The sequence below is a fragment of the Chitinophaga solisilvae genome (assembly GCF_009928525.1).
Taxonomy (GTDB): Bacteria; Bacteroidota; Bacteroidia; order Chitinophagales; family Chitinophagaceae; genus Chitinophaga; species Chitinophaga solisilvae.
This window is the reverse complement of the sequence record NZ_JAABOK010000003.1, coordinates 1-115,343: the sequence shown is the minus strand read 5'-3', so window position 1 is coordinate 115,343 and position 115,343 is coordinate 1. Positions and strand designations below refer to the sequence as shown.

The window sequence follows — 115,343 nt, the reverse complement described above, 5'->3', positions numbered from 1 at the left end:
TTCACTTCGATGATTACTTTTATCCTTATCGTGTTCCCGGCAAGGATTTCCCGGATAATAACTCGTACCGGCTATACGGAAATGGCATGGCCAGGGACGACTGGCGCCGGGCCAATGTAGACGCCATCATCCAGATGCTGAGTACTGCCATCAAAGCTGAAAAGCCCTGGGTGAAATTTGGTATCAGTCCGTTTGGCGTATGGCGGCACCGGGAGAAAGATCCGGAAGGCTCCTACACCCGCGGAGGCATGTCTAACTACGATGATCTTTATGCCGACATTCTCAAATGGCTGAAGAAAGGCTGGATAGACTATGTAGCCCCGCAACTGTACTGGGAGCGCGGTCACCGCCTGGCCGATTACGAAGTGCTGCTCAACTGGTGGGGCCAGCATGGCTACGGTCGCCAGGTATATATAGGACACGGTGTGTATAAACTGAACAGCAACGCTGCCTGGAAAAATCCGCGTGAGCTGGTAGTGCAGCTGGAAGAAGCCCGTACGCTGAATACCATACAGGGCGATATTTTTTACAGCGCCAAATCATTTGCCGGTAACCCGCTGGGTATAGAAGATTCTCTGCGTAACCATTTCTACAAATATCCAGCACTGCGCCCCGTAATGTCCTGGCTGCCTAACACGGCCCCTGAACCGCCGTATTTTATAGATGCCTTCGAAAGACCCGGCGGACTTGAAATTCATTGGACTGACGATGATACCACCGGCCGCACCAAAGGATACGTACTTTACCGCTTCGAACAGAACGAAGCGATTAACGTTTCCGACCCTACGAAAATTATCAGCATACAACCACAATCACCAGACCCGGAATTTAAAGATGCCGGTTATATCAAAGGCAGAAATTATACATATGTCATTACCGCACTGGACCGCCTGCAGAACGAAAGCCACCAGGCCGAACCACTGCGCGTTCACGTAAGAGGCGGCAAAACCTATTTTACGTTTGAACCCTAACTTATATCGGGGATTTTATTATTTGGTTATTTGAGATTTGTAGCCAATTAATATGCCCCCTGAAAAATTTATGGATTTTGGAATTTTGAAATTTCGGAATTGTAAATACAGCGGATGAATACGCGAAGATCTTTGCTGCATTTTTACAATTCCGAAATTTCAAAATTCCAAAATCCGTAAATTTTTCAGGGGGCATATTAATTGGCTACAAATCTCAAATAACCAAATAATAAAATCCCAAACACCCTTGATATTTTAAGAATTTCAATAATTTCTCCACTATTTTTATTTTTTTCTAAATTTTTGGCTTCTAACAAAAGTTTGTATAAAAAATACGGCATTCCTTTAGTATCTTTAAACCGTTCCCGAATTATATCGTACACCATAACCACCTGGCGAAAGCCGGAGGGGAGAGGTATGTCAAAGCAAAAAATCTAAACCAAATGGATGAAGTGAAGCAAACGCAAGGTTTATACCGTCCGGAATTTGAACATGATGCCTGCGGAACAGGTTTTACCGCTCATATTAAAGGCCGTAAATCCCACCATATTATTCGTGATGCTTTAACCATGCTGGAAAATATGGAACACCGCGGCGCCTGTGGCTGTGAACAGAATACAGGTGATGGCGCAGGAATCCTGTTTCAGATGCCACATGAATTTCTGTATGACGAGTGCCTGAAAATCGGTATTCGCCTGCCAGAGTTCGGAAAGTATGGTGTAGGCATGGTATTTTTTCCAAAAGAACCCCGCTGGCGCGAAGAATGCCGCGAAATACTGCAGCGCAGCGCTGAAAAACTGGGCCTGGAAATACTGGGCTACCGTAAAGTGCCGGTGCGCCCTGATGGCATCGGTGAATCCGCCTTGTCTGTAGAACCGGAAATAGAACAGGTTTTCATTGCCTGTCCTTATTCTATCAGTGATCCGGAAGCATTTGAACGCAAACTGTTTGTGCTCCGCAACTATGTTTCCAAAACAGTCCGCAATACCATTCCTAAGGAGAAAGCACTGTTCTACATTGCTTCCCTGTCATATAAAACCATTGTGTATAAAGGTCAGCTGACCACCTATCAGGTACGTCATTATTATACAGACCTGAGTGACGAAAAGATGGTATCAGCCTTTGCGCTGATCCACTCCCGGTTTGCCACCAACACTTTCCCCAGCTGGAGACTGGCGCACCCTTACCGCTATATTGCGCATAATGGTGAAATCAATACCCTCAAAGGCAACCTGAACTGGCTCCGCGCCGGTGAAAGGGATTTCATATCCAGGTACTTCACACCGGAGGAAATGGATATGATTTTACCGATAGTGGAAGAAGGACAATCCGACTCCGCCAGCCTCGATAATGTTATCGAGTTGCTGACACTGACCGGCCGCTCCCTGCCGCATGTTATGATGATGCTCATCCCCGAAGCATGGGATGGCAACGAGGCCATGGGCACAGAGAAGAAGGCTTTCTATGAATACCATGCATCGCTCATGGAACCCTGGGACGGGCCGGCCTCCATTTCTTTCACGGATGGTAAAATCATCGGCGCTACGCTGGACCGTAACGGTCTGCGTCCCAGCCGTTTTGTTGTAACAAAGGACGACCGGGTTATCATGGCTTCTGAAGCAGGGGTATTACCGGTAGATCCTAAGAATGTAAAAGAGAAAGGACGCCTGCAGCCGGGTAAAATGTTCATCGTAGACATGGACCAGGGCCGCATCATCGGCGATGAGGAGCTGAAGCAGCAGATCTGTTCCCAGCAGCCTTACGGCGAATGGCTCAATAAATATAAAATCCGTCTGGAAGAGCTACCAGAGCCAAGAGTCACGTTTACTCACCTGGAGCACGACCAGATATTCAAATACCAGCGCGCTTTCGGCTATAGCACGGAAGACCTGCACCACATCATTGCGCCGATGGCCATTGACGGCAAGGAGCCGGTAGGTTCCATGGGTACAGATACGCCGCTGGCTGCGCTGAGCAATCAACCGCAACATCTCTGCAACTACTTCAAGCAGCTGTTTGCGCAGGTAACCAACCCACCGATAGACCCTATCAGAGAGCGGCTGGTAATGTCTCTGGCTACCTTCGTAGGCGGCAACGGCAACCTGCTGGATGAAGATCCGCTGCACTGCCATAGTCTGGCGCTGCGTCATCCGATCCTGAACAACTACGAACTGGAAAAGATCCGCAGTATTGACACCGGCCTGTTTCAGGCGAAAACACTGCATACCTATTTCAAGGCTGACGGTAAACCCGGTTCCCTCGAAAAAGGGCTGGCGCGCCTTTGCCGCTATGCGGTAGACGCTGTGGAAGATGGCTTTGAGGTGATTATCCTGTCGGATCGCGCCATCGACTCCGAACACGCGGCCATTCCGTCTGTCCTCGCGGCTTCCGCCGTACACCATCATCTGATCCGCAAAGGTATCCGAGGATCTGTAGGGCTGATCGTTGAAGCCGGCGACGTCTGGGAAGTGCATCATTTCGCCTGCCTGCTGGGATTCGGCGCTACTGCCATCAATCCTTACCTGGCGCTCAGCACCATCCGCGACATGAAGCTGTCCGACAAGCTGGACACCGCACATGATGTGGATAAACTGAAGAAAAACTATATCAAGGCTGTCTGCGAAGGCTTGCTGAAAGTATTCTCCAAAATGGGTATCTCCACGCTGCAATCCTACCAGGGAGCGCAGGTGTTTGAAATCCTGGGGATCAATCAGCAGGTGGTAGATAAATATTTTGCCGGCGCTGTTTCCCGTATTCAGGGGCTGGGCCTGGATGAAATTGCCCGCGAAACGCTGGCTAAACACTGGATGGGCTATGGCCGCAAGGAAACTCCGGTACAGCGGCTGACGGAAGGCGGTGTGTACCAGTGGAAGCGTAAGGGAGAATTCCATCTCTTCAATCCTACCACCATACACCTGCTGCAGTATTCCACCCGCATGGGAGATTACAGTACCTTCAAAAAATATTCTAAAGCAGTAAATGAGCAGAGCGAGAAAGCCTGCACCCTGCGAAGCCTCTTTTCGTTTAAGCGTAACCGTGCTTCTATTTCCATTGATGAGGTAGAACCTGCCAGCAACATTTTCAAACGCTTCGCCACCGGGGCTATGAGCTTTGGCTCTATCTCCCACGAGGCGCACTCCACCCTGGCCGTTGCCATGAACCGCATCGGCGCCAAAAGCAATACCGGCGAAGGGGGAGAAGATGAAATCCGTTATCAGCTGATGGAAAACGGCGATTCTATGCGCTCTGCCATCAAACAGGTAGCCAGCGCACGTTTTGGCGTAACCAGCTATTATCTTACCAATGCAGATGAACTGCAGATTAAAATGGCCCAGGGTGCAAAACCCGGAGAAGGCGGTCAGCTGCCGGGCCATAAAGTAGACGAATGGATTGCCAAGGTAAGACACGCCACACCAGGCGTAGGGCTGATTTCACCGCCGCCGCATCACGATATTTATTCTATTGAAGATCTGGCGCAGCTGATCTACGACCTGAAAAATGCTAACCGTGCAGCGCGCATCAGCGTTAAGCTGGTATCAAAAGCAGGCGTGGGCACCATTGCTGCCGGCGTAGCCAAGGCACATGCCGATGTTGTACTGGTATCTGGTCACGACGGCGGTACGGGCGCTTCTCCTGAAAGCTCCATCAAACACGCCGGGCTGCCGTGGGAGCTGGGTCTGGCGGAATCGCACCAGACGCTTGTGAAAAATAAACTGCGCGGCCGGGTAGTGCTGCAAACAGACGGCCAGCTGAAAACCGGCCGCGACATTGCCATCGCAACGCTCCTCGGCGCGGAAGAATGGGGTGTAGCCACCGCTGCCCTGGTAGTGGAAGGCTGTATCATGATGCGCAAATGCCACGTGAACACCTGTCCTGTAGGCGTTGCCACTCAGGATCCTGATCTGCGCAAACGCTTCAACAGCGATCCGCAACATGTGGTAAACCTCTTCACCTACCTGGTAGAAGAACTCCGCGAAATTATGGCTGACCTGGGCTTCCGTACCATCAACGAAATGGTGGGCCAGGTAGATTGCCTGCAGATGCGCGAAGGCATCACCCACTGGAAAACGCAGAAACTGGACCTGTCTCCGATCTTATACAAAGAACCCGCGGCACCTGAAACCGGCCTCTATAAACAGGAGGAACAGGATCATGGTATCAGCGAAGTGCTGGATTGGCAGCTGCTGAAAGCTGCACAACCCGCACTGGAAAAGAAAACACGCGTTTATCAGCAGTTCCCGGTAAAGAATACCGACCGTACGGTGGGCACCATTCTTTCCAACGAAATATCCAAACGCTACCAGAGCGCAGGACTGCCGGAAGATACGCTGCACTTTAAATTCATCGGCTCCGCCGGGCAGAGCTTCGGCGCTTTCACCACCAAAGGGCTCACGCTCGAACTGGAAGGAGAAGCCAACGACTACTTCGGCAAAGGCCTCTCCGGTTCCAAACTGATACTCTATCCTCACGGAGAGTCCGGTTTCAAGGCAGAAGAAAATATCATTGCCGGCAACGTGTGCTTCTACGGCGCCACCTCCGGGGAAGCCTATATCCGCGGTAAGGCCGGCGAACGCTTCTGCGTCCGCAACTCCGGCGCTACCATTGTGGCGGAAGGCGTTGGCGATCATGGTTGTGAATATATGACCGGCGGTAAAGCAGTCATACTCGGTGAAACCGGCCGTAACTTCGGCGCTGGTATGAGCGGCGGTATTGCCTATGTATATGATGTGAAAGGCACTTTCGCCAACCACTGCAACAGGGATATGATTGACCTCGATCCCCTGGATCAGGACGATGTAACTGCACTGCAGGATCTCATCACTAAACACCACGCCTATACGAACAGCACCGTGGCTAAATTCATACTGAAAGACTGGGAAAACCAGTTACGCCACTTCGTAAAAGTATTCCCGAAAGAATACAAGGCAGTAGTGAAAGCTGGAAAAGTCCAGGTGAAAATTTAGTATTTGAGATTTGATTATTTGAGATTTATGGCCATCGCCATCTCCGCTCAAATAACCAAATTCCAAATGACAACATCTCAAATGAATAACGTTTATGGGTAAACCTACAGGATTCCTGGAATTTACGAGAGAGCTGCCCCGGAAATCGGATCCGGCAGAAAGGGTAGGCCACTACAATGAATTTGTGGAACGCTTTCCGGATACTACGCTCAACAAGCAGGCTGCCCGCTGCATGAACTGCGGTGTGCCCTTCTGTCACAGCGGATGCCCGCTGGGTAATGTAATCCCGGAATTTAATGACGCCGTATATCATCAGGACTGGAAGGAAGCATATGAAATACTCACTTCCACCAATAACTTTCCTGAATTCACCGGCCGTATCTGCCCCGCACCATGCGAAAGCGCCTGTGTACTGGGTATTAACCAGCCGCCGGTGGCTATCGAGGAAATAGAAAAACATATCATTGAAGTTGCTTTCGATAAAGGTCTGGTACAGGCCAAAGTACCGCGTGTGCGCACCGGCAGAAAAGTTGCCGTTATCGGCTCCGGCCCCGCCGGACTCGCCGCTGCCGCCCAGCTGAACTATGCCGGCCACCAGGTAACCGTGTTCGAACGCGATGAAAAACCCGGCGGACTGCTGCGCTACGGTATTCCGGATTTCAAACTGGAAAAATGGACCATCGACCGCAGGGTGAAACTCATGGAAGAAGAAGGCGTGGTTTTTCAATGTAATGCCAACGTAGGCGTTAACGTTAGTACCAACGACCTGCTCCGCGAATACAATGCTATTGTGCTCGCCGGCGGATCCACCATCCCGCGCGACCTCAGCATCCCCGGCAGGGAGCTGAAAGGGGTGCACTACGCAATGGACTTTCTCAAACAACAGAACAAACGTGTGGATAACCGTCCGGTTGACGGCAACGATATTTTTGCTACCGGGAAAAATGTGATCGTGATAGGTGGCGGCGATACCGGCTCCGATTGCGTGGGTACCAGCAACCGCCATGGCGCGGTAAGCATCACCCAGCTGGAACTGCTCCCGAAACCTCCCGGAGAACGTACACCGTTTATGCCCTGGCCTACCTATCCCATGGTACTGAAAACCTCCTCTTCACACGAAGAAGGCGCAGACAGACAATGGGCTATCGCTACCAAAGCATTCATCGGCGATGATAACGGCAACCTGAAAGCATTACGTCTGGTAGACCTGCAATGGTCGCTCAGCCCTGATGGCAGGCCCGCACAATTTACCGAAGTACCGGGGTCTGAAAGAGACCTGCCCTGCGAACTGGCACTGCTGGCAATGGGCTTTGTACATCCGCAGCATACCGGTATGCTGGATCAGCTTGAAGTAGAAAGAGACGACAGAGGCAATGTAAAAGCCACAGAAAAAGATTACCTGACATCCATCCCTAAAGTGTTCACTGCCGGCGATATGCGCCGCGGTCAGTCACTGGTGGTATGGGCAATAAGCGAGGGTCGCGAGTGTGCGAGAAAAGTGGACGAATTCCTGATGGGAACTTCCCAGCTGGAAAGCAAGGACCATTCCTTACAGGCCATGGCACTGTAATTATAGCTCTGACATACGCTGCCCTAACGGCAGCAAACAATCAGCTTAACGCTTTTCTCATAAGCAGGTTTAGATTTTGTTGTAACCTTCAGCCGGGCCGGGTTTTTACCCGGCCTTTTATTTTTTCTTCGGAGATATAATCTGCATATCAGCAGAATAAAATTCCCTGTTCAGCTATTTCCCCGCCGCCGTTTTCCAGAGCCGGATACATTTGTTAACATGAAAAATTGGCTGTATTGCTGGTGCCTGCTCTGGCCCGTCTTATCTGCTGCCGCACAGGAGCGGAGCACTGATGTCATCATTTATACGGCATCTCCCAAAAAAGGACTGTACAGAACCTTTACTGAATTTCAGCAGAACAATCCGGCAGAACAGGGCGATTTTCTGATCAGAAATAAAAGTACTGCCGCCCAGATATACCTGCTGGCCAACCGGAATGAACTGGTGCTCCGCGATGCTGCGGGACAGGAACATAAAGTGAAAAAATTCTGGGGATACTGCGACGGCCGTAATATCTACATCCATGATAACGGACTGAATCTCATCAGCCAGCTGGGGTATTACTGCGTATACGAACTGCAGGGTGTGCAGCCGTCCCGCGGTATCTATAATCCGGCCGACATGACCGTAAACGCTATCAACACGCCGGTGCGGCTGAAAAAAGTTATCAACATTGTTACCGGTGAAATCCTGGAACTATCCTGGTATAATCTTAAAAAATATATTCTGCCGCAAGACAGCGCCCTGTTTGGAGAATTCCGCGCTGATAAATCCAAAAGAGAACAACTGGAATCCTATATCTACAGGTTTAATCAGCGGAACAAACCCTTTATGAGCCAATAATATCTTCCCTCAATCCGGGTAATATTATACCCACCGGTACCGTAATTTCAATTCTTTTAGTGTGCCCGTTCCCGTAATTAATGTATCCTTGCAGTAATTATTTGTCCCCCAATACCTGCGGGTATAGATTTTGTAATATCCGGCGGACCTGATGTACGAAGCGCATGATACTGCCCAAAAAGTAAACCAATAGCATGCTTATGCGTTTTATTTCAGTAAATTACTATAGCAATTAATCATAGTGACAGAACCAGCAGAAACCGAAGAAAAACACGGCCGCCCCTGGTGGCGATGGCTTTTATGGATTATTATTGCGGTGCTTCTTTTGCCCGTAATGGCAGTTTTATTATTTCAACTCGAAGGTGTACAGAATTACCTCCGGCAACAGGGAGAAATATATCTGCAGAAAAAATTAAAAACCAAAGTGCAGATAGGCTACCTCCGCGCCAGGGGATGGCAATACCTGGAACTCCGGAATGTATATGTGGCCGACACCTCCCGTCAGGCGCTGCTTTACACTTCCTCGCTTAAAGTACATTACAACCTGCTCTCGTTAATCAATAACGAACTGCGTATAAATAAACTCGTCTGGGACTCCCTGCTGGTAAACATCTACAGGCATCCCGGCGATACTGTCTACAACTACCAGTTTGCGGCAGATGCTTTCAGCAGCAAAGATGCCACCCCGGATACCCTGGCGCCGAAAACGGGCACCACCCTGCAATTCAGAATTAAGGACGTATCGCTGCTGCATACCAAAGTCCGTTTCATAGACAACCCTGGTGGTATGAACGCTGTACTCACCTGGGACACCCTTCATGTGGATCCGGATGATCTCCTCGTGAATGATGGCATCTATGCTTTCCGTGGTATTACGCTCAGCGGACTGAAAGGATTTTTTAAACAACATTACATTCCTGCTGAAAAAGGCGCACCGCCGCCACCACCGCCGGATACCGGCGCTACCGCATTCCACCTGCTCCTGAAAAAGCTGCATATCAAAAACAGCTCCTTCCTGTATGGCAGCGATGGTATCGGTATCACTACCTCCTGGAAGATCGGTGATCTGACTGTCAGCAATACCAGTATGGACCAGGATTCTACCCGTATCCAGGTAGGAGATATTACCATCCGTAACACTGCCGGCCTGGTTGCCATGGTACCAGGAAAAGATACTACGCCCGCCCCACCGGATACTACCCCCAACACCTGGCAGGTATTTGCCACACAGGTGAACCTGGAACGGCTGGCTCTCCGCTATGACAACGGATCGCCGGCACCCAAAGCTGCCGGCCCCGACCCGGATTACAACCACCTGCTGCTCACAAATTTCAACAGCAGAATTTCCAATATCAGGTATAAGCCAGACAGCATTGCAGCAGGGGTGAAATCACTCAACGCCCGCGACTGGTCCGGCTTCGCTATCCGTAAGGCCAATATGAACGTGGTATTTACACCGCATAGTCTGGTACTGCAGAACTTCCTGCTGCAAACCAATAAAAGCATCTTCAGAAAAAGCATAGCCGTTACCGTGCCCTCATGGTCCGGCATCTCCGACCACCTGGATCAGCTGGGCCTGGATGCCAACCTGGATTCTGTTCACGTTGCCCTGGCTGAATGGCTGCCCTTTGTACCCAACGCCCGCAAAAACAAATCCTTCGATCCGCTCTGGAAGAAGCAGCTAACGCTGGCGGCTATATTAAAAGGTAACCTGGGCATGCTGAACATCAAACAGTTATATGTCAATGACCACGAAGGGAATCTGATAAAAACGGAAAACGGACAGGTTGCACACGTAACAGACATGGACAAGCTGAATGCCGACCTTCCCAACCTCTACCTCGAATCAGGCAACAACGCCCTGCGTTCCTGGCTGCCACCACATACCTTGCCGGATACCCCGCGTCTGCCGCAACACATGGTGATTACCGGTATGTTCAAAGGTGGTATGAAAAATATGCTGACACAGCTGCAGCTAAAAAGCGACTACGCCAATGCCACCGTTAACGCAAAACTTACTGACATCACAGACAGCATTCGGGCTGTTTATGATGTGAACATACCCTACTTCCGGGTACACCCCGGCGTAATGCTGTACGATACTACCATCGGCTGGGTAAGCGGCCGCCTCACCGCCACCGGTCAGGGTTATACGCTGAAACACATGAATGCCAAAGCAGCTGCCCATCTCAGCGAAGCTACCTATAACGGCTATACGTACAGGGGCATCTCCGCAGATGCCGGCATCAGCAAAGGCAATTTCCTCGCCCGCGGCGAAAGCACCGACAGCAGCATTAATACCACTTTCGATATTGCCGGCAGGCTGATAGATACTACTATTCAGGATCTGAAGGTAAATATGGAAATAGCCAGGGCTGATCTCTACACTACGCACTGGTATACTGAGCCGCTTACGCTGAAAGGCAATCTCACGGCAGACTTCAGCAGCCTGGAGCCTACACGTCTGGACGGCAGCGCCTTCCTCTCCAACTGGGAAATTGATACCAAAGGACAGGTGTTCCCGCTGGACAGTATCTCACTGACAGCCCAATACACCGACCAGCAATACCTGGCGCTTAAAAGCCCGTTCGGAGTCATCCATGCAAACGGACATATTGATTATACCAAAGTAGGCAATGCTTTCAGCCACATACTGATGAAACCATTGCTCCCGGCAGATTCCGGCCGTATTGTAACCATTCCGCAAGGGCAGTACCTCCAGTGGATGGCTTCCCTGCAATGGCCGCAAAGCCTGCAGCCATTACTACCGGCCCTTCGCATGGAAGTGCCGCTCACCATGACCGGCCGCCTCAACAGCGACAGCAGTTTGCTGATAGTAGACGCGAGTCTGCCTAAAGTCAACTACGACTCCCTGCAGGTAGACAGTCTTACCCTGTCTGCACACATCCTCGATACATCCCTGCAAACAGATATATCGCTCACCAGGATGCATCATCCTACGTTCCCGCTGTTTCATACTTTCCTTACGGCACACGCCAACACCGGCGCGGTGAATTTCGATCTGCTGCTGGATGATGTCAGGAATAAGCCTAAATATAAACTGGGCGGCCTTTTCACCTTCCTGCCGGATAATATGATGCAGCTCTCCCTGAAACCAGACCTGATGCTGAACCGGGAAATGTGGACAGTAGGAGAAAATAATATCCTGCGGCTGAAAAATGGCAACCCGGATACCGCAAATATCAAACTGTCCCAGGGCAAACAATCCATACAAGTCAGCACCCAGGCCGATTCCAGCACCACGCCGGCGTTGGCTGTTACAATCACGGATTTCAATATTTCCACTATCACAGGCCTGCTGGCTACGGACACACTGCTGGCCAACGGCGTATTAAATGCCAACGCGGTAGTGCGCAACTGGGCCAAAACACCGATGGTACATGCCCTGCTGAAAGTAGACAGCCTCTCTGTAAAAAACACCCGCATGGGCACACTCAACGCCGCTGTGGATAATGAACAGCCGGGGCAATACAAACTCAGCGCCGGCCTGGTAGGTAATGATAATGACGTAAGCATTGAAGGAACCTATGATAGCACTATTAGTGCGCAGGTAAATATCAGCAAGCTGAATATGGCTACCCTGGAGCCTTTCACCATGGGTCAGGTAGCCAGAATGTACGGCAACGCCAACGGCCGTATGGATATTTCCGGTACGCTCAGCGATCCTAAGGTACTGGGCAGCCTTAACTTCAAAAATGCCGGCGGCATGATTACTTTCATCGGTAGCACCATGCACCTGCCGGATGAAACCATCCAGATAGATGAAAACGGTATACTGTTCAGGAACTTTACCATCGCCGACAGTCTGAATAATGACCTGATGGTTAACGGCCGTATCAATACCACCGATTTCAAAAAATACTCCTTCAACCTGGATATTACCGCCGATAATTTCATGGCGCTGGGAAAACAGCAAAACCAGGATCAGTGGATCTATGGACCTGCTTTCATCGACAGTAAAGTGAAACTCCGCGGTACCATGGACCTGCCAAGAATAGACGCATCTGTTAAACTGCGGGATAAGTCCAGCGTAACCGTTATGCTCCCGCAGGAAGAACCAGGACTGGCAGACAGGGAAGGCGTAGTGGAATTCATTGACAAATCCAGACCGGTAGATACCACACTCAAAGCAAAGCTGGACAGCCTCCGCTACAGTAACCCACGACTGAAAGGTATGTTCTTCTCCGGTAACATGGAAATAACGCCGGAATCAATACTGAAGATTATCATCGATAAACAAAACGGTGATTATGTACAGGCCAAAGGAACCGCCAATATCAACGCTACACTGGATCCCAGCAGCAAACTCAGTTTAACCGGCCGCTACGAAATTTCGGAAGGTAAATATGAGATGTCATTGAACCAGCTCATCAAACGGTCTTTCGATATTCAGAAAGGCAGTTTCATCTCTTTCAACGGCGACGCCATGAGCGCGGATCTTGATATAACCGCCAAATACACCGTCAACGCGCCGGTGGCAGATCTCATACAGGATCAGATAGCCAGTAAATCTACACAGGAAAGAAATACCTACAAACAACGCATTCCTTTTGATGTATACCTCATGATCAAGGGCAGCCTGCTGAAGCCGGAAATTACCTTCCGGCTGGATATGCCGGAGAAGGAACGCAACGCCTTCAGCGGAGCGCCTTATAACCGCATCAAGCAGATTAACCAGGTGCCTTCCGAACTGAATAAACAGGTAATGGGACTGCTGGTGCTGAATACCTTTATCCCCGATGATCCGATGAGCACATTGGATAATACCGGCGGTGGGGTAGGACAGGCAGCGCGCAACAGCGTAAGTAAAATATTATCCCAACAGCTGAACAACCTCGCCGGTAACCTCATCAAAGGGGTGGATCTTAATTTTGACCTGCAGAGCAAGGAAGACTATTCTTCCGGAACTGCCCAGGAAAGAACAGACCTGAACATCGGCGCCTCTAAAAATCTGTTCAATGATCGTTTAACCGTTTCCGTTGGTTCCAATATTGTGTTATCCGGTAATCAGCAAAATGCCAGCTCACTGATCGGTGACATCTCCATAGAATATAAACTGAGCCGCGATGGACGCTACCGCATCCGCGTTTACCAGCATAACGAGAATCAGACCGTTATCCAGGGCCAGTTTGTAGAAACCGGCGTAGCATTTATGCTGGTGATGGATTATGATGATTTCAGGGAAATCCTGCAGCGATCCAAAAGCGATAAACCAGCTAAAAAGAAACGCTCCCAAAACAAGACCGACAACGAGCATGCAGACGAGAAATAGCCATATAATCTGTTGTATCATTTTATGCCTGGGCTTCCTGGGCATCAGCTCCTGCAGCACCACCCGGTCGGTGCCTGAAGGAGACCGCCTCTATACCGGCAGCTCCGTAAAGTGGACCGGTAAAAAACCGAAGGATTACAGCACACTCACGGAAGGACTGAAGAAAAGAATCCGTCCTACCCCCAACCGGAAATTTCTGGGCATGCCCATTAAGTTATGGTTGTACAACCTGGGCAATGAACCCAAAGGCAAAGGACTGAACTACCTGTTACGCAGAAAGTGGGGAGAAGCACCCGTATTACTGAGCCAGGCCAAACCGGATTATACCGGCACCGTACTGAAAGAATACCTGGTAGATAATGGCTATTTCCAGGCTGGCGTTACTTCTTCCGTAAAAAATTCCGGGAAGAAAAAAGCGGCTATCGCCTATGATGCTACACCTAATCATCGTTATACTATCAAAAGCGTTACCTATCTGACAGACAGCAGCGCTATCGGCAAAACAGTAACAGGCACCTACGGGGAAAGCTCGCTCATTGTTGGCAAACCGTATTCGCTGGATTCTGTAAAGGCCGAACGGGAACGTATACACGCGCAGCTGAAAGAACAGGGATATTACTACTTCACACCGGACTATCTGCTCGTACAGGTAGACAGCACCAACCAGGGTACCGTTGATCTGTTTGTGAAGATAAAAGATAACACCCCGATGCTGGCATTGCGCCCGTACAGAATGCATGACATCTCCCTGTTCCCGGACTATTCCCTGGAGAATGATTCTCTCTCTACCATGGGCACCCCGGTGCATTACAAGGGTATGTATATTGTAGATTCTGCCAGGCGTTTCAAGCCTATCGTTTTTGAGCGTTCCGTGTTCCTGAAGCCGGATAGTCTTTATCGCCTCAGCTCTCATAATATTACACTGCAGCGACTGATTAATTTAGGCGTATTCAAGTTTGTAAAGGGTTCATTCCGGCCTATTCGTGACACATCCAGACATAACATCGTTGGCGGGTCGGCCAATGCTCCTGCTTACCGGGATACATCCGTAGTTCGCCTCGGCAGGGCGCAGGACAGTACCTATCGCCGCGATACCATGCTGGCGCGTACTTACAGCGCCATGGTAAATAACAAAATATCGCTGGACAGCGGCTGGCTCGATGCTAAATTCTATCTTACCCCCTATAAACGCCGTTCGCTGCAGGCGGAATTACGCGGCACGTCCAAGTCCAACGGTTTCATAGGATCGGAAGTCCGGCTTACCGCTAAAAACCGTAACTGGCTGCATTCTGCCACCTTGCTGGAAATAGGCCTTAAAGGCGGTATGGAATGGCAAACCGGTAATAAAAGTGCCGGCGGTACCAATTCCTATTCCCTGGGCGCGGAAGTAGCTGTTACTGTTCCCCGTTTCCTGACGCCTATTAAAGGTATCAACATCCGCTCTTCATATGTACCGCGTACCAGGATGAGCGCATCTTACGAGTTGTACAGCCGGCAGGCCATGTATAACCTGAATGCCTACACGCTGCAGCTGCAGTACCTGTGGCAGAAGAACGCATATGTAAACCATGCCCTGGCGCCTATTGCTGTAACGTATGTACTGCCAACCAAAACAACGGATGCCTACGACAGTATTCTGAAAAATGATCCCAGCCAGCGCGCGGCCATAGAAAAGCAATTCATCCTGGGAAGCAACTATACTATTACATTCAACAATCAGGCAGCCAACCGCATTCATAGCTTTTACCTGAGCGGCAATGTGGATGTTTCCGGAAACCTTGCCGGATTGCTGATTAAGAAAGGCGACTCTACAAAAAACATCCTCAATAATCCATTTGCGCAATACGAGCGTTTAAGCCTGGAAGGCCGCCACTACTGGACTTTAGGGAAAGGGAAGCAATGGATCAACCGCCTGTACCTGGGTTATGGTTTACCGTATGGCAATTCTTCCACGCTGCCTTTTGTGAAGCAGTTTTTCACGGGCGGTAGCAGCAGTATCAGGGCTTTCAGGGCCAGAACACTGGGCCCCGGTTCGTATCATAACCCGAAGTCCGATACCACCGCGTTACTGGCCAACGAAGCCGGCGATATTAAACTGGAATTCAACTCTGAAGTACGTATACACCTGGCCAGCGTATTCAATTTTGCTGCCTTTGTGGATGCCGGTAATATCTGGCTGCAGAAAGAGATTAAGGAGAAACCCGGCAGCCAGTTTAAATTCAATACCTTCTACCAGGAAATAGCTGTGGGCGCAGGTATCGGCTTACGTATAGATGCCTCTATTGTGGTAGTCCGCTTTGATGTGGCTACTCCCTTGCGTATTCCCTACCTCGCTCCGGGCGAAAGATGGGTCATCAATAAAATTAACTTCGGAGATCCCGACTGGCGCAAGAAAAACCTTATTCTGAATATTGCTATCGGCTACCCCTTCTAATATTTTATTTATTTAATTATTTGAGATTTGGTCATTTGAAATGCAGCGAAGATATAAGCGATATGCTAAGATCTTCGCTGCATTTCAAATGACCAAATCTCAAATAATTAAATAATAAAATAGAAATTATCCGAGTATGTGTTTGTAGTTGGATTTCACTGCGTCAAATACTTCATCGTAGCGGCCTCCGAGAATGAGTTTACCCATCCATAGAGCAAATCCTTTCACCTGGCTGAATTCTACTTTTGGCGGCATGGCCAGGGAGCTGGGGTTTGTGAAAATGTTGACCAGTACCGGGCCTTGGGCATCCCGCACCTTTGTCATGATTGCTTCGGTTTCATCCGGGTTGCGGATGGTGTAGGCAGTAAATCCCATAGCTACCGCCACCGCCGCGAAATCAGGATTGAGCATATCTGTCTGCCAGTCGGGGAGCCCTGCCACTTCCATCTCCAGCTTTACCATACCCAGTGCGCGGTTATTAAAAACAATTACCTTGACGGGCAGTTTATACTGTACAATCGTCATCAGATCGCCCAGCAGCATTGTCAGGCCGCCATCGCCGCAAAGGGCATAAACTTCCCGGCCGGGCTGCGCCAGCGCAGCGCCAATCGCCTGCGGCATGGCATTAGCCATGGAGCCGTGATTGAAAGACCCCAGCAGTACACGTTTTCCGGTGGCATGGAGGTAGCGGGCTGTCCATACATTGGTCATTCCGGTATCTACAGAAAAGATCGCATCCGTTGCTGCCAGCTTATCTATGACATCCGCCACATACTCCGGGCTGATTGCGTCTTCCTTACCTTTATCTTCTACGTATACCTGTAATCGTTGCTGCACTTCTTTATAAAATTCCAGCATGGCTTTCAGAAAACTATTATCCTCTTTCTGTTGCACCAGTGGTAGCAAGGCTTTTATACTTGGCTGAATATCGCCACAGAGGCCCATTTCCAGGTTGGCTCTGCGTCCGAGTCTTTCCGGTTGAATATCTATCTGAACAATCTTCGTTTTTTCCGGCATAAAGGGAGTGTAGGGAAAATCGGTGCCCAGCAACAGTAACAGGTCTGCTTCATGCATACTTTTGTAGGCAGATGCCAACCCCAGCAGGCCGGTCATACCTACTTCATTGGGATTGTGATGCTGTATGCCCATTTTGGCGCGGAAGGAGTACGCTACCGGCGCCTGCAGCCTGGCAGCCAGCGTCACCACTTCATCGTGCGCTTCACTGGCCCCGATACCACAGTAGATGACTACTTTACCGGCATCATTCAACAGGACGGCCAGCTGCTGCAACTCTTCCTCAGATGGCCGGATGACCGGCTGCGGGTGATACAACCTGAGGGAGGTGGTAGTATCAGCTGCATCTGCGGCGGCTACATCTCCCGGCAGCCCAAGCACAGCCACCCCTTTTTTATGCACCGCATGTTGCAAAGCGGCCTGCAACATCCTGGGCGCCTGCGCAGGGGTGGCTGCTACCTGATTATAGCAGCTGCAGTCGTCAAACAGTTTGATGGTATTGGTTTCCTGGAAATAGCCGCTGCCAAATTCCTCTGTAGCACAGGTGGATGCAATAGCTATTACGGGAGCGCCTGAACGATGAGCGTCATACAATCCGTTTATCAGGTGCACATGTCCCGGGCCGCTGCTGCCGGCACAACAGGCCAGTCCGTTCAGCTGTGCTTCCGCACCTGCTGCATAGGCGGCAACTTCTTCGTGGCGCACATGGATCCATTGAATACGGCCATCACGGCGCACGGCATCATTCACATGATTCAGACTGTCGCCGGTAACGGCATAAATCCTTTTAATGCCTGCCTGCACCAGCATTTCTACTGTTTGTTCTGCAACAGTTTTTCCCATATTTTTTATTTTTATGCAGATGAATGAATAATAAAAACACCTCCCGCTATACATTGTTCAGGAAGATGTTTGCATGAAAAACCATCAGTAAATATTTTTACATTTATGTCTAAACTGCGGCCACTATGATGTTCTCCCCGTCCTTCCGGCGCCTGGCGCTCCCGATAGCATTCCTGACAGGCTTTTCTGCCTGCAGTCCTAAGGTGACGCAAACAGGTAAGGCGTCTTACTATGCAGATACTTTCAACGGAAGAAAAACTGCTAACGGGGAGATTTTCCGTCAGCGTAAACTGACTGCGGCACATCGTTCCCTGCCCTTTGGTACCAAAGTAAGGGTAACCAATATATCTAATGGCAAAAGCGTAAAAGTGCGTATCAACGACCGCGGCCCGTTTGCCGGCGGCCGCATCATCGACCTCTCCCGCAAAGCCGCATCCCGGCTGGGAATGATTAACACCGGCGTAGCCAATGTGGAAATCAGGTATAAAAAACCAAAATAAGATGTAGGGATTTTGTAATTTCTTGATTTTGTAATTTAAAAATGCAGCGAAAAGCACCATCTTCTTCGCTGCATTTTTAAATTACAAAATCAAGAAATTACAAAATCTCTAAATTCTCAGCCGAGTCCATAGAAGCCGCCCTTCTCATTCACCGTGTGTTCGCCTTCGGCAATTTCTTCTATCATCTTTTTACAGAAAGCCGGCAGGTCGCTGGGAGTACGGCTGGTAACGAGTCCGTTATCTGTTACCACCTGTTCGTCGGACCATTCCGCACCGGCATTTTCCAGGTCTGTTTTCAGGGAAGGATAAGAGGTCATTTTTCTGCCCTTCAGTTCCCCTGTTTCAATCAATGTCCAGGGACCATGGCAGATGGCTGCCACGGGTTTACCAGCTTCAATAAAATGGCTGACGAATGCTACCGCTTCAGGAATAATTCGCAGCTGATCCGGATTGAGCACACCGCCCGGCAATACCAGCGCATCGTAGTTTTGCGCCTCCGCAGCCGTCAGGGTTTTATCTACCGGATAATCTTTTCCCCAGTCTTTCTCAGACCATGCTCTTACCTTATCCTTCTCAGGCGATATGATGTAGGCCTGTGCTCCGGCATTTTTCAATGCCTCCAGTGGTTGTGTCAGTTCTATTTCTTCAAATCCGTTGGCCACCAGGATAGCCACCTTTTTGTTTTGCAATTGAGTTCCCATAAAATGATTGTTTTGTTTGGTTAAAAATTTTTTATGCTGCTGCTGTGTTCGCAAACACAGCAGCAGCGGGTGTTTTCCTAAAGTATTCTCACAAAAACAATTCCTTTGCCGGAACAGGTCACTGGCAGTAGCTGTTACTGCCGGGTATGTATAATTATTACCTCACTGCGTTGATATATTCATCGGCTGTATGCTATCTCATTCCATTGTAATTTTTTGAAGATGAAATTGCATTTGGCCTCCGATGCTGCTTTATTTGCTGCTATTAATTCCTGAACAATGAAAAACAATACTTTATTTACGGCCCTGCTGGCTATGTGCCTGGCAGCGGGCAGCACGTATGCACAGGCTCCGCAGGTATCGCTTCCCGGTTTCACGGCCTATGCTGACCCGGAAGAAAAGGAGGTGGATATCAATTACCGCAATGGGGTAGTGGACTGGACCAATAACAGCAACACCGTCAATTTTTATTTTCATGTGGCTACGCCGGGTAAGCTGAAAGTAGGGCTGGAAGCCCGGTCTGACGCCGGAAGTAAAATTTCAGTTGCCCTAAACGGTACAGAAAAAGTAATAGCGGTTCCCAACAGCAACGACTACACGCAGCTTACTGTATTGCAAACCCAGATCAAAAAGCCGGGCTTTTATGTGGTTACCTTAAAGGGTATTGAAAAAGCCGGACGCGTTTATGCTGATGTAAAAGGAGTAACGCTGGAAGGTGTTGCCGCAAAGGACATTCAATTCAACCCCAAACCCTGGCGCCGCGCTGCCTCCGTACATCTGGGCTATCCCGTTCCGGAAGGTAAAAATGCAGAATGGTTTTACGGGGAAATAAAAGTGCCGGCAGGAGAAGATAAACTGGGTACCTATTTTATGTCCTGCGGCTTCCATCGCGGATATTTTGGTATGCAGGTAAACTCTCCGACGGAAAGAAGAATCATTTTCTCCGTCTGGGATGCAGGCAGCGAACCTGATAAACGCAGCCTTGTAAAGTATGAAGACCAGGTGGTGCTGCTGGCCAAAGGCGATAGTGTTGATGCCAGCGGGTTCGGCGGCGAGGGTACCGGAGGCCACAGCCATTGGGTGTATAACTGGAAAGCCGGCGAAACCTATCAGTTCCTGATGCACAGCGTTCCCGAAGGCACTACTACCACGTATACTGCTTATTTCTACGTCCCTGAACACCACGAGTGGAAGCTGATCGCCAGCTTCCGGGCGCCGAAAGACGGTAAATATATGGGGCACCTGTACTCATTCCTGGAAAATTTTTCCTTTGAAAACGGCCACCTGGGCAGAAAGGGCTATTTCGGTAATCACTGGATTAAAACCAATACCGGCGAATGGATAGAGCTGACAAAGGCGAAATTCACCAATGATGCCACCGCGAAGGCGAAAGACCGCATTGATTTTGGCGGCGGTGCTGAAAATGGCTGGTTCTACCTGTGGAACAGCGGATTCAAGCCTGCCAATGCTGCCTACGGCGATATGTTTGAACGCCCTGCTACCGGCAGGCATCCGGAGATTAATCTTCCTAAATTCTGATACCAGCTGCAGGCTGTTTATGCTTTCCCCGGGACAAATGTTTCCGGGGATTTTTTTGTTTTATATGTCTATATACCCCATAGGACATAAGTAGCGTATATATTTTCAGACACTTTGCGGCTCTTTGTGCTACCGGCCTGCTTTTCAGCTGATACGGCCCGCCACTGTTCTTTTTCAGCTATTATACCTCGTTATCCACAAAAAGAGATAATCTGGGAGCTATCCAAATCCCTATATACCCCATAGGACTTAAGTAGCGTATTTATTCTCCGCTTCCCGATGCCGATTTTGAATTAAATTCGGTCTGGAAATCTTTGGCTCAGCACTCCTGATTATGCGCAAAACTGTTAATAAAATACTGCCGATACCCAATGTACTGGATGCTTTGAACCCTTTCAAAGTAAAGAAACAACGGATCATGAACTTCAACCCGGTTACGGGAGTAGCTTCCCGGGAACCGGCGCAAGCCAGCAAAATCACTGTTTTCGACTATAACAGTAACGCCTGTACGGAAAAAGTGCTGCAGTCTCTCAGCGATGTATTTCCTTACCTGGAATCTTCTCACAAAAGCTGGATCAACATTGACGGTCTGCGCAAGGAAGATGTACACGCTGTCTGTGAACATTTTGCTATTCACCCCCTCATTGAAGAAGATATTCTGAGTCTTGGACAACGCGCCAAAATGGATGAGATAGGAGAAAGGCTGTTCTGCCTGCTGCCCATGCTTTATTTCAACAGTGATGCTTCCACTATAGACCAGGAGCAGGTCAGCATTGTTGTTGGTGCAAACTTCGTTATCTCTTTCCAGGAAGACCCTACCAGAGATGTATTTGATCCGATCAGGGACAAACTTATGTTACCAGGCTCCCGTATCCGCAACGGCAGTATGGATTTCCTGTGTTACTCCCTGCTGGATGTAATTGTTGACAGCTATTTCGTAGTGCTGGATAAACTGGGAGAAAGAATTGAATTAATGGAAGATGCCGTACAGCATTATCCCAATACAAGAACTCTGGCGCGTATTAACTTCCTGCGCAGACAGGTCTTCCTGTATAAACGTGCTATCTCTCCTGTGCGGGAACTGATGAACGGGTTCCTGAAAAGCGAGAGCGATCTGCTGGAAGATAAAGTCACCAAGTATTATAAAGATGTGTATGACCACATCATTCAGTGTAACGACCTGGCGGACAACTACCGGGATATGATCCTTAACGTGCAGGAAATGTACCACACACAGCTGAATCTCAAGATGAATGAGATCATGAAGGTACTGGCAGTGGTAACTACGCTCATGGCGCCACTGACACTAATTGCCGGTATCTACGGCATGAACTTTCATAATATGCCGGAACTGACTGCTAAAAACGGGTATTTCTATACGCTGGGCGGAATGGGTATCCTGCTTATAATCATGATACTCATCTTCCGGAAGCGGGGATGGTTTTAGCTTTTCTTCTTATATACCGGTACTGTAGAGCATGGCTCGCCGTACATAATACTTTTCACCACCGGGCGCAGCAGGCGGGTTATTTCTGTATAAGCCACTTCACCCACACGTTTATCCCCACATCCCTTGATAACTATTCTTTTATCAACGAGCGAATTCACATCTATCTGAGATAGATTCTTCAGATATAGTGTTCTATATATAAAATCGGTGTCTCCGAAAGCAACATAGGCTGCCACCGGTTCCAGGTAGGTTGTAATCAGCATGTAAGCCCATAACGGCACAATCGCATCTGCCGTACACACCAATCCCACATTCTTTCCACGGTACTGCTCCCAGTCATGCGACTGCATGGCTGTACGGAAATCCTTTTCTTTCAGGATCATACCCATAAAGAGATGTTCCTTCAGGTCAAATTCTACTATTTCTCCCTGGGGATAAAAATTCTCTAAATCGATGGTTTCCAAACCACTTTGCGCTACTTTATTTATGATTTCGTCCATTGTATCCTGGTTTATTCCTGCAAATTTACGAATAATGATGTCAGGAATAATGCGGGGACTATAAACGCAAAGAGGGACGCCTGTAAGCGTCCCTCTTTGCCTTATGTCAGTAAAAATGTATTTGTTTAGAAGAATTTACCGCGGCTATCTTTCACGCTGCTCTTCTTTTTCAGCACTTCAAACAGTTGCTGGTCCAGCATGGATTTGATACCCTGTTCGTAAGTAGCCTGTTGTGCTGCAATGTCCTGAGCAGGCTGAGCAGAAGGCTCGTAGCTGTCAGTTTTGATAACATAAACACCACCGGTTCCTTCGATCGGAGCAGAAACTTTTGCTGTACCCCATGCTTTATTGAAAGCAGCACCAGCTACACGTGGCTCAAAGCCCAGGGAAGCGATGAAAGGAGTACCGAAGCTAACACCTTCTGCTTTCAACACAGGCTGGTTGGTAGCTTTTGCTGCGGCATCCAGGCTGGCCGGCGTTTGCAGTTTGGCCATGATCTGTTCTGCTTTCTTATGCTTTTTAACTTCAGCTTCTACCTGCGGACGAACATCATCCAGCGGAGCAGTACCCTCAGCGCGAACGCTGGTTAAAACAGCTACTACATATTTATCATCGAAAGTAAACACATTGCTCACATCGCCTTTTTTCGCATCGTAAGCCCAACGAACCAGGTCGCGGGACTGGCCTATACCAGGAATAACGAAGTCCATAGGACGTACATTGTCAGCAATTTTCTTGTTCAGTTTACCCTGCTGGATATTTTTTTCAAAGGCAGCAGCAGTACGGCTCTTGCTGGCGAAATCGCTGGCAGCGCCGTAAGCGTTGTTATTGGTTTCCTTGCTCGCTTCCACTGATTTACCGAGGTAAGCCACTTTTACAGCAGGGCCAATGTTTTTCTGCTCCATGATTTCCATTACATGGTAACCAAATTGTGTTTTAACAGTTTTGATCTGTCCTTTTGAACCTTCAAAGGCAAAATCTTTAAATTCAGGAACAAAGGAAGAAGAAGGAGTGATTTCATATTCACCACCGGTAGCTTTACTGCCGGCATCATCTGTATACTTTTCAACCAGGGCTTTAAAGTCAGCGCCATTTCTCACCGCTACTTCAATGCTGTCAGCACGTTTTTTAGCGGCAGAATCAGGCAAACCGCCCTGCGCACCGGAAGCAACGAGGATGTGACGCACCTTAACGCTGTCCGGCATTGTTTTACGATCAACCATTTTCGCAAACACGATGAGGTTGTTATCATAATATGGCCCGAATACTCCACCCACAGGCATATTCACAATAGAATCCTTCTGTGGCATCTGTGCAGCATTCTTGGAGAAATAACCATCATAGAATTTGATGTCGGAGTTACGGTTAATAAAGCCGGCAACATCATGGGTGGTATCCAGCTCGGATTTAAGAGCCAGGATTTGCTGGATGGCAGCAGCGGAGTCCTGCGCAGAAGGAACAGCATCAAAAGAGATATATTCCACCTTGCGGGATTCTTCTACTTTAAACAGTTGCTTATGATCGGCAATGAAGCGGTTCAATTCAGCATCTGTTACCTTAATAGTGGAGTCGGCAATAGAAGCGTAGGGAACGCTTACATAAGAGATGGTAGCAGTTTTGCTGTTATCTTCCTGCTGTTGTTTTGCCAGCCATTTAGGATAATATATACCTTGTTTAATCAGGGTAGTATATTTTACCTGCTCCTGGGTTTTACCAATGTAGCTTTCCAGCTGTTCCAGCGCCTGACGGATCTGGGGGTTGGAGCTGGCCTGTGCAATAGTCTGCTGCAGGGCTGCACGGTCAAACTGACCATCGCGGGTAAACTGCTGTACTACGATCGGATTCGGGTTTTTACCTCTGATCTGATCAACAATTTCTGCTTCTGTTACAGCAATACCCAGTTTTTTATACTGTCCCTGTAAGATTTGTTCACTCAGAAACTGGTTCCAAACCTGCTCGCGGATATACTGACGTGTTTGTTCGTCAATATTGCCATTCGGCATTTGCTGACGGGCGCCTGCTTCGGCATCCTGAATACGGCGCTGGTAATCTGTGATATCCAGCTCTTCTCCATTTACTTTACCCACACTGGTTGAGCGCCGGGCAAGAGAACTTTTGCCAAAAAAGGCATCCTGTAACAGGAAACTAACAATAGCCAGGCAAATCACTACTACGATCACAACGGCGTATTTGTCCCTGATTTTCTGAATTACTGACATATATTATATAGTCTACATTTTTAAGGATAGCAAAAATAGAATAAAATAACTGTAACTGCAAAAGAGTATTTTTTACCCTGAAACCTAGTACAGTAAAGGGTTTCAGCTGTTACTAACACTTTCGTGGTTCACCTGTCATTCACAGGTTTTCCACAGAAGACAATATTTCACGCATCCCCTTTTTTCAATGCTTTAGGGTTTTCAAACGCCCGTTATTGCTGCTGTTCTCCCGAAAATATAAAATAATTATTATTTGTAGTTTATACACAAATGTGAAAAAGCTGTTTTTCTCTATTCACATGAAATTGTGAATAAAAAGCTGCTATTTTCGGTGCACCCTCATTTTGACCTTGACAGACCTCCGCGCGCTTTTTTTCCACAATTGATGTGTAAAAACCCCTGTAAAAGTGAAAATAAGGTGGGAAAACATGCCTTAGGGAGGAGGTAAAACTAATTTTGTTATTGTCGTTAAAGTTCACCTTAAAATTTCTAATCCACAAAACCGGGTTGTTAACATGTTCTTTTAACAATTTCCTAATATAGGAAGGGTGAAAAAGATTTTCACTCACTACGATATCCACGTATGTGGATGAAATAGTAAAAAGCCAGTATTGGCGCGGAAAGAGCATGTTAATTAGATGTGGAAAGCGTATAAAAAAGGAATAACAACTACATTTGTATCAGCGCTGGAAAATTAATTTCCACATATTCACAGCCCTAATAGTAGTGGGCTTTTCTTTTTAAATATTTAAATAAGTATATAGCTATGACTACGGAAATCGCTGTCGCGAAAAAAAATTTGCAACACAACGGATTTTTGGATATATCGGTTGATCCGGCTTTGGATTTATTTGCAGCGATAGAAAATCTGAAAAAAGAGAAAAACGCCATTGTTCTCGCACACTATTACCAGGAGCCGGATATCCAGGATGTGGCGGACTATATCGGAGACAGTCTGGGGCTTAGCCAGCAGGCGGCAAAAACGGATGCGGATATTATCGTTTTCGCCGGCGTGCATTTTATGGCGGAAACCGCAAAAATTCTGAGCCCGCAGAAAAAAGTGCTGCTGCCGGATCTGAAAGCAGGGTGTTCGCTGGCTGACAGTGCACCGCCGGAACTGTTCAAAAAGTTCCGGGATAAGTATCCTGACCACATCGTTATTTCCTACATTAACTGTTCTGCGGGTATCAAGGCGCTCAGCGATATCATCTGTACCTCCTCAAACGCAGAGAAAATCATCGAAAGCGTTCCCAAGGATCAGCCGATCATTTTTGCCCCCGACCGGAATTTAGGGGCTTATTTGATCAAAAAAACGGGTAGAGACATGGTTTTGTGGAACGGAGCATGCATGGTACACGAAATTTTCTCTCTGGAGAAGATCACCAGGCTAAAAATGCGTCATCCGAAGGCGAAGGTGATTGCACATCCGGAATGTGAACCGGCGGTGCTCGCTATTGCGGATTTTATTGGTTCCACCACTGCCTTGTTAAAGTTCAGCACCAAAGATGACGCACAGGAATTTATTGTAGTAACCGAAACTGGTATCCTGCACCAGATGCAGAAAGACAATCCCGCAAAAACTTTTATTCCCGCACCGCCCAATAATGCATGTGCGTGTAACGACTGTCCGCACATGAAACTGAATACGCTGGAAAAGCTTTATCTGTGTATGGAATACGAACAGCCGGAAATTACGATGGAAGAAAGTCTGCGGATAGCCGCTAAAAAGCCGATTGAGCGCATGCTTGAAATTAGTGCGCATGCTGGGCTTTAATATAACTTACTGATTTACAATTTTATTTGAATAATAATTTTATATAATTAAAATTATTCACCACCTTAAAGGCCCTGAGGATGCCATATCCTCAGGGCCTCCCTGTTTATACTCGAATTGTTTAATTCTCAGCGCGTTATGAGTGGTCTGAGAATCGATTTTTTGCTTACAGACCTTCCTTCTTACCGGATAAACTACGCTCACATTTTTCCCAGTGTTTTTATGTTGTTAATAACCGACTAAAAATGATTTTTGAGTGCGCTGAGAATTGAAAATTTTTTTTGCTCCTGTGGTTACGGCGTAAAATTTTTTTTTATCGGATTCTCACAGCACTATGAAAGGCTTGTAATTACTGTATTTGCAAAGGTTACCGTGAGCATCGTGAAATTTTAAATTATGAGGATATAAGCAGCTTTTTTTTGAAGCCGCTGAGATTTCAATATTTTTTTTGAATATGCCATAACCCCAGGAGTTCAATTTCCGTTCGATTCTCACGGCATTCATTTTTTACAGACTTTTTCACATATCGACGTTATATCCCATTTATCAGCAGGTATTTTCTTTGCGGGTTGCTGTCAGTGAAGTCATTTTGCCGGGCACAGGCGGGTTATAAGGGCTCACCTTAGTGATTTTTTTGAGTGCTCTGAGAATTGAATATGTACAATTTTCGTGGGGTTACCCCAAGGTTTTATTTTTCATTTAATTCTCAGCAGGCTCATAGTGAGCTGAGATTTGCACGTGTATCGGGGTATCCCCGGACTTTCAATATTGATTCAATTGTCAGGGCCTTCCCAGTGTGCTGAGAATCGCATATTTCTCCGAAAACTTTATAAATGATGGATAGCAGAAATGGGATACATTCTCAGGCGGCTGGTAGTGCGCTGAGAATAGCGTAAAATTTTCACTTTCACTGTGAATCCGCTAAAGGAGTATGAGGCAGGATTCTCAGCGCATTACTAGTGCGCTGAGAATGGCTTATTTTTTCTGATTTATAAAGTCGGGCTGATATTCTGATTTGGCGAAATTCTCAGCGGCATAGCAAGCCGCTGAGAATTGCATATAAATTCCTCAAACGGATATGTGTCTTTTTTTTTATTCTATGTGATTCTCATTGGATACTTATTACGCTGAGAATTGCATATTTCTTGTGAGGCCGGAGAGAAACTGGGTGATTTATGTGGAGAAGGCTTGTTTGTAATCTGGAAATGTGGATAAGGAAGACTGATTTGGCTAAAAAATTTTTTTAAATAGAAAATCAGTAAATCTTCGGCCCTTTTGTGGATAAAGCATTCTTTTTTCTGAAAAAATCAAGCCTCAGGCCAAAAATCAGCAAGAAAAATCTGAAAATGTGTATAAATGCTTGAAAAAATCAATTTTTTTTTGAAAAATCGAGTGTTGAGATGAAAGAATGTGGAAAAAACGAATCGTAAGTTTGAAAAGTGCAGAGAAATTTTTTTTGAAACAGTATTTTTCAACAAAAAATTGATTTCTCAGTAAAAAATCAAGAAATAAGGTTGAAAATTGTGGAAATCATCCCCTCAAAAAGTAAAAAAAAATTTTTTTCTGCGCTTTTTCAACAAAATTTTTTTTTGAACGGAGAATTGGTGGAAAATCCAGGAATGAGTGAAAAATCAAAAATTTTTTTTTGATTTTCTTGTTTTTTAAATGTGAGTGTGGAAAGGAAAGGGAGGGAAGGTTAACAAAGAGGAGATAAAAGTAGAGGAAACTATATTTCCTCTACCCAAATATGATCTGCTTCAGTTTTTCTCAAGGACAGGTTATAGCCTGCAACCATGATTGAAATCGGATCTCCGAGAGGAGCAATTTTTTCAATTTTCACTGTTTCGCCAGGTACACATCCCATTTCCATCAGTTTAATGTGAAGATCGTCTTTTTCGAATTCTATAATTATCGCACTTTTACCTGTGGCCAGGGAGGATAATTTCATCATGCCTTTTTTCATTATCTGCGAATTAATCTGTTTAAACTTTGTTTCCGCACACTTGGAATAGCTCCAACGAATAAGACAAAGGTAGGTGTGCAGGGGGAATATGCAAAAAGAAACCTGTATCCATTCCGAAATTTCACTTTACTTTTACAAGCACTTAATAATTTCATCATAAAATGGCGATTCAGTTTACGGCACACGAAGTAAAAGTGAGCTTAAAGGAAAGAAGGAAGTTAAAAACTTTTTTAACGAACCTGTTTGAACGGGAAGGGCAGGGGCTTGAAAGTCTGCATTACATTTTTTGTTCGGATGCGTATTTGCTGGAAATAAATAAACAGTTCCTGCAGCACGATACCTATACGGACATTGTAACTTTTGAAATGGGAGAAGATCCGGCCATTACGGAAGGGGAAATATATATCAGCATTGACAGAGTGTTGGAAAATGCTGAAAAATTCCAGGTATCAGTAAATCAGGAATTGCACCGGGTCATTTTTCATGGGGCGTTGCATTTATGCGGATATAAGGATAAAAGTAAAACAGAGAATGAGTTAATGCGGAAGAAGGAAGACGAGTGTTTAAAAAGATATTTTGTGTAATGTTCCACGTGGAACAAAAGGAAAATGTTTTTAAAATAAAAAGAGGATGTTCCACGTGGAACATCCTCTTTTTATTTTATGGGGAAAGGGGTACTCTTTAGCTTGTTTTTGTGTATATAATTTCAAGATTACCTCTGGATAAATGCAGCTGGAGTTTTTCCTATTGTATTGGTACTTTTTCCAGGGAATGGAGTTTAATACTGAAACGGATTATTAAACATTACATCATACATAAAGAGTTTCCTATTTATTGAAAATACCGGGCATCCTGTTTGACTCCCAAAAATTGCACACTCAAGAAATAGGCTTTTGTCCAAATTAACCATTTCCGGCGAGGTATGTTCCACGTGGAACATGCCTCTTTTTTATGCCAGGATATAATAAAAAATGTTCCACGTGGAACATTCGAGTTTATCTCCACAATGTGCCTTCTTCTCCGTAATTTTGCACTTTCTTTTTATTATTATGTTTCCAACGTACGATATAATTGTTGTAGGTGCAGGACATGCTGGCTGTGAAGCGGCAGCTGCTGCAGCCAATATGGGCTCCAAAGTTTTATTGGTGACCATGAATATGCAAACCATCGCTCAGATGAGTTGTAACCCTGCCATGGGGGGCATTGCCAAAGGGCAGATCGTGAGAGAAATAGATGCATTGGGTGGGTACTCCGGTATTGTAACGGACCAGTCCATGATCCAATTCAGGATGCTGAACCGTTCTAAAGGGCCAGCCATGTGGAGCCCCCGTACCCAGAATGACAGGATGCTGTTTGCCGCTAAATGGAGAGAAGCCCTGGAGAAAACACCCAATGTGGACTTTTACCAGGACATGGTAAAAGGGCTGCTCGTGAAAGATGGGCGTTGTTATGGTGTTATTACCGGGCTTGGTCATGAGATTAAGGCTAAGGCAGTAGTACTTACCAACGGAACTTTCCTGAATGGAGTGATCCACATAGGGGATAAGCAATTTGGCGGTGGCCGCGTTGCGGAGAAGGCAGCCACCGGTATCACTGAACAGCTGGTTTCCCTGGGTTTTGAAAGTGATCGTCTGAAAACGGGAACTCCTCCCCGAATCGACGGCCGTAGCCTGGATTATTCCAGGATGGAAGAACAAAAGGGAGACGATGAAATAGTAGGGTTTTCCTACCTGGATGTAGAGAGAATAAAACCAGCGCAGCAACGAAGCTGCTGGATTACCTACACCAGCGAAGCAGTACATGAAATGTTACGTACGGGTTTTGACAGATCCCCCATGTTCCAGGGACGCATCCAGGGAACTGGTCCTCGTTACTGCCCAAGCATTGAAGATAAAATTAACCGCTTCGCAGAAAGAGAGCGGCATCAGTTATTTGTAGAACCGGAAGGTTGGGATACGGTAGAGATCTATGTAAATGGCTTCTCTACTTCATTGCCTGAAGATGTGCAGATGAAAGCATTACGCCTCGTGCCTGGTTTTGAAAACTGCCGGATGTTCAGACCTGGATACGCAATTGAGTATGATTTCTTTCCACCTACCCAGCTGCAGTTTTCGCTCGAAACCAAACATGTGCAGAACCTCTTTTTTGCCGGACAGATTAATGGTACCACAGGATATGAAGAAGCTGCCTGCCAGGGACTCATGGCGGGTATGAACGCTCACCTGAAGGCAAAAGAGCAGGATCCGTTTATCCTGAAAAGAAGTGAAGCCTATATAGGCGTGTTAATTGACGATCTTATCAACAAGGGGACTGAAGAACCCTACCGTATGTTCACTTCCAGGGCAGAGTTCCGGACCCTGCTTCGCCAGGATAACGCAGATCTGCGTCTGACAGAGAAGAGTTACCAGGTAGGACTTGCATCTGAAGAAAGAATGCAGCGGGTACAACAAAAAAAGGAACAGGTTGCTCAGATTAAATCCATTCTAAAGGAATTATCTATAGAACCGGAAGAAATTGGTGGTTTACTGACAGAGAAATCTTCTGCTCCGCTTTCACAAAAACAGAAGGCGCACCAGATTTTGTTACGCCCTAACCTGGATATTTTCTCTATGAAAGCCAACGTGCCCAAAATAGAACAGGCACTGGCCGCCTTCAGTAAAGAAGCGTTAGAGCAGGCGGAAATCCAGATCAAGTACGATGTGTATATTGAAAAGGAAAATGAACTGGTAAAGAAAATGAGCCAGTTGGAAGATCTCATCATCCCGGATAACTTTGATTATTCGAAACTGGTTTCGCTGTCGAGTGAGGCGAAACAGAAATTTAATAAAATTCGTCCGCATACACTTGGACAAGCCAGCAGAATCAGCGGAGTGAATCCCAGCGATGTACAGATTCTGATGGTGTACATGGGGCGATAAAAATAAAAAGTCATTCTGAAAAGGCGGTCTGAATTTCTCAGACCGCCTTTTTATTTTTGATGGACTGAAAGTTTAAAACAGGTAGAAAAGCATCAAAATTTGATAAAATTCCGAAAAATCGACCTCTGGAAATGGGGTAAATTTCAAAGATCGGGGCCTGAGCAATACCAACTATTCAAAAAGCCACTAGCTGGCTGTATGGGGCTAAAAAGGGCGTTTTTGAACGACGGTATAGTTTTTCAGTAAAGGCAACCCTTTCTTAACCAGCTTCGTATCTATATTACCTTAATTACCTATTTATGTAAATGAAAAAATTTTTTCCAGTGAAAGTGTGTGTTAGAATGTTTTTAGATACAGACAGGTAAGAAATTATTTGTGGAAGACCTGAACCAAATTAATGAATTGATTAACGGCTGTTGCAAAAAGGAACGCAACAGTCAGGAATTGTTATACCGTAAATTTTTCGGGTATGCTTTAAGTATATGCATGCGATATGCTCCGGGTAGGAATGAAGCCATTGAAATTATGAACGACGGCTTTCTGAAAATTTTCCAGCACATAGCGTCTTTCGACAAGAGCCGGTCTTTCAAAACATGGCTGGGAAAAATTATGGTGAACACTGCTATTGATTATCTGAGAAGTAAAAAGAAACTGGCCTTTACCGATGATGTTGATCAGGTGTATGACCTGGGTACAGATGATAAAATTGTAGACAAACTTTCCTACGATGAAATTTTAAAACTTGTTCAAACTTTATCTCCGGCCTATCGTACCGTTTTTAATCTCTATGTAATGGAAGGTTTTCAGCACCATGAAATAGCCGCGATGTTGGGAATTTCTGCAGGAACATCGAAATCCAATCTGTTTAAAGCAAAAAAAATACTGCAGGAGAAAATTATGCATGCTGCGGCTACCCGTGGAACAACCGATGTAGCCGTAAATTATTCAGTTAATAATAATGAGTGAAGAATTTGAAGATAGTATCCGTAAGAAGCTGAGTGAAGCTGATTATCCCTTTGACCAGGATGCCTGGAAGAAGATGGAATCGCTGCTGGATAAAGACGAGGAGCGCAAGCCGGTCATTATCTGGTGGAGATGGGCTGCAGCAGCTATCCTGGTATTAACTGCCGGCCTGACCTGGTGGCTTTTACAGCAAAATACGACTCCGTCTTCTTACTCATCTTCCAGTCAGCCAATAATCAAACAGGATACTCCGGTACAACAACGGCAGGGGGCAGGAACCTCCCAGGTTGTCGCATTGCAGGGCACCGTGCATGAAAATCTGCAGGATGTTCCACGTGGAACATCAGCCGATTCTTTACCCGCGCACAAGGAAGAAGTATTGGTAACAGGTAAAAAACACAAATTTACGTTACCTGTCCCGGCAGAGGTGAAGAAGAAAGAGACAAAAGCGCAGGAACCAGGTGGTATTACTACCGGAACAGCCTTCATTGGAATAGAAAGCCTGGAAAAGGTGCGTATGATGGAAGATAACTATAACGACTATACGAAAATAGAAACGGCAGCAGATATAAACAACGTTAACGGCTATACGAAAATAAATGAACAGCCACCAGCCATCTATCAGGCTGCATTCAGCGAAAAGGATACTGCTGCAGCAAAAGCGGCGGAACCTAAAAGAAAAAACTGGTACATAGGTCTTACATTGGGACCGGACCTCAGCGTGGCGCCTTCCTTTAAATACGGTAACATCGGTTTTAACGCAGGCATACTGCTGCATTATTATTTCAACAAAAAACTCTTTGTCACCAGCGGAATCATCTACAGTAAAAAAATATATACCGCCCCTCCGAAAGATTACGACCGCTGGAACGGTAATACCTATCCCTCCGGAACGCTGATAAGAATAAATGCAGATTGTGATGTGATAGATATACCACTCAACATCAACTATACTTTCCTGCAGGCAGGTAAAAACAGATTCAGTGCCACCGCCGGCCTGTCCAATTACCTGATGCTCCGCGAAAAATACCGGTTTACCTACAAATACGGCCCGCAGGCAGAGAAAAATTACGAAAATGAAAACCAGCACTACCTTAGTATTCTCAATGCCGGCCTCCTGTATCAACGCCCCGTGTCTCACCGTATACTGCTGGGAGTGCAACCTTATGCAAAAATTCCACTCCATGGGGTAGGTTATGGACACATCAGATTATTCTCTGCCGGAGTATCTGTACAAGTTACCCTCACCGGCAGAAAACCTTAAAGCAGCCACGCCGTAAGAACAATCCCCGGCGCCCCATTGTTATCTATTGCCATGCATACGTATGGCATGGCATTTTCTATTTTCATTCCTATAAAAATGAATGCTATGGCTGATAAAAAAAATAAACCCGGCAAAAAGCAGGAAGAAGAAAAAGAATTTCCGGGATACCCCGAATATCCTGCCGGCGATGATATCATGAGTAAAGGAAACAGGAATAACGAAGTGGATATTGACATGGATGAGGTAACCGGCTCCTTCCGCCATAATAGCGAATTGCCGCCTGCTAAAAAGAAAAGCCCGCGTAAAAGTGATGAACAGGAAGAAACCTGGCGCCAGGATAAAACCGGCGATGACCTTGATGTACCCGGCGCTGAGCTCGACGATGAGGAAGAAGCAATAGGAGAGGAAGATGAAGAAAACAACCTGTACAGTATTGGTGGTGACAGGCACGAAGATCTGGAAGAAGACAATGGTGAATTCCTGGACGAAGACGAAGAAAAATACTGATCTATAATAAAGGCGTCAGCAGGCGGCAGACAGAATCCATGAACCGCTTGGCCACATTCCGCTTATTCCACCTGGTTTCCTGCACCGGCAGCGAATACAGCAGATCTTCATCAAATGCGCGGTTCAGCCGCGCAGCTACTTCTTTGTCATATACCAATGCACCGATTTCGCAATTGAGAAAAAAGCTGCGGTTATCAAAATTTACAGAGCTGACCCAGGCCAGGTTATCATCTATTACCATTGTTTTGGCATGAATAAACCCACGCGTGTAGAAAAATACTTTCACACCAGCAGCCAGCAACGGTTTCATGTAAGATAATGCGGCATGCTGCACTATAAAGGAATCTCCCTTCAGGGGAAGCAGCAGCTGTACATCCTTGCCTGCCTGAGCAGCTATCTGCAGCGCTGTCAGTAATTCTTCCGTCGGAATAAAATACGGATTGGTAATCCTGATCCGGTGTCTGGCAACGTTAATAGCCATCAGTATACATTGCATAGCCATGGGCCAGTCTGAATCCGGCCCGCTGGCAACAATGTCTGTATAACACGCCCCTGTGAACGGTACATTCCGGAGAAAATAAGGCGCTTCAAAAGGAAAAACCTCCTTGCTGCAATACCGGTAACTCATGAGAAACTGTAACTGTAAAAGATTGACGGCATCGCCCATAATTTTCAGGTGCGTATCCCGCCAGTATAACCGATGTTTCCCGTTATTGATGTAGCGGTCATCCAGGTTAATGCCGCCTACAAAACCCACCTTTCCGTCAATGACAATAATCTTCCTGTGATTGCGGTAGTTAGCATTCAGGTAAAAATCCACTCTTACCGGCGAAAAGGTATAAACGCGGGCGCCGTTCTCCTTCAGCATCCGGGGAATTTTACGGATCCTGTCACTTCCCATGGCATCATATACGAAACGCACCTGCACGCCCTGATTGAGTTTCTCCTTAAGAATTTCAGCCACTTCATTTCCCACATCATCTGCGCTTAACATGTAGTATTCAATATGGATATGGTGTTGTGCCGCGCGTAATGCTGCCATAACTTCGGGAAATTTTTCTTCTCCGTTAATCAGCAGTTTTACTTCATTGTTTTTGGTGAGAATAGACTGACGGGTATTCAGCAGCATAGCGGATAGTTCCTGTTTACTCCCTGCGTGCTGCCGCAACTCAAGCTGCAACTGCTCCATCTCATGGCGTTGTGACTGCCAGTACTTGGCGAACAGTATTTCATCCTTGCTGCCTTTAAGCGTAAAACGCCGCTTTTTCCGAAGATCCCGGCCAAGGTAATAGTAGACGATCAACCCCACAATGGGAACAAAAACAAGCAGCAATATGTAAGCTATCGCTTTTACCGGATTACGGTTTTCCAGCAGGATGGTACCTACCACACCCAGAAAAGTAAGGATAATCAGTATCAGGCTGCCGGCCTTGATATAAATGTGGAGGTCTGTTCCCGTAAGATAATTGATGAGCGTATGCACCCCGGTGTAAAGTTTAAAATTTCCTGTAAAATACTTAACGCCTGTCTGTTAAAAAAGTTATGCCGGGTTTTCTGAATAGCTGGGGGAGGTGTATCAGCAGGCCGATAGTGGCATTCAGCACAGCGGCAGTGGTCATGAGATTATTTTCTCCCGAAAATCCGCCTAAAAACAGCCAACATAAAAAATACACGTGGAACCATACTGGTACTATCCAGGCTGCCAGCGGCCATGGTGCAGCTGCCACGGGCTGCCGCCTGCGGAAACCTGCGCAGACAAACCCCATCAGCATCAGTAGTATAAAAATCAGCCGGTGCAAACTGGTGATGCCCCATAAGGATTTTAACAGGGCGGCGAGAGGGAAGAGGGAAATGTACAGCGCTATCTGGGAAAGTAAAACCGATAGCAGCGGAAATACAGCTTTCCAGGCTGCTTTGCCGGAGATCCTTTCCAGCAGCCTGCCAAACAGTGAGTAGAAGAATACTACCAATAACCAGCCATAGAAATTGCCATACGGCACGCCAAACCACTGACCACTCAAAGCGCTTCCCGGAAGGCCGCGGCTGACCCAGTCCCAATGCCACATATGTAACCGGTAAGCCACAACATCCATACTGAGATCAATATTGAGCGCCAGCAGGCTATCCAGTGCAGCGGCCGCCCATAGTGGTAAGCCTAACCGGTCGGAAAATAACCTTGACGAATATATGATTACAGCCCATCCGCAGCCAATACAGAACGGTATGTTGCGTGGCGCCGTTCCCAGCATGATGGTGAACCGGCCATAAAAATAACCACTGCTGGTGTATACATTGATGTATTCCAGCAATAGCCCGAAACACAGGCCGCCCAGCAGCCAGGATATATGCCCGATCCCTTTTCTGTATGCATGCCATACGCATATGGCCGTTATGATGTACATACAGGCTTCTGTTAACGGGAAACACCAGGCAGGAGCGGGGCCATAGGGCATATTGGAAAAAGGAAGCATATCAGCTGTTTTCTGTTACTGAAGATAACAAAACTCAGAGGATATTATTTTTATTGCTGTTCGCAATTGGTTGTCTGCAGGATACTAGAAAGGAAATAAAAAAACAGGAGAGAATAGACTAACTAAAACGAATATACGAAAATTGATTACCTATTCACTGCCGGAATTATTTATCCGGCAGTGAATAGGTAAATTTTATTCAGCCGTTATCTCCAGTATATTGCTTGTTAAAGGTTTTACCCGGCCGGGGGTGAGACTGATACCTGCCGTCATCAGGTAATCACCGGTGTATACCTGGTTACTGAATGATGATGACGTACCGGGAAACAGGCTGATTTCTTTTATACGGTAATTTCTTTGAGGGTCAAGTCCCTGTAGTTTAACAACATTGAATACATCGGTTCTGCGGGTATTCATAAGATAGTGGAACACCACTGCCTGCCTTTTATCAGGACTGGTATACTGAAACACCGCACGGGGAGCTTCATAGGGAGAAACAAGCCTGCAAAGATCTCCATACCATATAATATCACGTATACGGTTATACGTAGTTACGGCATCGCGGCTAAACTGTAATTCCTGTGGTGTAAAATCATCTACTTTGATATCATATCCCAGCTTGCCCATCATGGCAACATCTGTGCGAAACTTCAGTGATTGCTTTCCCATATTGGTGACATGAGCCGCCATGGTATTGGACGGAAAGAAATGGGAATAACCGTATTGGATGTAAATTCTGTCAACCGGATCTGTATTATCACTGGGCCAGAATTCTGTAAAGTATTTCAGTGCCCCGTAATCAGTGCGGCCGCCACCACCCGAGCAAAGCATAATGGGCAGGTGCGGGTACCTGGTTCTTACGCGTTCCATTACCTTGTATAAGCTACGGGTATAAGCGATAAAGAGATGCGACTGCTTCTCTTTCAGGTAAGGAGAATAGGTGTTGGTGAGCATGCGGTTGCAATCCCATTTGATATATGCAATACCTGGGTTTTCGGATAGTGTTTTGTCAACGATACCGTACACAAAATCCTGCACGGCGGGATTGATCAGATCCAGCACCAGCTGGTTTCTGTAGTAGTGTTCATCCCGGTTGGGAAGTTTCATGATCCAGTCGGGATGCCTGGCGTACAGTTCACTTTTAGGATTCACCATTTCAGGTTCCAGCCATATGCCGAATTTAACGCCCTGTTTCCCGGCTTCTTTCACCAGGTGGCCTAAGCCGTGCGGGAGTTTTTCCCGGTTGGGTTCCCAATCGCCAAGCCCGGCGTTGTCGCTGTTCCTGGGAAACTTATTGGCAAACCAGCCATCATCGAGGAGGAATAAGTCAACTCCTAACCTGGCGGCCCCGCCGAACAGGCTGGTGAGTTTCTGTTCATCAAAGTGCATATCGGTGGCTTCCCAGTTATTCAGTAAGGTAAGGCGTGGCGTGCGGCCATCAAGAACACCATAATTAACAGCCCAGTGCTGAAGGTTGCGGCTGGTCTGCCCTTTTCCTTTGGATGAATATGTAAAGATGAAAGCGGGTGTGGTAAATACTTCTCCTGGTTTCAGCGTATAGTCGGCAGCATAAGGATTCATACCGGCGCTTACATGAAGTGCGCGCTTTTCATCTACCTGAAAATCAAATTTAAAGTTACCGGTCCAGGCGAGGGTACCGGCAATGGTTTCGCCGGTGTTTTCCTGGGCTGCATTATTGAGCGACAGGAGGAACATGGGTGACTGGTACATATTGGCGCGTACGCCCAGTTTGCTTTCCAGTGTTTTAATACCGGGTGTGAGCGATTCTTCCACCATGGCAGCTTCTTTGGCCCAATCGCCGTGAAACTGCGTCAGCCAGTACTTTCCGGCGTTGAAATGCAGCATGGAGGAGGCATATGCGGTAAGCAGCACCGGCGATTTTTCGGTGTGTGTTATTTCTGTCCAGGACCTGATAACATCTTCTTCATAAAAACTCTCAAAATGGAGGGTAACGCTTACCGGATACACGGGATCTTTGAGGGATATAACGGTGTGGGTGGTATTATTTTCGCGGGAAGCATTATGGGACTGATATTTCAGTTCCAGTGACGGATTGCCGTCATGATGCACTATGCGGATTGCCGGTTCCAGCAGACTTTCCATACCGGCGGTGAGGTATGCTTCCTGTGATGATTTCGCCAGGCTGTCTGCAGTAACGGTTTGCCCGAAATATCGTTGTATTAATCTGCCCTGAGCATTGACGCTGTATAAAAGGCTGGTATTACGGGTGGTGATCCGTATCAGCTGAGTTTGTGCAAATGCCCAGTGAGACAGCAACAGCAGGCATATACCCAGTATTTTTTTCATAATGCGCTTTTGAATAAGCGTACAAAATACAAATATCAGGATGCTATGCTGGTACTAATTTAACGGGAGTGCTTTTTTTTGAGGTAAAAATGCATCTGAGCAAAAACTAAACGGAAAATTCTTCTGTTAAGAAGTAATTAACATTCTTGTGAGAAAAATTTTATTCTTTTGAAACATGTTTTTTAACCCGAGAAAATTGTTTGTGATTGTTGGTTATCCACGTTCAGGAAAGAAGAGGGTATTGCAGGAATTGTTTGCCAGAAAGCACTTTTTTCCGCTGAAGGAACCCATCACCTCATCAGTATTAAACGGCGATTTTGTTGTTATTAACATGACTAACCGGCGGAAGCGCACATCAGTGATGTGTTCCTTTATCAGTCGTGTTATGCAGTATCATGCAGCATCTTCCGCATCAGGCATTATTATGCTCAGTCTGGTGCTGGATAATGGTTTGCATGATGCGGGAGAGATGATCAGGTACCTGAATGCTTCAGGTTACACTATGCATTATCTGGTGCTGCGCAGCAGCTGGTCTGACAAGCAGTTGATCAGCGACGGGGATCTGCAGGCGTTAAAATCCCTGGTGAGCAGGGGGACGGTACATGTATTTGAGAAACTGGTAACGCAGTCGGGTGTCCGTTTTGAACAGCGTCAGGAAGAGCTGGCGGAAGTGATTAACGAAGTGCTGGGAGGCTGCTCATAGTGGCAATTTTCAGCTGTGCGAATTCCAGGGCAATGAGGTCATCGGTACTGCCCAGTACTTCATCTACCAGGCCGAAGGATCTGGCTTCCACCGCATTCAGGAAATGATCGTTTTCAAAGGCGGCAGCGATGTCGGAAACGGGTCTGCCGGCATTTTTGGCCAAGAGGTGAAATATCTGGCTTTCCAGGCGTTCCTGTTCGCGGTAGGCAATACGTACATCTTCCGTGTATCCTTTGGCGCCACCACCTGCAGGATGCATATGTATGGTAGCATGCGGAAGGGCAAAGCGCTGGCCGCTGGCGCCGGAAGACAGAATGATGGTACTCATGCTGCCGGTGAAGCCCACTGCCATCGTAGATACAGGAGAGCGCAGCATTTTCATGGTGTCATATATCGCCATGCCGGCGTAGATAACGCCTCCGGGGCTGTTGATATACATACTGATGGGCTGGTGACTCTGACTGTCCAGATACAGCAGCTGCGCCACAATAAGATTGGCTACCTGGTCATCAATTGCAGTGCCCAGGAATATGATGCGCTCTTTGAGCAAAAGGCTGTAGATGTCGAAGGCATTGCGTCCGTCGCCATCCACTACTGTGGGAATAAGAAAAGCCATGGTCAGGTAAATATGGTGGTGATGGAATGATGAAAGGATTCTTCCTGCATCAGCTGATTAAAAAGCTGATCGAGTTTTTCTTTTTTCTTTTTCCTGGAAAACCAGCGCACAAGTTGCAGCACTTTTTCCTGTGCATTTACTTTTTCCGCCAGCTCAGGAGCAGCAAGTGTTCTGGCCTGAAACAGCAGATGTTCAGTTACAGGAAGCGTATTGTCCAGGTATTGTTCTATTGCCTGTATTTCACACAAGGTTGTCCTCATAACGGGTCTGTTTTATTTGTTCCCTTACTTTTTCCAGGCACTTGTACTTCTGTACAGCGGCTGTATGCGGAGTTTTGTAATGAAATGACGCTGCAATATCCTGCATCGTTTTTTTATCATAGTAGAATGCCTGTAACAGCTGTAAACATTTGCTGCCGGCTGTTTTCAGATATTCCAATACCGGCCTGCGCACAGGTGGCGGAGTATAGTAATCATCCGGTACGGCAAATGCCGGGTTTAGGGTATCCAGGTCTGTTTCCCGCTGATCAGCTTTCAGCTTCCTGATACAGAGTATTTTTGCAATACCCATGATATATGCCTGTGCAGTTACAGCTATCTTCAACGTATTATTCTGTTTTTTTTCCAGGTAGATGATAACTGCATCATGAAACAGGTCTTTGGCAGTCTGCAGGTCCCCGCCCATCTGCCGGACCATCCTGGCTACTTTGGGCAATGTATCCCGGTACAAGGCATCAAAAGAAGGATCATCTGTTATAAACATATACCGCGTTTTAATAGTAGTGTCGGAAAAGAGAGGAATATCACCCTAAAAGGTAAAAATTATTTTCAGCATGGCAGTACATTATTAGCGGCACTGACTGCCAGCGTATAACAGCACTGCTGATTAGCTACAGGAAGATTTTTTTGATATGAAAAACCGATGGTTGCTATTATTATTTTCCTTAAATTAGAAGATGTAATATGGCCATATTATAACCCGTCGAGACCCGTAACCAGAATCTTAACCCATCTTAAAAATGAGCAAATTATGAAAAGAAAGCCCTTATTCTTTCTTCTGTCGCTAATGGTGGCCGCCGTAACAAGTTGTAAAAAATCAGAAAACACGGCTACCCCGCAGCAAGAGCAGTCAAAGTCTGCCGTTAGAGTATGTATTGACAAATCTGACCCGGGAAAACGCGTTTCCACAGAAGGTGTTGCTGTTAATGCATCACTGTGGGCCAACGGAAAAGTTATCCGTGTTAAATTTCTGAATGGCTCTACATTTCTCCGGAACAAGGTAAAAACATATGCCAAAGTCTGGGAGAATTACGCCAACATCACCTTTAGTTTTGTAAATGACAACCAGGCTGCAGATCTCAAAGTAAAATTCAGTAATGACCAGACTTCCTGGTCATATATTGGAACAGACGCACTGGGTGTTTCCGGTGAAACCGTGCATTTTGGCTGGTTTGACGCCAATACGGATGATACGGAATTCAGCAGAACCGTAACGCATGAATTCGGACACGCCATCGGGCTGGCGCATGAACAATCCAGTCCGGCAGCGAATATACAATGGAATAAACCCGTTGTATATGCCTACTATGCGCAATTCGGCTGGAGCCAGCAGGATGTGGATTACAATGTGTTCTATAAGTACAGTGCATCAACTACTACTTACAGCTCATATGATCCGGCTTCCATCATGCAGTATCCGATTGATCCCAGCTTTACCACCAACGGATTTTCAGTTGGATGGAATACCGTGTTATCTGCTACAGACAAGACTTTCATAGGATCAATCTATCCTTGACAGTTTAATGTTTCATAAAGTTATTCCCATACGGCAGCTGGTCACAGTTGCTGTATGGGAATTATTGTCTGCCGGGAAATATCATTTACCGGGCAGGATTGTACGGCGCATACTCATGTGCATATCATATTGCTCCTGAACAGGTACAGCTTTCCGGGAACAGCTGTTAATATCTTTACCTTCCCTGGACCATAGAAACGGATAGAAACTGAAAACTTCATCGCCTGATAAGGCAGCCACATCTTCCCTCCAATGCATCCATCTTTCTTCCTGATAAAATTCTTCCAGATCTCCATTGAAACAAAACAGCAGAAACTCCGTGTAGGTAATATCCAGCGGCTCATATTCCAGATTGCCGGGCGCAAAATAATAGACCTTTCCGGCATCAGCACCAAGTCCGCCGCCATTCAGCAGATAGTAGCCTCCGATAGCATCATCTGCGATTAACAGGAACGATGGGACATCACCCCATTTTTGAATGGATTTTCCATAGTTCCAGTCAGGCAAGGTGCGGGGTAACCTGTTACTCCCGGAGCCAAGGATTCTTATCCATCCGTCATCGATCAGAATACCGCCGGACATATAAACAACAGCTCCCATCGGGGAGCGCGTTGTCACCTGGGTTTTATACAGGGCATCTCTTGCTCTCATGAAATCAACCGGCAAAACTGCTACCTTATTGGTGGCCTCTCTGATCCATTCCTGTACATAGATCCATCCGGGATCTGTATTATTGATGAGTTCTTCTACGGACCGCATTTTATGCTGAGCTGTTGTTTTTAAAGTAAACAGGTTTATTACAATTAGTACCAGAATGGTTTTCATAGCAAAGATATCAATAAGTTATAATGGTAATTGTTGCTGCATACTTCCGGGTGAAATTTCACTTAGTGCAGAAATAAAAAAGGAAGACACGATATCAGTGTCTTCCTTTTAGTTAGCATTCCTGATTATTTTAATTCTTCCAGGTAATCATGATATGCTTTGCCTGCTTCTGCAGTAAGTTTTTTCTTATCTCTGATAACAGTGGCATCACTGATGGAGTGCAGTAACTCCGGTTCAAAATTCAGCGTTGACGTATCTGCTGAAAAAGGACCTACTAACTCATATTCCCATTCGGGGTTGTCATCAACCTGAAAGCGATACAGATAGAGCCATTCAGCCGGTTGCTTTCCGTCCTGTACTTTTACCTGGGTCACGTGTTCAAGTGCAGTTACATTGTAATCATCACTGAGGTAATTACCGATGTATCCCCGTGCTACTACTTCCTGTGAAAGCAGGTGCCGGATATGTGGCAGCTGATGATCGCTTTTTACCGCATCGATAAACGGATAGGCGTTTACGTAGTCATTCAGAATGCCGTTGATAATTTTATCATCCACCATAATATCATGATTGATCAAGCCGCGTACGCCAAGCCCGCGTAGTTCTGTAATGGTATCTTTCAGCAGTTCCCGGAATAATGATGTGGCGCCGGCCGGTGTTCCCGGTAATGCAAGTATATGTCCGGTAACATATACTTTTCGCTGCCATCTCCATTGTTCATCCTCCGGTATTTTTTTCCGCTGGGTTTTCAGCAGGTCTTCAAACTGCTTTGTGATAGCGGGTATCAGCAGAGCCGTTTCATATTGATCTGCCTGCGGAGCCATCCATAAGGAATCATTCCAGGTAGCAGTAACAAGTGCCTGCAGGAAGCTCCCGGATTGTTTTGCCACATTAATCATAGCAGGTAAGTACTGTTTATATAGTTTGTTGACTTTAAATGAATGAGAGATAATGCTTTGTGTACTGGTATTACTTTCCGGCAGAACGGGCGCCAGTCTTATAAATGTGCGGATAGCAGAATCTGATGCCAGTCCGCGTGTGAGCAGCTGTAATATTTTTTTCCGCTGTTCTGTATCTTTTGTATCAGTAAAGATGATTTCTGCTGCATGAACAACATCATCACCGGGGAGGTTTTCCAGGGATGACAGTAGTTTGATGCCGGCTTCGTGCTGCTTGTCTGCCGGGAACGGACGTGACAGCACCTGAATAATGGCATTCCTGTCTGTGCTGTCGGGGCTGAAATGAGTCAGATACCTGCAGGCGCTATTGAATACGGTGGTATCGGTGCTTTGCAGGTCAGTTAAAAGCAGGTTTAGTTTCTTCTGCTGTAAGCGGCGCGTATCATTTTTTTGTTTGTTACCGGCGTGAAAGGAGCTGAAGAATTGTTGGACAAAACCTTTGCTGACCAGTTCCTCCGGCTGAATAACAGAGAGGCGGTAAACAGTATGTCCGGCTACGATGGCCTTCCTGTACCAGCGTAAACCGTTGCTGTTTCCTTTCAGTACTGTTTCATAGGCCGGCTGGCTTTCCCAGACGGATTTACGGTTATCGGCAACAATGAAATTGGTGTCTGCCGGAAACAGATATGATTGCAGAATGCTGTCAGGGTCATTGTGGAAATACGGGCTGTATTTATCTACTTCTACTATGTACATGGAATGAGAAGCGCTGTCCATGGAGGTGTAGTAATCTACCTGTACCGGCGATGTTGTATTTTGTTCTCCGAGAGGTCCTCCGGTAAATAGTGCCGGGCCTGCTATGGAAAAGCTGCTGTCTGCCGCCATGAAAGGCACTACCGGCGCTTTGGCTGCCAGCGGCAGTATCTGGAATTCCTCGCGGAAGCGTTTCCAGTAGCTGCTATCGGTGCTTGTACCGTTATAAATACAAAGCAGGCAGTAGGCAATGTTACCGCGGGGAATAAAACTGAGGCGGGAAATGAAGCCGGTAGGATGCTTGAAAACCAGGTTATATACCGGCAGGCCATGTTGTTCCGTGACGGTGGAATCTATCTGTACAATGCTGCTATCCTGTTCAAGGAGGTTATTGCGGAGATCTTCCAGTATTTTTTTATCATTTGTATTATAGTAGCCGCTTTGCATTTTTTCTACCCGTATTACGTAGGAAATGCTATTGGCGTTATCAAGGGCTGTAAATATTTCTTCGGGGCGTGCTTGTTTATTGCTGCCTGTATTAACATGATTATAGGTAGATGGCAGGAGCGCAGAGAACCCCAGCTGCGGGTTAGGCAGGGTAGTATAAACAGTAGCCGGTCTTACAATATCATAAAAGCGTACCGATCTGAAGAAGTTAATCCTGGCGGTGCTGTCTTTTTCTTCAGAGGCATGCATAAACATAAAAGCCCGGTTGTTGAGGATGAATATGCGGACATAGAATGGTATTTGTCCGTTCATCATCACTGCTTCCGTACCTGGCAGGTTGCGGTAGGAGACAGGATAGGATTTTTTCAGTACTCCGTTGCTCTGGCGGGCCATATTGGTGAGCATCATATTCACGAGGCCTGTTTTATCTGATCCCAGCAAAGCTATATCCATTGCCAGAGCGAAGCCGGTTTCCTTGCTGGCGTTGCCGATATACATTTTACGGTTAATGTTTGGCAGCTGGTAGGCTATTGGTGTACCGGGCAGCATGACGCTGTATCCTTCAGCTATTTTGTTCAGCGGATAACCTTTCACGCTGTCCAGCCGCTGGCGTTCGCGTCTGGCCACACCGGTAAAGTCAGCTTTCACAGCGGTAACTGTAAATCCTTTTGAGCGGAGCAGGGAGAGTATACCTTTTTCTCCGGGTAAGTGTGCAACGCCTACAGCTGCGAAAACGGATCCCTTGCTGATCAGGGTGGTGAGGTTGTCCGTCATTTCAAGGTTGCGTTGCAGGAGGCCGGGGCCTTCCGTACTTTCGCCCCAGGAGTTGACCACGTCACCTATTTTCTGCAGATTGGCAGTGTGATAGATGTTAACGAGCGAATCGAGGAGTGTTACCCGTGTATTGAACCGCTCAGATTTTTCCTTTGCATGGCTGTTTCCGGCTTCCGTGTAGCCGATGTTCCAGAGGAATACATCTTTCTGTACATCAGACACATCAGCGCTCATAAAGTGCAGCTGATTCTGCATCCTTTCCAGGCTATGTACCGGCTTTTCCAGAATGGTGGCTTTCTGATGCAGCCATCCATCGAGAAATGTATGTTCTGTTTTCTGGTCGGGGTTAGCATTTTTAAGCGCCTGTTCTTCATCGAGCAGTAGCTTTTCAATGAACCACAGTCGTTTTACATAGAGTTTTTCGATGGGGGCGCCTGTTTTTTCAATGATAAGGCTGTCCACATAACGGTATTCATCCTTGTTCAGGAGGCGGCGCATATGGTTTACTGTATCCAGCATGGGGCCATGTGGTGAGAACATATAGGACATGATAGAATCCATATCTACTTCCATGGCAAAGGAAGAAGTATTCCGCAGTGCGATGAGGACAGAATCACTGAATTCAAATACTCTGCGGTCGGTCATGTGCATGGTGCCGAACAGGTAGGAAGGAGTGGTGCTGCCGGGAGCATCAATGCGCCATAGCAGCTGGTAGCTGGGTTTCCCTGTATGCTGGGCTTGCAGTGTGGCGGCAGGCAGCAGCAGTAACAATAATAAACCTATCAGACAGGGAAAGTTTGTATGGGTCCCGGGGCGGGGATTTATATAGGAATAGAGCATATAACAAAAATAGTAAAGTACAGTAATAAGGCAGGAGGTATCAGCAATGATGCTATCTAGTCACCAGAAAGTTAATATGCCTGCAGCTGATGATATAACAGGAGAAAGGAAGAAATGGGGAGAAGAAAGCAGATGTGGGAAAAAGAAAAAGGGAACAATACTTTTTACAGTAATGTTCCCTTTTGTGTGGTAGGAGCCGGGATCGAACCGGCGACACAAGGATTTTCAGTCCTTTGCTCTACCAACTGAGCTATCCCACCATCTTCTTTTGTGTGTGTCCCTCTCGTGAAGGGATTGCAAAAGTAAGACAAAATTTATATTTACAAAATTTTTGTTGAAATTTTTTTTCAGATAACTTTTTCAGACAGGATGCCGCTCCATAGTTGACGTCTCCAAACCAGTGACTGGCGGGCATATTGAGCTGCTTCCTCCCATTTATTGCTGTCGTTACCGCAGAGTTCCTGTACCATTTGCATGGCCAGCTGACTATGATGATCGCCGTCTACTTCTATGTGTCTTTCCAGGTAATAGATAAAGGTGGTCAGCTTTCCGGGGAATTTCTGATCCAGGTCTTTCACCAGTGCATAGAACATATCGGGGATAAGATCTTCGCGGCCGAATGTAAATACGGCGGCCATAACATGTGCCTTGCCGGTGGCAATAACGTCGAAGGTAAAGCCGAGAAAGCCTTTTACAGCCTCAGGAAGCGTTGTTTGTTCCAGGATGGCATGTACGGGTGTACCGGCGGCGGCAGCCGAAATAACGGCCTGTATGGCGCTGGTGTTGGCCCCTGCCTGCTGCATCGCCTGCTCGTATAGTTCGAAATGGCTGCATCGGTTGCCATTCATATCCACATCGCTTTCTTCTCCGGTTACAATTTCATTGATGAGATAGCGGGTAGCAGCGCTGCCGGTAGGTACCCAGGGTACATTTACGCAGGTCAGCTGTTGCTGCAGCCCTTTCAGCAGCGACATAAAATCCCATACCGCATATACATGGTACTGCATAAATACCCGGATATCGTCGAGGGTTTCAAGGGAAGCATAGAGCGGATGTGATACTACCTGTTGTCTTGTATCTGCAATGGTTTCCTGTATTCTTTGAATGCTCATAATAGCACGGTTTCGTTGTTCTTCAGAATAATATCCTAGTTGCCATACACCACCAGGAACTTAATACGCATCAGTTTCAGCTGCTCCAGGGAGTAATCGTTTTCGATGAGCTCTTCCCGGGCAAGCGCCAGGCTGGAGGTTTCGCAGCCCTTGAAATATTCCATGATTTCGTCCTGGGCATAATCGTCCAGTTCTTCATCCAGGCAATAGTCCAGGTTCAGTTTGGTGCCGCTGGCAACGATGGTTTCCATTTCATCCAGCAGTTCGGAGATGCTGAGTTCCTTGCTTTTGGCAATGGTTTCGAGCGGAATCTTTTTATCGATATTCTGGATAATGAAAACTTTCATACCGCTTTTATTCACCACGCTCTTCATCACGAAGTCGTCCGGTTTGGTGATGTTATTTTCTTCCACGTATTTGGAGATAACATCCACAAACTGTTTACCATAGCGGATTGCCTTGCCTTTGCTCACCCCCTGGATTTTTTCCAGTTCCTGTACGGTGGTAGGATATTGTGTAGCCATATCTTCCAGGGATGTTTCCAGGAAGATAACGAAAGGAGGCAGGTTTTTTTCCTTGGCTACTTTCTTACGCAGTTCCTTCAGCATTTCAAACAGCGCGGGATCTGCGGAAGCCAGGGCTTCTGCGGTAGCTTCCTCATCTTCATCGTGGCCTTCTTCATCAAACTGGTGATTCAGCGCCACCATGATGGAGTAAGGTTTCTTGAGGAATTTCCTGCCTTTGTCTGTCACCTTGAGCAGGCCGTATTCTTCAATATCCTTTTCTATCAGTCCTTCCAGCATCATCTGGCGCATGAGGGAATTCCAGAAGTGTTCATCGAAGTCCTTTCCTTCACCGAATACGTCGAGCTGATCGTGACGATAGGTAGATATCTGCGGACTGGTTTTACCGGTGATAACGTTTACGACATAGTCTGAACCGAAGCGTTCTTCCAGCGCACGGATGGCTTTCAGCACAATCACCACGCGGTTTTTCACTTCTATTTTTTCTTTCGGGTTGCGGCAGTTGTCGCACTGGCCGCAGCTTTCCGTTTCATATTTTTCTCCGAAATAGTGCAGGATCACTTTTCTGCGGCACACGGCGCTTTCCGCATAGGCAACGGTTTCGTTAATGAGCTGGGCGCCCATCTCGCGTTCGCTCAATGGTTTGTCGCGCATGAGGTGTTCCAGCTTCTGTACATCCTTGTGGGAGTAGAAGCATACGCAGTGTCCTTCCAGGCCATCGCGTCCGGCGCGTCCTGTTTCCTGGTAATAGTTTTCCAGGCTTTTAGGGATATTGTAGTGTATGACGAAGCGTACATCGGGTTTGTCAATACCCATTCCGAAGGCGATCGTGGCAACAATTACCTCGGTATCTTCGTGGAGGAACATATCCTGGCGCTGAGCCCTGGTAGTGGGGTCCAGGCCGGCATGGTAAGCTACCGCCTTGATGTTGTTGGCGCTGAGCATATCAGCCAGTTCCTCTGTGGTTTTACGGTTGAGGGTATAGATAATGCCGCTTTTCCCCTTATGCTGGTGAATAAACTTTACAATATCCTTGATGGTCTGATCCTTCTTGCGTTTGGGCCTGATTTCGTAGTACAGGTTTGGACGGTTAAAGGAAGAGATATATATGTTGGGATTATTTAATCCCAGGTTTTTTACGATGTCGCTTTGTACCTTGGGGGTAGCAGTCGCTGTCAGGGCAATGATGGGCAGTTTGTCGCTGATCTGCTCAATCATCTCCTTCAGGCGGCGGTATTCGGGCCGGAAGTCGTGTCCCCATTCAGAAATACAGTGTGCTTCATCCACCGCGATGAAGGATATTTCCAGTTCGCGGAAGAAGTCCAGGTTTTCCTGTTTGGTTAATGTTTCCGGTGCTACGTAAAGCAGTTTGGTTTTCCCTGTTTGCAGATCTGTTTTTACTTTTTTGATCTGCGCTTTGGAAAGGGTAGAGTTGAGGAAGTGTGCTACGTTATCCTTGCTGCTGTATCCGCGAACCAGGTCTACCTGGTTTTTCATCAAAGCAATGAGCGGAGAAACAATTAAGGCACAACCGGGGCTCATCAGTGCGGGTAACTGGTAACAAAGGGATTTACCACCGCCGGTTGGCATGATAACAAAAGTATCTTTTCCGGATAGGATGCTTTTAATAATGATCTCCTGATTTCCCTTAAAGGAATCGAACCCGAAGTGTTCGCGTAATGCATCCATCAAACTTACCTTTACAACAGCCATTGCATTCAAATTTAAAAAACAGTAAACTCTAAACTCTAAAGAATCACAAATGATGAAATAGTTCTATATGTTTTTTAGGGGACACGAAGTTACTTAAAAAAGCGCGGAGTGGCAATATTAATTACATGACCGCACCGGCGCTGACTAAAAAATGATAAATTTGTAAATCGTCATGAAAAATAATGTAACCATTAACATAGGAGCAGTAGCCAGGCGCACGATAGCAATGGAAGCAACGGCTATTAATGATTTGCAGCAGTTTATAGATGCAGATTTTGAAAAGGTGGTGGAACTTATTGCCACCTGCAATGGCCGGCTGGTTGTTACCGGAATTGGTAAAAGCGCTATCATCGCCCAGAAGATAGTGGCGACATTAAATTCCACGGGCACCCCCGCTCTTTTTATGCATGCTGCAGATGCGATCCATGGGGATCTTGGCATGATACGCCAGAACGATATTGTCATGTGTATTTCCAAGAGTGGTACTTCTGCAGAAGTAAAAGTACTGGTTCCACTGGTAAAGAATTTTGGTAACGTATTGATTGCCATGGTCGGAAATACGTCATCTTTCCTGGCACAGGAAGCGGATTACGTACTGAATACCACGGTAAGTCAGGAAGCCTGTCCCAATAACCTGGCGCCTACTACCAGTACCACTGCCCAATTGGCAATGGGCGACGCTTTGGCGGTCTGCCTGATCGAATGGCACGGTTTTACGGCAGCAGATTTTGCCAAGTTTCACCCCGGCGGCGCCCTCGGTAAGAAACTGTATCTTAAGGTAGCTGATCTGAGCAGGCTGCATCAGGCACCGCAGGTACTGACTACCAGCTCTCTCCGCGAAGTTATTGTGGAAATTTCTTCCAAAATGCTGGGCGTTACGGCTGTATTGGATGAAAACGGGCAGTTGCAGGGAATCATAACAGATGGTGACCTGCGCAGAATGCTGGAAAAGAGCGTTTCCACCGCTTCTGTAACAGCTAAAGATATCATGTCGGTCAACCCGAAAACCATCCAGCAGGATGAACTGGCCATCAACGCACTGGAAATGATGCGCCGGAACGATATTACCCAGCTGCTGGCGATGGACGGTACCCGGTATACTGGTATTATTCATTTACATGATTTAATCAGAGAAGGAATTATATAGCAATGACACAGCTGAACAGCCACTTTTATGTGGCAATAATGGCCGGGGGAATAGGCAGCCGCTTTTGGCCCCAGAGCCGGACAGACAATCCCAAGCAGTTCCTGGATATTCTGAATACCGGGAAAACCCTCCTCCAATGGACGTATGAACGTTTTGCCAACTTCATCCCCAGGGAAAACATATTCGTGGTTACCCATCAGCAATATGCTTCCAAAGTGGCAGAACAATTGCCGGAGCTGCAAACTGCCAATATTGTATGCGAGCCATCCCGGAAAAATACGGCGCCATGCGTGGCTTATATCTCTCATAAAATTCATAAACAGGACCCGCTGGCCAACATTATCTGTGCGCCGGCAGATCACCTGATCGTAGACGGTCCGGCTTTCACCTCCGCCTGCCTCAATGCCCTCCTGTTTGTACAGAAGCATAGCGCCCTGCTTACCCTGGGTATCAAACCGACCCGGCCTGATACCGGTTACGGCTATATTCAGTTTGAACCGCAACAGGTGGCAGACAATGTATACCAGGTGAAAACATTCACGGAAAAACCGAACCTGGAACTCGCGAAAACATTCCTGCAAAGTGGGGACTTCCTGTGGAATGCAGGCATCTTTGTGTGGAATGTTAAAACCATCCTCGCCGCCTTCAAGGAATACCTGCCGGAAATTGATGAGCTGTTTGAACAAAGTACCTACGCACTCAATACCCCGGAGGAAAAAGAAGTGATCGAAACCGTATATCCGCAGTGTACCAACATCTCCATCGATTACGGTATCATGGAAAAAGCAGATAACGTTTACGTGATCCCTTCCAATTTCGGCTGGAGCGACCTCGGCACCTGGGCATCCGCCTACGAAAACCTGGAAAAGGATTACCTCGGCAATGCCGTACAGGGCAAAAACGTAGTGGTAATAGACGCTACCAAATGTATGGTGAAAGTACCTAACGATAAGCTGGTACTGCTGCAGGGGCTGGATGAGTTCATCGTCATCGATACGCACGATGTATTACTCATCTGCAAAAAAGATAACGAACAACAGATCAAGGAATACGTTGCGGAAATAAAGCGCAACAAAGGAGAAAAATTCCTCTAGTCAGGAATTTACAGGATGAATTATGGGTTGCCGGTGGAGTAATTGAATTATTTCGCTTGTATCTTCGCCATCGACTCATAATTCATCATGCCTCATTCACAAATTTGTATGTCGAAGTTACCCAATACAGGAACCACTATCTTCTCCGTCATGTCTGCGCTGGCCGCAGAACATAAAGCCATCAACCTCTCCCAGGGATTTCCGGATTACGATTGCAGCGATGAGCTGAAAGCACTGGTCAATGAAGCCATGCAGCTGGGCCATAACCAGTATGCACCCATGCCCGGATTATTACCGCTCAGGGAAGCTATTGCCGGCAAGATCAAAGATCTTTACCAGCAGCATATCAATCCGGACACAGAAATTACCATTACTCCCGGTGGCACCTACGCTATATTTACCGCCATTGCTGCGTTTATCCATCCGGGTGATGAAGTTATCATCTTTGAACCGGCTTACGACAGCTATATCCCCAATGTGCTGGTGAACGGTGGAAAGCCGGTACTGATACCGCTTTCATTTCCTGATTACCATATCAGCTGGGACGAAGTACGGAGTAAAATCACGCCGCGTACCCGCATGATTATTGTAAATACGCCGCATAACCCTACCGGCAGTACGCTGCGGGAGGAAGATATGGCCGAACTGGAAAAACTGGTGACGGAACACAACCTGCTGGTATTATCTGATGAAGTATATGAACACCTGGTATTCGATGGCGCCAGGCATGAAAGCGCACTGCGCTATCCCGGCATCTACCGCAACAGTTTCGTGGTCTTTTCCTTTGGAAAGGTATTTCATAATACCGGCTGGAAGATGGGCTACTGCATTGCACCGGAGCACCTGACAAAAGAATACCGGAAAGTACACCAATACCTGTGCTTTTCTGTTAATACCCCCATGCAGTACGGCCTGGCGAAATTTCTGGAAACACCGGCGCACTACCTGGAGCTGCCGGCCTTCTATCAGCAGAAAAGGGACTATTTCCTGGAGCTGATGAAAAACTCCCGCTTTACACCGTTGGCCAGCCAGGGTAGCTATTTCCAGCTGATGCGCTATGACCGTATTTCAAACGAAGGCGATAAAGACTTCGCCATCCGGCTGACGAAAGACTCCGGCGTAGCAGCCATCCCCGTTTCCGCCTTCTACCAGAACGGAAAAGACGATCACGTAATCCGCTTCTGCTTCGCCAAAAAAGAAACCACCCTTGAAGCGGCGGCCCTCAAACTCACAAAAATTTAGTTATTTTTTTATTTGAGATTTGGTTATTTGATTGACGGATTTTGGAATTTTTTGATTTTGAAATTTGTAAATACTACGAAGACATAAGCGGATAACTACGCTTAGATCTTTGCTGCATTATAAATTTCAAAATCAAAAAATTTCAAAATCCGTCAATCAAATAACCAAATCTCAAATAAAAAAATGAACAAATAATAATGGGGCTGTTAGTAGTTGATTAATCACTCACCCCTATGAAAATGACTAATACGTTTTTGCTACTAAAGCCCCATTATTTATCACAAGCAAACATACATCCCCATAAAGGGAACTGTTTATTATACAGCCACAGCTATATCTTTATCGGCGCCGAGGATCATGGTGTGTTCCATGAAGGTTACCAGTCCTGTTTCCACGTCGTAGACGCCGCCGATGATACCTACTTCAGCATTGAGGATCATGTCACGGAGTATCTTACTCTGTTCCATGATAGCCTGTACGGATTTTTCAACGTGCAGGTTGGTGACAGCTTCCACGAATTCGCTGTTGCCGGAAGTTCTGTTTTCCTTCACAGATTTTTCAGCGAATACAGAAGGTGTGATTTTATTGAGTAAGCCGGTGAGGTTACCCATTTCCACCGCATCGCAGGCACCTTTGATAGCGCCGCATTTGGTATGGCCCAGCACAACAATAAATTTGGAGCCGGCCACTTTGCAGGCATATTCCAGGCTGCCCAGCACGTTATCGGAGATAACGGCGCCGGCTAAACGGATACTGAAAATATCGCCCAGACCCTGATCAAAGATCAGCTCCGCAGAAGTGCGGGAATCCATGCAGCTAACGATAGCGGCAAAAGGCCATTGCCCGTCAGATGTGTCATTCATCATCTGTAACAGGTTGCGGTTAATACGCAGGTTATCTACAAAGCGGGTGTTACCGGCTTTTAATAATTCCAGAGCTTGCGGTGGCGTAATTTTGCTTTGTTGTTCTTTATTGAGCGTTTTCATTTTTTTCTTTTTTTGAAGATGAATCAGAAGGAGCACGGTTTCCGTGTTGTTGTTGCTATGCTCCAGAGGCATTACTTAAATACCTTTCATCAGTTTAATTGTAATTGTTTCAATAGCTCCTTATGATTACCGGCAGCGATCGTGTGTACGTGACCGCTACTTTGCCGGTTATGTTCTTCTACTGTGTTGGCGGGTGTGTTTTCGATATTATACACCTCCTTGAAGCCTGTCAGAATAACCTTGATGTTTTTCTGCGGCGCCTTGATTTCCTTGAATTCGCGGATGGTCTGCAAAACATCGAAATCGATATAGGCGGTTTTGTGGGCATCGATCACTACAGTAGTATCATTGGGTAAATGATCCAGGGTGAGCAGGATGCTGGCTTTGTTCAGGAAAGATACTTCCTGCGCCAGTTCCAGCCGGATGCTGTCGCCGGTCTGATATTTTTCCTTACGGAAATAGTAGGAACTTTTCATATTACCGCGGAGGATAGCCAGTACACTCACTGCCATACCGATACCAATACCGATCAGCAGGTCCGTGAATACGATAGCTACTACGGTGGCAACAAAAGGAATCCACTGATATTTTCCGTTACGGAACATCTCTTTGAAGATGGCAATTTTACACAGTTTGTATCCGGTTACGAGCAGTACCGCTGCCAGCGTTGCCAGCGGTATTTTGTTGAGCAAAACGGGGATCAGGGCCGCACATATCAGCAGGAGGGAACCATGTATCATGGTAGACAGCTTGGTTTTACCACCGGCGTTGATGTTGGCGCTGGAACGAACGATCACGGAAGTGATAGGCAACCCGCCGATCATACCGCTGACCATATTCCCGATACCCTGCGCTTTCAGTTCCCTGTTAGGCGGCGTATAGCGTTTCATCGGATCCAGCTTGTCGGTTGCTTCCACGTTCAGCAGTGTTTCCACAGAGGCGATGATAGCAATGGTGGCAGCGGAGATCCACACTTCCTTGTTCCCGATTTCACTGAAACGGGGGAGGGTGAACTGACCGATAAAGTCGCTGAAACTTGATGGCACCGGTAAGTTTACCAGGTGATTCGATCCCAGGGCCAGCACCTCGTTACCAGAGAAGGCATAATTCAGCAGAATGCCCGCTATTACAGCAACCAGAGGCGCCGGCACCAGATTTACCTTTGGGATCTTGCTCCAGTACAGAATAATAAAAATGGATATAACGGTGATGACAGTTGCTCCGATACTGATGTGATTTAAGGTAGACAGCAGCGCGGTAAACGTATTTTCCCCGTCGGCCTGGATAAAGGCCACGCTGCCTTCTGCTTCGGCGTCATAGCCAAAAGCATGCGGCAGTTGTTTCAGGATGATGATGATACCGATGGCTGACAGCATTCCCGTAATCACATTGGAAGGGAAATAATTGGCTACAGTACCTGCTTTGATGAGCCCCAGCACAAATTGCAATGCGCCGGCAATAACTACAGAAAGCAGAAATATGTCAAATGCCCCCAGCTTGGTGATAGCTGTAAGGACAATAGCAGTAAGACCTGCAGCAGGCCCGCTGACGCTCAGCTGTGAGCCGCTGAGAAATCCTATCACAAGACCACCGATGATACCGGAAATCATACCGGCAAACAGCGGTGCGCCGGAGGCCAGGGCAATCCCCAGGCACAACGGCACGGCAATAAGGAAAACCACCAGACCTGAAGAGAAGTCCCCCTTTATGTTGGAGAATAATGATGCTTGCTTGTTCATAAAAAACACTTTTTCCGTTTAGGGATCAGTATGCCGGATAGCAGCAATGCTGCAACCACGGAACTATACAGATACAGATAGAATAGATCAGATTACCGGGCCAGTACAGGGAAACAGACCTGTATCACGTTAACGGATACACGTTGTCCTGCAGATGACGGCAGTAATAATTTGAATAAAAAAATAGAAAAAACAGTTTTGCTGTGTGTACAGCAATGTAGAGGTGATTATGCGTTCAGTGTATTGGGAGGGGGCGCATGTATTTCCTGTGCAGGATTGCTTGGAATATCTTCATGGAGGTGATAATGTAATACACCTACCAGTAATAACGGATCCAGCTCAAGCGCATCAAACTGTTTACAGAACTTCAGGTCCTTCGCAATTTTTACATGGTCGCCACAGGCATCCACAGGATGCTCTTCCACGATCTGGTTATTAAACAGCAGCTTTCCCACTTCCTTGATGGGAAGTAGCTGAGAGACCATAAGGCTCAAAAGAAAGATGCCGATAATTTTCTTCATGTATATAAACTGCTCTGATACAAAAGTAATTGAGTAGAGCCATAATTTCTAAAATCCGGTAATTAAAAAAATGTTAAAGCAAATTAACACGGACTGCTCTTCTTTATATGGTATAAAAATAACACTTTCCGCTCATCCGGATCTATTTACCGTTTGTCATTTATGAAACATTTTATTTTTGTTGTATTTATAAGCCTAAATGGCTGTAAATGTTGTATTTAGCAAGTTTTGCCCAGTAATATTCAAAGCAAGTTATTTTGTTTTCTATGGTATTGTGTATTGCATAGTAGTAAATAATCCCTATTTTTGTATTGTCAAGTTGAAATAACAAGTGTACACAACTGATAACAACTGATCAAAAACCAACCATTAGGATTTTAAAATTAAAAGCTCACTTGCCATGAACATAGATAACACACAATCGCAGATGAGGAAGGGCGTGCTTGAGTTTTGCATACTGTCCGTCATCAAGCAAGGAGAAGCTTATCCGTCAGACATCATTGAAAAGATGAAAGAGGCGAAGCTGGACATCCTGGAGGGCACCCTTTATCCCTTGCTAACCCGACTGAAAAATGCTGAACTGCTGACGTACAGATGGGTGGAAAGCAGCTCAGGGCCCCCCCGCAAATATTTTTCCATGACCGATAAAGGAGAAGTCTTTTACCGTGAACTGGAAAGCACCTGGAACGAACTGGCCAACGCCGTTCACCAATTAACACAAAACACTACACCTCTCTGACTTATGCAGGTGTATACCTGAACCTAAAACCTAAAAGAAGTAGTAAAATGAAAAAGATTATCAACATAAACCTGTCGAGTCGGCTTATCCCCATTGAGGATAGTGCATATGAGATCTTACGCCAGTATCTGGACAGTCTTAAAGCCTATTTTGCAAAAGAGGAGGGCGGCGATGAAATTGTGACGGATATTGAAAGCCGTATCGCTGAAATTTTCCAGGATAAACTCAAAAAAGGTGCTCATTGTATCACTGATGAAGATGTGATTACCGTGAAAGCCTCCATGGGTACGCCTGAACAGTTTGACGAAGCTTCCGCTGAAAATAAACAGTCCAAACAGGAAGACGCTTTTGCAGACTATTACAGCCGCCCGCGTAAGCGCCTCTACCGCGATCCGGAAAATAAAGTACTGAGCGGTGTGTGTAGTGGTCTGGGCGCCTACTTTAACATCGATCCGGTGATCTTCCGTATCGTCTTTGCCCTGCTCGCCATCGGCGGCTTCGGTACCGGCGTACTGGTATATTTCATCCTCTGGATAGCTACTCCGTCTGCCGATACGGCAGCGGAGAAGCTGGAAATGAGAGGAGAAAGGGTAGATCTGAATAATATCAAAACTACCATCCAGGAAGAGTTAAATCATGTAAAAGGTCAGGTGAAAAATGTAGGAAATGATATCCGAAATTTTTCTCAGGGCCGCGGAAAGCAGGTAGGTAATGACCTGGAACGCTTTTTTGTAAACCTCGCTGAAGGTTTGGGAAAAGTACTGGTGTTTGTTACCAAGGGGTTCTTCTATTTCTTTGCGGTGGTGATGCTGATCTGCCTGATCTCTGTAGGTATAGCCATCTCCGTTTCTTCTGCGGCCCTCTTCCCCCTGAAAAATCTTTTCCTGTCAACACCTGTGCAGAGCGTACTCTTCTGGCCGGCACTGGGCCTTATCATCGGTATACCGGTTGTTGCCCTGCTGATCTTTATCGTCCGCAAACTGACCGGTGTTAAACAAGGCAATAAATATGCAGCCTACACGCTCATGTTCCTGTGGCTCCTGGGTATCGTATTCTCCTGTGTAGTAGCTACCTCTGTCATCAAGGATTTCAGAAGACGCAGCAATGTTGAAACAGCTGCCATTACTATCCAGCAACCTTCACAAGGTAAGTTGCTGATAAAAAGAGGAGAAAGCATCCTCACAGATAATGATGATTTCAACTGGTTTGACGAACACATGATGGTAGCTGATGATACCATCCTGCTCAACTTCATCAACGTGAAAGTGGAAAAAAGCAAGACAGACAGCTTCAGTGTGGAAGTAGCCCGCTTTTCCCAGGGCCGCACCCTGCAACAGGCTAACCAGTATGCCAATGACATACAGTTCCAGTTGAAACAGGTAGACTCCATACTGTATCTGCCGGAAGGCTTCACCCTGCCAGCACACTCCAAATACCGCGGTCAGCGCATGACCCTGATTATCAAGGTGCCTGTAGGAAAAAACATAGATATTGATCCGGAAGTATACCGCAATTACTCTTTCAGCAGAAACTTCATGACCAACGACACCTGGGACTTTAACGATGATGAACATCCCCGCGGCCTGAAAATGAAAATGACCACCTCCGGCGCAGTAGATGAAACACCTGTCATCAAAAGACCAGAGTTGCCTGAAACCACTGCTGACTCCGTAGAAAACGGTTACCGCTATAAGGGCAACGACAACTAATATTTAATTATTTTATTATTTGAGATTATATCACATAAAAATGCCCTCTGGTAAGTCCGGAGGGCATTTCTATGTGATACAAATCTCAAATCTCAAATAAGTAAATAACCAAATCTCAAATGGTCAAATGTTTTCCCGATACGATCATGCTGCACTCTTATTAATGCGTAACTTTGCTTTTCGGCAAATAATATTAAAAAAGAGGATAAGATAAGGAATGCAGGCACCAATTAACATCGCACTGGTAGGAAATCCGAATAGTGGAAAAAGCTCCCTTTTTAACGCACTGACCGGCTTAAATCAGAAAGTGAGTAATTTCCCGGGAGTAACGGTAGATAAGAAAACAGGCACGGCACAGATTGTACCCGGCCTCACTGCCAATATCATAGATCTGCCCGGTACCTATAGCCTGTACCCGAAAAGTGCAGATGAATACGTGACTTACGACGTGCTCATCAACCCGGATAATGCCGATATTCCGGATCTGATCATCATCGTTGCCGACGCCTCCAACCTGAAAAGAAATCTCTTATTCTGCTCCCAGATTATAGACCTGAAAATTCCGGTCATCATCGGTCTTACCATGATGGACATTGCCCGTAAGAAAGGCGTGGAAATTGACCTCGATGGCCTGGAAAGAGAACTGGGTGTTCCGGTGGTTTCTATCAACCCCCGTAAGAATAAAGGGGTTGCGGAACTCAAAAAAATTATTGACCTCGCCGCGCGTGGCAATTACAGCGCCGCTCCCCGCGATTTCATCAATAACGGCGCACTCGCCAAACCGGTAACCGACGAGATAAAGAAAGCAGTACCGGGAAAAAGTGATTATGCTGCCTTACACATCGCTGTCAATGCAGATGAACTGCACTTCCTGAACATCCCGCAGAAAGCTGCTATCAAACAGACGCTGCAAACACATCAGTTCAATAAAACAAAAGTACAGGCAGAAGAAATTATGCAGCGGTATAACCGCATCAAGCATATCATGAAATCTACCGTTGTGGAAACGGACCCCCTGCAGAAACAGTTGCGCTCTGAAAAAATAGACGACCTGCTGTTACATCGCTTCTGGGGATATGTTATCCTCCTGGTGGTCATGTTCCTCCTGTTCCAGAGTATCTTCTGGCTGGCATCCTACCCGATGGACTGGATTGAGGGCGGCTTCGGGCAATTAAGCGGGTGGCTTACCTCAGTACTGCCGGATAATAAAATTACCGATGTATTTGTAAACGGTATCCTGGCAGGTATCAGCGGATTTGCCGTATTTATTCCGCAGATCATGATCCTCTTCGGGCTGATTACCATCCTGGAAGATACCGGTTATATGGCCCGTATCAGCTTCCTGACCGATCGCCTCATGCGGCAGGTGGGCCTTAACGGAAAATCCGTCATGCCCCTCATCAGCGGCGTTGCCTGCGCAGTGCCTGCTATCATGGCTACCCGTACCATCGAAAATAAAAAGGAACGTTTAATCACGATACTGGTGACGCCACTCATGAGCTGCTCTGCCAGGCTGCCCATCTATACCATGATGATAGCGCTGGTAATTCCGGACAGGCGAATTTTCGGTATCCTCGGGCTGCAGGGGCTTATCATGATGGGACTGTATCTCCTGGGCTTCTTTATGGCCATCTTTATTGCAGCCATTATGAAGCTGTTTGTAAAGATCAGGGAGAAAAGCTACTTCATCATGGAACTGCCGGTATACCGCGCCCCACGCTGGAAAAACGTTGGTACCACCATGGTGGAAAAGGCAAAAATCTTTGTGACCGATGCCGGTAAAGTAATTGTAGTGATCTCCGTCATTCTCTGGTTCCTGGCCTCTTACGGCCCTTCCAGCCGGATGCAGCCACTGCACGATAAATACGAGAAAATGATCGCCGCTGTTCCTGCTGATTCCCCCGCAGCGGACTCCCTGGATAAGGCCTTCAGATCTGAAAAATTATCTCACTCCTATGCAGGCATCCTGGGGCATGCTATAGAACCAGCTATCCGCCCGCTGGGCTTTGACTGGAAGATAGGCATCGCACTGATTACCTCTTTCGCTGCACGTGAAGTGTTTGTGGGTACCATGGCAACATTGTACAGTGTAGGAGAAAACCCTGATGATAATAACGCTACGCTCCGCGAAAAGATGGCTGCTGCCAAATGGCCTGATGGCAGACCCGTGTACACACTGGCTGCGGGCCTTTCCCTGATGATCTTTTATGCATTTGCCATGCAGTGTATGAGCACACTGGCCATCGTAAAAAGAGAAACAAAATCATGGAAAATGCCGCTGATTCAGCTGGTATATATGACAGCACTGGCGTATATCTGCAGCCTGATCATCTTTAATATTTTCAAATAAATACTTGTTGTACATTAGAGCAATGCTCATTCAAATTGCATTGCTATGAAATTGCTCTGTTACAGTTTATCCTTGTTCTTTGCTGTGTCTGCAACAGCACAGTCAAAAGTTGATTCCGCTACCCTGATGAAGGATGTCCGTACATTGTCTGAAGACAAGTACGAAGGCCGCAAAACCGGTACCCGCGGCAGCCGCATGGCTCAGTTTTATATCCTCGAAAGATTTAAGAATATTGGCCTGACTCCCTATAACGGCACCTACGAATACCCTTTCTACTTTCAGTTCGGAGGGCAGCGGGTGATGGGGACTAACCTCTACGGCTATATTCCGGGTAAAAGCAATAAGGTAATAGTTATCTCGGCCCACTACGATCACCTGGGCATAGAAAAATCCAATAATGTAAGGGATACCGTTTACAACGGTGCTGATGACAACGCCTCCGGTATTGGTGGTTTGCTGGCGATGGCGGCTTACTTTAAGCAGCACCCGCCGGAACACACGCTGATATTTGCTGCTTTTGATGCGGAAGAAGCAGGATTACAGGGAGCCAAAGCATTTCTGCAGTTGCCCCCTGTAACGGTATCGGATATACGACTGAATATCAACATGGATATGATTTCGCATAACAACAGAAATGAACTCTATGTATGCGGTACCTATCATTACCCCGCGCTGAAAACATATACGGATGCTGTGGCCGCCACCAGCCCGGTAAAACTGATAGCCGGTCATGACCGCCCTGGCAGCGGCGCCGACGACTGGACTAACCAGAGCGACCAGGGCGTTTTCCACGGAAAGAGAATTCCTTTTCTCTATTTCGGCGTGGAAGATCATCCGGATTACCACAGGCTAACGGATGAGTATTCACGTATCAACCACTCATTTTACTACCGCAGCGTACAGACTATCCTGAAGGTGGCGGAAGCGCTTGATGCGGCTAACATTTAGCGGTTCTCATGCCGCTGTATCATACCCTGGAAGGAACGTCCTTTCATTTTTATACCTAACCTGTCAGGGGCCAGTTCCGTCATGCGACCCAGCTGATTGGAAGGAATGCCCATATCCAGCAGCGCGTTACGCAGCAGAGGATCGCTGAGCGTACCCCAGTCTGTTGTATAGTCGTCTTCCAGGTTGATGTCCGGCGCAATGCCATCAAAATAGGCCCCTTCATTGGCGGAGTTATACGTCTGAAAGCAGGCGGCATACATATCATAGCGGCCAAACGGGATATTGATAAAGCCAACTGGTTTTCCGAAGGTTTTTCTGCCTATCAGGCGTGGCTTCATACCGGGTTTCAGCACATTGTACAGCAGTTCGCTGGCAGAAACGGTGCTTTTGGTTACCAGGAAGCGGAGTTGTGTCAGATCCAGGGCGCCCTGTTTATTAAAGCGGGTGGTTCTGTAGTTGGTAGCTTCGCTGCGGAAGACTTCCGCCCAGGTGTAGCGGGAGCCGGGGGCTCTCATGGAGGTGAGGTACCGGCTGAATTTATTATTATATACGTTATCGTTAAAAACCTGTGTATACATGACGGAGTTGGTGAGTGCCGCCGGCACCAGCAGGTCCGCCATGTATTCGGCTGTTTCCAGCAGGCCGCCGGTATTATACCGCAGGTCTACCACCAGTTTTTGTACTCCTGCCTGTGTAAAGGCATTGAAAATGGAATCCATTTTAGCTTTGGTATCCTGCAGGGCCACGAAGGTGTTGAAAACGAAGTATCCTACTTTAACGCCGTTGAAAGTATAGATCCGGCTGTACAGGATGGGATCTACCGGGTAGAGGGACGGTTTGATGCTGATGGTGGGCGTGTTGCCGTCCGGTCTTCGGAACGTAAAGGTGGCGCCGTTGCCGCCGAAGAAAGCCTGGTCCAGTAATTTATTGGTGGCGTCGTCATTGTGCAGCGAGGTGACGTTTCCGATGGCGGTTAGCTGCCATCCGCGTTTGATACCGGCTTTATCTGCCGGGGAACCAGGGTATACGTAAATCACGTGAAGCGCATCCTGTGTCTGGAAGCCTATTTCAAAGCCCATATCGCCGGCAATGCCTCCCTGTAAAGTACCGGAGGTGCTGCCATTATCCAGGAAGCTGTATTTGTCCAGCGGCAGCCCGGAGGTATTATTTTTTTTGTATTGAATCAGTGCATTAAACATGGTTTCCACGGAATTATAGCTTTCCGGGCGGAAAGTGGCCGAATCCGGAATTGCATCGGACCACAGGTAAATATCCTTAAAAACGAAGTAGATACTGTCTCTGATATCGCCTGATGGCTGCGGGTTCTGCGTCACGTCTTTCTTTTTGCACGAAGGCAGCAGGAATAACAGGGCCATACCAGCCAGCAGCCATATTTTCAGGTGTTTTGGTTGCATATAATCAATTTGATGGTGTAACTGTAATGTATAAACGAAAGCCTGCGGCTATCTGTTTTTTTCAAAGTTACCAAAGAACTCGAAACCAAGTTCCTCTGGCAGAACGCCTTTATTTTTCATGCCCACATTTACTTTATCGCGCCAGCGGGCCTGTGCGGCTGCATCAGTACCGTTGCGGGTTTCCTGGTCAAAGGCGTATTGCATGCGGTTCATTTCCTGGAACGACTGCAGGTACTGATATTGTATAACGCTGTCGTAATCATCGCGGTTGAGAGCGGTTTGCCGCAATTTCTGCTTGAATCTTTCCACCACCAGGCGGGTAATGTCGAAATGCAGTTGCTCATGCGCCAGGGCGTAGTAATTATTGAGGTATTCCGGGCGTACCCAGGAGGCGCTTCTGATAAAGAATACCTGCATGGTAAGCGTAATTTTCAACGTATCATGTACCTGCCGGCTGCTCCCCTCATAGGCAAAACTGGTGTAGGAAACGGCTGCGCTGGGGCCATTCCGGGAGGGACTGCCGGTAAAATCATCCCAGCGGAGTTTGCGGCCGGCGTCGTAGAAAAGGGTATCCGTATCGCTGGAATCTGCAGTGGTCCTCTCTTCGAAATTCAGTTGTATCACCATCAGGTTCCTGGTATCCGGGGGGCGGACAGGAAATTTCATCTGCCCGGAGGGCAAAAGAAACAAGCTGCATATGGTAGCAAATAAGAGTGGCATACAGGGGAAAATCGCCGGGAATAAAATTAGGGAAATGACCGGCCTTCCGTAACGGGATAACAAAATTTGTGGATTCTATAACATTTCACCGTTACCAGCCAGCAGGAATAGCCGTTTCCCGCGGTTTTAACAATCATTTTTAGCTATAAACGGGCTTTTTTCCGTAATTTACTTTCGACCAAAACAATCGCATATGTACGGCGGCGGATATATTTTTGATGAACCTAACGGAAAGCAGTTACGGGAAGAAAAACAGCATGACGACCCGGAAAAACTGGCTGCATTTGAAGCGCGTATAACCCGGGGAGAAAAGATTGAGCCCGGCGACTGGATGCCGGCGGAATACCGCAGGCAGCTGATCCGTCTGATAGAACAGCACGCGCATTCTGAAATTATAGGCGCCCTGCCGGAAGGCACCTGGATTACCCGTGCGCCAGGCTTCAAACGTAAGCTGGCACTCATTGCCAAGGTGCAGGATGAAATCGGTCATGGCCAGCTGCTGTATAATGCAGCCGAAACCCTCGGCAAATCCAGGGAAGCCATGATTAACGACCTGCTCAGCGGTAAATCCAAGTACTCCAACGTTTTCAACTATCCGGCCGAAACGTGGGCGGATGTTACAGTTATAGGCTTCCTGATAGATGCGGCGGCCATCGTGAACCAGGTAGCCAACGCCAAAGGATCTTACGGTCCTTATTGCCGGGCGCTGGAACGTATCTGCTACGAAGAGAGCTTCCACCTGAAACAGGGGCACGACGCATTTATTGAACTGGCTACCGGCACACCTGTGCAGAAACAGATGCTGCAGGAAGCGCTGAACCGCTGGTGGCAGCCTATTATGCATTTCTTCGGACCTCCCGACAAAACATCGCAGCACAGCGAAAAGCTGATGCAATGGAAAGTGAAAATGGCCAGCAACGATGAAATGCGCAATCAGTTTCTTGAATCATATGTACCGAAAATATGGGAGCTGGGATTAACCCTGCCGGATCCCAACCTGCGTAAGGACCCGGAAACCGGCCGCTGGCAATATTCAGATCCCGACTGGGATGAGTTCTTCAGAGTTATCAACGGCGGCGGCCCCTGTAACGAGGAGCGGTTGCAGGTGCGGAAATGGGCGGAAGAACATGGCCGCTGGGTACGCAAGGCGCTGATGAACCCGCAGGAACGCCGCGCACTGCCGGTAGCATAATCGTATATCCCTGCACGTTAGCAAGCCGGAGCCGCATGGCTGCCGGCATTCATTCTGTCATTATATCAATCAGTAAATTCATGTCCAACGATTCTTTAGATCCGCGCGTAAACAGGCTGAAACTAGGCGACGCCGGAGCTGTGATCAAAGTAGAAGAAGGCGAAAACTGGAATGTATACGAAGTATTTCATCAGGAGAAAAGAGGAGCGCACCATGAACATGTAGGTTGTGTGCATGCACCGGATCCTCAGCTGGCACTGGTGTTTGCAAAGGAACAATTTGCCCGGCGCAAGAAATGTGTGAACCTCTGGGTGGTGAGAAGCGCAGATATTCTCGCTTTTGATGCGGAAGATGAAGATATGTTTGAAAACAACCTGGAGAAGAATTACCGCGATGCCAGCGGCTTTAAGGTGATGGAAAAGATCAACAAATTTAAACAGTCCAAATGATGAACAACGCTGCATTAACAGATCTCATAATAAAAATGGCCGATGATGAACTGATTCAGGGACATCGTAATTCCGAGTGGACAGGCCTGGGCCCTGTCATGGAAGAAGATATTGCGTTTTCTTCCATGGCACAGGATAAGATCGGGCATGCCTGGGCATTGTACCGCATCCTCCATGAAAACCTGGGCGGTCAGGATCCGGATCACTTTGCATTTATACGGAAGGAGAAAGCGTTCAAATGTTCTCATCTTGTTGAAATGCCTAACGGTTCTTATGATTTCAGCCTGATGCGTCATTTTTTATTCGATCATGCTGAAACCGTGCGTTATGAAAGTCTGCGGGAAAGCAGCTTTGAACCCTTTCAGCAACTCAGCAGAAAATTCAAGGGGGAACTGAAATATCATACGCTGCATGCCAACGCTTTCATCATGCAGCTGAGCCAGGCGAATGAAGAAAGCTATGCCCGTATGCAATCTGCGCTCAACGATACCATTGCGCTGGCGGCAGGCATCTTTGAACCATCTGCAGAATATGAAGAGGAACTGATGGTGGCAGGCGTTTATCCCGGGGAAGCAGCGCTGTATCATCGCTGGCTGGACCGCATCTATCCCGTGCTGGTGAAGGCATCGCTGAACCTGCCGGAAATGAGTACGGTTACGCCGGTGTATGGTGGCAGAAAAGGATTTCATACAGCTTACCTGGAGCCGTTGCTGAAGGAAATGGGAGAAGTGTTTAACCTGGATACGGAAGCTAACTGGTAATATCATGTCGCAAACAATTTTGATAGAAGAAGTGTTTCAGTCACTGGAACATGTGATGGATCCGGAGATACCTGTGCTGAGCGTGGTGGACCTGGGTATGATTACCGGTGTGGATGTAGAAGGAGAGGGCGTCCGCATCAGGATGATCCCTACTTTTGCCGCTTGTCCGGCGGTATCCTACATCCAGCAGAATATCCGGAAAACGGTGGAACAGGAACTGGGTATAGCCGTTACCGTAGAAATAGACAAAGAGGCGCACTGGCACAGCAACCGCATGACAGAAGCCGCCAAAGAAAAACTGAAGAACTTTGGTATTGCGCCGCCGCAGGTAATTGAAGGAGAAATGCGTGCGGAGATTATGCTGGAAACCCCTTGTCCGCATTGTGGCAGCGAACAGACGTATCTGCGTTCTCCTTTTGGTTCAACACTTTGCCGTGCCATTCATTATTGCAGGTCATGTGGGCAGGTGTTTGAGCAGTTCAAACCGCTGGAATAGGCGTAGTTTATATGTTCCCGTAGTAGCTATTGAAGGAAATACCTATTTTTACACGCATTATTTGTGTATGCCATTGGCAACTTATACGATGAAACATGAGAATAGGCTTGTATTTCGGATCTTTTAATCCTATACACACGGGGCATTTGATCATTGCCAATTACGTTGCTTACAATACTGATCTGGATAAAGTATGGCTGGTGGTGTCTCCGCAAAACCCGCTGAAACCCTCGTCGGCACTGCTGAATGAGCATGACCGCTTTCACCTGGTGGAGCTGGCCATCAAGGATGAACCGCGCCTGCGCGCCAGCAATATAGAATTTTCCTTACCACGGCCGTCCTATACAGTAGATACCCTGGCTTACCTGGGAGAAAAATTTCCCACGCAGGAATTTGCCATCATCATGGGCAGTGATAGTTTCCAGAATCTTCCCCGGTGGAAGAATTATGAGCACATCGTCAAAAACTATCCCATCTATGTATATCGTCGTCCGGGACATGAGATAAAGGAAACATACGGCGCATCGCCGGAAATTCTGGATGCACCCATGCTGGATATATCAGCAACGGATATACGTAAATGGATTAAGGAAGGAAAATCCGTCCGGTATATGGTGTCTGACAACGTTATCAGCTACATCCAGGAGAATAACTACTACCGCTGATCACCGGATGCCGGTTTCCGGTGCAGTTCTCTTCTTTTCACCAGGTATTCGTTGGAGTAGATGCCCAGCAGCAGGATAAACATGGAAATCAGCAATGGCCCGAATATAAGGCCGATGAAGCCGAACAGGCTCACCCCGATGATTACCCCGAAGATGGTAATCAACGGATGTACATCTGCAATTCTTTTGGCCAGCAGCATACGCGCAATATTATCAGAAGTGCCGACAACGCCGAAACCATAGGCCAGTACGGCGATGCCCTGCCAGGTATTGCCTACTGCCAGCAGGTAAACACCCAGTGGCACATACACCGCAGCCGCGCCGACAATCGGCAGCATGGCAGTAAAACAGGTTACCACAAACCAGAAAATCGCTTCCGGCACACCGAAAATCAGATAACCGATCAGGGATACAATACCCTGAATAATAGCAATGAGCGGTATCCCCACCGCATTGGCAATCACCAGTGTGTTGAACTCTTTACCCAGTTTTTCCACATTGGTTTCCTTGAGCGGAATATATTCATACAGCGTTTCTTCCATCTTGCGGCCGTTCACCAGCATGAAATACAAAATGAAATACATGATAGCAATGGCTGTCAGCGTATTGAAAGTGGCTCCCAGGAAGCCGGGCAGAAAGGCCGTAATACTTTCCTGCAGTTTCTGCAGCCGCTGCGCTGAGAGCAGATCAATACCTATTTCCTGGTGCAGGCGCTCATTGAGCGCTTTGGCGCCGTTAATCAGCTCTGAAGAATGAGTAGCAGCATAGGAGATTTTAGCCGTGAGCATATTGATGAGCATTCCTATCGGCAGCAGGATAATGAGGAAGGATGCTATCATCAGTAAAACGGCAGCCAGGCTTTTATTCATCTTCCTGCCCTCCACCATACGGAACATCCATTTACGGCTCATCACATACAGGGTTACTGCACCCAGGAAGCCGGGAAAGAAGGTGTACAGCTCCAGGAAAAGGAGGATAGCCAGGAATACAATCAGCAACAGAAATCCTATTTGCTTGAGGCGGTCGTTGTCTAAGTAGCTCATGGTATAAAATATCGTGTATTTTTTACTAATGACAAAAAGCGGACCGGCAGACAGAAGCCTGAACAAAAAGCCGTGCCGCTTGTTCATAATGCGGACTTAACAGTGGAAAGTTTCCCCGATTGCCATTTATGGAATAATGTTTGTTAACTTTTATATACCCAAAAACTGAAAACTTTATTCTCTCATCGTTAAAAACATAAATTATGAGTAACAGTTCAAAAGCCGTGGTTTCATTTATCGTAGGTGCTGCAGTAGGGGTAGCGGTCGGATATTTTCTGAACTCCGACAAGAAAGATGAACTCGTGGAAAAGCTGAAGGATCAGAAGAACAGGTTAAAGGAGAAATGGAATAAGAGAAAAGACCAACTTCAGGATGAGCTGGAGAATGAGTTCGCATAAATGCTCCGTTGACAAAATTAATCTGCATGGAAGATAATTTCAGCAACTACTTTAACCGAACGGGCAAAGTAGCCAGGGAGTACCTGGAAACCAGACTGGACCTGATTAAGCTCCAGGCAGCAGGAAAGTTATCGACAGCGTTGGGATTGTTTTTTTCCATCACGATGGCTTTCCTGCTGTTTTTTTTCGTGATTGTATTTCTGGGGATGGTAGTAGGTTTCTGGATCGGTGAAATGACCGGGAGCTTTGCTATCGGGTTCTCGTGTGCAGCAGGGCTGTTTGTGCTGTTATTTGCTGTAATACTTGTTTTCCGCAGGCAGCTCATTCAGCGTCCGTTGACCCGGCTGCTGCTGGCAGAACTGGTAGAGGAAATCACCGATAGAGATGATCAGTCCAATCACATTCATAATCAGCCCCCTCCGGTACAGTCGCAGGAGTCTGCAGGATATAGTTTTGTACCGAATGAAGAAGCTACCGAAAACACCATGAAAGCATAAAATGAAAAATGTTTACACATGCGTAAGGTAAAGATCACCAGCCAGGAAACCCTGGATCTGGAAATCGCCCGTTTAAAGATGCGTTCCAGGCAGCTGGAAAACGAACTGGGTAACCGGGTGGATTACTTTAAGGATAACTATAAGAAAATGGCCCTGAATGCTGTTATCCCCGGCAGTGCAAGACACAGTGGCGCTTTGGGGATTGCCGCCAATATCGCCAAAATGGCCTGGGGCAGCGGTAAGTTCAAAAACTTTGCTACCGGCGCCCTGATGACCGCACTGGAATTTATTGGCGTACAACTGGGCATCAATATTTTTAATAAAGTCACGAATAGGAGGAAGAAGAAGAAGGAGCCGGTAGCGGAATAAATTACGAATTACGAATTGCGAATTACGAATGAGGAGCGAAGAACAAAGCGGAGAAAGAAATTACTTCTCCGCTTTGTTCTTCGCTCCTCATTCGTAATTCGCAATTCGTAATTCGTAATTATTATCCCCAGACCTTCGTTCCTTCACTGCAATTCGCACATATATCAATGTTTTTCCGGGTTTCCAGTATCTGACTACGGAAACGGATATACTCCTTATTATGCCAGAGGGCTTTGAAGGATTCTTTCTTCAGGTTGCCGAGGCGGTGCTGGGCGTCTTTATCGAAGCAGCAGGGCACCACGAGCCCGTCCCAGGTAACAACGGGGGAGTGCCACAGGCGCCAGCAGTGGTTGCCCAGTTTATTTTTGATGGCATAGGTGCCATCTTCGTTTTTGTGATAGCGGGAATATTTGTCGATGGTAGGAATCAGGCGGTTGCCTTCTTCGTAATCATATACCTGTGCTGTTTTAAAGCGGACCTGGTCTACACCGATTTCCTTTGCCAGTTTTTTGATGTCTTCTATCTGATGCTCATTGGGTTTAACAACGAGGAACTGGAAGAAAACAAATGGTTTGGAGGAATTGAGTTCCTTTTTCCATTTCACGATATTTTTAGCGCCTTGTATCACCTTTTCCAGGTTGCCGCCTACACGGTACTGCGTATATACGTCCTGGGTAGTGCCGTCTATGGAAATGATAAGCCTGTCAAGGCCGCTTTCCACCGTTTTTTTGGCGTTGGCGTCGGTAAGATAGTGTGCGTTGGTAGAGGTAGCCGTGTAGATACCTTTGGAAGACGCATATTTCACCATTTCCAGGAAACTGGGATTGAGATAAGGTTCTCCCTGGAAGTAGAAAATCAGGTACAGCAGCTCCTTTGAAATTTCGTCGATGGTTTTTCTGAAGAAGTCCTGTTCCAGCATACCGGTAGGGCGGGTAAAGGCCCTGAGACCACTGGGACATTCCGGGCAACGCAGGTTGCAGGAAGTAGTAGGCTCGAAAGACATGGAAATAGGATATCCCCACTGAACCGGCTTATTGGTCCATTTGCTGACGAAGTAGCTGGCGAGCACCTTGGTGGCATTCCAGGCCCGCCGTGGTGTGAACCTGGAGGCAAGGTTCAGGGTATCATTCAGGTTAAAATCGGGCATATAAAATTCACTTGACCTGTGTAAAAGTAGCTCCTTTAAACAAATTATAACCTATACTTGCTATAAAAAAGGACTGCCGGCATTATTTCCCGTTTACCTGCAACTAACTGAAACAAAGTGAAAAGCATCTGGATAAAATTATTGTTTGTGATTGTCATAGCCATCGGGGCTGCAATATGGTGGTACAAAAGGGAGGAAAAGATTTCATTTGTACGCTATGATGAATTTGGTATTGATATGCCGGTGAATTATAAAATCCATGGAATTGACGTATCCAAATTTCAGAAGGAGATCAACTGGCATGCTGTAAAACAGATGCAGGTAGATAAAATTCGTATATCCTTTGCCTTTATCAAGGCTACCGAAGGCATTACGCGCCAGGATGCAGCATTCAGGCAAAACTGGGAGCGGGCAGGCAAGGCAGGGCTGGTACGGGGAGCCTATCATTTTTTCTACAGTACCCGTGATCCGATCAAACAGGCCATCAATTTTCAGAATGTGGTAGCGCTGCAGTCCGGCGACCTGCCACCGGTGCTGGACATAGAAACCAGCAATAACCAGCCGGCTGCGGTGATCCGCAGCACGGCTAAGATATGGCTGGAAGAGATGGAAAAAGCATATAAAGTGAAGCCGATTATATACACCAATATTCATTTTTATGAAACCTATCTCGGCAATGAATTTGATGATTACCCGTTGTGGATAGCACATTATTATCAGAAAGAACGCCCGGCATCGAACCGTGCCTGGCTGTTCTGGCAACACAGTGATATTGGCCGGGTGAATGGTATCAGAACAACCGTGGATTTTAACGTTTTTAAGGGAGACAGCTCCGATCTAATGAAACTGTGCATACCTTAGTATTATTGAATTTATTTTATGGCAGAAGAACCGGAAGAAAAACCAGTGGAAGATCCGAATAAACTTGACCGGGAACTATTCTGGTTCCTGATTAAAATAATGCGGACCATATTTATCGGTCTTTTCTGGATGATGATAAATGTATTCCTGGGGTTGTACCTGGGGTTTGCAGTGCCGGAAGAATCCACTCCCGGCCGCATGATTTTCTTTTATACGTGGTTTGGCGTAACCCTCGTGGCATACATCTACATGATATGGCGCTTCTGGCGCAAAAAGATGGATGCGCCCTGATTAGTGTGAGGCGCTTCTGCTGCCCAGTACCATCGTCCAGTTTCTTTCAGAACGGCCAACCGCGAACTCGGTGAAATTACCTTTCATCATGTTGCGGCAATGCAGCGGGCTGCTCAGCCATCCCAGTACTACCGCCTGTTCTTCCATATTTCCCGAAGCGATATTTTCCCCGTAAACATTCCAGCGGTAACCGGCCGCGTCTATGCGTGAAGCAGGCGTGGAGCCGTTGGGTGCGTTATGATCAAAGTATTTATTGATCGTCATGTCTTTACTATGGAGATAGGCTGCTTTTTCCAGCAGGCCACTCCAGGTGAGCGGGCCTACGGCAGGCATCTGTTCGCCGCCACAGTTGCAGCCACGGCTGCGGATACCGTTTACCAGCTCCAGCAGCGCTTTACGGTCTACTATATTTTCAGGCACGGTAAGCGTGTCTGTAGCTTCAGGCCCTTTCTCCACAGGGAATACAGGGGCTTCTTTAGAACAGCCAGTAAGGATAACAACAGCAATAATGAATACTGCACACATAATTTTCCCGGACATAACCAGTTAAAAGTTATAGATGAATAGATTACCGGGTTTTAAACAGGAAGTGGTAAAAAATTTCAGTAGGTTTTTGGGCGGTACGGATTAAAATTACTTTGGTTGATCAGAGGTTATGGGTTAAAACAATTTTGCGGACACAAAGATAGTATGTTGATATGAGAAAAAGATTACAGGCTTTGTAAATCTAATGTTAATGAACACTGCCATATTTTCGCAGTAAAGGATGTAGGGATCTTTTCACATTGTGCATGAAGTACTTGTGGAGGGGGCACCACGTATACAGTCCGCTATCAGCCATATTTCCGGCATTGGCCCCTTGGAATAATGTTTGCCCCGTTATTCAGTGTAACGGTATTTCTTCATCCTGCTAAATGATTATTGTGATGAAAAAGAAACAGGACAAGCATACGGAAGCGTATGGGGAACATAGCAAGAAGCCGGTAGAGATACTGGACACCGATAAAGGATCAACAACCCGCAATCCGCTGCACGGCAGTCTGTCCGATAAACCGGAAAAAGAGAACAAAACCGTGCGGGATAGCGAAAAGGATAAAAGACATTAACAGACCATATCCTGGGAAAACCTTACATTTTTTAATAAAGAAGCCGATAAAAGCTATCGGAATTTCTTCTTTAATGTTGTGGTGTATAGCGGCCATCCTATTCTTAGGATGGTTTTTTTTATCAGCTGCTATGGTCTGCAATGATATTCCATTCCCCGTCTATTTTGCGGAGTAAGATGCTGAAATGTCCCTGCAGGTTGCCAATAGTGCGTTTCAGGTGCCATTTACCGATTACCAGGTACACATCTGCTGCCAGCGGCTTGAACTCCAGCAGGTTGAAGGTCAGCTGACCCATGGCTGCCTTGCCGGGATAGGTTTTCTTATAACGGTCCAGTGTAGGCTGCCAGCCATAGGTAACACCGTCTTTTCCGACGAACATCAGAGAGTCCGAATGCCAGTAGGGTTGCATAAATGCCTGCAGGTCGCCTTTATTCCAGGCGGCAGACTGTCCGGCCAGGACAGACTTTATTTGCTGCACATCAGGGTTCTGAGCGCGCAGCTGCCGGGAAGGCAATGCTGCAAAGGATCCTATCAAAATCAGGTACAATACAAAACGCATGTTAAATTTTTAGCAAAAGATAAACAGAATTTGCGATGTAACGCAATACTGTTTATAGTAACTTTGCAGCACTATTTTAGCGTTACCATTCAATTATATTTTAAAATCAACAGTTTATGCCCGGATATGAACTATTTGGCGCCGAGGAAAGGAAAGAAGTAAACGACGTACTGGAAACAGGAATCATGATGCGTTACGGATTTGACGGTCCGCGTAAAGGCATCTGGAAAGCAAAAGAGCTGGAACAGGCTATTTGCGATAAACTGAATGTACAATACACGCAACTTGCTTCCAGCGGTACCGCTGCCCTGACAACCGCCATGGCTGCCCTGGGACTGGGCGCCGGCGATGAAATCATCATGCCTACCTTTACTTTCGTAGCCAGCTTTGAATCCGTATTTTCAGTTGGCGCTACTCCGGTACTGGTAGATGTGGATGATACCCTCACCCTTGATCCGAAAGCGGTGGAAGCAGCGATCACCCCCAACACCAAAGCGGTAATGCCGGTGCATATGTGTGGTGCTATGGCTGATCTGGACGCGCTGCAGGCCATCTGCAAAAAGCATAACCTGCTCCTGCTCGAAGATGCCTGCCAGTCTTTCGGCGCTACCTACAAAGGCAAAGCCCTCGGATCTATCGGCGATGCCGGCACCTTCTCTTTCGACTTTGTGAAAACGATTACCTGCGCGGAAGGCGGAGCCATCATTACCAATAACAAAGACGTATATACTAAATGCGACGGCTATACGGACCACGGCCATGACCACCTGGGCGTGGATCGCGGGGCGGACCTGCACCCGTTCATCGGATACAACTACCGTATCTCCGAGCTGCACGCAGCAGTGGGCCTCGCGCAGATCCGCAAACTGGATACCTTCCTGTCTATCCAGCGCCGTATCAAAAAAATATTCAAAGATGCGCTGGCTACCGTGCCAGGCGTAACTTTCCGTCGCCTGCCCGATGAAGCCGGCGATAGCGCTACCTTCCTGTCCTTCTTCCTGCCGGAAGCAGACCAGGCGCGCAAAGCCACTGCCAATATGAAAGCTGCCGGTTTACCTGCCTTCTACTACTATGATAACAACTGGCATTATATCCGCCAGTGGGATCATTTCAAACAGGGAACCGTATTAACGCCATTTCCTCCGGGCCTGAAGCAGGCAATGGAAATCTATAAAACAAAAGAATTCCCTGCGTCAGACAGTATCATCAGCAGAAATATCTCTACGCCTATCAACCTGTCCTGGAGCGATGCCGAAGTACAGGAAAGAGCAGAGAAACTGGTGAACGCCGTGAAAAGTGCGCTGTAATAAAACTGCAATCATGAAGAAAATAGGACTGATACCTGCCCGTTACGGCGCCACCCGTTTCCCCGGAAAGATGATGGCCGACCTGGGCGGAAAAACGGTGATTCTGCGCACCTACGAATCCACGGTGAATACAGGCGTATTCGACGAGGTAATGGTGGTGACAGACAGCGATATTATTTACAACGAGATTATAAGCCACGGTGGTAAAGCTATCATGAGCAAAAAGGAACACGAAAGCGGTTCCGATCGTATAGCCGAAGCCGTTGCAGATATGGATGTGGATATTGTGGTGAACGTACAGGGCGATGAACCCTTTACACAGCGAGAACCACTGGAAAAACTGCTGCAGGTGTTTGAAGGTGAAGCCGGCAAAAACGTACAGGTAGCCTCTCTCATGCAGGAACTGCACGATGAGGCATCCATCGCGGACCCTAATTACGTGAAGGTGGCAGTAGACAAGAATTTCAATGCCTTATTCTTCTCCCGCTCCGTGATTCCCTACCCGCGCAACAAGGAGATAAAACCGGTTTACTACGAGCATATCGGCATTTACGCCTTCCGCAGGCAAACCCTGATGGACTTCACCCAGTGGCCGATGACGCCACTGGAAAGTGCGGAGAAGATAGAATGCCTGCGTTATCTCGAAAACGGCGTACCCATGAAAATGGTGCTCACCTCCTACATGGGAGTGGAAATAGATACGCCGGAAGATCTGGTGAAAGCAGCGAAGTATTTATAACATCTAACCAAGACGGATATATGAAATTCAGGAATTTTAAAATGGTGGACTACGTAGTTTACGGCAGCGGATGTTTTGATCAGCTGGGCGAAATACTGGCCCCCAGGCGTAAAGGCGATGCTCCCATGATATTTTTCGTGGACGAGTATTTCCAGGATAAGACAGCGTTTTTGTCCCGCATTCCTTTACAGGGGAAAGACAAAATTGTGGTGATAGACGTAACCTACGAGCCTAAAACAACCACCGTAGATAAAATCCGTGATGAGCTGAAAGCTGAATTCGGCGAGGTGTCTGGTATCATTGGTATCGGCGGCGGCTCCGTGATGGATATGGCCAAAGCCGTAGCGCTGATGATGACCAATCCCGGTTCATCCGCAGACTACCAGGGTTGGGATCTCGTGAAGGTACCGGGTGTTTATAAAGTAGGTATTCCTACCATTTCCGGCACCGGCGCGGAAGTAAGCCGCACCTGCGTATTGACAGGGCCTACCCGCAAACTGGGTATGAACTCTGACTTTACCCCGTTTGACCAGATCGTGCTCGATCCGTCCCTGACAAAAACAGTAGAGCCTAACCAGCGCTTTTACACTGCCATGGATTGCTTCATTCACTGCGTGGAATCGCTGACAGGTACTTACCTGAACGCCTTCAGCCAATCCTATGGCGAAAAAGCCCAGGAGCTGTGCGAAGAAATTTTCCTGCAGAAAGAAGTATGGGACGACGATGCAGACGAAAAACTGATGATGGCTTCCTATGCCGGCGGTATGAGTATTGCCTACTCTCAGGTAGGTGTAGCCCACGCGGTAAGCTACGGACTGGCATACCTGCTGGGTACCAAGCACGGTATCGGTAACTGTATTGTGTTCGATAAGCTGGAAGAATTTTACCCTGACGGCGTGAAGAAATTCAAGGAGATGGTGAAAAAACACAACATCGATATTCCGCAGGGCATTACCAAAGGGCTGACTGATGAACAGTTTGACACAATGATTAACGTGTCGCTGGGAATGGCGCCGCTCTGGGAAAATGCACTGGGCAAAGACTGGCAGCAGATTATGACCCGTGAGCGCCTGCGTAAGCTCTACGAAAAACTTTAATCATTTTGTTATTTTATTATTTGAGATTTGAAGATAAAAAAGATGCCTTCTGGTTATTCCGGAAGGCATCTTTTTTATCTTCAAATCTCAAATCTCAAATCTCAAATCTCAAATAATAAAATAATAAAATAACCAAATGATACGCAGGTTCAGTGCGTAGTAAAAATTTAGATTGCATCAAGGGGGATAAGTATATGCTGATATTATTGATTGTTACGGGGATAGGAGCGATAGCGCTGGGGAGCTGGGGCTATGTGATGCTGCAGCGGAACAGGCAGCTGCAGCAGGAGGCCGGCCGGCAGCAGGAACGGAGTGCGCAGCTGGAAGCGCGCCAGGAATACCTGGCCAATATGCTGGATGACAAACAGTTACTGTTGAAAGAGAAACAGCAGCAACTGGAACGGATAAACGAAGAATTTGCCTCGCTGATGGCGGAGCAGGGCCGGCTGATGGAACAGAATAAATACCTGCAGCAGCAGCTGCACGGAGAGAAAGACCGGCTGCAGCAGGTGAATGAAGATTTTAAAGTACAGTTTGAAAATACTGCCCAGCAATTGCTGCAACGTATATCCGGTACGTTTATGCAGCAGAACCAGGTGAAAATGGATGATATCCTTAAACCGCTGGCGGAAAAGATAGACAGCTTCCGCAGCAGCGTACAGCAATCGCTGGTGGCGGAAACCACCCAGCGCGCAGAACTGAAAAACGAACTGCAACGGCTATTGCAGCTGAATCAGACTCTTTCCCGTGAAGCCAACAACCTCACCAATGCCCTGAAGGCAGACACCAAAAAGCAAGGCAACTGGGGAGAAATGATTCTGGAGAAAGTGCTGCAGGCTTCCGGTCTGGAGAAAGGCATCCACTACATCACCCAGGATGCACAGCGGGATGAAACAGGTCAGCTCAGAATGCCGGATATGGTACTGCAACTCCCCGAAAACAGGCAGCTGGTCATTGATTCCAAAGTTTCCCTGAAAGCCTATGAACAATACTGCAGCGCTACCGACGAAACCGAGAAGCAACAAATGCTGAAGCTGCATGTACAATCCGTAAAAAACCATGTAAGTGAACTGAGCCGCAAGGCCTATCACACCCTGTACAACAACACCACAGATTTTGTGATGCTGTTCATCCCGATTGAACCGGCATACGCCCTGGCTATTATGCAGCAGGAAGAAGACCTGTACGATTTTGCCTTCCGCCGGAAAATCATCCTGGTGAGCGTGCCCTCTCTGCTGGCTACCCTGCGTATCATTGATGCCATGTGGCGGCTGGATAACCAGAATAAAAATGCGGAAGAAATTGTACGGCAGGGCAGCGCCCTCTATGATAAATTTGTAGGCTTCGCGGAAGACATGGGCCTGGTAGGAGAGCACCTCAAACGCAGCCAGAACGTATATGAAAGCGCGATGAACAAACTGGTGACCGGCCACGGCAACCTCGTAGGACGTGCTGAAAGAATGCGGCGGCTGGGCCTTGATAATAAAAAAACGATGCCCCGCCAGATGACGGTAGATCTCACTGCTTCCCAGGAAGATGATAATCAGGAAGACGTTACGGATACCCCGGAAAAACTACCGGAGCAAATTACAGGAGAAGACAATGACCTGAAAGCAAACTAATCCCGGCATTCCTGTAAAACCGGCGCCGGCTTCTTATAAAAGAATACCAGATATAAAAAGGCCAGCATCGTTATACCCGCGAAGAGGTAAAAAGTAACGGGGAAATTATCAGACCTGTTATGATATACAAAGGCGGAGAAGTAAGCTCCCAGCCCTATTCCCGCTTCCAGCCCTATATACATGCTGGCCAGCGCCCGGCCACGATGCTCCGGCCGGCCAAGATCTATGGTCCATGCTGTAATAGCAGGTGCATTCAGTCCAACCGAAAGACCATACACTACAGCCGCAGCCATCAATAAAAACGGTGTGCTGGCCAACCCCATCATCAGCATAGATAAAGCCATCACCACGGCAGACACCTTCAGCACCGGCACCCTGCCATAACGGTCGGAAACCTTTCCAGCCAGCAAACGTATACCAATAGAGCTGATAGTAAAATAAGTGAAGAATACCCCCTTATTAGCCACCCCCAGAAAAGCACCGAAGTCAGGAATAATCGTCAGCATCGCTCCGTAACTGAAATAAGTCAGGAAGGTGATAATCACCGGCGACCATACCAGCGGCTCAAATATCTCATTACTCTGGATCTTCAGTAACGACATCCGGAACTTTTGCTTGTTGGGCAGGGTTTCTTTCATCCCTATCAGTATCACCACAGACAATAACGCAAATACAGCAGAAAGCTGAAACATCACATTGATATTCCACCGTACCGCCATATAGCCGCCAATGGCCGGTCCCAGGGCCATACCGATAGTGCTGGCCAGCCCAACCATCCCCATGGCTTCACCACGACGATTAAATGGCACCAGGTCTGACACATAGGCAGATGTGCCCGTTGGTTTAAAACCTGTGGAAAAACCGTGGAAGAAACGCAGCAACAGAAATGCGCCTACAGTACTCACTAACGGATATAATAAACTACAAACCACACATACCAGCGAACCGAATACCATCACGGGAACACGCCCGATGGTATCTGTCAGCTTTCCGCTGAAAGGGCGTGACAAACCTGCCATTAAGGTGAACAAACCAATAATGTATCCTTTGTAATCAGCACCTCCCATCTGGCTCAGATAAGCCGGCAGCTCCGGTATCATCATGTTGAAGCTGGCAGAGAATAAAGCATTGCTCAGGCACAGTAATATAAACTGAAGTGTGTAGATCTTTCCGGTCGACTGGTCCATAATGCAAAAATAGCAACAATGGTACAATTTTGGCGATTATGTTGACCGATACATCGGCGGCCGAACAAAATGCAATTATGACCTGTTTATATTAACCGGATATTAATTCCTGATAAACATCATAACAGGCCACTTAAAGATGTTGTAAATTTATTTAAACTAAAAAATTGAAGCATATGAAAATCGATATTGGAATTTCAGCAGAACATTCAAAACAGATAGCATTAGAACTGAATAAAGTATTGGCAGACGAACTGCTGGTATACGCCAAAACACGCAACAGCCACTGGAACATTGAAGGATCCAATTTCATGGAAATGCATAAATTCTATGAAGGACAATACGAAGAACTGGAAGAAGTAGCCGATGAAGTAGCAGAATACATCCGTAAAATTGGTCACTATGCACAGGGCCGCTACGCTGATGTACTGAAACTCACACACCTGCTGGAATCTGAATATTCCAATGACCAGAAAAAACAACTGAAAGAATTGCTGGATGACCATGAAACCATCATCCGCAATCTGCGCAGACTGATAGACGAGTTTGATGAGAAGTACAAGGATAAAGGTGCGAGCGACTTCGCTACGCAGCTCCTGCAGAAACATCTTTCCCTGGCCTGGATGATCCGTTCCTATCTCAAATAATGATAGTGCCATTATAACATTCAAAAACGTGTCAGGCAACTGACACGTTTTTTGTTTTCATTTAATGGCTACATTTGTCAGAGCCTCATTCCCCATAAAACTGGCTATATATGGACAATACAAACGATCTCCGGCTGGCCGTGCTGATAGATGCTGATAACATTCCTTATCACAATATCAAAGGAATGCTGGAAGAAGTAGCGAAATACGGTAACCCCACCTTCAAAAGAATTTACGGTGACTGGACCAAGCCCACCGTCACCGGCTGGAAAGCAGTACTGCTGGATTATGCCATTACCCCCATTCAGCAATACAGCTACACTTCAGGGAAAAACGCCACCGACTCCGCCATGATTATAGACGCTATGGATATACTGTACACAGGCCGCGTAGACGGATTCTGCCTGGTATCCAGCGACAGCGATTTCACCAGGCTTGCTACCCGCCTGCGGGAAGCCGGGATGCGTGTTATAGGCCTTGGAGAACGGAAAACACCCAGCGCCTTCAGAGCCGCCTGCGATAAATTTATCTACCTGGAAATATTACAGGACCGCGAAAAGAAATCCGGAACTGACAAACCAAAATCTGCCAGGGAAAAGGTGAAAGGTATCAGCAAGGCAGACAAGGAACTGATAGACCTGCTCTCAACCAGCATAGATGATATAGCGGATGAAGACGGATGGGCCTATCTCGGTGAACTCGGCAACCTGCTGCTGAAAAAACAACCCGACTTCGACGCGCGTAACTACGGCTTCAATAAACTGGTGCAACTGATTAAGAGTTTTCCCAACTTCGAAATAGATATCCGCGAAAGTGGCAAGAAAACTGGAAAACTGGTGTACGTAAGAACTGTGTAACCTATGGCCTACAGAAAGATTAAAATACTCCAGGGAGATATTACAAAAATTGCCGCAGATGCCATTGTAAATGCCGCTAACTCTTCCCTGATGGGCGGCGGCGGAGTAGATGGCGCCATTCACCGCACCGGCGGACCGGCAATACTGGAAGACTGCCGCGCTATCGTTGCCCGGCAGGGTGGCTGCAGAACAGGAGAAGCCGTCATCACCACTGCCGGCCGGCTTCCGGCAAAACATGTTATTCATACCGTAGGACCCGTCTGGAACGGAGGAGGTAAAAATGAAGCGCAGCTGCTGGCCAGCTGCTATCTGCATTCCCTGGAACTGGCTACCCGGCACCATCTCCGGTCAATCGCCTTCCCTAATATCAGTACAGGTATCTATCGTTTTCCCAAAGAGCTGGCTGCTTCCATAGCCATGAATACCATTGTGGACTACCTGGAACAACATGATGATATAGATGAAGTACTGCTGGTTTGCTTTGATGACGAAAACCTGCACCAGGTACAGCATTACTATAATCAGTACATACGCCCGGAAGAGTAACCGGTAATATTTTACTGCCGTTAAACATTTTCCGGAAAACCAACTTATCAGCCTTTATTATATTTGACAGAACAACGATAAAAAAACCAAACCACCATTAAAATGAAAAAAATCAACCTGTGCGGACTGCTGCCGCTGGTAGCCTGTCTGGCTTTATCTGCGCGCGCTGCAGCCGGTCCGGCTCCCGTTTCTTCCGTAACCGTTATCGAAGGAAAAGTCCCTGAAAAAATCCAGAAAGTAACCCTGTACACGGTGATAGAAGGGCATAAATCTGAGATCGCTACCTCCGTAGTTGATGAGCATCAGACGTTTGCATTTGCCGTTCCTGCGCCTAAAGAAGGGTTCTACTACATTGGCACCGGCTCCCGCGGCGGGGATGCCCGTATTTACCTGAAGGCCGGCGAACGGCTGCAACTGCAGCTGGATGGCCGCGAATTCAAAGTAGAGGCGGGTTCTGCAGAGAATAAAGCGCTGCAGAAATGGAATGACCAGGTGAACATCATTGCAAAACCGGCATTTTCCATTGACTCCACCACCTACATGTCTTACTTCCCCAAACTGGAAACGTTTGTTGCCAAAGTTCCCGGATTTAAAAAAGAAGTAAATACGTCTAACAAAAAGTTCAACGAGCGGTTGAAATACACAATGGATATGGATGTAGAACGTGCTGCCCTGCAATTCATTTTTACGCCGCGCACCAAACATCCGGATCACAGCATGTATCCTGCCTACTACAAACAGCTGATGCAACCTCAGAAATACTGTGATGCCGGCTTATTACAGGATGGTGAAGGCGCTGACCTGATCCGTTTGTACAGCACGCTGAATATAGTACTCAACAATGATAAAGGGGGGAAAGCTCCTGTGGCGGAAAGACTTAACACGCTGGCATCGCTTTTCTGCAACGATAGTATCAAAGGGCTGGCGGTTACAGACGCACTCAGTACGTACAGAACCTTTGAGGGGCTGACGGAAGCGATGGCGCCGGTAAAGCAGTATGTAATCACAGATGTACAAAAGAAGCGTTACCTGGATTATGAAAAATCAGTAAGAAAATTTGCTGCCGGAGAATCCGGATTAAATTTTTCGGGAGAAGATATCACTGGTAAAAAGATTGCTTTCAGCGAGCTGAAAGGCAAGGTGGTAGTGGTAGATGTATGGGCTACCTGGTGCGGCCCCTGCAAGGCGGAGATGCCTCATATGGAAAAGCTGATAGAAGAGATGAACGGTAAAAATGTTGTTTTTGTAGGCTGCTCTGTAGATGAAGTAAAGGACAAGGAAAAATGGAGCACGTTTGTAAAGGAGAAGGAGATGAAAGGGTTGCAGCTGTTTATGAGTGGCTGGAGCGACATTACAAAATTCTATGGTATTACCGGTATTCCCCGTTTCATGGTATTTGACCAGAAGGGTAATATTGTGAGTATTGATGCGCCGCGGCCGTCTACGCCAGAGCTGAAAGCGATGATCGAAAAGGAGCTGGCCAGAGGCTAGTCACGATAACACGTATGAGAAAAGGCTTCCCATCGGGAAGCCTTTTCTACTATAATGCGATGTAAAAAACAGGGTCGTGATTAGATTTTTGCGTATTTCACCCATGCATATATGAACATCAGCGCAAAAACAACAATGGCTACGGGTGCCAGAAAACCACCGATGCTATCGCCTACTTTGTAAAAGTTGGTGGTTTGTACTACTGTTAAAAGATTCATCAACATAGTATAATGATTTAATTATTTCCGGGTGCAAAATAGAACTTTCGGGGCAATTTGCCAATGCTGATCCGTATTACCATTGTGATAATTGACTGATACACTTGTCCAGCCTTGCTTTTGCGAGGAAATTTTTTTCCAGGGCGGCCGCGAAAGGCACCGGTGTGTCCAGGCTTGCGCAGCGAACTACCGGGGCATCCAGGAGGTGGAAGCAGTGTTCTGCAATCCAGGCACTGATTTCTGCGCCGAAACCGCCGGTCAGCGTGTCTTCATGCAGGATCAGTACTTTGCCGGTAGCAGCCACTATTTCCTGTATGGCACTATAATCCAGTGGCTGTAAGGTTCTCAGGTCCAGGATACCGATGGAAATGTCCCTGCGTTGCAGGGCATATTCCAGTGCCCAGTGTACGCCGCTGCCCCAGGTGATGATGCTGATATCGTCTCCGGGCTGTACCAGCCTGGCTTTTCCTATTTCGATGGAATAGTAGTTATCGGGAACCTGGCCGCTGATGCTGCGGTACAGCGCTTTATGTTCAAAGTACAATACGGGATTAGGATCAGCAATAGCCGCTGCCAGCAAGCCTTTGGCGTCTGCCGGTGTGGATGGGTATACCACCTTCAGGCCGGGTACATGGGTAAACCAGGCTTCATTTGTCTGCGAATGGAAGGGACCGGCGCCTACACCGCCGCCGGCAGGCATCCTGATGACCACGTCTGCTGTCTGCCCCCACCGGTAATGTATTTTGGCCAGGTTATTTACAATCTGGTTAAAGCCGCAGGTAACGAAGTCACCGAACTGCATTTCCACCATACTTTTAAATCCTTCGAGAGACAGGCCCAGGGCGGTTCCTATAATGGCGCTTTCGCAGAGTGGCGTGTTACGCACACGTTCCCGGCCGAACAGCTCTACAAAGCCCTCCGTTATTTTGAAGGCGCCGCCGTATTCTGCAATATCCTGGCCCATGAGGATCAGCGCAGGATGTTGTTCCATGGCCTGCTTCAACCCATCGGAGAGGGCGTTGATAAACCGCCGTTCGGAGGTCTGGCCGCTGGCGGCAACTGCCGGGGCTGCCGGGGCATAGATATCATTCAGCTCCGTGGCGGTATCAGCAGCAAAGGGCGCGGTTTCCAGCCCTTTGGCTACATCCGCATCTATACTGTGTTTCAGCTCTTCCCGGATATGAGTGATATCTTCCTGGCTGAGTATTTTTGATGCCAGCAGCCAGGCTTCGTATTGCGCAATAGGATCTTTTTTACCCCATTCCTCAAAAAGCTCCGGCGGCACGTATTTAACGCCGCTGGCCTCTTCATGGCCTCGCATACGGAAAGTCATGGCTTCTATGAGTACAGGCTTCTGTTCCTGAATGGCGTAAGCCCGGGCGTTACGTATGGTATGATATACTTCCAGCAGGTTATTGCCATCAATCTGTATACCTTTCATACCATAGCCAATGGCTTTATCTACCAGCCCGGCGCAGCGATATTGTTCGCTGACGGGCGTGCTGAGGCCGTAGCCATTATTTTCTATGAGAAAGATCACCGGTAGGTCCCATACGGCAGCAACGTTGAGTGCTTCATGAAATTCGCCTTCGCTGGTACCGCCTTCGCCGGTAAACGCCAGGGATACATGTTGTTCCCGGCGCAGCTTATGCGCCAGTGCTACGCCATCGGCAATAGACAACTGTGGGCCCAGATGGGAAATCATCCCGCAGATATGATGTTCGCGGTTGCCGAAGTGAAAGGAGCGTTCCCGCCCTTTACTGTAGCCATTTTCGCTGCCCTGCCATTGCAGCAGCAGCTTCTCCAGCGGCATCCGGCGTGTGGTGAATACACCCAGGTTACGATGAAGCGGCATTATCCATTCATTGTCTTCCAGGGCCAGGGTAGCGCCAACGGCAATAGCCTCCTGGCCTATGCCTGAAAACCATTTGCTGATTTTTCCCTGACGCAGCAGCAGCAGCATCTTTTCTTCTATCATCCTGGGATAAACCAATGACTTGTAAAAAGATACCAGCTCGGTATCCGTGAGGTCAGACCGGTCAAAATACATGAATCTGTTATTTACGGCGTAAAGGTAAAGGGCTAATCATTATTGCCGCCGGCAAGGCTGATCATAATACTGTTAATAATGGTCATAACGATACTGAACAACATGGCCCACCAGAAACCGTCCACCTTAAAGCCGGGAACAATTTTGGCTGCCAGTAAAATAATCAGTGCATTTATAACAAAGAGGAATAAACCAAGGGTTATGATAGTTACCGGCAGCGTAAACAGCACCAGCAAGGGTTTTACCAGCGCGTTGAGAAACGCCAGCACCAGCGCCAGCAACAATGCCGTTACAAAACTATCAATTTTTACGGCCGGCTTCAACAGATAAGTCGTTAACATAGCGGCCAACGCACTAACTAAAATCCGAATCAGAAAACCCATAGTTGGAATATTTAGTTATTTAAGTTAACGAATTCATTTGAGATGTGATTATTTGATTATTTGAGATTTGGTTATTTATAATGCAGCGGAGCCTGTAGCAAATATTACTTCCCCTACAGGCTCCGCTGCATTATAAATAACCAAATCTCAAATGATCAAATAATTAAATCTCAAACGCGTCTGCCTGGCGGTATGCCTTTATCAGCGCGGCTTCACCGTCTTTGCCGGGGTGGGCGTTGCCGTGTTCCATGCCCAGAACGCCTTTGAAGCCTTTTTTATGGAGATGGCGGAAGATATGCTGGTAGTTGATTTCGCCGGTGCCGGGTTCGTTACGGCCGGGATTGTCACCTATTTGTATATACGCAATTTCATCCCAGCACATATCCATAACAGGGATGAGATTGCCGGTATTGCGCTGCATGTGGTATATATCGTAGAGTATTTTGCAGGAAGGGCTTTTCACGGCTTTACAGATTTCATAGCTCTGCTCGGCGGTACGCAGGAAGAGGTCTGGTGTATCGCTGAGGGGTTCCAGCACCATAACAAGACCATGCGGCTCCAGTATTTCAGCGCCGCTGTGGAGGGCGTCAATCACATGGGCGGTTTGTATGCCCATCGGCAGGTTACGGTCAAAGAAGCCGGGAACAACAGTAGCCCATTTGGCATTACAGCGTTTGGCTACATCGATGCTTTCGCGGCAGGTTTTGATGAAGGCATCCTTGAATTCCTGTTTGCCGGAGGCCAGCGAAGTTTTCCAGTTGTTGCCGGTATCTACCACAAAAACACCCATCTGCATACCGAGTTTAGACAGCAGGCTGCCAATCTGTTCCTGTTCGGCAGGAGTGCGGTGCATCATGCCGTTATCTTCAATGGCCCGGAAACCCTGGTCGTACATGAATTTTATCTGATCCAGGAATTTGCCGCCGGCAGAATTTTTAAACATACCATCATGAGGGGCATAGTTCATCCTGAATGTGTTTTCCTTTGCACCAGGTTGTTCGGCGGCGGACGCAGTATTAGCCAGACCACCGAGCGCCAGCGCAGAAATGCCGGCCAGTGTGCCATGCTGCAGGAATTTTCTTCTTTCCATAACGTTAGATTAATTGTAATATGTAATAAACGACGTGCGGATAAATTTAATCGGTTTTGTAAGGAAATACTAGTATCGATGAAAAATTTTCAATTCATCCCGCATTTTTAGCATTCATAAAAAAATATTGCATTCCATTCTTGGATTTTTTAAATTCACCCACTTATTCTATTAATCACGTTAGATGAACAAACAACTTGTGACCTTTTTACTGGGCGGATTGCTCAGTCAGGAACTGACTGCTCAGTCCCCACAGTCTTTCAGTGCTTATGATCAGCAACTTCCGGGAACAACTGTCAGCTTTAAAATGATGCCTGTAAAAGGCGGCCGTTTTATATTAGGTAGCCCGGACAATGAAAAAGGACGGAGCAAGGATGAAGGCCCGGCCAAAAGCGTTACCATCGACGATTTCTGGATGGGCGCCACAGAAGTGACTTTTGATGAGTATGATGTGTATGCGGATGCTGAAAAAGATAAAACACCGGTTCCGGACGGGATGACGCGTCCCAGCCCGCCATATATAGACCTGACACTGGGCATGGGCAAGGCCGGCGGATTTCCGGCCAACAGTATGAGCCAGTACGGTGCACTGATGTATTGCAAATGGCTGTACGCCAAAACAGGTGTGTTCTATCGTCTGCCAACCGCTGCTGAGTGGGAGTATGCCTGCAGGGCAGGGGCCACCACTGCCTTCCCTTTCGGCAATGATGAATCGCAACTGAAGGATTATGCCTGGTTCAAAGGCAACAGCGCAGAGAAATACCATAAGGTAGCACAACTGAAGCCCAATGCACTGGGATTATATGATATGCTGGGTAACGTAGGCGAATGGACACTGGATCAGTATGATGAAAACGGCGTAGCCACTGCAGCTGATAATAATCCATGGACCACGCCCACCGCAAAGATGTCGCGTGTGATCAAAGGTGGCAACTATACAGATGCCGCACCGCAGCTGCGTAGCGCCGCCCGCCTGAAGTCTGACCCGGTATGGAACCGCCGCGATCCGCAGATTCCTAAAAGCGCCTGGTGGAATGCTGACGCACCTTTTATCGGATTCAGAATTGTCCGCCCGGCGAAACAGCCATCTGCAGAAGAAATACAAAAGTTTTTCGACGATTTTATAGATAAATACAAAGGAGCTCGCTAACAACTTTATCACCCTTAAAAAATTTAAATCACACTTACTTATGGAAAGTGAACAGCAAAAATTCCACGGTCAGGGCCGCCGCGAGTTTGTAAAACAAACATCGCTTATTGCCGGCGGTTTACTGGCAATGCCTATCTTGTCCAAAGCAAACTTCTTCTCCGGTTCTTCCGATGTTATCAAAGTAGCACTGATTGGTTGCGGCGGCCGCGGTACCGGCGCTGCTACCCAGGCCCTGAGCACAAAAGAAAATGTGCAGCTGGTAGCTATGGCAGATGCCTTCGCGGACAGACTCAATGATAGCTATAACAATATCAAAGAGGCGATGGAGGAAAGAAAACAGATCAACCGTATCAACGTGCCTGAAAGCAATAAGTTTGTTGGCTTTGAAGGCTACAAACAGGCCATCGCACTGGCTGATGTGGTGATCCTCACCACACCTCCGGGCTTCAGACCCATTCACTTTGAAGAGGCAGTAAGACAGGGCAAACACGTATTCATGGAGAAGCCCGTAGCTACTGATCCTGCTGGTATTAAAAAAGTACTGGATGCTGCAGCTATCGCCAAACAAAAGAAATTAAACGTAGTAGTGGGCCTGCAGCGCCGTTATCAGAACTCCTACAGGGAGCTGTACAAACGCGCGCAGGATGGCATTATCGGTGATATTCTGTCCGTACAGGTATGGTGGAACCAGGGCGCGCTGTGGGTAAAACCACGCAAACCTGAATACACCGAAATGGAATACCAGATGCGTAACTGGTACTATTTCAACTGGCTCTGCGGCGATCATATCGTTGAACAACATATCCACAATATCGACGTGGGCAACTGGTTTAAAGGCACTACACCTGTTTCTGCAGGCGGTATGGGCGGCCGTGCCGTTCGTACCGGTAAAGACACCGGCGAAATATTTGACCACCACTACGTAGAATACCGTTATGCAGACGGCGTAGTGATGAACAGCCAGTGCCGCCACTGGAAAGACGCTCCGAGTAAGGTAGATGAAGAAATTGTAGGTACAAAGGGCCGCATCTATTGCGACCGCGCACAGATCGTGGATCACAAGGGCAAAGTGCTTTACCAGTTTGATAAGAAAAATGAAAACAACCCTTATCAGACGGAACACGATGAATTGTTTGCGGCCATCGCCAAAGGACAATTCAAATTCTCCGATGCACAGCGCTCCGCGGAAACAACGTTATCCGCCATCATCGGGCGGCTGGCCACCTATTCCGGACAGGTAATCAACTGGGATACTGCCCTGAACTCCGGCCTGAACCTGCAACCGCAGCGATACGCCTTCGATGCACCGCCTCCGGTAATGCCGGATGCTTCCGGTAACTATGCTTACGCTAAACCGGGTATCACCAAATATTTCACCTGATGTGAGTATTTTATTATTCAGTTATTTGAGATTTAAAAAAAGCGAAGATCAACTGCTGATCTTCGCTTTTTTTAAATCTCAAATAACTGAATAATAAAATAATTAAATTCCATGTATGAAAGGATTACTGTTTTTGGTGATTTGCCTGTTGCTGCAGGCGCAGGGCTATGCGCAGCCGGCGGCCATTGCCAGATGGGCCGGCGCTAACCTGCTGCAGGAGGCGCCGTTACGGCAGGCGCATACAGGTATTTCCATTTATGAACCGGCAACCGGCAAATATTGGTATCAGTACCAGGATGATAAATTTTTTACACCCGCTTCCAACATCAAAATATTTTCCCTGTATACCGGTTTGCAATTGCTGGGAGATTCACTGCCCGCCATCCGCTACTATGAGAATGATACAGCGCTGTTTGTGAAAGGAGTAGGGGATCCGTCCTTCCTGCACCCTGACTACGCCTGGCAGCCACTACTGCAGCTGCTGCAGCAGACGGGTAAGAACATTTACCTGGTGCCGGCAGTTAATCAGAATAAACGCTTCGGTGCGGGCTGGGCATGGAATGACTATGCAGATTACTATCAGCCGGAACTGAATGAATGGCCGATGTACGGCAATGTGGCGCGCATCTACCACCACCGCGACACCTCCCTGATCCTGCCCGCAGCCTATGATCTGGAAGTTACCCGCGATGATACCATCAGTGAACTTATCACAGACAGAGATGAACGGAACAATATCTTCTTCCTGAAATATAATGCATCACAGACCGGCAGCTCCGTCACTGAAGTACCGTTTATAACCGGAGATATTATGCAGCTGAGAGAAAGGTTGCAGGATACGCTGCATAAGCGTATAGGCATCACCGTAAGTGCGCCGGCTGTAACATTTAATACGCTGCGCAGCATTCCGGCGGATTCCCTGTTTACCCCCATGATGCACCGCAGCGATAACTTCTTTGCCGAACAAACACTGATGATGGCTTCCTCGTTGTTATGGGATACCATCAGTACCCGGAGAATGATTACCTGGATGCTGGACGGCAACCTGAAAATATTACCGCATCCGCCGCAATGGGTGGACGGCTCCGGACTTTCCCGCTTTAACCTGTTTACCCCGCGCGACTTTGTATCGGTACTAACGGATATGTATAAACGTTATCCGAAAGACCGGTTGTTCCACATTTTCCCGACCGGTGGGAAGGGAACGCTGAAAAACTACTACCAGCAGCAGTTTGTACATGCCAAAACGGGCTCGCTCAATGGAGTGGTAGCGTTAAGCGGTTACCTGGTTACCAGAAAGAATAAAACATTGGTATTCAGTGTGATGGTGAATAATCATCATGATAAGGCTGCTAATGTACGCCGGGCAGTGGAACGTTTGCTGACAATGATCTGGAAGGATTACTGAGTCAGGGTTTCAGGGTGTAGCTGGTGAGTTTGATGGTATCGCCGGACTGGTCGGCTTCAATAAGTCCGACACCTTTGGCGTAGTAGCTGGTAGAAACGGTGCCAACCGGTACCGGGTTGTTGAGTACAATAGCGTAGGCATCCAGTTTTACCGCAATGACTTCAGCATAAGCCTTTCCGTATACTGTTTTGCTGATGCCCTTGTCAATGATGGTGTGCCGCAGGATGCCCGTAGTGCTGACGGTACCGTTGCTGATGGTAACGGTATCATTCCAGGAGTCGCCTTTGAGGGAGTTATCTTTCAGGTAGGTGAGCAGGAGGTTATCTGCCTTATACCCCTGGAAGGTAAGCAGGCTGGCGATTTGTGTATAGATGCCATCCTTGCAGTCAGAACAGATGAATACGCTGTCGTCCCCGATTTTTTTGAACCGGGTATTATTGATAGTGGTATCGCCTTCTACGGTTAAGGTATAGGAGATGGTGTCTTTGGTTTTATTGACATTTATGTAGGAAAAGGAGGAGCCGTTGGTGTAAGGCGCATACTCACAGGTACCGGCGGAAGGCCCTTCGGTACTCATCTCCTTGCTGCAGGATAGCAGCAGTATGCAGCCTGCAAGGAAGAGGAATAGTGAGTGGAAACGCGTCATAAAGATAGATCTGGTTAATTTATAACGTTCGCTCCTATGAATTTATGCAAAAAAGGCCAATAACTTTTGAAAGCTACCGGCCTTTTTTATAAGAAGGTGATTTACTGATTATTCTATGCGGATACGGAAGTTGCCGCTGATAGGAACCTGAGCCTGAGTGGAGTAATTATAAACATTTCCGAACAGGCTGCCTTCCAGGTATTCACCAGGGCCGCCGGTAGCAGTAACTTCGGTATTCAAAGAGCCATAATAAGCAACGCCATCAACATTCAGATTCAGTGTGGAGTAGTTGTTACTGCCAAGCCCTATCGTATAAAATACCCAGGATCCTTTATTTAACGATGGCTGTGCTTTGCTAAACGTTATCTGATACCGGGTTGATGAATCGTTAGATGTCCTGAATCTGATTGAATCGCTGATGGTGTTAAATTCATATGCTTTGCCTTCCAATAGCAATTTAATTTCACCGGGCTGAATATTATTACATGCCTGCATGTCGCGGGTATAATCACCGGGAGCAAGTTGTTGCCTGATCGTAGACATTTTATTGGCACCCTCATCTACAGCATTGATGATGACTTCCACAGCATTGTTGTTACTGCATCGTGGAGCAGCGACGCTATAGTTGCCATTAATAATCGGTGCTCTGTAACTGATGCCTTCTACAGAAATATTTACAACTCCGGTTTTGACAGGAGCGCCGCTGCAGGAAATGATTTTACCATGTAATGCCAGTGTCAGCTGCTGGCCGCGGGCAATGGTGATTTTTCCGATATTGGCGTCAGTAGAGAAGGGGCCTATTTTCCGGGTGAAGATGATATCCTTACATTTATCCTCAATGGTAATGGTCAATTCTTCGTGAGATGGAATATCACCACTTACCATACCAGCTTCATCTGTGAATCCGTAAGAAGAACTGATCTCCTGGCTCCGGGTGATGGTCACTTTTATATTAGGATAAGGAACTCCCTTATCATCCTGGAAAACAGCTTTGAATTTAACTACCGGGAATTTCGCATCCACATTCCAGAAAGAAAAGTGTTTCACCGTTCCCACATAGCTGTTGCCTATTTTCTGTGCGCTGCCTTCCTCCCGCCATAAACCGATGGCTTCATCAAAGTGCCATAAGGGAATAGTAGCGGGTGCGCCGGCCTGTAAGGTTGCCGGAATATCCAGTTTAAACGTTACGTTATTGGTGCCGTCCAGGTGCAGTTTTTCTCCGTTTTCTCCCTGTAACTCCAGTGCCATCATCCCGTAGGATTTCAGACCTACTATGGCATTGTTAATATCAATAGCCCTGAGATCACCGGGCATAATATCTGCAAAATCAGGATGTTCCGGATTGATAGGCGCATACAGCAAGGTAACTTTTCCTTTGTAAGGCTGATTGTTTGCATTCAGCACCTGGTTGGGCACAAAAATGAACTGCGCATTGGAAGCGGTGATATTACCGCCGGTAGCGGCGTCAAAAACTCCTGCCGCTTTTTTGGGCAGCAGCTGTACCTGTATGTATTGCAGCTTACCCGCACCGGTAACGGAAATAGTACGGATACCATCGAAGTAACCGGATTTTTTAATGGTGATAACACCGGCTGCTTCCTGCAATGTTACTTCCGGAATAATAAATGCACCATGTGTATCTGTAGTTGTCAAGATACCTCCGCAGGCCACCTGTGCGCCGGAAAGCGGGTTGCTGTTTTCATCAGATACGATACCCTGTAGGCCTGCTTTAACAGGCTTATCAGGTAATGGATTTTTGCCGCCGGGATTGGTACCGGGATTAATGATTTCCGGCTGGTTATCTGCCGTTGCCATCCTCTTATCACATGCCGCCAGCAATAGCATGCTGCCGGTCAGCAGGTATAGAAAAACTTTCTTCATAGGTAAGAATGAAATACTGTTATTACAATTTTACACGGGGTTATTCAACAGGGTTCAAATATAGATGATTCTTGTTATCCGTTTGTGAATTTTAAAAAAAGGTGTCGCTTTCACACTTATTTTTAGAAAATCTATAAAGCATTTCTTGATAAATTGATACAGATATGAAATACCCTGCTACGCGATAAAAAAGGGCAGTTCATAGATTAAATAATATCACCAAAATTACGTTTATGATTCCACGTTATGTCAAGGGCATGCTATTGCTATGCCTTGCCGGCGCTGCTTTCAGGCCGGTTTATGCACGCGCGCCGATTCCTGCTTTCTGGCAGCAAAGTAACATCAACATCAAAGGAAAAGTAAAGGACATCAATGGTAATCCGTTACCGGGAGTGACCATATTGGTAAAGGACACCAAAAAGGGAACGACCTCTGATGAAAAGGGAAATTTTTCACTGAACGATGTGAAAAAAGATGCAGTCCTGGTTTTCCAGTACATCGGATTTGATCCGCTGGAAGTGAAAGTAGAAGGGCGCACCAGCATCAGCACCGTATTAAAGGAAAACCAGAAAACCCTGGATGAATATGTAGTGGTAGGTTATGGTACGCAGAAGAAAGTTACTAAAACCGGTGCGGTATCTTCTGTGAAAGGCGCTGAGCTGCAGCAGTCGCCCAATGTGAACATCTCCAACTCCCTGGTGGGCCGTATTCCTGGTATCATTGCCGTGAATAACAGTGGTGAACCGGGTTATGACGGTTCCCGTATTTTCATCCGCGGCCGCAGCACGCTGGGCAACAGTGCGCCGCTGACGGTTATCGACGGGTTTCCAAGAGATGGTTTTGAGCGCATGAACCCCAACGATATCGAAAGTGTGTCTATCCTGAAAGATGCGGCCGCTGCCATCTATGGTTCCCGTGCGGCCAACGGGGTTATACTTGTTACTACCAAGCGTGGTAAAGGCGGTAAGCCATCGCTGAGCTATGGCTATAACCAGTCTTTCGTAACGCCTACGCGCCTGCCTAAAATGGCCGATGCGCCTACCTATGCGCAGCTGGTAAATGAAATTCTCAAGTACGGAGGCGATAAACCACGTTTCACGGATGAGCAGATAAAAAAATTCGGCGACGGCTCTGATCCGTGGCTCTATCCCAACACCAACTGGTACGACGCCGTTATCAAAAACATCTCCCTGCAAAACAGGCACGATCTTTCCCTGAGCGGCGGTACAGAAAAAATGGCGTACTATGTTTCTCTCGGTTCCCTGTTCCAGGACGGGATTTACAAGAACAGCGCCACCAACTATAAACAACAGAACGTGCGGGCCAATCTGGATGCCACCGTCAATGAAAACATCCGCCTGCGGTTTGATCTCGCCGGCCGCCTGGAGAATAGGAACTTTCCGCCCCGCAGCGCCGGCTCCATCTTCCGGTCCCTCATGCGTGGCCGCCCTACGGAAAATGCTATCTGGCCCAACGGCCTGCCCGGTCCGGATATCGAATACGGCGATAACCCGGTGGTAACCAGTACTAACGATATCGGCTACACGAATGATAAGAACTATGTGGTAAATGGTAACCTGGCAGCTGTTATCAATATCCCCTGGGTACAGGGGCTGTTTGTGGACGGAGCCTTTGCCTACGACCAGAACTTCAACTTCGTAAAATCATGGGTGAAGCCCTGGACACTCTACACGCTCGATCCCAACAAGCCGGGACATCAGCTGAATGCGGCTTCCAGGGGCGTGAGCGCGCCGGAGCTGTCTGAAAACTACCGGTCGTACCGCCAGGCTACCGTCAACTTTAAAGTGAACTATGTGAGGTCTTTCGGAAAGCATAATCTCAGCAGCTTCATCGCCTTCGAACAGGCTACCTTCGATGGTGATACGCTGAATGCCAACCGCAGGTATTTCATCAGCGATAAACTGGATCAGCTGTCTGCCGGCGGCGATAAGGAAAAGAATAACTACGGCAGCGGCTTTTCCTTCGCCCGCAGAAACTATTTCGGCCGTATCTCCTATAATTACAAGGAAACATATCTCTTTGATTTCAATGCCCGGTATGATGGTACGCAGAACTTCCCCAGAGACAGGCGTTTCGGCTTCTTCCCGGGCGCATCAGCGGGTTGGGTGCTCTCCAATGAAAACTTCTGGAAGAAAAGTATCCGCGCACTGGATTACTTCAAGATCCGCGCTTCCTGGGGACAGATGGGTAACGACCAGATTCCTTCTTTCCAGTACCTGAGTACCTACGGGTTCAGCAGCGGCGGCGTCATGCTCGGCGGCGACCTCAACAAGGGTATCTACCAGCTCCGTTCTCCCAACGAGGCCATCACCTGGGAGGTGGCCAACAACTACGACATTGGTATCGAAGCCAAACTGCTGGGGGATAAACTCACTTTTGAAGGCGATTATTTTTATACGCGCCGCTCCAACATCCTCGTGAGCCGCAGCCAGTCTATGCCCGCCTACACCGGTATGACCCTGCCGCAGGAAAACCTGGGCCGTGTGGAAAACAAAGGTTTCGAAATAGTGGTGGCCCACAAAAACGACATCCGTAAATTCCATTATGAAATTATCGGAACCGTTACCCATGCAGAAAATAAGATACTGTTCTGGGATGAAGTACCCGGCGTTCCGGAATGGCAGAAGTCTACCGGCAAAATGATTGACGCCCCCCTTTATTATAAAGCCATCGGTATCTATAAAACACAGGATGAAGTAGATAAATCAGCGCATATCAGCGGCGCCCGCGCAGGAGATGTCATCTTCGCAGACATTGACAATAACGGGAAAATCGATGACCTGGACCGCGTGCGCATCAACCGCACCCAGGACCCAACCTGGATATTCGGGCTGACCTTCATCGCTAAATTTAAGAACTTCGACTTCACCATGTTATGGCAGGGAGCCACCGGCGCCAGCCAGTACCTGCACACAGAATCCGGCCTGATAGGCAATTTCCCGGAGGCTTATGTCAAAGACCGCTGGACAGAAACCAATACCAACGCCTCCTGGCCGCGCGTGAACGACCGTGATAGAGAATACTGGGTAAGCCGTCAGAACTCTTTCTGGTTCTGGAATACCAACTATGTAAGACTGAAAACCCTTGACCTGGGATATAACCTGCCGGCGAAAGTCTGCAAACGTATTGCCCTGCAAAACCTGCGGGTATATGTAAGCGGACAGAATCTCCTGACAATTGACAAGGTGAAGATCTTTGACCCGGAAGCGCCCCAGGGCAGCGGTCAGTTTTATCCGCAGACAAAGATCTACAACGTAGGATTAAACCTTACTTTCTAAAGCAACGAACCATGAAAAAGTTACATATTATAACCTTCCTGACCGGCGCAGCGCTGCTACTGGCTATCGCTTCCTGCAAGAAGGATTTCCTGGAAAAGAAACCACTCACAGAATACGAAGAATCTGATGTATGGCACGACATCGGGCTGGTACAGGCTTTCGTAAACGATCTCTATGTACAGATGCGCCCGGGATTCAACGAAGTAATGCTGTCTTCCATGACAGACGAAAGCCGTTTCATTCATGATTACAATACTTCCCGCGTAGTGCAGGGCAACGTATCGCCCGATGATATCGGCGCACTGAATGACTTCAGCCGCTGGGATGCGCATTACAGGGTGATCCGCAATTGTAACATGTTTTTTGAGAAAATGGGAGAAGTACCGTTTAAAGATGAAACGCAGCGCAGGCGGCTTATGGGAGAGGTACATTTTTTCCGTGCCTGGTATTATCAGATGCTGGTAAAGTACTACGGCGGCGTTCCGCTGATTACCAAAACCTTTAATATCAAGGGAGATGAACAGGAGATACTGAATATTAAGCGGGCATCTTTCGAGAGATGTGTTCAGTTTATTTCAGATGAATGTGACAGTGCCGCCAAATATCTGCCTAAAGTATATGATGATGTTGCTGATAAAGGAAGAGTGACCATGGGCGGCGCGTTGTCGCTGAAATCAAGGATACTGCTCTATGCAGCCAGTGATCTGTTTAATGTGGGAGTCACCAGTGAACTGATGGGCTACAAAACCGGCAGTCAGCAGGCACGTCTGCGGTTGGCAAAGAATGCAGCCAAAGCCGTAATAGATCTGAATTTATATGAGCTGTACCGCCCTACGGATTCTGCTGCAGAAAACTACAGCCGGGTATTCCTGGACAAGGATAATAAAGAACTTATCTTCTTTAAGCAATATGATAAGGCGCTGCTGGGCACCTCGCACGATTTGTATAATGGTCCTAACGGTTATCATAACTGGGGAGGCAATGTGCCAATCGAAAATTTCGTGAGCGGCTACCAGATGAGAGATGGTTCCGCCTTCTCCTGGACCAATGACGCACAGGCCAAAGCGCCTTATGTTGGCCGTGATCCGAGGTTCTATGCCACTATTTTATATGATGGCGCCAAGTGGAAAAAGCGTCCGAAAGACGGTGCAGAAGTGGATCCGGCTGGTGTGATACAAACCGGCCGTTATGAAGCCCTTAACGGGAAAGACAGCGTCTGGGGCCTGGATACCCGCAACAGCACTATTGAAAACTGGAATGGCACCTTCTCCGGCTATTACCTGCGTAAGTTCATGGATAAGAACCTGGATGCGCAGTTCTTTCGCGGCGATCAGCCATGGATATTCTTCCGCTATGCAGAAATACTGCTTAACTACGCAGAAGCCAGCATCTGGCTGGGAGAAGATGCAGACGGCCTGCCCATGCTGAACATGGTACGTACCCGCGCCGGTATGCCCGCCACCACCGCCACCGGCGAAGCGCTCAAGGCAATACTGAGATATGAAAGACGATATGAACTCGCATTTGAAGAACACCGCTTTTTTGATGCCCGCCGCTGGAAAACAGAGGCCATGACAGCTTTCAACGGAAGCGCATTGGGTATTGAAGTACTGGGTTCCCAGATCGCCGGTCATCCGTTTTCTTACAAACCTGTCAGCATCCAGAGCCGCAGCTTCGCCCTGAAAGACTATCTGCTGCCTATTCCTGCAGCAGAAATCAGGAAAAACGGCAACCTGGAACAACAGGACACGTATAAATAATGCAATAATTACGAATTGCGAATTACGAATTACGAATGAGGAGCGAAGATTTAAGCGAAGAAGTAAATTCTTTATCCGCTTAAATCTTCGCTCCTCATTCGTAATTCGCAATTCGTAATTCGTAATTAAAAAGGATGATTTTATTACATCCCTCAAACCCCCAGTGACCAACCATCGCGGTAGGTACGTTTTACGAACTGGTTGGCGGCGTCGAAGTTGGTGATCTTCATGTTAGCGCCGTCCCAGAGTAATTTGATATAGCGGCCAGGATAGTCGTAACCTTTGCCGGAGGCTTTAGGTGTACGGATATCGTAGCTGCGGATAGCGAGATTGGCCATCAGGATGCTTTCGGTGAGCGGGCCGGCAATGTCGAACGGAGAGCTGAGGCCTTTGGCCTGCTGGCTGTTATAGCCTGCGATGGCGGCGTTCACCCATTGTACGTAGTGGCCTTCCGGTACGCGTGCAATAGTTTGCGGTACTTTCACTTCGTTAGTGCGGGAGGTAGGCAGCAGTTTAGGATACATGCCGTAGGTGCCGCACATCATTTTACCTTTATCACCGATGAAGATAGCGCCATTGCCACCGTCGCCCATTACTTCGTTAGGGCCCAGTTCCTCCGGGCGTTCCGGCTGAATACCGCCGTCCATCCAGTGCAGGGTTACTTCCTTGCCGTTTTTACCAGGGAATTTCATGATCACATGAGAAGAAGGAGGGCAGCTTTCCGGGAAGTACCCGCGGTTGAATTCACCTACATATACGCTGCCAACGCTGCATTCCACGGAGGTAGGGTAGCCGAGGCCCAGTACGCGGAAAGGCGGTTCAATAATATGGCAGCCCATATCGCCGATAGCGCCGGTACCATAGTCCCACCAGCCGCGCCAGTTGAATGGTACCAGGTTATCCACATAATCTTTTTTAGGAGCAGTACCCAGCCAGAGATCCCAGTTCAGTTCTTTGGGAATTTCCTGTTTGCCGGAAGGCCAAGCAATACCCTGTGGCCATACGGGGCGGTCTGTCCAGCAGTAGACGGTATGCACATCACCGATTAAGCCGGCGTTGTACCATTCCATCAGCTGGCGAACGCCATCGCCGGAGGAGCCCTGGTTACCCATCTGGCTCACGATCTTATGTTTTTTTGCGCCCTGTGTAAGCATACGCGCTTCATAAATATCGTGTGTGAGCGGTTTCTGCACATACACGTGTTTATTCAGCTGCATAGCGCCCATAGTAGCTACTGCGTGCGTATGATCCGGTGTGGAAACGGAAACGGCGTCAAAGTTTTTATGTTCCTTGTCGAACATCTCCCTGAAGTCGGTATAAAATTTCGCTTTCGGAAATTTCTTAACGGCATCGGCAGCGCGACGGGTATCAACATCGCAAAGGAAGGCTATATCAGCCGGGCCTTTCGTGAATTCAACGATGTCGCTGTAACCTTTACCGCCAACGCCTATACCGGCAACGCGTAAACGATCACTGGGTGCAGTATATCCTCTGCCTAGTACATGACGTGGAACGATCATGAAGCCTGCGGCTGCGAGTGCGCCGTTTCTCAGGAATGATCTGCGGGAAACATTGTTTCCCTCATTTTTTTTCTCTGGAACCATGAGTGATATAATTTTTTTAGATAGATAATTCGCAATGCATTATTAATCCCAGGTCATTATCTTGCCCCTGTCTTCGATTTTCAGGCAGGTGGCCAGCGTTTTCTCATCGTAGGCGTAGCCGTATTGTTTGAGTACATCTGCCGGAACGCCGTCCCACTCGTTGGGAGTGTTACCGATATAGCCCAGGTCTTTGATACCTATTTTACTGGTGAAGAAGCCGGTGGCGGTCAGGTTGCGCATGCGGTTAAAGAAGGCAACGCCCTGGAGGTTTTCCGGAGCGGCCTTTTCCGGCCATGCGATCAGTTCTACCATCTCCATGCGTTGTTGTTCGCTGCATTCAGCGAAAGATTTGTTATAGCGTTTCGCGCATTGTACATCCAGCCAGCGCAGGCCGCCACGCATGGGCAGCTGGTGTTCGGGCATATCTTTTACGATGAAGGCAATGAATTCCGGCACTTTGGCATCGGTAGCGCTGCCGGAATGTTCATCTGCCGGAATGATAATATCTGCCAGTATGGCGATGGTTTTCATTTCTGCCGCAGTGAAAAATTCGGCTTCATTCAGCGCTTTATCTCTGGCGGCTTCGTCCGGGGTACGGCCATAGCCGGGAGTTTTGCCAGCTACGTCTTCTTTTTTGCCGTCGCCTTTTTTGTCTTCACAACCGGTAGCGGCGAGTATGGTGCCTACAGATAAAGTTCCCAGCGCGAGGGCTTTGAGGGATTCTCTTCTATCCATAATGTGATGTTTGCTGTTGATGATTAAATATTTTGTTTTTTCAGTTGATCCACGATGTATTCAGAAGCGCGCATGGAGAGGGCGAGGATGGTCCAGGTAGGGTTTTTATCTGCCTGGGAAACGAAGGCGCCGCCATCTACTACGAACAGGTTTTTCACATCATGTGCCTGGTTGTATTTATTTAAAACGGAAGTGGCTTTGTTGTCGCCCATGCGGGTAGTACCTACTTCATGGATGATCCTGCCGGGGTTTTCCAGTCCGTATTTGGTATCTGCGCCGGGTTTTACACCGGAGGCAACACCGCCCATTTCGTGGATCAGCTGTTCGAAGGTATCCTGCATGTGTTTTGCCTGTTTGATTTCATGATCGCTCCAGGTGTAATGGAAACGCAGTACGGGGATACCGTATTTATCGACTACATTGGGATCTATTTCGCAGTAGTTGTCTTCGCGGGCAATACATTCGCCTCTTCCGGCAAAACCGATGTGGGCGCCGAAGAAGCGGCGGTAATCATCTTTCAGGGATGCGCCGTATCCGCCGGCAGCTTTGGGTTTGCCATCGCGGCCAGGGTATTTTCCGTTCATGCGTTCCATCCCAAATCCGTAGCCATAGGAGGGCATGTGCATGCCGCCGCCGAATTCAATATGGTAGCCGCGGGCGAAGTCCAGTTTTTTATTATCGGCCCACCAGGGAATGTAGAGGTGCATACCGCCTACGCCGTCTTCATTGTAACGTTTACGATCCATGAGATGCGGCAGGAATCCGCTTCTGGAAGCGCCGGTAGAGTCGTGCAGGTATTTGCCGACTACGCCGCTGGAGTTGGCGAGGCCGTTCGGATGTTTGGAAGATTTTGAATTGAGCAGGAGCCTGGCAGATTCGCAGGCACTGGCTGCGAGCACTACTACTTTGGCATTAACGGAATATTCCTGCATATCTGACTTATCGATGTAGGCAACGCCGGTAGCTTTATCACCGGTGCCGTCTGTCAGCACTTCGCGTACCATGGCATTGGTGTAGAGGTCTACATGTCCGCTCTTCATAGCAGGTTTAATGAGCACGGAAGAGGAGGAGAAGTCGCCGTATACAGTGCATCCGCGGCTGCATTGGCTGCAGTAAAAGCACGGGCTGCGGTCTTTGTTGACGGAGCGGGTGAGAATAGAGAGGCGTGCAGGTATAACCGGCATACCGAGTTTTTCCCCGGCTTTTTTAATCATGAGTTCGTGCAGCCTGGGTTTTGGCGGGGGCAGGAAGAATCCGTCCGGTTCATTGGGCAGGTTTTCTTTCGAGCCAAAAACGCCGATCAGTTTATCCACCCTGTCGTAGTAGGGGGCAACATCCTGATAGCTGATAGGCCAGTCGTCGCCGAGGCCGTCGTAGCTTTTATGTTTGAAATCACGTTCACCAAAACGGAGGGAGATGCGGCCCCAGTGATTGGTTCTGCCGCCCAGCATACGGGAGCGGAACCAGTCAAATTCAGTACCGTCCTTTTTCGTATATGGTTCACCGTTAATTTCCCAGCCACCATAGGCCGCGTCAAAGTCACCGAACGGGCGGGTAGTACTGGCGCCTCTTCTGGGCGATTCATATGGCCATTTCAACTGAGTAGCCTGTTCCGGATCTGCCGGATCGTATTTGGGCCCCGCTTCCAGGAGCGCCACTTTCAAACCCGCCTCTGATAATATTTTGGCTGCCATACCGCCACCGGCGCCGGAACCAACAATACATACATCATAGAGCTTAGCCTGTTTTTTAATTTCGAAAGCCATTGCGTGGAAATTTTGGACTTTATTTAAAGAACACCGGTTTTAAATCTATAAATTAAATGCGGAAAAAGCAGTGTTTTTTTTATGAGTGATAACACATCTTATATCATTGGCACAGATATCGGCACCGGCAGTGCTAAAACGATTAGGCTTGGGGTGTACAGCGGGGCCGTATTAGGGTCATTTCAACAGGCATATCCGACCCTGCATCCGGCGCCTGGCTATGCGGAGCAGGACCCCGAAGCACTGCTGGCAGCCGTAAAAGCCGGGATCCGGGAAATGGCGGCAGCGGCAGGCGGGCCGCCACTGGCCATCGCCCTCAGCAGCGCTATGCACAGCATCATGGCTGTAGCGGGAGATGACACCGCCCTCACACCCCTGATTATCTGGGCAGATAACCGCAGCGAAATCCAGGCCCTCGCTCTCAGAGATACCCCGGAAGGAATAAACATCTACCGGCAAACAGGCACACCCGTTCATGCCATGTCGCCACTCTGCAAAATCCGCTGGCTGCGGGAACAGCAACCTGCCCTCTTTGCACAGGCAGCCATGTTCCCCGGCATAAAGGAATATATCCTGCATCATTTCTTCGGACATTATATAACAGATCACTCCATCGCATCGGCCACGGGGCTATTCAACATCGCCACCAGACAATGGAGCGATGAGGCCCTGACAGCAGCGGGCATCCGGGCGCATCAGCTGCCTGCGCCGGTACCGGCCACGCATATACTGACCGGCCTGAAACCGGCAGTGGCAGCGGAGCTGGGTATCCCGGCAGATACTCCTTTTATCGTCGGAGGCAGCGATGGGTGCCTGGCGCAGCTGGGCAGCAACGCACTGGACACCGGTCACGCCACTATCACCATCGGCACCAGCAGCGCTATGCGCATGGCAGGCCTGCAGCCGGTAACAGACGCGGAACGCCGCCTCTTTACCTACCTGCTCACGGACGACATATATATTACCGGCGGCGCTTCCAACAACGGTGGGGTATTGCTGCAATGGCTGGTGCGGGACTTCCTGAAGCAGCCTTTGGACAACCTGCAATCCCTTATCAGTGCCGGATTACAGGCCGAGGCCGGAACATTGATCTGCCTGCCTTACCTCCAGGGAGAGCGCGCCCCTATCTGGAACAGCCACGCTACGGCGGCTTTCATCGGAATACAGCCGCAGCACAGTACGGAACATTTTATGCGCGCCGCCCTGGAAGGCATCTGTTATGCCCTGCGCAGCATCCGGGACCCGCTGGCAGCTACCGCCGGCGCCATCCATAAAATATCCGTCAGCGGCGGATTCACCGCCTCCCCCGGCTGGATTCAGCTGCTGGCAGATGTATTCGGACAAAGCATGCACGTCCGGCAACAGCAGGATGCTTCTGCCATCGGAGCCGTTATGCTCGCCGCCGAAGCACTGAAACTACCGCCCATAGCCGGCCTGCAACATCAGCACGAAAAAATATACACTCCGGATATGGACAGACATGTTGTGTATAACCAACGGTATGAACGGTTTATACGGTTAGGAGAAGTAGTCTTAAAGCAATAAATGCTTTAATTGCGAATTACGAATTGCGAATTACGAATGAGGAGCGAAGATCTAAGCGGGATAAAGAATTCTTTATCCCGCTTAGATCTTCGCTCCTCATTCGTAATTCGCAATTCGTAATTCGTAATTAAAACAATCATTGTGTTTTTTGAATCAGGATATGGGAGGAGCTGATTTTCCCGTCTCTCCTGATCTGTATTACATACTGTCCGGCTTTCAGTCCGGCGATATTCACGGAGACGCTCTGCTGGCCGTTGGAAACACCGCGGCGTACTTCCCGGTTGTTCATGTCGTAGAGGTGATATTCAAAGGTGCTGCCGCTTTTATGTTCCGTATCATGGATCCGGAGGATATCGCTGGCAGGGTTGGGGCTGATGCTGAAAAAGGTTTCAGGGCCACCGCTGTTGGGACCGTAGATACGTCCGCTGGCAGTCTGTTGTTCGCTTTCCCCGCATTCGCATAAGTATTTCGCCACAATAAAAAAGGGAGCAGAGTGTTTGGGAGGAACGGATTGAGTAGACACCCAGATATGATTCGTTCCCTGTCCCTGTCGGATGGTGCCGTTTACAACCTGCCACTGATAAGAGGTGGCAGCTGGGTGCTGGTCTATGCTAAATGCAATATAATCGTTTGCCGGAAGATGGCCGATTGGCAGTGAGCTGAAAATCGGGCTGGCAGGTGGTGGTGTGCCATTCACCTGCAGAGTGATGGTCCCGGCGGCGGATGCGCTGCACGTACCGGCTGCAGCCTGGCAGGAAATGACAGCCGTTTTAGCCACGTCGTCGGTATTGGTAATGGTTACGTTTTTTCCGGTAGCTGCCGGTAAAGTCACCGGAGGTACCTGCCCGTTAATGCGTATCGTAGGCTGATCTACGCTCCAGATGTAGTCTGTGGCGTTAGGAACATCATTTACGGATAGCATGAACGGACTTCTTTTACAAATGTACAGTGGCTTGACTTCTGCGCTGATGGTTGGTTTGGCCAGGGATATACCTGTCACGGAGAAGTTAAAGGTTTTTATCAGCGGCGCCACATCAGGGCAGACGCTGAATACCTTTACAAATGCCGTTGACCAGGAGTATATATTCGTGACATTATAAGTTATCTTTCTGGTGCCTGCACCCTGTACAACCGGCCAGCCGGTGTTGTTTTCCCACTTGTAAGAGTCTGCATAAGGGCTTTCATCAACCTCTAACTGCTGATTCCCTTTGAAATTACAGGGAAGTGTGATGTATTGGGGAAGAGCCATAATGGACGGAAACGCCTTCACATTTACACTCAGTTCCACCCGTCTGGTTTTGCTATCACAGGAGTAATCTGCAATAACCTTATTTACCCCCGGGTCGTAATAGCGATCTTCAAAAGTAATGTTAACAGTAGTGCCGCTGCCACTGATTGTCGCATTTCCCGGATAGACACTCCATGTTATACTTGCTCCTGAGCAGGGAAGGTTGGCAGTATACTGCTGAGCGGTGCCCGGACATGGGTTGGTACTGCCTGAAATGGATTGTGCATAAGCGCCTGAAAAACAAAGAAACAGGCATAGGATGGGTAAACATAATTTCATCATTGATAGGGTTTGGGTTAAGGGAAAAGTAAAAATATCAATGAAAATTACACGAAAAACCAGCCGGGAAGCCTTAAAAGATGAGGTAAGTTTTCAAGCAGGAAAGAGATTTTTTAACTGGAAAAGTTAGGTGGGAGAACAAAAGAAAAACAGGTGGCCTCCTGGTAAGAACCACCTGTCTGAAACAATTAATTGCCTCTTTCAAACATCCGGGCGAGATCCGTGAGTTTGAAGGATATGAAGGTAAACTTCCCGCCAGGCGCCACGTTAGGCATGCTGCAGGCAAAAAGTTCGTCAATGATATTCTGCATTTCGCGGGAGGAAAGCACTTTTCCGGCCGGGATGGCGTTATTGCGTGCCATTGAGCGGATCAGTTGTTCCCGCCTGTTTACTTTCAGGTCGCTGAAGTGTTTGAACTGCTCCAGCAGCCCTTCTATGGTGGCCTGGTCGTTGCCGGCCTGAATATCTGCCGGTACGCCGCGAACCACAAAGGTATGGTTACCGAAAGGTTCCAGCTCATAGCCCAGGGCCTGCAGTTCGGGAAGCATTTCCGCAATGATGAGCGCATCTGCCGGAGGCAGCTGCAGCGTTTGCGGGAAGAGGCTTTGCTGGGTAGCCATCGGAGTTTCCTGGATGGCGCGCAGATAGCGCTCGTACAGGATTCTTTCATGGGCCGCCTGCTGATCTATCAGAATGAAGCCTGACTTGATCTGGGACAAAATATATTGCTGGTGCACCTGAACGGGCACTTTCTGATCGGTGGAGGTGTCCTGCCAGCGTTCATCAATGACAGATGCGGTGGCGTGCGGCTGACTTTCATACGTTACTGCCGGACGCGTTTCCGGTTCTTCCGTATAGGCGGCAACGGTATATCTGTCTGCAGAAGGCTGCTGGGAGCTGGTTTCATACAGGTCTTTCCAGTGTTTCAGATTGCTGCCGGTATTGCTTTTGTCAATCATGTGCGCCTGGTGGGCCTGTGTGAAGGACTTGTACAGGGGCGACTGGGTGGACTCTTCCTGCTGTTTGGCGGTGAATGGTTTGCTGACAGCATCCAGGGCCTGGATACTGGGATCCAGGTCAAAGTCCAGGGTAGCCGTTACGTTGAACTGTGCCAGCGCATGTTTTACCGTGGCCTGAATAAAGGCGTACATGACCTTTTCGTCATCAAATTTGATCTCCTGTTTGGTAGGATGCACGTTGATGTCCACATGCTCCGGGTTCACATCAATGAACAGTACATACAGCGGGAAGCTGTCTGCCGGAATAATATCTGCGAAAGCACTCATCACTGCATGGTGCAGGTACGGGCTTTTGATGAAGCGGTTATTAACGAAGAAGAACTGGTCGCCGCGGGTTTTTTTGGCGGTTTCCGGTTTACCTACAAAGCCGTACACGTTCATATAGTCGGTACTTTCCTTCACATTTACGAGACGGGCATTGTAGTGCTGGCCCAAAATAGCGATAATACGCTGTTTCAGGGAGCCTTTGTCCAGGTGAAACAGCTGCTGGTTATTGCTGGTGAGGGAGAACTGCAGCTGCGGGAAGGCCATGGCCACTCTGATAAACTCATCCACAATATGTCGCATTTCCGCCGCATTGCTTTTCAGGAAGTTTCTGCGGGCGGGCACATTGAAGAACAGGTTTTTCATGGCAATACTGGTGCCTTCAGCCGTCTGACAGGGTTCCTGTTTTCTGACCACGCTGTTGTCAATCTCAATATAGGAGCCCAGATCGGTAGTTTTTTTCCGGGTTTTCAGCTCCACCTGCGAAACGGCTGCAATAGAAGCCAGTGCTTCGCCGCGGAAACCCATTGTCCGGATCTGGAAAAGATCGTCTATAGATTGTATTTTGGAAGTAGCATGACGTTCAAAGCACATCCGGGCATCCGTTTCACTCATACCGCCGCCGTTATCAATTACCTGCACCAACTCCTTGCCCGCATCTTTAATGATCAGCTGAATTTCTGTTGCACCCGCGTCCACTGCATTCTCCAGTAATTCCTTTACCGCCGATGCCGGTCTTTGTATCACTTCCCCTGCAGCTATCTGGTTCGCTATATTGTCTGGTAATAAATTGATGATATCCGCCACTTAACTAGCCTTTTGGCGTAAAGTTAATAATTTATACGGAGTTGCTCGCGGGTGATTATCAGACTGTTTGAATCCGGGAAGCCCGGTTACCGAAAATACTGGTCTGATTTATGGGGTTTAACAATCCATTAAGCGCATTCATACGTACTTTTATCAGAGAAAAATATAATCTAAGCCAAAGAGTTATTTAATGAGAGTTATACAATGATAGTGTTAATGTCACGTTAACGACAACAAACGTAGTATATGAACCTGCGGAATCTGATAATTTTGAGCATCGCAACATTAGTCACCAACTGTACTTACTCGCAAAACAGCGAAAAAAAGAATTCAATGGAAGATGGAAAAAAGAAGGGAGAAGTGTACTCCCGGTCGGACACTAGCAAAGTGAACAAAACCGACGAGGAATGGCGTAAAATATTACCCCCGGAAGTTTACAATATCGCCAGAGAAAAAGGAACCGAATGGGCATTTACAGGTAAATACTGGAACAGCAAGGAAAAGGGGACCTATTATTGCGCCGCCTGCGGTAACCCGCTTTTTGTCTCAGACGCCAAATTTGAAAGCAGCTGCGGCTGGCCCAGTTTTTTTGAACCTATTACCAAAGCCAGCGTCATCTACACACCGGACAATTCACATGGCATGCACCGTACAGAAGTAATGTGCGGCCGCTGTAAAGCACACCTCGGTCACGTTTTCGACGATGGTCCGCCGCCAACCGGCCTCCGTTATTGCATTAACTCCGTGATCCTGGATTTTGAACAGGCCAAAGAAGCAGACAAACACTTCAAGGAAAAAGAAAAGGAAAAAGAGTAGCCCGAACCCGCACTTACAATGCCAACACCCCCGGCGGTTGCACAATAAAAAAACGTATTTTTATTGTAATCAATCCCCCGGAGTTATGAAAGTATTAAAAGCGCTTGCCTGGATTATCGGACTTCTCCTGCTTGTTCTGATTATTCTGATTTTTACCGCTCCTACCCGGTTGCATGTGGAACGCAGCGTTGAAATCAACGCGCCGGCATCTATTGTATGGAATGATATTGTGCGCTTTGAACGCTTCAATGAATGGAGTACCTGGAAACAGATGGACTCTGCTGCCAGATATACCATCACGGGAGATGATGGTACTGTAGGCGCTATCAACTCCTGGAACGGGAAAAAAATCGGAGAAGGCCAGCTGCAGCACCTCTCGCTGGATCCGTATAAAACTGTTCAACAGAAATTAACCTTCATTAAACCATTCCGGTCCGAATCGGACGTGTATTTCCGGCTGACGGAAGCAGCCGGAAATACTAAGGTCGTATGGGGATTTGATGCCCGCTACGACCGGCCGCAGAACGTAATGGCCCTTTTTATGAAAAGCGCCCTGGAAGATGATTTCCAGAAAGGACTCAATAACCTTAAAAGTATGGCTGAGGCCGATAAGAACGGCCCCGGCACCCCCAGCGGTATTAATGTTACCGTAAAAGAAATGGATTTCCCCGCCACCACGTATGTGGGTACACGAAAAACCATCCCCTTTAAAAGTATCGGATCCTACTACCAGTCCAACCTGGGCGTCATCTATAAAGCCGCAACCGCCGCAAAACTGCAGCCAGGGGTGCCTTGCGGACTCTTCTTCACCTGGGATGAAAATGCAAAACAGACAGATATGGCCGCCGCTATTCCCGTTCCGGAAGGCAGCACCCTCGGCGCCGGCTTCGAAATATTTAAACTGCCGGCCGCCAAAGCAGCCTATGTGGATTATTACGGCCCCTACGATAAAACTGCCAATGCACACGTAGCCCTGAAAAAATTTGTAGCAGGTAAAGGAAAGAAAGTCATTCCGCCAACAATAGAAATGTATGTGACAGATCCGGGCACAGAAAAGGACAGCAGCAAATGGCTCACAAAGGTCATTTACTTTATGCAGTAGTCAGTAAGGCGGGGAAAAATAATGGAAGCTGGCACAAAAGATAAAAAGGAAGGGAACTATTTTCCGGCAATAGCCGCGTAAGGTGTTGGCTCAAATTCAATGATCTCGTACATCGCCAGCTGATACTTTTCCAGCGGATCTTCACTCATAATCTCTTCCACCTCCTTGCGGCTGGAAGCCTGGCATAAAATCAGTGATCCTGATTTGGGCTTTCTCCTTCCGGAAAGAATAAACTTGCCATTGTCATAATATTTCTGAAGAAACGCGGTGTGCGCCTCCATAAAGTGCTCTACTGCCGCCACAGGACGGATGTATTGTAAGAGAATCAGGTACATAATGGTTTTTCGATGGTTTTAATTGTTAGTTTCATAGTAAGCAGACAAAGGTATTAACAATATTGGTACCGAATTATTGTACGGATCCCTGAAAACAGGGACATATAAGCAACAAAAATATGCGTACTTTCGCAGGAATGAAATACCACGATAGTGGGAGAGTATTGTAGACGAATGCAAAATGTTGCTACGTATTAACGTTTTTAATTTTTATATCTTTTATGAAAAGAACAATTTCCAAAGTTTTGTTAGCTGCCGTCAGCGCAGCAGTATTCCTTTCTTCCTGTTCCAAAACACCTGATGAAAGTAAACATATCCCCAAAAATGCAGGGATCGTGGTTGACCTCAATGCCAAACAACTCACCCAGAAACTGGTGACTAATGGCATCACTATGGATAAATTCTTCTCGGCAATGCAGTCGGAAGACTCTTCCAGCAAAACGATGAAGGAATGGAAAGAACTGGAAAATTCCGGCCTGGACCTGAAAAGCCACTTCTTCGTGTCTTTCGTTTTCCAGGGTCAGCCATCCGAACATAAATCTTACCTGAGCATGACCGGCAGCCTCCAGGATGCCGCCAAATTTGAAGCATACCTGAAAAAGGAGAAAAAAGACTTCTCCCTGAAAACAGAGAAAGATTTTAAATATATCTGGGAAGAAGACAAACACGCACTCGTTGCCTGGACCAACAGCACCGTACTGTACATCAGCCCGGTTGATCCCAGCGACCTGAATAAATACGCGCCTGCCGGTACCCCCGGTCTGCCCGGCACCGACGACGAGCCTTCTATTGAAGATGCCAACCCGGCCGCCATCGACTCCGCTGCTGCCACTCCGGTTGCACTCTTAGCCACTGCCGACGATGCGGAAGTAAAAACCTGGGTTGCTGAAGCCGATCACCTCTTCCACCTGAAAAAAGAAGAAACTGCCGGCGCCCTGGAACCATTCGCCAAATTGCTGAAAGAAGGCGCTGACATGGGCATATTCGTAAACCCGGAAGCCATCTATAACAGCGGTCAGCTGACCATGATTCCCGCTAATTTCAAAAAATTGATGGAAGGTTCCTTCTACACCGCTTCCATCAACTTCGAAAAAGGTAAAGTGGTAGCAAACGGTATACAGTACATGGGCAAGGAAATGGCTGCCATCTTCAAAAAATCCGGTAAAAAAGAAATTGACCTGGATATGCTGAAGAAATATCCTTCCAGCGATGTTACCGGATTCCTGTCCTATGCACTGGATTTCCAGATGATAGGTGAAATCATTAAATCAACCGGAATGGACGGACTTGTAAACATGTTCCTGTCCAGCAAATCCGGCCTCACCATGGATGACCTCCTGAACGCATTCGAAGGTCAGCTGGTATACATCGCCTCCGACTTCTCCGTTGTGAAAAAGGAATCTCCTTATTTCCCGGGCGAATTCAAGGATGAACCTACTGCTAAATGGATCTTCAGCCTGAAAGTAGGTAAGAAGGAAGCATTTGAAAAAGTGATGAACTCTCCGATGCTGAAAGAAGTATTCCAGAAAGAAGGTGACCGCTATGTGCTGGCTAATCCGGCACTGGCTGCCAACGCACCGGCCATGTCTATTACCGACAAAATGATCACCCTGGGTTCCGACAGCGTGCTGCTGCAGCAGTACCTGGGCGGTAAAGGCGCTATCAAACTGCCAGAAGGTGTTGAAAGCAAAGTGAAAGGCAGCATGATCGGCGGTTATATTGACCTGGAGAAAATTACCAAAAACATTCCGCTGGATAAACAGGAGGAAGAAGAGAAAACCATCATCACCAAAGTGCAGGCCCTGCTGAAAGATGCTACCCTGGTAAGCAAACCTGACGGCGATAAAATCCGTACAGAAGCGGTGATGAACCTGAAAAATAAAGACGAAAACAGCCTGGTGCAGTTCTTTAACTTCGCTACCGAAGCCGCAAAAGTGATGGAAGCGAAAAAAGCGAGAAGCAAAGCTATTGAAGACAGCCTGTTTGCTACTCCGGTAGATACTGTGGTTGCAGAACCAGTTCACTAAGCCTGTAACGGCATTTGTATATTTAGGGATTTTTTGATTTCGTGATATACGGATTTAAATACAACGGCAATATTGTTGCATTTAAATCCGTATATCACGAAATCAAAAAATCCCTAAATCATTTATATTGGGAACGTTAACAGCAAGGACTATGCAAATTCAGCTAGAAAACCTGATGCCGGTACCCCTAAAGGATAAACTCCTGCAGCGCGATTCCGGCGTCTGGAATAAGGAAGTGATCTTCACTCCGGGCAGCTTCGTAAAAATAAAAGCCCCCTCCGGCACCGGAAAAACCACACTGGTGCATTACCTGTATCATATCCGTTACGACTATACGGGCAAAGTGCTGGTAGACGGCCGGCCGTGGCAGTCATACAGCAGAAATGAGGTAGCCTCCATGCGGCAGCAGCAGGTGAGTATTGTGTTCCAGGACCTCCGGTTATTTGAACAACTCACAGCGGAAGAAAATATCACCCTTAAAAGAGTGATGCTGCCACAGCCATACTGCAGCGCCGAAAAAGTAAAGGAAATGGCTGCCAGACTCAACGTAACGCATGTACTGCAGCAAAGCAGCAAAACACTGTCATACGGCGAACGGCAGCGTATTGCCATCATCCGGGCGCTGGTACAGCCTTTCCAATGGCTGCTGATGGACGAACCCTTCAGTCATCTTGATGAAGACAATACCCAATGTGCGGCCGCCCTCATCGCTGACGAATGCAAGGCCCGCAACGCCGGATTCATTTTAACTGACCTGGATAATGACCAGCACTTCTCCTATGATGTGCATTATCATCTTTAATTGTTGTTTTTCATGCGCCCTTTCTTCGAACTACTCAAAAAAATTATACATACCGGTGTTGGAAAAACACGCTTCCTGATGGCATCCATCGGGCTGGGAATAGCCATGCTGCTCATTCTCGTTGCCATCCAGGTGCATTCAGATTTTAACCAGCTGCTGTACAGTACCAAAAATCAGAATGAAACCGCCGACTTCCTCGTGATTAATAAAAAAATCACCAACGCCAATATGGGGCAGACTGGCAAAAGCGCTTTCTCCCCGGAAGAAATTGACCATATCCGGCAGGAGCCTTTCGTGCAGGCATTCGGGTTAATCACCTCCAGCCAGTATAAGGTGGTGGTGCAGGCCCCCGGAGATCTGCATTTCGCCACGGATATGTTCTTTGAATCCGTACCGGACAGCTTTATTGATGTGAAGAATGACGACTGGAAATGGAATGCAGGCGACCGTACCATTCCCATCATTCTGCCCAGTGACTTCCTGAATCTTTACAACTTCGGATTTTCACTGAGCCAGGACCTGCCACAGATTTCCCAGGAAACCGTTAAAGCCCTGCCTTTGCAGGTGGTCATCTCCGGAAATAATATCTCAGAACAGTATATCGGGCATGTGGTCGGTTTCTCCGACAGAATTTCTTCCTTTCTGGTGCCTGCTTCATTTATGCAGTGGGCCAACGAAAAATACGGCACAGGCAGGGCAGCAGGCACCTCCCGTGTAATCATCAAAACACCGGACCCGTCAAACCCTTCCCTGGTAAAGTTCCTGGAAGATAATGGCTACACCACCAATCAGGATAAGCTGAAATTCAGCAAAACACGGATGATAGTACAGACCATCGTTTCCGTAGTAGGATTTTTCGGACTGATACTGCTGCTCTTTGCCATGCTGGTTTTTAGTATGTTCATTCAGCTGATTATCGCTTCCTGTAAGAAGGAAATACAGCTGCTGGTGATGCTGGGAACTGCGCCGGTACAACTGAAGCGCTACCTGTTGAAACAATTTGTGCCGCTGTATATTATTATCGGTGTGCTGAGTCTGGCTATCCTGGCGGGATTGCAATATATTACCGCCACCATTCTGGCAAAACATGAAATGGTAATAAGCCCCTGGCCGGGCGCAGGCGTATTTGCCGGAGTGGCCGGCGTACTGGCATTGGTGTACCTGGTAAACCGCTATACTGTCAATGCTTATGTAAACAAGGAATCATAATTTATTAAATAACGTTATATGAAGGCATTGGATAAGAAATTTGTGCATGTCGTTAACTTCTACCTGAAGAGCGGTTTATCTGAAGAACAAATCAGGCATTTTGAAACAGGCATGAGCAGCCTGCACGTAATTGATGAGATCAGGGTATTTAATGTAGGCCGGCCGGCAGCGACCGACCGCCCGACGATAGACCGGAGTTACAGCTACTCCGTACTGATGATTTTTGATAATCAGGAAGGTCATGATATTTACCAGGTACACCCGGTGCACCGGCAATTTGTGGAAAACTGCAAACAATACTGGGAGAAGGCGGTGATTTTTGATGCCGAAACAATATGAGGCTTTGAATTACGAATTGCGAATTACGAATTGCGAATGAGAAGCGAAGACATAAGCGGATGAAGAATTTAGCAGTTCCACATTAGGGCTGCCACCCAGTTTCGCCAGCAGTTTGGTATCGTGGAGGCGGGGTTCCGTTACCCAGAGATCGTATCCTTTATCGTAGGAAACCAT

The 115,343-nt window shown here is 47.6% G+C and carries 92 protein-coding genes and 1 tRNA gene (1 of these 93 running past the window's edge); 55 read left to right on the top strand and 38 right to left on the bottom strand.

The window, feature by feature from the left end; all coding sequences use genetic code 11:
• The 6 genes from GWG06_RS06415 to tamL all read left to right on the top strand — a co-directional run.
• On the top strand, positions 1 to 971 hold the 3' portion of the coding sequence (locus GWG06_RS06415) for a glycoside hydrolase family 10-like protein (RefSeq protein WP_160712107.1). The gene continues 571 nt to the left of window position 1, outside the view; the window shows 971 of its 1,542 coding nt (coding positions 572-1,542); its start codon lies beyond the left edge, outside the window; it ends in the stop codon at positions 969 to 971.
• A gap of 443 nt (positions 972 to 1,414) precedes the next feature.
• Positions 1,415 to 5,935: a glutamate synthase large subunit gene (gene gltB, locus GWG06_RS06410; RefSeq protein WP_160712105.1), complete on the top strand. Its 4,521-nt coding sequence runs from the start codon at positions 1,415 to 1,417 to the stop codon at positions 5,933 to 5,935.
• 94 nt (positions 5,936 to 6,029) lie between these two features.
• Positions 6,030 to 7,505, top strand: a complete 1,476-nt coding sequence (locus GWG06_RS06405) for a glutamate synthase subunit beta (protein ID WP_127043374.1) — start codon at positions 6,030 to 6,032, stop codon at positions 7,503 to 7,505.
• 219 nt (positions 7,506 to 7,724) lie between these two features.
• Complete coding sequence (locus GWG06_RS06400; protein ID WP_160712103.1) at positions 7,725 to 8,348, top strand: hypothetical protein; 624 nt, start codon at positions 7,725 to 7,727, stop codon at positions 8,346 to 8,348.
• 334 nt (positions 8,349 to 8,682) lie between these two features.
• A complete protein-coding gene (locus tag GWG06_RS06395) occupies positions 8,683 to 13,641 on the top strand; it encodes a translocation/assembly module TamB domain-containing protein (RefSeq protein ID WP_160712101.1) in 4,959 nt (1,652 codons plus the stop codon).
• Positions 13,625 to 16,075 carry a translocation and assembly module lipoprotein TamL gene (tamL, locus tag GWG06_RS06390; RefSeq protein WP_160712099.1) on the top strand — a complete coding sequence of 817 codons (2,451 nt, stop codon included), beginning with the start codon at positions 13,625 to 13,627 and terminating at the stop codon, positions 16,073 to 16,075. The genes GWG06_RS06395 and tamL overlap by 17 nt, the downstream gene beginning before the upstream one ends.
• Before the next feature lie 126 nt (positions 16,076 to 16,201).
• On the opposite strand, the gene GWG06_RS06385 is transcribed toward tamL, so the two are convergent.
• Complete coding sequence (locus GWG06_RS06385; protein WP_160712097.1) at positions 16,202 to 17,932, bottom strand: thiamine pyrophosphate-dependent enzyme; 1,731 nt, start codon at positions 17,930 to 17,932, stop codon at positions 16,202 to 16,204.
• Positions 17,933 to 18,057: 125 nt separating this feature from the next.
• Between GWG06_RS06385 and GWG06_RS06380 the strand changes: the two genes are divergently transcribed.
• A complete protein-coding gene (locus tag GWG06_RS06380; protein WP_127044072.1) occupies positions 18,058 to 18,432 on the top strand; it encodes a septal ring lytic transglycosylase RlpA family protein in 375 nt (124 codons plus the stop codon).
• 116 nt (positions 18,433 to 18,548) lie between these two features.
• On the opposite strand, the gene GWG06_RS06375 is transcribed toward GWG06_RS06380, so the two are convergent.
• On the bottom strand, positions 18,549 to 19,133 hold the full coding sequence (locus GWG06_RS06375; protein WP_160712095.1) for a type 1 glutamine amidotransferase domain-containing protein: 585 nt from the start codon (positions 19,131 to 19,133) through the stop codon (positions 18,549 to 18,551).
• 279 nt (positions 19,134 to 19,412) lie between these two features.
• Between GWG06_RS06375 and GWG06_RS06370 the strand changes: the two genes are divergently transcribed.
• Positions 19,413 to 20,672 (top strand): DUF3472 domain-containing protein, encoded by a 1,260-nt coding sequence (locus tag GWG06_RS06370; RefSeq protein ID WP_160712093.1) that lies wholly within the window; start codon positions 19,413 to 19,415, stop codon positions 20,670 to 20,672.
• 334 nt (positions 20,673 to 21,006) lie between these two features.
• Entirely contained in the window at positions 21,007 to 22,119 is a 1,113-nt protein-coding gene (gene corA / locus GWG06_RS06365) for a magnesium/cobalt transporter CorA (protein WP_127044069.1), read from the top strand.
• Here the strand turns inward: corA and GWG06_RS06360 are convergent.
• Positions 22,116 to 22,622: a DUF2480 family protein gene (locus GWG06_RS06360; protein ID WP_127044068.1), complete on the bottom strand. Its 507-nt coding sequence runs from the start codon at positions 22,620 to 22,622 to the stop codon at positions 22,116 to 22,118. The genes corA and GWG06_RS06360 overlap by 4 nt on opposite strands.
• A gap of 125 nt (positions 22,623 to 22,747) precedes the next feature.
• On the bottom strand, positions 22,748 to 24,841 hold the full coding sequence (locus GWG06_RS06355) for a peptidylprolyl isomerase (RefSeq protein WP_160712091.1): 2,094 nt from the start codon (positions 24,839 to 24,841) through the stop codon (positions 22,748 to 22,750).
• Between the two features lie 841 nt (positions 24,842 to 25,682).
• Between GWG06_RS06355 and nadA the strand changes: the two genes are divergently transcribed.
• On the top strand, positions 25,683 to 26,615 hold the full coding sequence (nadA, locus tag GWG06_RS06350) for a quinolinate synthase NadA (protein ID WP_235938176.1): 933 nt from the start codon (positions 25,683 to 25,685) through the stop codon (positions 26,613 to 26,615).
• A gap of 1,726 nt (positions 26,616 to 28,341) precedes the next feature.
• Here the strand turns inward: nadA and GWG06_RS06345 are convergent.
• Positions 28,342 to 28,578: a FeoA family protein gene (locus GWG06_RS06345; RefSeq protein WP_160712087.1), complete on the bottom strand. Its 237-nt coding sequence runs from the start codon at positions 28,576 to 28,578 to the stop codon at positions 28,342 to 28,344.
• A gap of 161 nt (positions 28,579 to 28,739) precedes the next feature.
• On the opposite strand from GWG06_RS06345, the gene ybeY reads away from it, so the two are divergent.
• The 5 genes from ybeY to GWG06_RS06320 all read left to right on the top strand — a co-directional run bounded on the left by ybeY (position 28,740) and on the right by GWG06_RS06320 (position 34,230).
• Positions 28,740 to 29,162 carry an rRNA maturation RNase YbeY gene (gene ybeY, locus GWG06_RS06340; RefSeq protein ID WP_160712085.1) on the top strand — a complete coding sequence of 141 codons (423 nt, stop codon included), beginning with the start codon at positions 28,740 to 28,742 and terminating at the stop codon, positions 29,160 to 29,162.
• Positions 29,163 to 29,627: 465 nt separating this feature from the next.
• Positions 29,628 to 31,496 carry a tRNA uridine-5-carboxymethylaminomethyl(34) synthesis enzyme MnmG gene (mnmG, locus tag GWG06_RS06335; protein ID WP_160712083.1) on the top strand — a complete coding sequence of 623 codons (1,869 nt, stop codon included), beginning with the start codon at positions 29,628 to 29,630 and terminating at the stop codon, positions 31,494 to 31,496.
• Between the two features lie 375 nt (positions 31,497 to 31,871).
• Positions 31,872 to 32,462: an RNA polymerase sigma factor gene (locus tag GWG06_RS06330; RefSeq protein WP_160712081.1), complete on the top strand. Its 591-nt coding sequence runs from the start codon at positions 31,872 to 31,874 to the stop codon at positions 32,460 to 32,462.
• Positions 32,455 to 33,723, top strand: a complete 1,269-nt coding sequence (locus tag GWG06_RS06325) for a porin family protein (protein ID WP_160712079.1) — start codon at positions 32,455 to 32,457, stop codon at positions 33,721 to 33,723. The genes GWG06_RS06330 and GWG06_RS06325 overlap by 8 nt, the downstream gene beginning before the upstream one ends.
• Before the next feature lie 105 nt (positions 33,724 to 33,828).
• Positions 33,829 to 34,230, top strand: coding sequence for a hypothetical protein (locus GWG06_RS06320; protein WP_202182966.1), 402 nt, complete (start codon positions 33,829 to 33,831; stop codon positions 34,228 to 34,230).
• A 1-nt stretch (position 34,231) separates the two neighbouring features.
• Here GWG06_RS06320 and cls read toward each other — a convergent pair whose 3' ends face one another.
• From cls to GWG06_RS06305, 3 genes are all read right to left on the bottom strand, one after another.
• Positions 34,232 to 35,713 (bottom strand): cardiolipin synthase, encoded by a 1,482-nt coding sequence (gene cls / locus GWG06_RS06315; protein ID WP_160712077.1) that lies wholly within the window; start codon positions 35,711 to 35,713, stop codon positions 34,232 to 34,234.
• 34 nt (positions 35,714 to 35,747) lie between these two features.
• A complete protein-coding gene (locus GWG06_RS06310) occupies positions 35,748 to 36,701 on the bottom strand; it encodes a carotenoid biosynthesis protein (protein ID WP_160712075.1) in 954 nt (317 codons plus the stop codon).
• A gap of 195 nt (positions 36,702 to 36,896) precedes the next feature.
• Positions 36,897 to 39,029, bottom strand: a complete 2,133-nt coding sequence (locus tag GWG06_RS06305; RefSeq protein WP_160712073.1) for an alpha-galactosidase — start codon at positions 39,027 to 39,029, stop codon at positions 36,897 to 36,899.
• A gap of 196 nt (positions 39,030 to 39,225) precedes the next feature.
• Between GWG06_RS06305 and GWG06_RS30545 the strand changes: the two genes are divergently transcribed.
• Positions 39,226 to 39,732, top strand: a complete 507-nt coding sequence (locus tag GWG06_RS30545) for a hypothetical protein (RefSeq protein WP_235938174.1) — start codon at positions 39,226 to 39,228, stop codon at positions 39,730 to 39,732.
• On the opposite strand, the gene GWG06_RS06295 is transcribed toward GWG06_RS30545, so the two are convergent.
• From GWG06_RS06295 to GWG06_RS06285, 3 genes are read right to left on the bottom strand one after another with little or no spacing between them, the layout of a single operon-like run.
• Positions 39,704 to 40,348: a ClpP family protease gene (locus GWG06_RS06295; RefSeq protein ID WP_127044146.1), complete on the bottom strand. Its 645-nt coding sequence runs from the start codon at positions 40,346 to 40,348 to the stop codon at positions 39,704 to 39,706. The two genes, GWG06_RS30545 and GWG06_RS06295, sit on opposite strands and share 29 nt — an antisense overlap.
• A gap of 2 nt (positions 40,349 to 40,350) precedes the next feature.
• Positions 40,351 to 40,608, bottom strand: a complete 258-nt coding sequence (locus tag GWG06_RS06290; protein ID WP_160712071.1) for a hypothetical protein — start codon at positions 40,606 to 40,608, stop codon at positions 40,351 to 40,353.
• Complete coding sequence (locus GWG06_RS06285; protein WP_160712069.1) at positions 40,589 to 41,110, bottom strand: RNA polymerase sigma factor; 522 nt, start codon at positions 41,108 to 41,110, stop codon at positions 40,589 to 40,591. Before GWG06_RS06285 ends, GWG06_RS06290 begins: the two co-directional genes overlap by 20 nt.
• A 267-nt stretch (positions 41,111 to 41,377) precedes the next feature.
• On the opposite strand from GWG06_RS06285, the gene GWG06_RS06280 reads away from it, so the two are divergent.
• On the top strand, positions 41,378 to 42,142 hold the full coding sequence (locus tag GWG06_RS06280) for a M12 family metallopeptidase (RefSeq protein WP_160712067.1): 765 nt from the start codon (positions 41,378 to 41,380) through the stop codon (positions 42,140 to 42,142).
• An 81-nt stretch (positions 42,143 to 42,223) separates the two neighbouring features.
• On the opposite strand, the gene GWG06_RS06275 is transcribed toward GWG06_RS06280, so the two are convergent.
• The 5 genes from GWG06_RS06275 to recQ form a co-directional block, all read right to left on the bottom strand.
• Complete coding sequence (locus GWG06_RS06275) at positions 42,224 to 42,901, bottom strand: DUF2625 domain-containing protein (protein WP_160712065.1); 678 nt, start codon at positions 42,899 to 42,901, stop codon at positions 42,224 to 42,226.
• 191 nt (positions 42,902 to 43,092) lie between these two features.
• On the bottom strand, positions 43,093 to 46,680 hold the full coding sequence (locus GWG06_RS06270) for a TraB/GumN family protein (protein ID WP_160712063.1): 3,588 nt from the start codon (positions 46,678 to 46,680) through the stop codon (positions 43,093 to 43,095).
• A 187-nt stretch (positions 46,681 to 46,867) separates the two neighbouring features.
• Positions 46,868 to 46,940, bottom strand: a tRNA-Phe gene (locus GWG06_RS06265).
• Between the two features lie 87 nt (positions 46,941 to 47,027).
• Complete coding sequence (locus tag GWG06_RS06260) at positions 47,028 to 47,792, bottom strand: DUF3050 domain-containing protein (RefSeq protein WP_160712061.1); 765 nt, start codon at positions 47,790 to 47,792, stop codon at positions 47,028 to 47,030.
• A 35-nt stretch (positions 47,793 to 47,827) separates the two neighbouring features.
• Positions 47,828 to 50,029 carry a DNA helicase RecQ gene (gene recQ, locus GWG06_RS06255; protein WP_160712059.1) on the bottom strand — a complete coding sequence of 734 codons (2,202 nt, stop codon included), beginning with the start codon at positions 50,027 to 50,029 and terminating at the stop codon, positions 47,828 to 47,830.
• Positions 50,030 to 50,201: 172 nt separating this feature from the next.
• Here recQ and GWG06_RS06250 point away from each other — a divergent pair, with 172 nt between their 5' ends.
• The 3 genes from GWG06_RS06250 to GWG06_RS06240 all read left to right on the top strand — a co-directional run bounded on the left by GWG06_RS06250 (position 50,202) and on the right by GWG06_RS06240 (position 53,512).
• A complete protein-coding gene (locus GWG06_RS06250; RefSeq protein WP_160712057.1) occupies positions 50,202 to 51,176 on the top strand; it encodes a KpsF/GutQ family sugar-phosphate isomerase in 975 nt (324 codons plus the stop codon).
• A gap of 2 nt (positions 51,177 to 51,178) precedes the next feature.
• Positions 51,179 to 52,270, top strand: a complete 1,092-nt coding sequence (locus GWG06_RS06245) for a mannose-1-phosphate guanylyltransferase (RefSeq protein WP_127044261.1) — start codon at positions 51,179 to 51,181, stop codon at positions 52,268 to 52,270.
• Between the two features lie 108 nt (positions 52,271 to 52,378).
• Complete coding sequence (locus GWG06_RS06240) at positions 52,379 to 53,512, top strand: methionine aminotransferase (RefSeq protein ID WP_235938172.1); 1,134 nt, start codon at positions 52,379 to 52,381, stop codon at positions 53,510 to 53,512.
• A 317-nt stretch (positions 53,513 to 53,829) separates the two neighbouring features.
• Here GWG06_RS06240 and GWG06_RS06235 read toward each other — a convergent pair whose 3' ends face one another.
• The 3 genes from GWG06_RS06235 to GWG06_RS06225 form a co-directional block, all read right to left on the bottom strand.
• Complete coding sequence (locus tag GWG06_RS06235; protein WP_262888674.1) at positions 53,830 to 54,570, bottom strand: carbonic anhydrase family protein; 741 nt, start codon at positions 54,568 to 54,570, stop codon at positions 53,830 to 53,832.
• Positions 54,571 to 54,587: 17 nt separating this feature from the next.
• A complete protein-coding gene (locus tag GWG06_RS06230; RefSeq protein ID WP_160712055.1) occupies positions 54,588 to 56,237 on the bottom strand; it encodes a SulP family inorganic anion transporter in 1,650 nt (549 codons plus the stop codon).
• A 227-nt stretch (positions 56,238 to 56,464) separates the two neighbouring features.
• Positions 56,465 to 56,758, bottom strand: a complete 294-nt coding sequence (locus GWG06_RS06225; RefSeq protein ID WP_127042781.1) for a hypothetical protein — start codon at positions 56,756 to 56,758, stop codon at positions 56,465 to 56,467.
• A 400-nt stretch (positions 56,759 to 57,158) separates the two neighbouring features.
• Between GWG06_RS06225 and GWG06_RS06220 the strand changes: the two genes are divergently transcribed.
• From GWG06_RS06220 to GWG06_RS06205, 4 genes are all read left to right on the top strand, one after another.
• Complete coding sequence (locus GWG06_RS06220; RefSeq protein WP_127042783.1) at positions 57,159 to 57,497, top strand: PadR family transcriptional regulator; 339 nt, start codon at positions 57,159 to 57,161, stop codon at positions 57,495 to 57,497.
• Positions 57,498 to 57,544: 47 nt separating this feature from the next.
• Positions 57,545 to 59,206, top strand: coding sequence for a PspC domain-containing protein (locus GWG06_RS06215; RefSeq protein ID WP_127042786.1), 1,662 nt, complete (start codon positions 57,545 to 57,547; stop codon positions 59,204 to 59,206).
• A 217-nt stretch (positions 59,207 to 59,423) separates the two neighbouring features.
• Complete coding sequence (feoB, locus tag GWG06_RS06210; protein WP_160712053.1) at positions 59,424 to 61,556, top strand: ferrous iron transport protein B; 2,133 nt, start codon at positions 59,424 to 59,426, stop codon at positions 61,554 to 61,556.
• Between the two features lie 45 nt (positions 61,557 to 61,601).
• On the top strand, positions 61,602 to 62,504 hold the full coding sequence (locus GWG06_RS06205; RefSeq protein WP_160712051.1) for a M28 family peptidase: 903 nt from the start codon (positions 61,602 to 61,604) through the stop codon (positions 62,502 to 62,504).
• Here the strand turns inward: GWG06_RS06205 and GWG06_RS06200 are convergent.
• Together GWG06_RS06200 and GWG06_RS06195 are read right to left on the bottom strand one after the other, a co-directional pair.
• The gene (locus GWG06_RS06200; RefSeq protein WP_127042792.1) at positions 62,501 to 63,919 is read right to left on the bottom strand and encodes a S41 family peptidase; all 1,419 of its coding nucleotides are present in this window, start codon (positions 63,917 to 63,919) and stop codon (positions 62,501 to 62,503) included. The genes GWG06_RS06205 and GWG06_RS06200 overlap by 4 nt on opposite strands.
• 48 nt (positions 63,920 to 63,967) lie before the next feature.
• Entirely contained in the window at positions 63,968 to 64,639 is a 672-nt protein-coding gene (locus GWG06_RS06195) for a DUF922 domain-containing protein (protein ID WP_160712049.1), read from the bottom strand.
• Positions 64,640 to 64,832: 193 nt separating this feature from the next.
• Here GWG06_RS06195 and paaA point away from each other — a divergent pair, with 193 nt between their 5' ends.
• The 5 genes from paaA to nadD all read left to right on the top strand — a co-directional run bounded on the left by paaA (position 64,833) and on the right by nadD (position 68,202).
• On the top strand, positions 64,833 to 65,831 hold the full coding sequence (gene paaA / locus GWG06_RS06190; protein ID WP_160712047.1) for a 1,2-phenylacetyl-CoA epoxidase subunit PaaA: 999 nt from the start codon (positions 64,833 to 64,835) through the stop codon (positions 65,829 to 65,831).
• 80 nt (positions 65,832 to 65,911) lie between these two features.
• Positions 65,912 to 66,280, top strand: coding sequence for a 1,2-phenylacetyl-CoA epoxidase subunit B (locus GWG06_RS06185; RefSeq protein WP_127042798.1), 369 nt, complete (start codon positions 65,912 to 65,914; stop codon positions 66,278 to 66,280).
• Positions 66,277 to 67,041 (top strand): 1,2-phenylacetyl-CoA epoxidase subunit PaaC, encoded by a 765-nt coding sequence (gene paaC, locus GWG06_RS06180; RefSeq protein ID WP_202182965.1) that lies wholly within the window; start codon positions 66,277 to 66,279, stop codon positions 67,039 to 67,041. The genes GWG06_RS06185 and paaC overlap by 4 nt, the downstream gene beginning before the upstream one ends.
• 4 nt (positions 67,042 to 67,045) lie before the next feature.
• Entirely contained in the window at positions 67,046 to 67,537 is a 492-nt protein-coding gene (gene paaD / locus GWG06_RS06175; RefSeq protein WP_160712045.1) for a 1,2-phenylacetyl-CoA epoxidase subunit PaaD, read from the top strand.
• A gap of 95 nt (positions 67,538 to 67,632) precedes the next feature.
• A complete protein-coding gene (gene nadD / locus GWG06_RS06170) occupies positions 67,633 to 68,202 on the top strand; it encodes a nicotinate (nicotinamide) nucleotide adenylyltransferase (RefSeq protein WP_127042801.1) in 570 nt (189 codons plus the stop codon).
• Here the strand turns inward: nadD and GWG06_RS06165 are convergent.
• Positions 68,193 to 69,245 (bottom strand): AI-2E family transporter, encoded by a 1,053-nt coding sequence (locus GWG06_RS06165; protein WP_127042803.1) that lies wholly within the window; start codon positions 69,243 to 69,245, stop codon positions 68,193 to 68,195. The two genes, nadD and GWG06_RS06165, sit on opposite strands and share 10 nt — an antisense overlap.
• Before the next feature lie 203 nt (positions 69,246 to 69,448).
• Between GWG06_RS06165 and GWG06_RS06160 the strand changes: the two genes are divergently transcribed.
• Genes GWG06_RS06160 through GWG06_RS06150 form a run of 3 tightly spaced genes read left to right on the top strand, consistent with a single transcriptional unit; the run spans position 69,449 to position 70,509 of the window.
• Positions 69,449 to 69,643, top strand: coding sequence for a YtxH domain-containing protein (locus GWG06_RS06160; RefSeq protein ID WP_127042805.1), 195 nt, complete (start codon positions 69,449 to 69,451; stop codon positions 69,641 to 69,643).
• Between the two features lie 26 nt (positions 69,644 to 69,669).
• Positions 69,670 to 70,140 carry a hypothetical protein gene (locus tag GWG06_RS06155; RefSeq protein ID WP_127042807.1) on the top strand — a complete coding sequence of 157 codons (471 nt, stop codon included), beginning with the start codon at positions 69,670 to 69,672 and terminating at the stop codon, positions 70,138 to 70,140.
• An 18-nt stretch (positions 70,141 to 70,158) separates the two neighbouring features.
• Positions 70,159 to 70,509, top strand: coding sequence for a hypothetical protein (locus GWG06_RS06150; RefSeq protein ID WP_160712043.1), 351 nt, complete (start codon positions 70,159 to 70,161; stop codon positions 70,507 to 70,509).
• Positions 70,510 to 70,630: 121 nt separating this feature from the next.
• Here the strand turns inward: GWG06_RS06150 and GWG06_RS06145 are convergent, their stop codons facing one another.
• A complete protein-coding gene (locus GWG06_RS06145) occupies positions 70,631 to 71,656 on the bottom strand; it encodes an SPASM domain-containing protein (protein ID WP_160712041.1) in 1,026 nt (341 codons plus the stop codon).
• Between the two features lie 117 nt (positions 71,657 to 71,773).
• On the opposite strand from GWG06_RS06145, the gene GWG06_RS06140 reads away from it, so the two are divergent.
• Both GWG06_RS06140 and GWG06_RS06135 read left to right on the top strand, forming a co-directional pair.
• Positions 71,774 to 72,517 carry a glycoside hydrolase family 25 protein gene (locus GWG06_RS06140; protein ID WP_127041786.1) on the top strand — a complete coding sequence of 248 codons (744 nt, stop codon included), beginning with the start codon at positions 71,774 to 71,776 and terminating at the stop codon, positions 72,515 to 72,517.
• An 18-nt stretch (positions 72,518 to 72,535) separates the two neighbouring features.
• Positions 72,536 to 72,808 (top strand): hypothetical protein, encoded by a 273-nt coding sequence (locus GWG06_RS06135; protein ID WP_127041788.1) that lies wholly within the window; start codon positions 72,536 to 72,538, stop codon positions 72,806 to 72,808.
• Here the strand turns inward: GWG06_RS06135 and GWG06_RS06130 are convergent, their stop codons facing one another.
• On the bottom strand, positions 72,809 to 73,333 hold the full coding sequence (locus GWG06_RS06130; protein ID WP_160712039.1) for a CAP domain-containing protein: 525 nt from the start codon (positions 73,331 to 73,333) through the stop codon (positions 72,809 to 72,811).
• Between the two features lie 401 nt (positions 73,334 to 73,734).
• Between GWG06_RS06130 and GWG06_RS06125 the strand changes: the two genes are divergently transcribed.
• Positions 73,735 to 73,914, top strand: a complete 180-nt coding sequence (locus GWG06_RS06125) for a hypothetical protein (protein ID WP_160712037.1) — start codon at positions 73,735 to 73,737, stop codon at positions 73,912 to 73,914.
• A 121-nt stretch (positions 73,915 to 74,035) separates the two neighbouring features.
• On the opposite strand, the gene GWG06_RS06120 is transcribed toward GWG06_RS06125, so the two are convergent.
• Positions 74,036 to 74,473, bottom strand: a complete 438-nt coding sequence (locus GWG06_RS06120; RefSeq protein WP_160712035.1) for a YybH family protein — start codon at positions 74,471 to 74,473, stop codon at positions 74,036 to 74,038.
• Positions 74,474 to 74,589: 116 nt separating this feature from the next.
• Between GWG06_RS06120 and GWG06_RS06115 the strand changes: the two genes are divergently transcribed.
• The 4 genes from GWG06_RS06115 to GWG06_RS06100 all read left to right on the top strand — a co-directional run bounded on the left by GWG06_RS06115 (position 74,590) and on the right by GWG06_RS06100 (position 79,238).
• On the top strand, positions 74,590 to 75,780 hold the full coding sequence (locus GWG06_RS06115) for a DegT/DnrJ/EryC1/StrS family aminotransferase (protein WP_127041796.1): 1,191 nt from the start codon (positions 74,590 to 74,592) through the stop codon (positions 75,778 to 75,780).
• Positions 75,781 to 75,793: 13 nt separating this feature from the next.
• On the top strand, positions 75,794 to 76,519 hold the full coding sequence (gene kdsB, locus GWG06_RS06110) for a 3-deoxy-manno-octulosonate cytidylyltransferase (protein ID WP_160712033.1): 726 nt from the start codon (positions 75,794 to 75,796) through the stop codon (positions 76,517 to 76,519).
• A 20-nt stretch (positions 76,520 to 76,539) separates the two neighbouring features.
• Positions 76,540 to 77,616: an iron-containing alcohol dehydrogenase family protein gene (locus tag GWG06_RS06105; RefSeq protein ID WP_160712031.1), complete on the top strand. Its 1,077-nt coding sequence runs from the start codon at positions 76,540 to 76,542 to the stop codon at positions 77,614 to 77,616.
• Positions 77,617 to 77,810: 194 nt separating this feature from the next.
• The gene (locus tag GWG06_RS06100) at positions 77,811 to 79,238 is read left to right on the top strand and encodes a DNA recombination protein RmuC (RefSeq protein ID WP_160712029.1); all 1,428 of its coding nucleotides are present in this window, start codon (positions 77,811 to 77,813) and stop codon (positions 79,236 to 79,238) included.
• Here GWG06_RS06100 and GWG06_RS06095 read toward each other — a convergent pair.
• Complete coding sequence (locus GWG06_RS06095; protein ID WP_127041804.1) at positions 79,235 to 80,425, bottom strand: MFS transporter; 1,191 nt, start codon at positions 80,423 to 80,425, stop codon at positions 79,235 to 79,237. The genes GWG06_RS06100 and GWG06_RS06095 overlap by 4 nt on opposite strands.
• Before the next feature lie 176 nt (positions 80,426 to 80,601).
• Between GWG06_RS06095 and GWG06_RS06090 the strand changes: the two genes are divergently transcribed.
• The 4 genes from GWG06_RS06090 (at position 80,602) to GWG06_RS06075 (ending at position 83,966) form a co-directional block, all read left to right on the top strand.
• Positions 80,602 to 81,072, top strand: coding sequence for a Dps family protein (locus GWG06_RS06090; protein ID WP_127041806.1), 471 nt, complete (start codon positions 80,602 to 80,604; stop codon positions 81,070 to 81,072).
• Positions 81,073 to 81,182: 110 nt separating this feature from the next.
• On the top strand, positions 81,183 to 81,929 hold the full coding sequence (locus GWG06_RS06085; RefSeq protein ID WP_127041808.1) for an NYN domain-containing protein: 747 nt from the start codon (positions 81,183 to 81,185) through the stop codon (positions 81,927 to 81,929).
• Positions 81,930 to 81,932: 3 nt separating this feature from the next.
• Entirely contained in the window at positions 81,933 to 82,475 is a 543-nt protein-coding gene (locus tag GWG06_RS06080; protein WP_160712027.1) for an O-acetyl-ADP-ribose deacetylase, read from the top strand.
• Between the two features lie 102 nt (positions 82,476 to 82,577).
• Positions 82,578 to 83,966: a TlpA family protein disulfide reductase gene (locus GWG06_RS06075; RefSeq protein ID WP_160712025.1), complete on the top strand. Its 1,389-nt coding sequence runs from the start codon at positions 82,578 to 82,580 to the stop codon at positions 83,964 to 83,966.
• 80 nt (positions 83,967 to 84,046) lie between these two features.
• Here the strand turns inward: GWG06_RS06075 and GWG06_RS06070 are convergent, their stop codons facing one another.
• From GWG06_RS06070 to GWG06_RS06055, 4 genes are all read right to left on the bottom strand, one after another.
• Positions 84,047 to 84,190, bottom strand: a complete 144-nt coding sequence (locus GWG06_RS06070) for a hypothetical protein (protein WP_158631564.1) — start codon at positions 84,188 to 84,190, stop codon at positions 84,047 to 84,049.
• A gap of 70 nt (positions 84,191 to 84,260) precedes the next feature.
• A complete protein-coding gene (locus tag GWG06_RS06065) occupies positions 84,261 to 86,234 on the bottom strand; it encodes an alpha-ketoacid dehydrogenase subunit alpha/beta (protein WP_160712023.1) in 1,974 nt (657 codons plus the stop codon).
• Between the two features lie 32 nt (positions 86,235 to 86,266).
• Positions 86,267 to 86,617, bottom strand: coding sequence for a phage holin family protein (locus GWG06_RS06060; RefSeq protein WP_127041816.1), 351 nt, complete (start codon positions 86,615 to 86,617; stop codon positions 86,267 to 86,269).
• Between the two features lie 163 nt (positions 86,618 to 86,780).
• Complete coding sequence (locus GWG06_RS06055; protein WP_160712021.1) at positions 86,781 to 87,707, bottom strand: hydroxypyruvate isomerase family protein; 927 nt, start codon at positions 87,705 to 87,707, stop codon at positions 86,781 to 86,783.
• A 184-nt stretch (positions 87,708 to 87,891) separates the two neighbouring features.
• Between GWG06_RS06055 and GWG06_RS06050 the strand changes: the two genes are divergently transcribed.
• The 3 genes from GWG06_RS06050 to GWG06_RS06040 all read left to right on the top strand — a co-directional run bounded on the left by GWG06_RS06050 (position 87,892) and on the right by GWG06_RS06040 (position 91,646).
• Positions 87,892 to 88,857: a formylglycine-generating enzyme family protein gene (locus GWG06_RS06050; RefSeq protein ID WP_160712019.1), complete on the top strand. Its 966-nt coding sequence runs from the start codon at positions 87,892 to 87,894 to the stop codon at positions 88,855 to 88,857.
• Between the two features lie 40 nt (positions 88,858 to 88,897).
• Positions 88,898 to 90,238 carry a Gfo/Idh/MocA family protein gene (locus GWG06_RS06045; RefSeq protein WP_160712018.1) on the top strand — a complete coding sequence of 447 codons (1,341 nt, stop codon included), beginning with the start codon at positions 88,898 to 88,900 and terminating at the stop codon, positions 90,236 to 90,238.
• Between the two features lie 115 nt (positions 90,239 to 90,353).
• Positions 90,354 to 91,646, top strand: a complete 1,293-nt coding sequence (locus tag GWG06_RS06040; protein ID WP_160712016.1) for a D-alanyl-D-alanine carboxypeptidase/D-alanyl-D-alanine-endopeptidase — start codon at positions 90,354 to 90,356, stop codon at positions 91,644 to 91,646.
• Position 91,647: 1 nt separating this feature from the next.
• Here the strand turns inward: GWG06_RS06040 and GWG06_RS06035 are convergent, their stop codons facing one another.
• Together GWG06_RS06035 and GWG06_RS06030 are read right to left on the bottom strand one after the other, a co-directional pair.
• Positions 91,648 to 92,292, bottom strand: coding sequence for a hypothetical protein (locus GWG06_RS06035; protein WP_127043416.1), 645 nt, complete (start codon positions 92,290 to 92,292; stop codon positions 91,648 to 91,650).
• A 108-nt stretch (positions 92,293 to 92,400) separates the two neighbouring features.
• Positions 92,401 to 94,173 carry a carboxypeptidase-like regulatory domain-containing protein gene (locus GWG06_RS06030; protein ID WP_160712014.1) on the bottom strand — a complete coding sequence of 591 codons (1,773 nt, stop codon included), beginning with the start codon at positions 94,171 to 94,173 and terminating at the stop codon, positions 92,401 to 92,403.
• A 233-nt stretch (positions 94,174 to 94,406) separates the two neighbouring features.
• Here GWG06_RS06030 and GWG06_RS06025 point away from each other — a divergent pair, with 233 nt between their 5' ends.
• Both GWG06_RS06025 and GWG06_RS06020 read left to right on the top strand, forming a co-directional pair.
• The gene (locus GWG06_RS06025) at positions 94,407 to 97,472 is read left to right on the top strand and encodes a SusC/RagA family TonB-linked outer membrane protein (RefSeq protein WP_160712012.1); all 3,066 of its coding nucleotides are present in this window, start codon (positions 94,407 to 94,409) and stop codon (positions 97,470 to 97,472) included.
• 11 nt (positions 97,473 to 97,483) lie between these two features.
• On the top strand, positions 97,484 to 99,232 hold the full coding sequence (locus GWG06_RS06020; protein WP_127043413.1) for a RagB/SusD family nutrient uptake outer membrane protein: 1,749 nt from the start codon (positions 97,484 to 97,486) through the stop codon (positions 99,230 to 99,232).
• A 152-nt stretch (positions 99,233 to 99,384) separates the two neighbouring features.
• Here GWG06_RS06020 and GWG06_RS06015 read toward each other — a convergent pair whose 3' ends face one another.
• Genes GWG06_RS06015 through GWG06_RS06005 form a run of 3 tightly spaced genes read right to left on the bottom strand, consistent with a single transcriptional unit; the run spans position 99,385 to position 103,337 of the window.
• Positions 99,385 to 100,836: a Gfo/Idh/MocA family protein gene (locus GWG06_RS06015; protein WP_127043412.1), complete on the bottom strand. Its 1,452-nt coding sequence runs from the start codon at positions 100,834 to 100,836 to the stop codon at positions 99,385 to 99,387.
• Positions 100,837 to 100,878: 42 nt separating this feature from the next.
• Complete coding sequence (locus GWG06_RS06010) at positions 100,879 to 101,571, bottom strand: gluconate 2-dehydrogenase subunit 3 family protein (RefSeq protein WP_160712010.1); 693 nt, start codon at positions 101,569 to 101,571, stop codon at positions 100,879 to 100,881.
• A 23-nt stretch (positions 101,572 to 101,594) separates the two neighbouring features.
• A complete protein-coding gene (locus GWG06_RS06005; RefSeq protein ID WP_127043410.1) occupies positions 101,595 to 103,337 on the bottom strand; it encodes a GMC family oxidoreductase in 1,743 nt (580 codons plus the stop codon).
• Between the two features lie 81 nt (positions 103,338 to 103,418).
• Between GWG06_RS06005 and GWG06_RS06000 the strand changes: the two genes are divergently transcribed.
• The gene (locus tag GWG06_RS06000) at positions 103,419 to 104,882 is read left to right on the top strand and encodes a gluconokinase (protein ID WP_160712008.1); all 1,464 of its coding nucleotides are present in this window, start codon (positions 103,419 to 103,421) and stop codon (positions 104,880 to 104,882) included.
• 136 nt (positions 104,883 to 105,018) lie between these two features.
• Here the strand turns inward: GWG06_RS06000 and GWG06_RS05995 are convergent, their stop codons facing one another.
• Positions 105,019 to 106,452, bottom strand: coding sequence for a T9SS type A sorting domain-containing protein (locus GWG06_RS05995; protein WP_160712006.1), 1,434 nt, complete (start codon positions 106,450 to 106,452; stop codon positions 105,019 to 105,021).
• Positions 106,453 to 106,637: 185 nt separating this feature from the next.
• Positions 106,638 to 108,539: a DNA mismatch repair endonuclease MutL gene (gene mutL / locus GWG06_RS05990; RefSeq protein WP_160712004.1), complete on the bottom strand. Its 1,902-nt coding sequence runs from the start codon at positions 108,537 to 108,539 to the stop codon at positions 106,638 to 106,640.
• 333 nt (positions 108,540 to 108,872) lie between these two features.
• Between mutL and msrB the strand changes: the two genes are divergently transcribed.
• Entirely contained in the window at positions 108,873 to 109,355 is a 483-nt protein-coding gene (gene msrB, locus GWG06_RS05985; protein ID WP_127041748.1) for a peptide-methionine (R)-S-oxide reductase MsrB, read from the top strand.
• 85 nt (positions 109,356 to 109,440) lie between these two features.
• A complete protein-coding gene (locus GWG06_RS05980) occupies positions 109,441 to 110,457 on the top strand; it encodes an SRPBCC family protein (RefSeq protein WP_127041750.1) in 1,017 nt (338 codons plus the stop codon).
• Between the two features lie 56 nt (positions 110,458 to 110,513).
• Here the strand turns inward: GWG06_RS05980 and GWG06_RS05975 are convergent, their stop codons facing one another.
• On the bottom strand, positions 110,514 to 110,792 hold the full coding sequence (locus GWG06_RS05975; protein ID WP_127041752.1) for a YciI family protein: 279 nt from the start codon (positions 110,790 to 110,792) through the stop codon (positions 110,514 to 110,516).
• 221 nt (positions 110,793 to 111,013) lie between these two features.
• Here GWG06_RS05975 and GWG06_RS05970 point away from each other — a divergent pair, with 221 nt between their 5' ends.
• The 4 genes from GWG06_RS05970 (at position 111,014) to GWG06_RS05955 (ending at position 115,169) form a co-directional block, all read left to right on the top strand.
• A complete protein-coding gene (locus GWG06_RS05970; RefSeq protein WP_160712002.1) occupies positions 111,014 to 112,819 on the top strand; it encodes a DUF4836 family protein in 1,806 nt (601 codons plus the stop codon).
• 151 nt (positions 112,820 to 112,970) lie between these two features.
• Positions 112,971 to 113,621 (top strand): ATP-binding cassette domain-containing protein, encoded by a 651-nt coding sequence (locus GWG06_RS05965; RefSeq protein ID WP_160712000.1) that lies wholly within the window; start codon positions 112,971 to 112,973, stop codon positions 113,619 to 113,621.
• Between the two features lie 12 nt (positions 113,622 to 113,633).
• Positions 113,634 to 114,830: an ABC transporter permease family protein gene (locus GWG06_RS05960; protein WP_127041758.1), complete on the top strand. Its 1,197-nt coding sequence runs from the start codon at positions 113,634 to 113,636 to the stop codon at positions 114,828 to 114,830.
• An 18-nt stretch (positions 114,831 to 114,848) separates the two neighbouring features.
• Positions 114,849 to 115,169, top strand: a complete 321-nt coding sequence (locus tag GWG06_RS05955) for a Dabb family protein (RefSeq protein WP_127041760.1) — start codon at positions 114,849 to 114,851, stop codon at positions 115,167 to 115,169.
• The last annotated feature ends 174 nt before the right edge of the window (positions 115,170 to 115,343 follow it).

Coding starts and splice junctions, on each gene's coding strand:
- msrB (WP_127041748.1), top strand. CDS start 108,873: ATGGAAGATGGAAAAAAGAAGGGAGAAGTGTACTCCCGGTCGGACACT.
- GWG06_RS06050 (WP_160712019.1), top strand. CDS start 87,892: ATGAACAAACAACTTGTGACCTTTTTACTGGGCGGATTGCTCAGTCAG.
- GWG06_RS06160 (WP_127042805.1), top strand. CDS start 69,449: ATGAGTAACAGTTCAAAAGCCGTGGTTTCATTTATCGTAGGTGCTGCA.
- GWG06_RS06155 (WP_127042807.1), top strand. CDS start 69,670: ATGGAAGATAATTTCAGCAACTACTTTAACCGAACGGGCAAAGTAGCC.
- GWG06_RS06055 (WP_160712021.1), bottom strand. CDS start 87,707: ATGGAAAGAAGAAAATTCCTGCAGCATGGCACACTGGCCGGCATTTCT.
- GWG06_RS06125 (WP_160712037.1), top strand. CDS start 73,735: ATGAAAAAGAAACAGGACAAGCATACGGAAGCGTATGGGGAACATAGC.
- GWG06_RS06130 (WP_160712039.1), bottom strand. CDS start 73,333: ATGTGTGCAGTATTCATTATTGCTGTTGTTATCCTTACTGGCTGTTCT.
- tamL (WP_160712099.1), top strand. CDS start 13,625: ATGCAGACGAGAAATAGCCATATAATCTGTTGTATCATTTTATGCCTG.
- GWG06_RS06045 (WP_160712018.1), top strand. CDS start 88,898: ATGGAAAGTGAACAGCAAAAATTCCACGGTCAGGGCCGCCGCGAGTTT.
- GWG06_RS06030 (WP_160712014.1), bottom strand. CDS start 94,173: ATGAAGAAAGTTTTTCTATACCTGCTGACCGGCAGCATGCTATTGCTG.
- GWG06_RS06245 (WP_127044261.1), top strand. CDS start 51,179: ATGACACAGCTGAACAGCCACTTTTATGTGGCAATAATGGCCGGGGGA.
- GWG06_RS06375 (WP_160712095.1), bottom strand. CDS start 19,133: ATGGGAACTCAATTGCAAAACAAAAAGGTGGCTATCCTGGTGGCCAAC.
- paaA (WP_160712047.1), top strand. CDS start 64,833: ATGTACGGCGGCGGATATATTTTTGATGAACCTAACGGAAAGCAGTTA.
- GWG06_RS06020 (WP_127043413.1), top strand. CDS start 97,484: ATGAAAAAGTTACATATTATAACCTTCCTGACCGGCGCAGCGCTGCTA.
- GWG06_RS06000 (WP_160712008.1), top strand. CDS start 103,419: ATGAGTGATAACACATCTTATATCATTGGCACAGATATCGGCACCGGC.
- paaD (WP_160712045.1), top strand. CDS start 67,046: ATGTCGCAAACAATTTTGATAGAAGAAGTGTTTCAGTCACTGGAACAT.
- GWG06_RS06195 (WP_160712049.1), bottom strand. CDS start 64,639: ATGCCACTCTTATTTGCTACCATATGCAGCTTGTTTCTTTTGCCCTCC.
- GWG06_RS06120 (WP_160712035.1), bottom strand. CDS start 74,473: ATGCGTTTTGTATTGTACCTGATTTTGATAGGATCCTTTGCAGCATTG.
- GWG06_RS06035 (WP_127043416.1), bottom strand. CDS start 92,292: ATGACGCGTTTCCACTCACTATTCCTCTTCCTTGCAGGCTGCATACTG.
- GWG06_RS06385 (WP_160712097.1), bottom strand. CDS start 17,932: ATGGGAAAAACTGTTGCAGAACAAACAGTAGAAATGCTGGTGCAGGCA.
- GWG06_RS06010 (WP_160712010.1), bottom strand. CDS start 101,571: ATGGATAGAAGAGAATCCCTCAAAGCCCTCGCGCTGGGAACTTTATCT.
- GWG06_RS06275 (WP_160712065.1), bottom strand. CDS start 42,901: ATGCGGTCCGTAGAAGAACTCATCAATAATACAGATCCCGGATGGATC.
- GWG06_RS06380 (WP_127044072.1), top strand. CDS start 18,058: ATGATGTTCTCCCCGTCCTTCCGGCGCCTGGCGCTCCCGATAGCATTC.
- ybeY (WP_160712085.1), top strand. CDS start 28,740: ATGGCGATTCAGTTTACGGCACACGAAGTAAAAGTGAGCTTAAAGGAA.
- GWG06_RS06290 (WP_160712071.1), bottom strand. CDS start 40,608: ATGAGGACAACCTTGTGTGAAATACAGGCAATAGAACAATACCTGGAC.
- GWG06_RS06040 (WP_160712016.1), top strand. CDS start 90,354: ATGAAAGGATTACTGTTTTTGGTGATTTGCCTGTTGCTGCAGGCGCAG.
- GWG06_RS06225 (WP_127042781.1), bottom strand. CDS start 56,758: ATGAAGAAAATTATCGGCATCTTTCTTTTGAGCCTTATGGTCTCTCAG.
- GWG06_RS06105 (WP_160712031.1), top strand. CDS start 76,540: ATGAAATTCAGGAATTTTAAAATGGTGGACTACGTAGTTTACGGCAGC.
- GWG06_RS05995 (WP_160712006.1), bottom strand. CDS start 106,452: ATGATGAAATTATGTTTACCCATCCTATGCCTGTTTCTTTGTTTTTCA.
- GWG06_RS06060 (WP_127041816.1), bottom strand. CDS start 86,617: ATGGGTTTTCTGATTCGGATTTTAGTTAGTGCGTTGGCCGCTATGTTA.
- gltB (WP_160712105.1), top strand. CDS start 1,415: ATGGATGAAGTGAAGCAAACGCAAGGTTTATACCGTCCGGAATTTGAA.
- corA (WP_127044069.1), top strand. CDS start 21,007: ATGCGCAAAACTGTTAATAAAATACTGCCGATACCCAATGTACTGGAT.
- GWG06_RS06280 (WP_160712067.1), top strand. CDS start 41,378: ATGAAAAGAAAGCCCTTATTCTTTCTTCTGTCGCTAATGGTGGCCGCC.
- GWG06_RS06360 (WP_127044068.1), bottom strand. CDS start 22,622: ATGGACGAAATCATAAATAAAGTAGCGCAAAGTGGTTTGGAAACCATC.
- GWG06_RS06075 (WP_160712025.1), top strand. CDS start 82,578: ATGAAAAAAATCAACCTGTGCGGACTGCTGCCGCTGGTAGCCTGTCTG.
- GWG06_RS06150 (WP_160712043.1), top strand. CDS start 70,159: ATGCGTAAGGTAAAGATCACCAGCCAGGAAACCCTGGATCTGGAAATC.
- GWG06_RS06100 (WP_160712029.1), top strand. CDS start 77,811: ATGCTGATATTATTGATTGTTACGGGGATAGGAGCGATAGCGCTGGGG.
- GWG06_RS06285 (WP_160712069.1), bottom strand. CDS start 41,110: ATGTTTATAACAGATGATCCTTCTTTTGATGCCTTGTACCGGGATACA.
- GWG06_RS06320 (WP_202182966.1), top strand. CDS start 33,829: ATGGCTGATAAAAAAAATAAACCCGGCAAAAAGCAGGAAGAAGAAAAA.
- GWG06_RS06025 (WP_160712012.1), top strand. CDS start 94,407: ATGATTCCACGTTATGTCAAGGGCATGCTATTGCTATGCCTTGCCGGC.
- paaC (WP_202182965.1), top strand. CDS start 66,277: ATGATGAACAACGCTGCATTAACAGATCTCATAATAAAAATGGCCGAT.
- GWG06_RS06200 (WP_127042792.1), bottom strand. CDS start 63,919: ATGCAACCAAAACACCTGAAAATATGGCTGCTGGCTGGTATGGCCCTG.
- GWG06_RS06135 (WP_127041788.1), top strand. CDS start 72,536: ATGGCAGAAGAACCGGAAGAAAAACCAGTGGAAGATCCGAATAAACTT.
- GWG06_RS06015 (WP_127043412.1), bottom strand. CDS start 100,836: ATGGTTCCAGAGAAAAAAAATGAGGGAAACAATGTTTCCCGCAGATCA.
- GWG06_RS06215 (WP_127042786.1), top strand. CDS start 57,545: ATGAAAAAGATTATCAACATAAACCTGTCGAGTCGGCTTATCCCCATT.
- GWG06_RS06220 (WP_127042783.1), top strand. CDS start 57,159: ATGAACATAGATAACACACAATCGCAGATGAGGAAGGGCGTGCTTGAG.
- GWG06_RS06325 (WP_160712079.1), top strand. CDS start 32,455: ATGAGTGAAGAATTTGAAGATAGTATCCGTAAGAAGCTGAGTGAAGCT.
- GWG06_RS06405 (WP_127043374.1), top strand. CDS start 6,030: ATGGGTAAACCTACAGGATTCCTGGAATTTACGAGAGAGCTGCCCCGG.
- GWG06_RS06310 (WP_160712075.1), bottom strand. CDS start 36,701: ATGCTTCCTTTTTCCAATATGCCCTATGGCCCCGCTCCTGCCTGGTGT.
- GWG06_RS06240 (WP_235938172.1), top strand. CDS start 52,379: ATGTCGAAGTTACCCAATACAGGAACCACTATCTTCTCCGTCATGTCT.
- GWG06_RS05980 (WP_127041750.1), top strand. CDS start 109,441: ATGAAAGTATTAAAAGCGCTTGCCTGGATTATCGGACTTCTCCTGCTT.
- GWG06_RS06370 (WP_160712093.1), top strand. CDS start 19,413: ATGAAAAACAATACTTTATTTACGGCCCTGCTGGCTATGTGCCTGGCA.
- GWG06_RS06270 (WP_160712063.1), bottom strand. CDS start 46,680: ATGCTCTATTCCTATATAAATCCCCGCCCCGGGACCCATACAAACTTT.
- GWG06_RS06400 (WP_160712103.1), top strand. CDS start 7,725: ATGAAAAATTGGCTGTATTGCTGGTGCCTGCTCTGGCCCGTCTTATCT.
- GWG06_RS06165 (WP_127042803.1), bottom strand. CDS start 69,245: ATGAGCTACTTAGACAACGACCGCCTCAAGCAAATAGGATTTCTGTTG.
- GWG06_RS06205 (WP_160712051.1), top strand. CDS start 61,602: ATGAAATTGCTCTGTTACAGTTTATCCTTGTTCTTTGCTGTGTCTGCA.
- GWG06_RS06305 (WP_160712073.1), bottom strand. CDS start 39,029: ATGAAAAAAATACTGGGTATATGCCTGCTGTTGCTGTCTCACTGGGCA.
- GWG06_RS06085 (WP_127041808.1), top strand. CDS start 81,183: ATGGACAATACAAACGATCTCCGGCTGGCCGTGCTGATAGATGCTGAT.
- GWG06_RS06395 (WP_160712101.1), top strand. CDS start 8,683: ATGGCAGTTTTATTATTTCAACTCGAAGGTGTACAGAATTACCTCCGG.
- feoB (WP_160712053.1), top strand. CDS start 59,424: ATGCAGGCACCAATTAACATCGCACTGGTAGGAAATCCGAATAGTGGA.
- GWG06_RS06230 (WP_160712055.1), bottom strand. CDS start 56,237: ATGAACAAGCAAGCATCATTATTCTCCAACATAAAGGGGGACTTCTCT.
- recQ (WP_160712059.1), bottom strand. CDS start 50,029: ATGGCTGTTGTAAAGGTAAGTTTGATGGATGCATTACGCGAACACTTC.
- GWG06_RS06345 (WP_160712087.1), bottom strand. CDS start 28,578: ATGAAAAAAGGCATGATGAAATTATCCTCCCTGGCCACAGGTAAAAGT.
- GWG06_RS05955 (WP_127041760.1), top strand. CDS start 114,849: ATGAAGGCATTGGATAAGAAATTTGTGCATGTCGTTAACTTCTACCTG.
- GWG06_RS06260 (WP_160712061.1), bottom strand. CDS start 47,792: ATGAGCATTCAAAGAATACAGGAAACCATTGCAGATACAAGACAACAG.
- GWG06_RS06090 (WP_127041806.1), top strand. CDS start 80,602: ATGAAAATCGATATTGGAATTTCAGCAGAACATTCAAAACAGATAGCA.
- GWG06_RS06250 (WP_160712057.1), top strand. CDS start 50,202: ATGAAAAATAATGTAACCATTAACATAGGAGCAGTAGCCAGGCGCACG.
- mnmG (WP_160712083.1), top strand. CDS start 29,628: ATGTTTCCAACGTACGATATAATTGTTGTAGGTGCAGGACATGCTGGC.
- GWG06_RS06235 (WP_262888674.1), bottom strand. CDS start 54,570: ATGCCTCTGGAGCATAGCAACAACAACACGGAAACCGTGCTCCTTCTG.
- kdsB (WP_160712033.1), top strand. CDS start 75,794: ATGAAGAAAATAGGACTGATACCTGCCCGTTACGGCGCCACCCGTTTC.
- GWG06_RS06145 (WP_160712041.1), bottom strand. CDS start 71,656: ATGCCCGATTTTAACCTGAATGATACCCTGAACCTTGCCTCCAGGTTC.
- GWG06_RS06095 (WP_127041804.1), bottom strand. CDS start 80,425: ATGGACCAGTCGACCGGAAAGATCTACACACTTCAGTTTATATTACTG.
- GWG06_RS06185 (WP_127042798.1), top strand. CDS start 65,912: ATGTCCAACGATTCTTTAGATCCGCGCGTAAACAGGCTGAAACTAGGC.
- GWG06_RS06070 (WP_158631564.1), bottom strand. CDS start 84,190: ATGTTGATGAATCTTTTAACAGTAGTACAAACCACCAACTTTTACAAA.
- GWG06_RS06065 (WP_160712023.1), bottom strand. CDS start 86,234: ATGTATTTTGACCGGTCTGACCTCACGGATACCGAGCTGGTATCTTTT.
- GWG06_RS06005 (WP_127043410.1), bottom strand. CDS start 103,337: ATGGCTTTCGAAATTAAAAAACAGGCTAAGCTCTATGATGTATGTATT.
- GWG06_RS05975 (WP_127041752.1), bottom strand. CDS start 110,792: ATGTACCTGATTCTCTTACAATACATCCGTCCTGTGGCGGCAGTAGAG.
- nadD (WP_127042801.1), top strand. CDS start 67,633: ATGAGAATAGGCTTGTATTTCGGATCTTTTAATCCTATACACACGGGG.
- GWG06_RS05965 (WP_160712000.1), top strand. CDS start 112,971: ATGCAAATTCAGCTAGAAAACCTGATGCCGGTACCCCTAAAGGATAAA.
- GWG06_RS05970 (WP_160712002.1), top strand. CDS start 111,014: ATGAAAAGAACAATTTCCAAAGTTTTGTTAGCTGCCGTCAGCGCAGCA.
- GWG06_RS06080 (WP_160712027.1), top strand. CDS start 81,933: ATGGCCTACAGAAAGATTAAAATACTCCAGGGAGATATTACAAAAATT.
- GWG06_RS05960 (WP_127041758.1), top strand. CDS start 113,634: ATGCGCCCTTTCTTCGAACTACTCAAAAAAATTATACATACCGGTGTT.
- GWG06_RS06355 (WP_160712091.1), bottom strand. CDS start 24,841: ATGTCAGTAATTCAGAAAATCAGGGACAAATACGCCGTTGTGATCGTA.
- GWG06_RS06115 (WP_127041796.1), top strand. CDS start 74,590: ATGCCCGGATATGAACTATTTGGCGCCGAGGAAAGGAAAGAAGTAAAC.
- GWG06_RS06295 (WP_127044146.1), bottom strand. CDS start 40,348: ATGGCTTTTCTTATTCCCACAGTAGTGGATGGCGACGGACGCAATGCC.